The 115,343-nt window shown below is 61.0% G+C and carries 89 protein-coding genes and 1 pseudogene (2 of these 90 only partly in view); 53 read left to right on the top strand and 37 right to left on the bottom strand.

The window, feature by feature from the left end; genetic code table 11:
- Nucleotides 1–116 carry the beginning of a hypothetical protein gene (locus HXW87_RS18155; protein ID WP_003224595.1) on the bottom strand. It extends 139 nt beyond the left edge of the window, so only the first 116 of its 255 coding nucleotides appear in the window; its start codon is at nt 114–116; its stop codon lies off the left edge, out of view.
- A gap of 153 nt (nt 117–269) precedes the next feature.
- On the opposite strand from HXW87_RS18155, the gene HXW87_RS18160 reads away from it, so the two are divergent.
- Nucleotides 270–587 (top strand): DUF883 family protein, encoded by a 318-nt coding sequence (locus HXW87_RS18160; protein ID WP_007961870.1) that lies wholly within the window; start codon nt 270–272, stop codon nt 585–587.
- A gap of 89 nt (nt 588–676) precedes the next feature.
- On the opposite strand, the gene HXW87_RS18165 is transcribed toward HXW87_RS18160, so the two are convergent.
- The gene (locus HXW87_RS18165; protein ID WP_047294225.1) at nt 677–1,717 is read right to left on the bottom strand and encodes an Ldh family oxidoreductase; all 1,041 of its coding nucleotides are present in this window, start codon (nt 1,715–1,717) and stop codon (nt 677–679) included.
- Between the two features lie 230 nt (nt 1,718–1,947).
- Here HXW87_RS18165 and HXW87_RS18170 point away from each other — a divergent pair, with 230 nt between their 5' ends.
- Nucleotides 1,948–6,777: a DUF6543 domain-containing protein gene (locus HXW87_RS18170; protein ID WP_239777187.1), complete on the top strand. Its 4,830-nt coding sequence runs from the start codon at nt 1,948–1,950 to the stop codon at nt 6,775–6,777.
- 54 nt (nt 6,778–6,831) lie between these two features.
- On the opposite strand, the gene HXW87_RS18175 is transcribed toward HXW87_RS18170, so the two are convergent.
- The gene (locus HXW87_RS18175) at nt 6,832–7,101 is read right to left on the bottom strand and encodes a PepSY domain-containing protein (protein ID WP_047294224.1); all 270 of its coding nucleotides are present in this window, start codon (nt 7,099–7,101) and stop codon (nt 6,832–6,834) included.
- A 152-nt stretch (nt 7,102–7,253) separates the two neighbouring features.
- Between HXW87_RS18175 and HXW87_RS18180 the strand changes: the two genes are divergently transcribed.
- Complete coding sequence (locus tag HXW87_RS18180) at nt 7,254–8,255, top strand: FecR family protein (protein ID WP_182401003.1); 1,002 nt, start codon at nt 7,254–7,256, stop codon at nt 8,253–8,255.
- Between the two features lie 89 nt (nt 8,256–8,344).
- Here HXW87_RS18180 and HXW87_RS18185 read toward each other — a convergent pair whose 3' ends face one another.
- Complete coding sequence (locus tag HXW87_RS18185) at nt 8,345–10,690, bottom strand: acylase (protein WP_239777195.1); 2,346 nt, start codon at nt 10,688–10,690, stop codon at nt 8,345–8,347.
- 288 nt (nt 10,691–10,978) lie between these two features.
- On the opposite strand from HXW87_RS18185, the gene HXW87_RS18190 reads away from it, so the two are divergent.
- Complete coding sequence (locus HXW87_RS18190) at nt 10,979–11,356, top strand: fe2+ zn2+ uptake regulation protein (RefSeq protein WP_047294218.1); 378 nt, start codon at nt 10,979–10,981, stop codon at nt 11,354–11,356.
- A gap of 18 nt (nt 11,357–11,374) precedes the next feature.
- On the opposite strand, the gene HXW87_RS18195 is transcribed toward HXW87_RS18190, so the two are convergent.
- Nucleotides 11,375–11,563: a hypothetical protein gene (locus HXW87_RS18195; protein ID WP_047294216.1), complete on the bottom strand. Its 189-nt coding sequence runs from the start codon at nt 11,561–11,563 to the stop codon at nt 11,375–11,377.
- 157 nt (nt 11,564–11,720) lie between these two features.
- On the opposite strand from HXW87_RS18195, the gene HXW87_RS18200 reads away from it, so the two are divergent.
- The 6 genes from HXW87_RS18200 to HXW87_RS18225 all read left to right on the top strand — a co-directional run bounded on the left by HXW87_RS18200 (nt 11,721) and on the right by HXW87_RS18225 (nt 19,170).
- Nucleotides 11,721–11,858: a hypothetical protein gene (locus HXW87_RS18200; RefSeq protein ID WP_177327908.1), complete on the top strand. Its 138-nt coding sequence runs from the start codon at nt 11,721–11,723 to the stop codon at nt 11,856–11,858.
- Nucleotides 11,859–12,108: 250 nt separating this feature from the next.
- Nucleotides 12,109–13,374, top strand: coding sequence for an MFS transporter (locus HXW87_RS18205; RefSeq protein WP_239777197.1), 1,266 nt, complete (start codon nt 12,109–12,111; stop codon nt 13,372–13,374).
- Nucleotides 13,374–14,504, top strand: a complete 1,131-nt coding sequence (locus tag HXW87_RS18210) for an acyl-protein synthase (RefSeq protein WP_239777199.1) — start codon at nt 13,374–13,376, stop codon at nt 14,502–14,504. Before HXW87_RS18205 ends, HXW87_RS18210 begins: the two co-directional genes overlap by 1 nt.
- Before the next feature lies 1 nt (nt 14,505).
- Nucleotides 14,506–16,908 carry an aldehyde dehydrogenase family protein gene (locus HXW87_RS18215; RefSeq protein WP_239777210.1) on the top strand — a complete coding sequence of 801 codons (2,403 nt, stop codon included), beginning with the start codon at nt 14,506–14,508 and terminating at the stop codon, nt 16,906–16,908.
- Nucleotides 16,909–16,957: 49 nt separating this feature from the next.
- Nucleotides 16,958–18,247 carry a phenylacetate--CoA ligase family protein gene (locus HXW87_RS18220; protein WP_239777212.1) on the top strand — a complete coding sequence of 430 codons (1,290 nt, stop codon included), beginning with the start codon at nt 16,958–16,960 and terminating at the stop codon, nt 18,245–18,247.
- Nucleotides 18,247–19,170, top strand: a complete 924-nt coding sequence (locus HXW87_RS18225; protein WP_047294208.1) for a GNAT family N-acetyltransferase — start codon at nt 18,247–18,249, stop codon at nt 19,168–19,170. The genes HXW87_RS18220 and HXW87_RS18225 overlap by 1 nt, the downstream gene beginning before the upstream one ends.
- Nucleotides 19,171–19,212: 42 nt before the next feature.
- Here the strand turns inward: HXW87_RS18225 and HXW87_RS18230 are convergent, their stop codons facing one another.
- A complete protein-coding gene (locus HXW87_RS18230; RefSeq protein ID WP_047294205.1) occupies nt 19,213–19,740 on the bottom strand; it encodes a hypothetical protein in 528 nt (175 codons plus the stop codon).
- A gap of 380 nt (nt 19,741–20,120) precedes the next feature.
- On the opposite strand from HXW87_RS18230, the gene HXW87_RS18235 reads away from it, so the two are divergent.
- From HXW87_RS18235 to HXW87_RS18310, 16 genes are all read left to right on the top strand, one after another.
- Nucleotides 20,121–22,112, top strand: coding sequence for a methyl-accepting chemotaxis protein (locus tag HXW87_RS18235; RefSeq protein WP_239777214.1), 1,992 nt, complete (start codon nt 20,121–20,123; stop codon nt 22,110–22,112).
- Between the two features lie 164 nt (nt 22,113–22,276).
- The gene (locus tag HXW87_RS18240) at nt 22,277–22,723 is read left to right on the top strand and encodes a DUF411 domain-containing protein (protein ID WP_095135615.1); all 447 of its coding nucleotides are present in this window, start codon (nt 22,277–22,279) and stop codon (nt 22,721–22,723) included.
- Complete coding sequence (locus HXW87_RS18245; protein ID WP_047294201.1) at nt 22,723–23,157, top strand: YqaA family protein; 435 nt, start codon at nt 22,723–22,725, stop codon at nt 23,155–23,157. Before HXW87_RS18240 ends, HXW87_RS18245 begins: the two co-directional genes overlap by 1 nt.
- 86 nt (nt 23,158–23,243) lie before the next feature.
- Entirely contained in the window at nt 23,244–24,293 is a 1,050-nt protein-coding gene (locus HXW87_RS18250) for an alpha/beta hydrolase (RefSeq protein WP_239777215.1), read from the top strand.
- 13 nt (nt 24,294–24,306) lie between these two features.
- Complete coding sequence (locus HXW87_RS18255) at nt 24,307–25,260, top strand: D-2-hydroxyacid dehydrogenase family protein (RefSeq protein WP_239777217.1); 954 nt, start codon at nt 24,307–24,309, stop codon at nt 25,258–25,260.
- A gap of 574 nt (nt 25,261–25,834) precedes the next feature.
- Nucleotides 25,835–27,421 carry a glycogen synthase GlgA gene (gene glgA, locus HXW87_RS18260; protein ID WP_239777218.1) on the top strand — a complete coding sequence of 529 codons (1,587 nt, stop codon included), beginning with the start codon at nt 25,835–25,837 and terminating at the stop codon, nt 27,419–27,421.
- Nucleotides 27,422–27,438: 17 nt separating this feature from the next.
- Nucleotides 27,439–29,241 carry a malto-oligosyltrehalose trehalohydrolase gene (gene treZ, locus HXW87_RS18265; RefSeq protein WP_239777226.1) on the top strand — a complete coding sequence of 601 codons (1,803 nt, stop codon included), beginning with the start codon at nt 27,439–27,441 and terminating at the stop codon, nt 29,239–29,241.
- Nucleotides 29,238–31,316, top strand: coding sequence for a 4-alpha-glucanotransferase (gene malQ, locus HXW87_RS18270; RefSeq protein ID WP_047294192.1), 2,079 nt, complete (start codon nt 29,238–29,240; stop codon nt 31,314–31,316). The genes treZ and malQ overlap by 4 nt, the downstream gene beginning before the upstream one ends.
- Nucleotides 31,313–34,081 carry a malto-oligosyltrehalose synthase gene (locus HXW87_RS18275; RefSeq protein WP_239777228.1) on the top strand — a complete coding sequence of 923 codons (2,769 nt, stop codon included), beginning with the start codon at nt 31,313–31,315 and terminating at the stop codon, nt 34,079–34,081. The genes malQ and HXW87_RS18275 overlap by 4 nt, the downstream gene beginning before the upstream one ends.
- A 27-nt stretch (nt 34,082–34,108) precedes the next feature.
- Complete coding sequence (locus HXW87_RS18280) at nt 34,109–34,429, top strand: DUF2934 domain-containing protein (RefSeq protein ID WP_047294188.1); 321 nt, start codon at nt 34,109–34,111, stop codon at nt 34,427–34,429.
- A 243-nt stretch (nt 34,430–34,672) separates the two neighbouring features.
- Nucleotides 34,673–36,832, top strand: a complete 2,160-nt coding sequence (gene glgX / locus HXW87_RS18285; protein WP_047294185.1) for a glycogen debranching protein GlgX — start codon at nt 34,673–34,675, stop codon at nt 36,830–36,832.
- Between the two features lies 1 nt (nt 36,833).
- Nucleotides 36,834–37,832, top strand: a complete 999-nt coding sequence (locus HXW87_RS18290) for an acyl-CoA dehydrogenase family protein (protein ID WP_182400959.1) — start codon at nt 36,834–36,836, stop codon at nt 37,830–37,832.
- Nucleotides 37,829–38,602, top strand: a complete 774-nt coding sequence (locus tag HXW87_RS18295; RefSeq protein WP_047294181.1) for a PIG-L deacetylase family protein — start codon at nt 37,829–37,831, stop codon at nt 38,600–38,602. Before HXW87_RS18290 ends, HXW87_RS18295 begins: the two co-directional genes overlap by 4 nt.
- Nucleotides 38,599–39,198 (top strand): SAM-dependent methyltransferase, encoded by a 600-nt coding sequence (locus tag HXW87_RS18300; RefSeq protein WP_239777229.1) that lies wholly within the window; start codon nt 38,599–38,601, stop codon nt 39,196–39,198. The genes HXW87_RS18295 and HXW87_RS18300 overlap by 4 nt, the downstream gene beginning before the upstream one ends.
- Nucleotides 39,195–39,881, top strand: coding sequence for a glycosyltransferase (locus HXW87_RS18305; RefSeq protein WP_041067035.1), 687 nt, complete (start codon nt 39,195–39,197; stop codon nt 39,879–39,881). The genes HXW87_RS18300 and HXW87_RS18305 overlap by 4 nt, the downstream gene beginning before the upstream one ends.
- Nucleotides 39,882–40,038: 157 nt before the next feature.
- A complete protein-coding gene (locus HXW87_RS18310) occupies nt 40,039–40,797 on the top strand; it encodes a PIG-L family deacetylase (RefSeq protein WP_047294177.1) in 759 nt (252 codons plus the stop codon).
- 56 nt (nt 40,798–40,853) lie between these two features.
- Here HXW87_RS18310 and HXW87_RS18315 read toward each other — a convergent pair whose 3' ends face one another.
- Complete coding sequence (locus HXW87_RS18315; RefSeq protein ID WP_239779169.1) at nt 40,854–41,213, bottom strand: DUF6124 family protein; 360 nt, start codon at nt 41,211–41,213, stop codon at nt 40,854–40,856.
- Nucleotides 41,214–41,357: 144 nt separating this feature from the next.
- Complete coding sequence (locus tag HXW87_RS18320; RefSeq protein ID WP_239777231.1) at nt 41,358–41,729, bottom strand: DUF6124 family protein; 372 nt, start codon at nt 41,727–41,729, stop codon at nt 41,358–41,360.
- Nucleotides 41,730–42,271: 542 nt separating this feature from the next.
- Between HXW87_RS18320 and HXW87_RS18325 the strand changes: the two genes are divergently transcribed.
- On the top strand, nt 42,272–43,054 hold the full coding sequence (locus tag HXW87_RS18325; protein WP_095669223.1) for an endonuclease/exonuclease/phosphatase family protein: 783 nt from the start codon (nt 42,272–42,274) through the stop codon (nt 43,052–43,054).
- 147 nt (nt 43,055–43,201) lie between these two features.
- On the opposite strand, the gene glgB is transcribed toward HXW87_RS18325, so the two are convergent.
- From glgB to HXW87_RS18340, 3 genes are all read right to left on the bottom strand, one after another.
- Nucleotides 43,202–45,433: a 1,4-alpha-glucan branching protein GlgB gene (gene glgB, locus HXW87_RS18330; protein ID WP_121185278.1), complete on the bottom strand. Its 2,232-nt coding sequence runs from the start codon at nt 45,431–45,433 to the stop codon at nt 43,202–43,204.
- 2 nt (nt 45,434–45,435) lie between these two features.
- Nucleotides 45,436–48,777, bottom strand: a complete 3,342-nt coding sequence (treS, locus tag HXW87_RS18335; protein WP_239777240.1) for a maltose alpha-D-glucosyltransferase — start codon at nt 48,775–48,777, stop codon at nt 45,436–45,438.
- Between the two features lie 156 nt (nt 48,778–48,933).
- Nucleotides 48,934–50,931, bottom strand: coding sequence for an alpha-1,4-glucan--maltose-1-phosphate maltosyltransferase (locus HXW87_RS18340; protein ID WP_239777241.1), 1,998 nt, complete (start codon nt 50,929–50,931; stop codon nt 48,934–48,936).
- A 217-nt stretch (nt 50,932–51,148) separates the two neighbouring features.
- Here HXW87_RS18340 and HXW87_RS18345 point away from each other — a divergent pair, with 217 nt between their 5' ends.
- On the top strand, nt 51,149–51,307 hold the full coding sequence (locus tag HXW87_RS18345) for a hypothetical protein (protein ID WP_003224520.1): 159 nt from the start codon (nt 51,149–51,151) through the stop codon (nt 51,305–51,307).
- A 115-nt stretch (nt 51,308–51,422) separates the two neighbouring features.
- Here HXW87_RS18345 and HXW87_RS18350 read toward each other — a convergent pair whose 3' ends face one another.
- The gene (locus tag HXW87_RS18350; protein ID WP_121185272.1) at nt 51,423–51,935 is read right to left on the bottom strand and encodes an MgtC/SapB family protein; all 513 of its coding nucleotides are present in this window, start codon (nt 51,933–51,935) and stop codon (nt 51,423–51,425) included.
- 122 nt (nt 51,936–52,057) lie between these two features.
- Between HXW87_RS18350 and HXW87_RS18355 the strand changes: the two genes are divergently transcribed.
- The 3 genes from HXW87_RS18355 to mapR all read left to right on the top strand — a co-directional run bounded on the left by HXW87_RS18355 (nt 52,058) and on the right by mapR (nt 55,509).
- Nucleotides 52,058–52,306, top strand: coding sequence for a DUF3203 family protein (locus tag HXW87_RS18355; RefSeq protein ID WP_095669224.1), 249 nt, complete (start codon nt 52,058–52,060; stop codon nt 52,304–52,306).
- Between the two features lie 195 nt (nt 52,307–52,501).
- Nucleotides 52,502–53,932, top strand: coding sequence for a cytochrome c oxidase accessory protein CcoG (ccoG, locus tag HXW87_RS18360; RefSeq protein ID WP_239777250.1), 1,431 nt, complete (start codon nt 52,502–52,504; stop codon nt 53,930–53,932).
- A gap of 167 nt (nt 53,933–54,099) precedes the next feature.
- Nucleotides 54,100–55,509: a GntR family transcriptional regulator MpaR gene (gene mapR, locus HXW87_RS18365; protein ID WP_008087199.1), complete on the top strand. Its 1,410-nt coding sequence runs from the start codon at nt 54,100–54,102 to the stop codon at nt 55,507–55,509.
- Nucleotides 55,510–55,659: 150 nt separating this feature from the next.
- Here mapR and HXW87_RS18370 read toward each other — a convergent pair whose 3' ends face one another.
- The 7 genes from HXW87_RS18370 to tpx all read right to left on the bottom strand — a co-directional run bounded on the left by HXW87_RS18370 (nt 55,660) and on the right by tpx (nt 68,682).
- Complete coding sequence (locus tag HXW87_RS18370) at nt 55,660–56,406, bottom strand: SDR family oxidoreductase (protein WP_047294160.1); 747 nt, start codon at nt 56,404–56,406, stop codon at nt 55,660–55,662.
- 152 nt (nt 56,407–56,558) lie between these two features.
- Nucleotides 56,559–58,640, bottom strand: a complete 2,082-nt coding sequence (locus HXW87_RS18375) for an EAL domain-containing protein (RefSeq protein WP_239777252.1) — start codon at nt 58,638–58,640, stop codon at nt 56,559–56,561.
- A gap of 253 nt (nt 58,641–58,893) precedes the next feature.
- Nucleotides 58,894–60,354: an efflux transporter outer membrane subunit gene (locus HXW87_RS18380; RefSeq protein ID WP_095666676.1), complete on the bottom strand. Its 1,461-nt coding sequence runs from the start codon at nt 60,352–60,354 to the stop codon at nt 58,894–58,896.
- Nucleotides 60,351–63,458, bottom strand: a complete 3,108-nt coding sequence (locus tag HXW87_RS18385; RefSeq protein ID WP_239777262.1) for an efflux RND transporter permease subunit — start codon at nt 63,456–63,458, stop codon at nt 60,351–60,353. The genes HXW87_RS18380 and HXW87_RS18385 overlap by 4 nt, the downstream gene beginning before the upstream one ends.
- Nucleotides 63,459–63,600: 142 nt before the next feature.
- Entirely contained in the window at nt 63,601–66,702 is a 3,102-nt protein-coding gene (locus HXW87_RS18390) for an MdtB/MuxB family multidrug efflux RND transporter permease subunit (RefSeq protein ID WP_047294152.1), read from the bottom strand.
- Complete coding sequence (locus HXW87_RS18395; RefSeq protein ID WP_239777264.1) at nt 66,699–68,006, bottom strand: MdtA/MuxA family multidrug efflux RND transporter periplasmic adaptor subunit; 1,308 nt, start codon at nt 68,004–68,006, stop codon at nt 66,699–66,701. The genes HXW87_RS18390 and HXW87_RS18395 overlap by 4 nt, the downstream gene beginning before the upstream one ends.
- Before the next feature lie 175 nt (nt 68,007–68,181).
- Nucleotides 68,182–68,682: a thiol peroxidase gene (tpx, locus tag HXW87_RS18400; RefSeq protein WP_041066982.1), complete on the bottom strand. Its 501-nt coding sequence runs from the start codon at nt 68,680–68,682 to the stop codon at nt 68,182–68,184.
- A 332-nt stretch (nt 68,683–69,014) separates the two neighbouring features.
- Between tpx and HXW87_RS18405 the strand changes: the two genes are divergently transcribed.
- The 14 genes from HXW87_RS18405 (at nt 69,015) to HXW87_RS18470 (ending at nt 86,194) form a co-directional block, all read left to right on the top strand.
- Nucleotides 69,015–69,440 carry a YciI family protein gene (locus tag HXW87_RS18405; protein ID WP_041066976.1) on the top strand — a complete coding sequence of 142 codons (426 nt, stop codon included), beginning with the start codon at nt 69,015–69,017 and terminating at the stop codon, nt 69,438–69,440.
- A 226-nt stretch (nt 69,441–69,666) separates the two neighbouring features.
- Nucleotides 69,667–70,458: a hypothetical protein gene (locus tag HXW87_RS18410; RefSeq protein ID WP_239777266.1), complete on the top strand. Its 792-nt coding sequence runs from the start codon at nt 69,667–69,669 to the stop codon at nt 70,456–70,458.
- A 10-nt stretch (nt 70,459–70,468) separates the two neighbouring features.
- Complete coding sequence (locus HXW87_RS18415) at nt 70,469–71,920, top strand: DUF1254 domain-containing protein (RefSeq protein WP_239777268.1); 1,452 nt, start codon at nt 70,469–70,471, stop codon at nt 71,918–71,920.
- Between the two features lie 13 nt (nt 71,921–71,933).
- On the top strand, nt 71,934–73,337 hold the full coding sequence (locus HXW87_RS18420) for a DUF1254 domain-containing protein (RefSeq protein WP_239777269.1): 1,404 nt from the start codon (nt 71,934–71,936) through the stop codon (nt 73,335–73,337).
- A 12-nt stretch (nt 73,338–73,349) separates the two neighbouring features.
- Nucleotides 73,350–74,300: a transporter gene (locus HXW87_RS18425; RefSeq protein WP_121185254.1), complete on the top strand. Its 951-nt coding sequence runs from the start codon at nt 73,350–73,352 to the stop codon at nt 74,298–74,300.
- Between the two features lie 22 nt (nt 74,301–74,322).
- The gene (locus tag HXW87_RS18430; RefSeq protein WP_239777271.1) at nt 74,323–75,303 is read left to right on the top strand and encodes a MoxR family ATPase; all 981 of its coding nucleotides are present in this window, start codon (nt 74,323–74,325) and stop codon (nt 75,301–75,303) included.
- Nucleotides 75,300–76,235, top strand: a complete 936-nt coding sequence (locus HXW87_RS18435; protein ID WP_239777273.1) for a DUF58 domain-containing protein — start codon at nt 75,300–75,302, stop codon at nt 76,233–76,235. The genes HXW87_RS18430 and HXW87_RS18435 overlap by 4 nt, the downstream gene beginning before the upstream one ends.
- Complete coding sequence (locus tag HXW87_RS18440; protein ID WP_239777274.1) at nt 76,232–76,810, top strand: DUF4381 domain-containing protein; 579 nt, start codon at nt 76,232–76,234, stop codon at nt 76,808–76,810. The genes HXW87_RS18435 and HXW87_RS18440 overlap by 4 nt, the downstream gene beginning before the upstream one ends.
- The gene (locus HXW87_RS18445; protein ID WP_239777276.1) at nt 76,797–77,789 is read left to right on the top strand and encodes a VWA domain-containing protein; all 993 of its coding nucleotides are present in this window, start codon (nt 76,797–76,799) and stop codon (nt 77,787–77,789) included. Before HXW87_RS18440 ends, HXW87_RS18445 begins: the two co-directional genes overlap by 14 nt.
- The gene (locus HXW87_RS18450; RefSeq protein WP_239777278.1) at nt 77,790–79,370 is read left to right on the top strand and encodes a VWA domain-containing protein; all 1,581 of its coding nucleotides are present in this window, start codon (nt 77,790–77,792) and stop codon (nt 79,368–79,370) included. It begins immediately after the preceding gene.
- The gene (locus HXW87_RS18455; RefSeq protein ID WP_239777279.1) at nt 79,367–80,800 is read left to right on the top strand and encodes a hypothetical protein; all 1,434 of its coding nucleotides are present in this window, start codon (nt 79,367–79,369) and stop codon (nt 80,798–80,800) included. The genes HXW87_RS18450 and HXW87_RS18455 overlap by 4 nt, the downstream gene beginning before the upstream one ends.
- Nucleotides 80,797–81,819: an HAD family hydrolase gene (locus HXW87_RS18460; protein WP_239777281.1), complete on the top strand. Its 1,023-nt coding sequence runs from the start codon at nt 80,797–80,799 to the stop codon at nt 81,817–81,819. Before HXW87_RS18455 ends, HXW87_RS18460 begins: the two co-directional genes overlap by 4 nt.
- Before the next feature lie 69 nt (nt 81,820–81,888).
- Nucleotides 81,889–83,478, top strand: coding sequence for an arylsulfatase (locus HXW87_RS18465; protein ID WP_121185238.1), 1,590 nt, complete (start codon nt 81,889–81,891; stop codon nt 83,476–83,478).
- Nucleotides 83,479–83,689: 211 nt separating this feature from the next.
- Complete coding sequence (locus tag HXW87_RS18470) at nt 83,690–86,194, top strand: fused MFS/spermidine synthase (protein WP_239777283.1); 2,505 nt, start codon at nt 83,690–83,692, stop codon at nt 86,192–86,194.
- Between the two features lie 133 nt (nt 86,195–86,327).
- Here HXW87_RS18470 and HXW87_RS18475 read toward each other — a convergent pair whose 3' ends face one another.
- Nucleotides 86,328–87,005, bottom strand: coding sequence for a DUF3313 domain-containing protein (locus HXW87_RS18475; RefSeq protein ID WP_182400941.1), 678 nt, complete (start codon nt 87,003–87,005; stop codon nt 86,328–86,330).
- Between the two features lie 213 nt (nt 87,006–87,218).
- On the opposite strand from HXW87_RS18475, the gene HXW87_RS18480 reads away from it, so the two are divergent.
- Entirely contained in the window at nt 87,219–89,579 is a 2,361-nt protein-coding gene (locus HXW87_RS18480) for a tetratricopeptide repeat protein (protein WP_239777285.1), read from the top strand.
- A 99-nt stretch (nt 89,580–89,678) separates the two neighbouring features.
- Here HXW87_RS18480 and HXW87_RS18485 read toward each other — a convergent pair whose 3' ends face one another.
- The 3 genes from HXW87_RS18485 to HXW87_RS18495 all read right to left on the bottom strand — a co-directional run bounded on the left by HXW87_RS18485 (nt 89,679) and on the right by HXW87_RS18495 (nt 93,110).
- Nucleotides 89,679–90,653 (bottom strand): hypothetical protein, encoded by a 975-nt coding sequence (locus tag HXW87_RS18485; protein WP_239777286.1) that lies wholly within the window; start codon nt 90,651–90,653, stop codon nt 89,679–89,681.
- A gap of 307 nt (nt 90,654–90,960) precedes the next feature.
- Entirely contained in the window at nt 90,961–91,440 is a 480-nt protein-coding gene (locus HXW87_RS18490; protein ID WP_239777288.1) for a DUF934 domain-containing protein, read from the bottom strand.
- Nucleotides 91,437–93,110 carry a nitrite/sulfite reductase gene (locus HXW87_RS18495; RefSeq protein ID WP_239777290.1) on the bottom strand — a complete coding sequence of 558 codons (1,674 nt, stop codon included), beginning with the start codon at nt 93,108–93,110 and terminating at the stop codon, nt 91,437–91,439. The genes HXW87_RS18490 and HXW87_RS18495 overlap by 4 nt, the downstream gene beginning before the upstream one ends.
- Nucleotides 93,111–93,453: 343 nt before the next feature.
- Between HXW87_RS18495 and ccoN the strand changes: the two genes are divergently transcribed.
- A complete protein-coding gene (gene ccoN, locus HXW87_RS18500) occupies nt 93,454–94,881 on the top strand; it encodes a cytochrome-c oxidase, cbb3-type subunit I (RefSeq protein WP_047294666.1) in 1,428 nt (475 codons plus the stop codon).
- An 18-nt stretch (nt 94,882–94,899) separates the two neighbouring features.
- Nucleotides 94,900–95,118, top strand: coding sequence for a cbb3-type cytochrome c oxidase subunit 3 (locus HXW87_RS18505; protein WP_121185228.1), 219 nt, complete (start codon nt 94,900–94,902; stop codon nt 95,116–95,118).
- A 111-nt stretch (nt 95,119–95,229) separates the two neighbouring features.
- Here the strand turns inward: HXW87_RS18505 and HXW87_RS18510 are convergent, their stop codons facing one another.
- Complete coding sequence (locus HXW87_RS18510) at nt 95,230–95,721, bottom strand: hypothetical protein (protein WP_239777291.1); 492 nt, start codon at nt 95,719–95,721, stop codon at nt 95,230–95,232.
- A gap of 205 nt (nt 95,722–95,926) precedes the next feature.
- Between HXW87_RS18510 and HXW87_RS18515 the strand changes: the two genes are divergently transcribed.
- Nucleotides 95,927–96,619 carry an aspartate/glutamate racemase family protein gene (locus tag HXW87_RS18515; protein WP_182400990.1) on the top strand — a complete coding sequence of 231 codons (693 nt, stop codon included), beginning with the start codon at nt 95,927–95,929 and terminating at the stop codon, nt 96,617–96,619.
- Nucleotides 96,620–96,640: 21 nt separating this feature from the next.
- On the opposite strand, the gene HXW87_RS18520 is transcribed toward HXW87_RS18515, so the two are convergent.
- Nucleotides 96,641–97,150, bottom strand: a complete 510-nt coding sequence (locus tag HXW87_RS18520) for a GNAT family N-acetyltransferase (RefSeq protein ID WP_095666684.1) — start codon at nt 97,148–97,150, stop codon at nt 96,641–96,643.
- A gap of 387 nt (nt 97,151–97,537) precedes the next feature.
- Here HXW87_RS18520 and HXW87_RS18525 point away from each other — a divergent pair.
- From HXW87_RS18525 to HXW87_RS18540, 4 genes and pseudogenes are all read left to right on the top strand, one after another.
- Nucleotides 97,538–97,908 (top strand): annotated as a pseudogene (locus tag HXW87_RS18525) (DUF6124 family protein).
- Between the two features lie 184 nt (nt 97,909–98,092).
- Entirely contained in the window at nt 98,093–100,534 is a 2,442-nt protein-coding gene (locus HXW87_RS18530) for a hypothetical protein (protein ID WP_239777293.1), read from the top strand.
- Nucleotides 100,535–100,995: 461 nt separating this feature from the next.
- Entirely contained in the window at nt 100,996–101,367 is a 372-nt protein-coding gene (locus tag HXW87_RS18535) for a hypothetical protein (protein ID WP_182400986.1), read from the top strand.
- A 170-nt stretch (nt 101,368–101,537) separates the two neighbouring features.
- Complete coding sequence (locus HXW87_RS18540; protein WP_239777295.1) at nt 101,538–104,102, top strand: hypothetical protein; 2,565 nt, start codon at nt 101,538–101,540, stop codon at nt 104,100–104,102.
- A 94-nt stretch (nt 104,103–104,196) separates the two neighbouring features.
- On the opposite strand, the gene HXW87_RS18545 is transcribed toward HXW87_RS18540, so the two are convergent.
- The 12 genes from HXW87_RS18545 to HXW87_RS18600 form a co-directional block, all read right to left on the bottom strand.
- Nucleotides 104,197–105,174, bottom strand: a complete 978-nt coding sequence (locus HXW87_RS18545) for a LysR family transcriptional regulator (protein WP_095666687.1) — start codon at nt 105,172–105,174, stop codon at nt 104,197–104,199.
- Nucleotides 105,175–105,320: 146 nt separating this feature from the next.
- Nucleotides 105,321–106,268: a peptidylprolyl isomerase gene (locus HXW87_RS18550; protein ID WP_239777297.1), complete on the bottom strand. Its 948-nt coding sequence runs from the start codon at nt 106,266–106,268 to the stop codon at nt 105,321–105,323.
- The gene (locus HXW87_RS18555) at nt 106,265–106,735 is read right to left on the bottom strand and encodes a YbjN domain-containing protein (RefSeq protein WP_239777299.1); all 471 of its coding nucleotides are present in this window, start codon (nt 106,733–106,735) and stop codon (nt 106,265–106,267) included. The genes HXW87_RS18550 and HXW87_RS18555 overlap by 4 nt, the downstream gene beginning before the upstream one ends.
- Before the next feature lie 21 nt (nt 106,736–106,756).
- Complete coding sequence (locus tag HXW87_RS18560; RefSeq protein WP_239777301.1) at nt 106,757–107,386, bottom strand: DNA repair protein; 630 nt, start codon at nt 107,384–107,386, stop codon at nt 106,757–106,759.
- An 18-nt stretch (nt 107,387–107,404) separates the two neighbouring features.
- On the bottom strand, nt 107,405–109,102 hold the full coding sequence (locus HXW87_RS18565) for a putative porin (RefSeq protein WP_239777303.1): 1,698 nt from the start codon (nt 109,100–109,102) through the stop codon (nt 107,405–107,407).
- Between the two features lie 39 nt (nt 109,103–109,141).
- Complete coding sequence (locus HXW87_RS18570) at nt 109,142–109,846, bottom strand: energy transducer TonB (RefSeq protein ID WP_086791030.1); 705 nt, start codon at nt 109,844–109,846, stop codon at nt 109,142–109,144.
- A 3-nt stretch (nt 109,847–109,849) separates the two neighbouring features.
- Nucleotides 109,850–110,275, bottom strand: a complete 426-nt coding sequence (locus HXW87_RS18575; protein ID WP_007955109.1) for a biopolymer transporter ExbD — start codon at nt 110,273–110,275, stop codon at nt 109,850–109,852.
- 11 nt (nt 110,276–110,286) lie between these two features.
- Nucleotides 110,287–112,086, bottom strand: a complete 1,800-nt coding sequence (locus tag HXW87_RS18580) for a MotA/TolQ/ExbB proton channel family protein (protein WP_239777305.1) — start codon at nt 112,084–112,086, stop codon at nt 110,287–110,289.
- A gap of 12 nt (nt 112,087–112,098) precedes the next feature.
- Nucleotides 112,099–113,697 (bottom strand): ShlB/FhaC/HecB family hemolysin secretion/activation protein, encoded by a 1,599-nt coding sequence (locus HXW87_RS18585; RefSeq protein ID WP_239777306.1) that lies wholly within the window; start codon nt 113,695–113,697, stop codon nt 112,099–112,101.
- Nucleotides 113,698–113,754: 57 nt separating this feature from the next.
- The gene (locus HXW87_RS18590; RefSeq protein WP_080963271.1) at nt 113,755–114,366 is read right to left on the bottom strand and encodes a transposase; all 612 of its coding nucleotides are present in this window, start codon (nt 114,364–114,366) and stop codon (nt 113,755–113,757) included.
- Between the two features lie 203 nt (nt 114,367–114,569).
- Complete coding sequence (locus tag HXW87_RS18595) at nt 114,570–114,968, bottom strand: hypothetical protein (protein ID WP_182400969.1); 399 nt, start codon at nt 114,966–114,968, stop codon at nt 114,570–114,572.
- Between the two features lie 168 nt (nt 114,969–115,136).
- A protein-coding gene (locus tag HXW87_RS18600) for a DSD1 family PLP-dependent enzyme (protein WP_239779170.1) crosses the window boundary here: on the bottom strand, nt 115,137–115,343 show its 3' portion. The gene runs 1,053 nt beyond the window's last position; the window shows 207 of its 1,260 coding nt (coding positions 1,054–1,260); its start codon lies off the right edge, out of view; its stop codon occupies nt 115,137–115,139.

Consider the following 115,343-nt stretch of genomic DNA (forward strand, 5'->3'; position numbering starts at 1 on the left):
GCGGCTTCGCCTTTGGCTTTGCCCAGATTGTTCTGCCAGAGTTCGAACAGACGGGATTTCTCGTCTTCCAGCGCAGCGCGCTCGGCGAGGGATTTGTCGGCCAGATTGAAACTCATGGGGAAATACCTGCTGCGTAAAATGGCGACATCTTACACGCTCGGCGAAAATCTCCCGCGCAGGTTTTTCTTTCGCACCTAAAATCAGTGCAACTTTTCAGTCCGCGCCACACTCCATTGATCACTGTTCATCCATCTGCAAGGAGTCACCCAATGGCCCGCAAATCCCGCGTGCAAGCCGTCGAAGACCAAATCAAGGATCAGGCGTTCAGCGAACTTCAGGCTTTGATCGAAGAGTCCGACAAACTGCTCAAGAGCAGCGCCTCACTGGTGGGCGAGGAAGCCGAGACCCTGCGCGGACAAATCGCCCTGAAGCTGCAACAGGCGCTGGACTCGGTGTCCAGCGTGCGTGAGCGCACCAAACCGGCGGTCGAGGCCACCGAGAGCTACATTGGCGGCCATCCGTGGCAGACCGTGGCGATTTCCGCCGGTTTTGGCCTGGTGGTGGGCTTGTTGCTCGGTCGTCGCTAAGCGACGTTTGTCAGAGCGCATTGTTCAAGGCCTGACAATAAATCTGTGGCGAGGGAGCTTGCTCCCTCGCCACATCAGTTATCTGACCATTATTCCCCCGCCAGCGCTCGCAACTGCGCCAGCGTCTGCTCATCCAGCACGATCCCTTCGGCCATTGATCGCGCGCGCTGCAAATGCCGACGATCGCCCGGCAAACGTTTCAACCCCACGCCGTGCATCTGCCGCACCAGCTCTTCGCTGCGCTCGGCAAACGGTTGCCCGGCAGCCTTGCTCGGGTCGATGACGATCAGCAACTGCCCGGTCCACGGTGTTTTGGCCCCGGGATGGTTCGACCAGTCGAATTCGAAAGAAAAGTTCCCGCCGGTCAACGCCGCCGCCAGCAGCTCGACCATCATCGACAGCGCCGAACCTTTGTGGCCGCCAAACGGCAACAGTGCGCCGCCCTCAAGAATGGCCTTCGGATCCTGCGTCGCCTGACCCAGACCGTCCACACCCATTCCGGCGGGCAGCCGTTCGCCCTTGCGTGCGGCAATCTGCACGTCGCCGTGAGCTATGGCACTGGTCGCCAGATCGAACACGATCGGTGCTCCGCCGGCGCGGGGCGCGGCAAAGGCAATCGGGTTGGTGCCGAACAGCGGTCTGTCGGCGCCATGGGGCACCACGCAGGTCATGCTGTTGACCACGCTGAGCGCCACCAGGCCTTCCTCGGCGAACGGCTCGACGTCCGGCCAGAGCGCCGCAAAGTGATGGGAATTGCGAATCGCCAATACGGCGATCCCGGCGTTGCGCGCTTTCTCCACCAGCAGCGACCGGGCCGCCGCCAGCGCCGGCTGGGCGAAACCATTGCCGGCATCGACTCGCACAAAACCGGAGGCCACGTCCTCCACCAGCGGCACCGCCTGACCATTGACCCAGCCACTGTTGAGCGTCGAAACATACCCGGGGATACGGAACACGCCATGACTGTGCGCGCCGTCACGTTCGGCACCGGCGCAGTTGGCAGCCAGGGTGCGGGCGACGGACGCCGACGTACCATGGCGCAGAAAAACCTTTTCAAGCAATTGCGTCAACGCTTCAAGCGAGAGTGTGGACGCAGCGAGGGAAGACAGGGGTTCGTGTGGCGCAGACATCTGAAGCTCCAGACTAATTATTGGAGGGAACAACAGCGTACGAATATCCAGCCCACCGATTAACCACGTCAGACATGGGTGCTGTCAACCGTTGCGGTGAAGGCGTGTCGCAGCAAACACATGGCGCTGCCGCTGGTGCGGTAACTATGTACCACCCGCGCTATCTGCCCGGTCTTTAGTCTCTTGTCTCAATTTACCGGTGCACCGGACGGTGCCCTGAACGAGACCCGATGATGCCTGCCCCCACTCCTCCCCTGCTGTTCCTGCCGTTTCTCAATTCCCCCGGTTTATGGCGCGATCTGGGCAATGTCCATCACTTGTCCACCGCTGACTTCCAGTGGCTGAGCCACGTGCAACTGGCCACCCACGCACTGCGCAGTCAGCAAACCCCGCCCATGCTTGCCCATCGAATCCTGCTCAACACCGACGATACGCCTGCGGTGCCTCTGGCCGGCAGCTTCATACTCAGTGCCACCCCCGATGATCGCGGCGTCATGTTGTACACCCCCTTCGACGGGCTGAAAAAACATGCCAGCCTCGCCAGCCTGACCGCACACCTGGAGGAGCGCCTGAACCGTGTCAACGAAGATGATCGGCTGCTGGCGTTGCTCGCCCTGTCACAACGCAAACGGCTGGTCGAACGACGTGCTGTCAGCGTGACCTATCAGCTTGTCGAGGGCGATATCTTCGAAGATCAACGCGCTGCCATCGATCACTGCCTGCGCCTCAACGCTCAGGCAATGCACGATGAATTGATGCAACTGCCCGAACTGGAAAGCCTGCTCCAAAGCATACTCGACGCACTCCTGACGCCGACGATGCCTGGCGTCGACCAGACCCGCACACGCGTGAACCTGTACGCAACCGGCACAGCAAACGGCCCGGCATCGAGCGACCGTCCTTCACTGGGCGGGTTTGAAGCGCTGTCACTTGGCGATGCGCTGCTTTTGCACTACCGCCACGCCGGATGGCCGGTTGGCCAGACCCATGAGTTTTCGCACCCGGACCGGACAGTCCAGGCCAGTGATCAGCATCACTGGGAAACAGCCATTACCACGGCGTCGGGCAAACTGTTGGTGTGGCTGTATCAACAAATGGAGCGTTACTGGAATGCGCCCAGCGCTGACGGAGTCTCGCGGCGCAGCGTATTGGCGCAGATCATTCGACAGCAGGCGCTGGCAGACTTTTTGCTCAAACGCGAGGCTGGCATTATCGAGCAGCACACCTTCGACAGCCTGCTGACCTCGTTGGGTTTCAGTGACGGTCCGGCACGCCGCGCGACGCTGGAAACCGTACGTTTGTGGGAGCATCAGGCAAACTTCGTGGAGCTGGCCGGCGCGTTGATGATCAGCCATTCCGACAGCTGCCTGTATACCCCGACCCACGGCTTGCAGGTACTGAGGGATTACGAAGATCTCAAAGCCATGCTGCTCGGCAAATTTGCCAGCCCCGGGCACGAAGACGAACTCTACGGTCTGTTGAATCTCGACGAGCGGCAACGCTTTCTCGGTTTCGACAAGCCGCAGGTTTCCGGCCAATCGATTGCCGGAGATGTTTTCAGCGTGCTGCTCGAGTTGATCATCACCAAGCAGCGACAGAACATCGACTACGCCTTGCAGTGGTATCGGCACAGCGACGGCGCCGTAGATATTCGCGCACTGTTCGACAAGGCCCTGGACATCCGTTCGATGCTCCACGAGCGGCTTGAGACCCTGGATGCCCACGGGCGCTGGAGCACCCGGCCGATGCTCGCTGGCAACCAGTTACCTTCAAGGGTGCTGGCGGATACCGCCGCGGCCGAAGTGCGCAAGTTCGGCAGCATCATGCCCAGCCTCGCCGCAGACTTTGCCGCCCAGCCGCTGACCGTCACGGCGCTGCAGCGCACCTACCTGCAAGGAATCGCCGCGAAGCTGGCGCACGCCCTTTCTGTCGGCATCACAGGCGAAGCACGGTTAAGCATCCTGAATGGCACGCTGAGCCGCCATGAGCAAGCGCTGGTCGACACCGTGTTCAATCCGGATAAACCGGATCGCGGCCGCCGCAAGGCACTCAACGGTTTTCAGCCGGATGCCTGGTCATTGACGTTGCAGGTCGCCGGGCAGAGCGAAATGCTGCCGCTGGCCAACTGCGTCCTGCTCACGGAACGCGGTGGCCGCGATACGCAGCACTCGGGACGCGCGATACTGTGGACACCAGCCCTGGGCCTGGAGGTCTTCCGCTCGATCGAGCATGCCAGGCAGGTGCTGGACCAGCGACTGGTGGATCCGCAAAAGCGCCTGATGCTGCTGGAAAACCTCTTTCCCCGGCACCAAGGGTTCCATCAACACTACACGCTGGGACAGTGGCAATTGATCAGCCGCAGTGTCCTGCAGGATCGGGCCGACTCGGCGATCGAACAGTTTCTTCAGCGCTGTGAACAGGTACGGGGCCGTCAATGGCCAAAGCCGCGGGAAACTCAAATCCTCAGGACGTTGAGTGAGCACGTCGTGGAGACCAACCTGCAGCGCGCCACCGCTCTGGCGCGGGCGATCGGCAAACAGCATTCGTTGCCTGCCTGGCTGGGCATGGCCACGCTTGAAGCGCAGCAGTTGCATCTGGAACTGCTGGAACAGTGGCGCCACAGCGTCATTGACGATCAGGATTATCTTCACGCGCTGCCTACCGTGCGTGACTATATCCGGCAGACGCTTCAAACGTTGTTGAAAAGCCGCTTGCAGAGGCAGGATCTTGACCCCGAACAGATCATCGTCACTCCGGCACTGGCGCTGATCGGGCCGGCGATGAGCCTGACCGATTTCGCCCTGAACCATGCGCATCTCGCACAGAACACGGCCTTCACCCTCAGCTCGGGCACCGAGCGCGCGCTGCCGACGGCACTTGACCAGCAGGCGGTCAGAAGCTTGCTGTTGTCCCTGAACGTTGCAACAACGTTTGCCGATAAAATCACCTCAGCGTTGTCCGCCAGTGATGTCGCCGCTGAACAACGCAAACAGCGTTTCCTCCGCCAGCTGCCTTGGCAATTGCTGCAGCATGCCCATCAGTTACAACTGCAACAACGCTTGTCGTCGAAGGCCTTCGGCTTGATTTCTCAGGTGTTCGACATGCCCGACGCCGTGGCCCGCGCGACCGTGCAAGGGGCCAACGCCATTGCCCGGCCGCTGGCGCTGGTCAAGACTGCCGGAGCATCAGCGGTCAAGGCACTGGCGCTGTACTTGATCGGACCTGCGGGAAGACCCGGCCCCCAGGTGTTGTATGCGCCCTACCACGGTGAAAACGCATTCAGTGAATTCGAGGATGAGGCGGCAGTGATCGCCGCGCTGAATACGCCGGGCTCACTGCAGGACTTGCTGCTGCGCCGCTTGCCGGAAACTCAACGTTCGATCTTCAGCGCGTTGTTCAACGCGAGCAGCGGCCAGACGAGCGAGATGACCCTGGCCTCCACCCCGGTCAACGGTAACTGGTTGCTGCAGTTGTTCGACGACAACCTGGCCTTGTTGCCACGCTTGCTGAGCGGCCATTCAATGCCGTCGGCGCAGACGGACTGGGACACCGCGAAGCACCTGTTCAGTTCCGGCATCCAGTTGGTCCGGGGCGTGCTGCCGGGCAAACTCGCCTGTGCGCAGTTTCTCTGGCAAAGCTACAAGGATTTCAAGGGCTCGGCCGAAGCGTTGCAGGATCACCACTGGAAACATGCGCTGGAAACCTTTACCGCCAGCGCAGCGCAAATGATCAGTCTTGGGCGGCTGGCTCTGGAGTCACGTCTGGAATCTCAAGACCCGATGCTGCCGCAACCGTCGCAGCCAACCGCGCCGAGCGCCCCCGTCCTTGCGCAGACCAAGCCGACCGATCCGCAGCGCACCGCGTTGCAGGCATTCGAAACCTCGAAGATCGCCCTCAAGGATCTGACCCACAATGCTGCCGAGGGCACGTATCAGGACCTGAAAGCCAAAGCGACCTATGCCCCGATTGCCGGCAAAGTCTATCCCGTGCAACGGCCGGGAGCCGTCTGGCAGATCAAAGGCGCCGACCAGCCAGGTCCGGTGTTGCAGCACACCGCTTCCCGGCAGCTGGTGCTGGACCCGGATCGCCATACCGTGCATTTCGGCAAGACCCTGTCGAAGATGGTCAACCATTACACCACCCATCGCCAGGCCCGCTACATGCTGAATATCGAGGCGCAAGGCATGGAAGAAATCCGCGGCCGCCATCCGGAAAAAGCACACATGTTGATCGAGGCAATTGATCTGGCCCGGCATTACGCGTTCAACAGCCTGCACAATCTTGTTCAGCTACGAAACGATGTGCCGGGCACCCGCCTCGATACTTTTCTCAAGTCTTTTTTTGACGTGCAACAGATTGATGCCGAGATCCTGCGCAAGTTGAAGCAGTCCATCGTGCCGATCTGTGATGCTCTGGTCGATCCAACAGAGGACCTGTTGAATACCCGACGCTTTGTGGTCGGCTCGAACAGACAGCCCGACTCGGGTGTAATTGCCTTCGTACTGGAGGGCGATCTACTCAAGAAAGTCCATTTCACCGAAAAGTTCTTCAATCAAGAACTGGAATGGTACAACACGGGGCTGACCGAGCCTTTCAATGTCGAAGGGCATGCGCGGGCAGCGACGCTGATCCACGAGTTTTCCCATCAGTTCAACAAAACCGTAGACATTGCCTCCCTCGAAGCACGGCGTCCGTTTGCTGATTTGATCGCTACGGTGACCGGTTATGGAGCGGCCCGCAAACAGGTACAGACACGATTTCAGCGTGAAGCACTGTCACTGGCCACGCCCCGTGAAGAGCTGTTTTCACGCTGGAATCATGACGCTCAAGAGTGGCTGGATATCGACAAGTTCGAGGGCATGAATCATGTACGCAAGGAAATTCTCAAGATCACACGTACCGCGAATCTGGAAGACGCGCGAACGGCTTTTCTCAACCCGAACAACCCACATCCACGAATCGACACCATATTACGCAATGCCGATTCGATCGCCTTTCTGATCTGTGAAATGGGCCGTCAGCTTGATCCGGTGCCACAAACTCACCCAGGACTCGACTGAAGCAAAAAAAATGCGCAGGCGGTTGGCCTGCGCATTGTTTATCGCTGGTTGAAATCAGTCTTTCTGGTCACGCAGGACATTGCCCGAGGCACCATCGATGCGGAATTCATACACCGAACCATCGGCCTTGCGTCCCTCACCTTTCCAGTAGCCGTCATTGTCGGCCTCGATTTCATAGATTTCGACGTAACCGGCCTTGGTTTTCACGATCTCGATAGCCTTCTCGATGGTGACCCAGCCCGCACCGGGACGGTCAGCCATGGCAGCACCGGCACTGAACAAGGCGGCGGTGGCGATTGCAGCGGCCAAGGTTTTTTTGATCATTTTTTCACTCCATTTGTGGATGATGTTCGTCTAACGTCCTGTTTTTGGGCGCCACACGGAAAAATAAGTTCCACTTTGATGGGCAATTGCCATGACGGATGTTCTCGGCACCCGACCCGCAAGGTTAGAATGCAGCAAATCAGGACGAGTCAATGACCCAAGAATCCCTCTCGGAAGCCGAATACGATGCAATCACCGATGCCGCCGCGCACTGGTGCATGCGTCTGCACGCCGCAGACTGCTCCGCCGAAGAGCGTCTGGCTTTCGAGCAATGGCGCGATGCGCATCCGCTGCATGCGTTCGAATATGACGCCATGCTGGAAATCTGGGACGTTGCCGAGCACTTGCCCCGTCCGCAGGCGCTGCCGGATGTACCGCTGAATAAACCGGTTCCCGCCTGGCGTCGCTATGCAATGGCGGCGAGCGTCTGCGCACTGGCCTTGCCACTGGCGGCGTACAGTGGCTGGAATCTGGGCTGGTTGCCCGACAGCTATCAGCACTTCGAAGCCACCGACAATGTCCGTCAAGTTACCTTGAACGATGGCAGTCAAGTCGAACTCAACCTCAACACCGAGCTGACTTTCAGCAATTACAAGGACCAACGCCGAGTCACCCTGAAAAAAGGCGAGGCGTTTTTCGAAGTCAGTCACGACCTCTCCCACCCGTTCGTGGTCAGGGCCGGCGAAGGCAAGATCCGCGTGACGGGTACCCGTTTCAATGTCTGGCTCTACGAAGATCAGGTACGGATTAATCTGATCGAAGGCTCGGTGCTGGTAACCAGCAACGCCGCACTGCCCGGCGACGGTCTGCGCCTGGGGCCCGCCATGCAGGCGCAGTACCGGCATGGCGACTACATGCCACAGATCAGTCAGACCTACGCCAACGACAACGCTCTGGCCTGGCGCAATGGCAAACTGGTGCTCGACAACCTGGCACTGAATGAGGCTTTGCCGCTGATCAATCGCTACCTGAGCAAACCGTTGAAACTGGCTGACGCCAGTACCGGCGCCATCCGTGTCGGCGGTGTCTACAACGTCAAAGAACTCGGCGGCCTCGTCAACACCCTGCCCAAGGTGTTGCCGGTCTACCTGACCCGTAACACCGAGGGTGATCCGGTGATCAATTCGATGCCGCGGCAGCCGCCGAAAACCTGAAACCGGACACCACCTGCCAGGGTGAACCCGGAGCAATAAAAAGCCGCTGTCCCCATTCAGGGAGCAGCGGCTTTTTTGTTCAGACTGACTTACTGCGCAACCACCTCAGCGCTCTTGCCCGCCACATCGCGAACGGTCTGCAATTGATACTGCGGGTCGGCAGCGATCTGCTGTTCAGTGAATGGCAAGACGCTCCACTGTTTTTTCGAAAACGCCTCGGTCTGATCCCGGGAATATTTCGACTCGGGGTCGCTCGACAGCGAGAACGCCAGCAGCCCTTGAGCATGCGGGCCTTTGTCATCAAAGCTCACCACTTGCAGATAGCTGGTACCGCTGATCACTTCGAGTTTGCCGTCTTCACGCGGCACACTCTGGATCGCGTTGTAGATTCCCAGCGTCCCGGGCCCGCCGTGGATCGCAGTTTGTTGAGCGCCGTTGCTCACCACTTGAATATCGCCCCAGCGGGTTTCAGGTTTGAGCCCCATTTTCTGCGCGGTGGCGGCCGACGCCAGCAGCGCTTCACGCAGGGCCTTGCTCACGGTCGGTTGCTCGATCGCCAACCCGCGTGGCGTATGTTGCGGGTCTTTTGGATCGAACGGCACCCGCCAGATATCCGGCGACGCTTGCAGCGCCTGCATGATGTTCTGGAAATGCACCAGACCGATGCCCGAATCCAGATTCGCCCGGCCATCCCAGCCCTTGAGGCTGACACAAACCGGCTTCAACGCCGCCGCGTCTGCCCCCAGATCCGCAGCGCAGAACTTCAACAGATCGGGCAGCACCTGGGTTGCCAGATAGACGTTGTCGTCCATTACCATCTGCTGCAGATCCTTGACCGCCAGCGGCCCCTTTTTGCCCAGCGCACTCAGACGCTCCAGCGCAAATCGCGATCGCAGGCCCAGTGGTTGGCCATCCTGACTGATCAGTGGCGAGAACCCCGTCAGCGGTTGTGCCGGGTTGGCCAGCCACGCGGAATCGTTGGAGTGCTGGACGAAGTCCTTGCGCAACAGTTGCGGCAGCTGGCTGGCGGCATAGATGCCCTTCTGCGCCGCTTGCGGATCGATATCCCAGGCGCAAGCGCTGTTGGAACCGTCGAGCACGATCATCTGCAAACCGATGCGCGGGTCGCTGCACTTGGCCAGTTTGTCGGCGCTGACGTTCGGCACCACCGACAGGTTCATGTACAGCGTTTGCCCCTTGTCATCCACGGCCAGCGTGTTGACCCACGGGATGCCCTGGATCTTGTGCACCGAATCCTGCAGGGCTTTGAGGCTTGATGCCTGGTTCATCGCGTACCACTGCGTCAGCACGCGATCATTGTCCAGATTGGCGTCGCGCAGGCTGTAAGCGTACTGATGATCCCAGTCGAGTTTGCCCGGCCACTGAACAATCGGGCCGAACTGCGAGCTGTAGACATCGCGCGAAACCGGCACCACTTGGCCATCCGCCTGTTTGACCTGCACGGTGACGGTCTGCTTGTCCAGCGGCAGCGACTTACCGTCGAGCAGGTAGCGGGTCGGATCTTTCGGGTCGAGTTGCAGGCGATACAGGGTGAAGTGTTTCGATGAATCGACCGTGTGGGTCCAGGCCAGATGCTGGTTGAAACCGATGTTGATCATCGGCAGCCCCGGCAAGGCGGCGCCCATGACGTCCAGTTTGCCGGGGATGGTCAGGTGCATCTGGTAAAAGCGCATGCCGCCGACCCAAGGAAAATGCGGGTTGGCCAGCAACATGCCGCGTCCGTTGAATGAGCGTTCACTGCCGACCGCCACGGCGTTGCTGCCGCGATCCAGAGCGAAGCGCTGCAGGCGCGCGTCCGCCAACTGATAGGCCTTGGCACTGCTGTCGAGCTGCGCCGTGGCCTGCGGCGGGGTCGCGCCCGCCAGGGCTTCGGCGAACTGCCCGACACCGCCCTCGACCAACAAGCGCCGAGTAAGCTTCACCAGATCTTCGGCAGCGATATCGCGCACCCACTCGCCCTGGCACTGTTGCGGCAGACCTTGCTCACGGCGTTCGGCCAGATAGCGGTTGTAGCCGGCGGCGTAACCTGCAACCAGATCGCGCACCTGCGCCGGTTGCGCGCCCCAGAAGGCTTTCACCGCTTCGGGGGTGTTGAGCCAAGTGAAGAACAGGTCGCTGACGCGATTCTCGCGTTGTTCGACAGTGAACTGCTCCGGCCCGAAATAGCGCGAGCGCTGACCGTTGACCGTGACAATCTCGTTGGCCAGCAAGCACAGGTTGTCCTGCGCGTAGGCGTAACCGATGCCGAAACCCAGCCCGCGCTCGTTCTCGGCGCGGATGTGCGGTACGCCAAACGCGGTGCGGCGGATATCGGCACTGGCTGGCGTGGCGGGACTGAATGCATGGGCCGACAGACTGAGCCCGAGAAACGCGCTGGCGAGGGCCAGCCCGGTTAACTGCCTGGAAATAATCACACTCGCTCCTGATCGATAGGACACGGTTCGGCGCGTGCGTTGCGCAAGCTTCGAACTCGGTCTGAAGTTGACGCCTGCGCCTGGGCGCAAGGTGGCTGTTCAGGAAACGAATGCAGCAAAAAAATATTTAGCCCGTTTGCCCAAGGGACAAACCGCCGATGACGGGAAAACAACGAATAACCGACAAAATTTCTACATATTTCCTTTCATGATTTGTCGTGCTGAAACGTCTTGTTTACTGAGAGCAGCCAAAACGTTTCCTGAACAGGCTCTGCAAAGGAGTAACCCATGTACAACTCGCAACTACCAACGGACGGTAGCCAGGCGTCACAAGGAGCTTCCATGAGTCCCCGCGCGAGCAGTTTCGCACCCAGCCCCGAACGCCAGGGCAATGAGCGCATTCGCCTGTTGCTCAAAAGCTTCGGCCTGCGCACCAGCCTGATTCGCCTGAAGGTCATCGACGCGCTGTTGGTCGCCGCGCAAAACGATCGACGCCTGGGCGTGCGCGGTGTGCACAGCCAGTTGCTGGACCTGGATATTCCGTTGTCCTTTCTCAGCGTGCGCGAAGTGTTGAAGCGTCTGTGTGCCGAAGGGGTTGTCACCTTCAACCCGGACAAGAGTTACAGCCTGCATCCACAGGCTGCTGCCGTGCTCAATCACGATTGAAGCGTCCCGCGATCGCCGTCAGGGTCTGACCTTGCGGCGCATCACCCCGTTGATCACCACCACGACCACCGCCACACCGATGGCGATGTACTGGAACGTCTTCTCGCTGATCATCCCGGCATTTTGCAGCCACGACAGGCCGAGCATGATCGCCAGCACCGACAGCGCGATCAGTATCGAATATTTCAAACGTTGCTTCTGGGTCATTGCGTGTTCCTGAACCTTTCAAATGTATCCGGTTTGTATCCGGTTGCATGCCATGCACATACCGTGTTGCGGGGATGGGCTTTGATAAACGCGGTCTCATGTTACAGCCGATGAAGAGTTTTGGCTTCATGACGGCGTAACCATGAGGATTTTTGAAATGTTCCGTCGAATCACCTGGCTGATTCCCGTCCTTGCCGTACTGACCTTGAGCGGCTGCATCATTTTCCCCCACGGCGGCTGGCATGACGACCACCATCGGTACCAGGAAGGTCCCGGTTATTACCAACATCGATAGGCGATGACTCCCCGCATAAACGTTAAAAACTGTGTCCCCGGAACAACCGCGCCTGCTGAATAGCAGGCGCTTTCTGTCTCTAATCTGACCTGCTCGTGTAAGACGTTGATCAAGCTTTTGTAGGACTCTTCGAGCTGCAACGATTTGCGCATTTTTGATATTTCTGGTCACACCCGTCTGGTGTAAATCCACCTCCCCTCCGCTCTACTCTCTGCGCCCCTGAAGCCCAACCAGACGAGCTCATCCGCGCATGCAACGAACACTTATCGGTATCAGCCCCGGACAGGCCATCGGCTTCTGTCTGGCCGTCTCCCTGTTTGAACTGCTGACCTACATGGCCAGCGACCTGATCATGCCGGCAATGCTGGCCGTTACCCTGGAATTAGAAGCAGACGCGCGGCATGTTCCCTACGCATTCAATCTGTACCTGATCGGTGGTGTCTGTCTGCAATGGCTGATAGGTCCACTCTCCGACCGTTTTGGCCGGCGGCGGCTGCTGTTGAGCGGGTGCCTGTTGTTCGGCGTGGCCTGTGCCGCGACCTTTGGCACCAGCAGCATTGAAGCGTTCAACCTGCTGCGGCTGATGCAGGGGATGGGCCTGGGCTTCGTTGTGGCCGTCAGTTATCCGGCCCTGCAAGAAGTTTTCCGTGAAGCGGATGCCGTGCGCTTGATGGCACTGCTGGGCAATGTGGCCTTGCTGTCGCCGCTGCTCGGGCCATTGCTTGGCAGCCTGCTGCTCGAATGGCTGAGCTGGCGGACGCTGTTTCTCGGCCTGGGCCTGGCGGCGGCCGTTGCCTGGCTGGGCCTGTATGTCTGCATGCCCGAAACCATCGACGTCATGCGCAACGACGGCCAACAACAGGCACCCGTGGCGTTCAACGCGCGGCAGGTTGGACATCGCTATCTGACCCTGCTCGGCAACCGCCACTTCCTGTACGCCAGCCTCGCACTGGGCTTGATGAGCCTGCCGCTGATTGCCTGGATCGGGCTGTCGCCGCTGCTGCTGATGCAGTTGCTGGGCCTGTCCTCGCGCGAATACGGGCTGTGGCAGATCCCGATCTTTGGCGCCGTGATTGTCGGCAATCTGATCCTCGATCGTTTGCTCGCCAGCCACTCGTTGACCCGGGTCATTCGCATTGCGCTATGGCCACTGTGCCTGGGCCTGACCGGATTGATCGGCACAGCCCTGTTCAGCACAGCGCTGCCGCTGTTGATTGCCAGCCTGTCGCTGTATGCCATTGGCCTGGGCATGAGCAATGCAGCGCTGTACCGGTTGGCACTCTTCGCCAGCGATGACAGCAAGGGCCTGGTTTCCGCGACCATCGGCATGCTCTCGATTGTCGTAATGGGCACGGGCGGTTCGCTGATAGCCGCTGTTGGCGGTGCCGACAGTCTCGAGGGTTTCGCCCTGTGCGCGGCACTCGCTGGTTTGCTGTGCCTGCCGCTGATCCAGCGCTTTGTGCACTTGTCAAAGCAACCCGACCTTGCCCCGGCTACACCTGAGGAGGCCCGCTAATGCACCTTTTCCCTCACAGTGACGCACTCTGCGCATCCCCGGCCGCCTACTGTGCGGACTCGTTGGCGCCCGGTCTGTTTGATCGGGCCATGCTCGAAATCACGGGGTTTCACATCGCACACACCCCAGGTTATGAGCATTGGCTAAACGCCAATGGCATTGCAGCCAAAGACCTCGAAACCCTGGAGGACTGGTCGCAGCTGCCACCGATTTTCGCCAATTTCTTCAAACAGCATTTGCTGCTCAGCTCCACGGGCGAGGACGCGCTGGAACTGACGTCCTCCGGCACCAGCGGGCAAAAAAGCCGCATGCGTTATGACGCGCGCAGCCTGGGTGCGGCGCAGTACATGGTCGAGCGGATCTTCGCGCAGTACGGCTGGATTACACCGCATACGCCCTGCAATTACCTGTTGCTGAGCTACGAACCCCAGGCGCGAATCACCTTGGGCACATCGTTCACCGATCAGTTTCTGTGTGGCTTTGCCCCGGTCAATCGGGTGGTGTATGCACTACGGGCCGACGGTGACGGCCATCGCTTCGATCTGTTCGGCGTGATAACAGCCCTGCAAGCCTTTGCTGAAGAAGGTTTGCCGGTGCGCATCTTCGGTTTCCCGGCCTTTCTCTGGGAAACCCTGCAACGCATGCGCGCCACCGGCGCGACGGATCTGCAACTGCCGGCCGGATCGTTGGCGTTCTTTGGTGGCGGCTGGAAAACCCGTGCCACCGAAGAAGTCCCCAAGCAACAGCTGTACGCGCGGATCCAGCAACAATTGGGCATTGATGCCAACGACTGTCGCGATGGCTACGGCGCCGTCGAGCACGCGGTGCCTTATATCGAGTGCGCCCACCACCATTTTCATGTGCCGGTCTATTCGAAAGTGTACGTGCGCAGCCCCGTGGACTTTTCGGTCCTGCCCTATGGGCAGTGCGGCCTGCTCAGCCTGGTCTCGCCTTACATCTCGTCAAGTCCCGCCCACGCGGTGGTCATGAGTGACCTCGCCACGCTGTATCCCGCTGCAAGTTGCGGCTGCGGTCTGGCGAGCGACTGGTTCCAGTTGCATGGCCGTGCCGGCACGGCGGCCGCGCGGAGCTGCGCCATGGCCGCTTCAGAATTCCTGGGGAAACACTGATATGTACTTGATCAACGGAAAACTGCGCTGCGATTGCGATCTCGACAGTGCGTTGCAACAACTTTACCCGCTGCTGCCAAACCGGCTGCAGACGCCCCTTGAGACCTCCACTTTACTGACCGCTGCGCAGGCGTTCGCCGAACGCCTGCAACATCAATCTCTGGCGCTGTCACTCGACACCGGCCAGCGCCAAACCCTGATCGACTTTTGCCAGCCAGCGACGCTGCAGGCCAAGCTGGATCATGAGCTGGGCCTGCAACCCGATTCCCTGCGCCGCATCGACTATCGGCAGTCGCGTTTCGAGCGCTGGAGCCCTCTGGGACTGGTGGTTCACATCACGCCGGCCAACGCGCCGTTGCTGGCGTTCTGCGCAGTGCTGGAGGGTCTGTTGAGCGGCAACGTCAACTGGCTGCGGCCCAGCAGCAGCGACGGCGGACTCACTGCGCGCCTGCTCCAGAAGTTGCTGGAATGTGACCCGAGCGGGCAACTCGCTGGTTACGTCGCGGTGTTGCCGACAACGACCGGACAAATCGGTCAGCTGTGCAGACACGCCAACGGTGTCTCCGCCTGGGGCGGCGAAACCGCGCTGCAAGCCATCCGCCTGCAGATCCCGCCAGGCTGTCGCTGGATCGACTGGGGTCACCGCATCAGCTTCGCCTACCTGACCCCGGATGCGGCATCACCCGCCGTCCTCGATGCCATTGTCGATGAAGTCTGCCGCCTCGATCAGCAAGCCTGCTCCAGCCCGCAATGGTTGCTGGTAGACAGCGACGATGTGAGCGTATTGAACGATATCGGGGCGCAACTGGCTGCCGCGTTCGAGCGTCGCAGCGGGCACTGGCCGGCGCTCACCCCGACGCTCGAAGAAGCCTCACAAATCACCACCAGTACGGCGATGGCGCGGCTGGGGCAAAGTTTTGTCGGGCAGACCGGCCGGGTCTGGAGTACGCCGCACTGGCGGGTGATCTGGAGCCATGACCGTCAGCTCGAACCTTCTGCGCTGTTTCGCAGCCTGCTGCTCAAACCCCTGCCTCGCGAACTGCTGGGCGCTACGTTGTTGCCGTGGCGCAACGTACTGCAAAGCTGTGCCTTGCTGTGTCCCGAGGCGCAAATCGCCGAACTGGCGCAGATGCTGATCGCCGCCGGTGTGACCCGCATCGCCCCGATTGAAGCCATCCACGACGGCTACGACGGCGAACCCCATGACGGTGTCTACGCCTTGCAGCGCCTGAGCCGTCGCGTGTCGGTCAGCCTGCCGCCGGACGCGCTGGCGGGGTGTGCCACGCTTGACCGCCAGCCGATTGCGCCAGCGCTATCGGGGGTGTCGATCATGGATAAGGCGACATTTGCAAGTCAGCCAGCGAACGCCAAGGCGCAACTGTACTTTCGGTCCGGCGGCAGCAGCGGTACGCCGACACTTTCCGCTTTCAGTTACCACGATTTCCAGCTTCAGATGCGTGCCACCGCCGACGGCCTGCTCGCTGCCGGCCTGGATCCGGCGCAAGACAATGTCATGAACCTGTTCTTCAGCGGCGGACTGTACGGCGGGTTTTCAAGTTTTGCCAAGGCGCTGGAACAACTGGAGGCCCGACACTGGCCCATGGGCGCTCCAGCGGATGACGATTACCGGGAGATCGCGCAACTGATCGTGGAACAACGGATCACGGTGCTGATCGGCATGCCCAGCACCGTGCACCGGTTGTTTCTCAATGAACAGCAGACGCTGCAGCGCTACGGCGCCATCGACAAGGTTTTTCTCGGTGGCGAGCACGTGAGCGCGCCCACCCGCGAGTTGTTGCAACGCTGCGGAGTCAGGCTGATCCGGTCGGCGATTTACGGCAGTGTCGATGCCGGCCCGCTCGGCCATGCCTGCCAGTTCACGGCAGACGGTGTGTTCCACCTGATGAGCGACATTCAGCACCTGGAAATCGTCCATTTCGATCAGGACGCGCCGGTCGATCACGGTGAGTCGGGGCGTCTGCTGGTGACCTCCCGGGCGCGTCAGGGCCAGTCCGTGCAGCGCTATGACATCGGTGACAGCGGACGCTGGCTATCCGGCCCATGTCCCTGCGGTCTGACCTCACCGCGCTTCGAGCTGCTGCAACGGCACGGCAAATTGCTGCGCATCGCCACTGACTTCATCTCGCTGGCAACGCTGGAGCAGCACCTGCAAGCGCCGTTTCAACTGATCCTCGACCACGGCCCTGACGGCCGGGAACGCATGCGACTGCGCAGCCCACTGGAGCCGGCTCAGGCCCATCTTCAGCTGCAGGGCTATCAGACGCTGAGCACGCTGGTGCAGACCGGACTGCTCACCGTAGACGTCGAGCAATGTGCCGTTGCGCAATTTGCCCGAAACAGACACAGCGGCAAGACACCGTCCGTGATTGATTCACGCCGCTGAAGACGGGCGCCTGCTGGCGCCCCACCGCTCCTTTCCATACGAAACCACCATGAACACCACCACAGATTTGAATGCCTTGCTCGATTTTGCCCGCCGACGTTCACCTTATTACCGTGATCACTTCAAGAACGTCCCAGCCCCCATCAACGGTTTGAACGAGCTGCCCCTGGTCGATACCGGGCAGTACTGGCACGGCAGCCAGTCCCTGCAGCAGTGGTCGGCGTTGACCGGCCCGACCGTGGATGCGCTGGTGTTCCAGACCGGGGGGACCACCGGTTCAGGCAAACTGTCGCTGTTCACGCGCGGCGAATGGCAAACCCTGACGCGTGATTTCGGTAGCCACCTCACGGCACAACTGAACCCCGGCGACCGGGTCGCCAATCTGTTCTTCGTCGGTGACCTGTATGCCAGCTTCATTTTCGTCCACGATGCCCTGGCACATGTCGAGACACCCGTCAGCGAGTTTCCATTCACCGGGGCCGTCGATAGCGCTGTACTGGCCAAGTCGATCGTGGCGAACCGGATCAACGTGCTGGCTGGCGTGCCGGCGCAACTGTTGAAATTTGCCGCCTGGCTCGAGCGCCGGTCGCAGGTTCTGGTGGGTGTCGAGACCCTGCTCTACGGTGGCGAGAGCCTGTTCGAAGCACAGTTGCAAATGCTGCGTCGGGTGCTTCCGAATGCGCGTATCGCCTCCATCGGTTACGCCAGCGTCGATGCCGGATTGATCGGCGTCAGCACCCGCGATTGCGCTCTGGGCGAACACCGGATGCTGGAGCGCCACAGCGTGCTGGAGATCATCGATGAGGTGAGCGGTACTGTCATCGAAGAATGCGACCGTAACGGCAAACTGGTCATAACCAATCTGACCCGTCGCCTGATGCCCGTCCTCCGCTATCCCGTCGGCGATCTGGCGTGCTGGCGTGAACCGCCCGGCACGCCCATGCGCAAATTCGCGCTGATGGGACGCAGCATGAGCAGCCAGCGCGTACGGGTGGGCGTTTTGAGTCTGGACATCCGTGACATTGGCGATCTGGTGCAAAGCCTCGGTAACCGCGCCGACTGGCAATTGGTCATCGAGCAACAGGGAAAAAAAGACCTGCTGAGTCTCAGATGGGTACCCGACAGGCACATGACTGATATCGCCCAGACCAGCGCAAACCTGCGCAGCACATTGATCGAGCAATATCCGTGGATCGAGAAGCTACACGGCGAGCAATTGCTCGATCTGCATGTGATCGCCTGCGCCAGCGATGAACTGACGTGTCACCCACGTTCCGGCAAGCATCAGCGGGTCGTGGACCGGCGCGACTATCAGACTCCGTGCGAGCAGCAGGCCTGATGGCCAAGACCCTCCTGCGGCGTTATCGCATCACCGACGCACCGGCAGTCAGTGGCCTGTTCGAAGCCATTTACGGCACTCGTTATCCTCAACCGCATGTGTATCTGCCGTGCATGATCAATCAGAACCACAGTGACGGGCGCTGGCACTCGCTGGTGGCGGAGGTAAACGGGCAGATTCGCGGGCATGCCACCCTGTTTCGCCGGTCAGGCAGATCCTCACTGGCAGAACTGGCACTGACGGTGGTACATCCGGATACCCGCGGGCAGAACATCGCCACACGGTTGGGCCGGCAATTGCTGATTCATGCCCAGGCCCTGGATTGCCGGGGCGTCACCATCAAGCAGGTTACGCACCATCCATACACTCAGCGTATGGCCGCCAGTCTCGGCTTTCACAGCTGCGGTCTGTTGCCGGATTACGCCGCTTCGCCCTTCGAAGGACAGGACCGAGAGAGCATCGTTGTCGGCCACTACGACATTGAGGGTTTTCGACGCCCGCTGCCCGCGCTGGCCTGGCCAACGGATTGCGGCGAATTGATGTCGCATCTGGAGGGGGCGTTTGGTACCACCGACAAAGCGGCACCCTGGAGCGGCCCGAAGGTCCATGTCGAACACGCCTCGGGGCGCTATGACATTGTGCTCAAGGAACTCGATGACAACCTGCTCAGGCAACTTGAGCGACTGCCGGTGCAATGGCTGGTTTCGCTCAGACTCAGGCTCGCCCAAGGATTTCCCGGCTCACTGAGCCAACTTGCCGATGTGGGTTTCGCTTTCACCGGAATCGTTCCCGATGAGCGTAGCGAAGGCTGGCTTGGGCTGTTTCATCGCGGTTACCAGCCGTCAACGCTGACATTGCACTGTCCGCACATGCAACGCTTGCAGGACCAGGTCCGACAGGTCGGGCAAATGTACCGAGGCTGAAAAAACGGCCCGCCCACAAAATGGGCGGGCCGTTTTCAAGATTCAGGCCTTGGCTTTGACACCTTGATCCACAGGTTTCGGCGCGTTGCCTTCACCGTAGGTTTTCAAATTCTGCAGCACGTAGATCGCCTTTTTGAATTCGGGGATCAGGTTCTTGCCGTAAGCGTTGCCATTGAGGCCATTGCTCTGGATCGCGTCGAGCTGGGTCGCGAAATATTCCAGTGCGTTGAATTTGGCATCGACGTCTTTGGTCACGCCAAACCGGTCGAACTTGTCGCCGGCATTGAGCAAGGTGAACGAGGTGATCTCGGAGATCAGCCCGCGGCTGCGCAGGAAAACGCTCAGATTGCCCAGTTGTTTGACGGAAGTGTTCGACGGGTCGAAGCCCTTGATGTTCTTGCGCAGGCCCTGCTTGTCCATTTCTGCGGTGTTCAGCGCGTTCGGATCGTTGCCGACCATGGTCAGCATCTGCTGCACCTTGACGCTCTGACTCACCTGCTTTTTCGCGCCCGTATTGCGAACCAGCACCCCTGCCTTGCTTTCCCAACCACCGACAATGCCGATCGTCATGAGAAGACTCCCTGTGAAATAACCATGAAATGTCCTTGGTGACACTTTGAATGACGCGAAGTATCTACCGGCCAACTAGTGGCACCAACCCTTTTAGTGCAGTCGCTTACAATTTCTGTACATTCTCGATACAAATCACCGCAAGCTCACTATCACTGGGCTTCATGGCAGTTTGACGATGGCTGGCGATGCTTTTTCCGTACCGGTTAAACAGGCGGTCAATTCATTTGTATCAGGATCGATACGCCCCTTCTGTCAGCCCGAAACTTTCTTGCACGACAGTACCTAAAGCTTCCCCGCTCGCCGACGATACGCTGGTGTAACCCCGCCGTTTTTCCCTCGACCCCACAATAAGAATCGCAGCTCAAGGACCGGTCTCCATGCCCGCATTCCGCACCATTCAGGCTCGCTACACGTTATTTCTGGTTCTGTTCATCCTGCTGCTGTCGGTGCTGACCGTGGTCGGTATCAGCCAATTGGTCGCACCCAAGCTGCGACATACCGAAGAACAGGTGGTGCTCAATCGCATCGCCGAAGTCGCCGAGCAGATTCAGGGCGAACTCAATAAGGTTCAGTCGCAGCAACGCAGCATCACCCAGACCATTCCGCTGCTCGACAGCGCGGCCATCGACACGGTGTTGCCGGGGCTGGTGGATCAGTACGGCGAACTGAAAGTGTTTGGTGGCGGGATCTGGCCGTTGCCGGGCCAGCGCGAGGCCGGGCGGAACAAGTTCAGCACGTTCTGGCACCGCGATGCCTCGGGCAAACTGGCGGTGAACACCTTCTGGAACAGCGACGCGGCGCCGAACTACTACGATCAGAGCTGGTACAAGGGTGGCATGCAGACCCCGCGCGGCCAGTGCGCCTGGGCGGCCGCCTATAAAGACGATGCGAGCGCCGAGCCGCGCACCAACTGCGCCATGGCGATCCAGAAAAACGGTGCAGCCTGGGGCGTATCGACCATCGACGTGACGCTGGGCTTCTTCAATGATCTGGTGGCGCGCAAGGAAAAAGACCTCAACGCCGAAATGCTGATCGTCGAGGCCGACGGCAAGATCATCAGCAACAGTTCGCGCATCAGCGGCCCGATCGTGCTGAAGAACATCAGCGAGCTGGCCGCCGGTTCGACCTTCGCCATTCAGGTCAAGGCCGGCCTGCAAAACCGTGATCAGGCGCAACGTGTCGAGTTCGACAACAATGGCGAGGCCAGCACGTTCTTCATGCGCCCGATCGAAGGCACGCCGTGGTTCCTCGCCACCGCCCTGCCAACGAAAATGCTCACCGCCCAGCGTGACGACGTGCTCAGCAGCCTGAGCCTGCTGCAGATTCCGCTGGTGATTCTGCTGGTGCTGTTGCAGGTGTATGTGATCCGCCAACTGGTGTCGCGAATGAAGGCGCTCAAGGCCAATATCGATTCGTTGTCCAGCGGCGATGCCGATCTGACCCGGCGCATCACCATCCGCGCCGAAGATGAACTGGGCGCCATCGGCCACTCGGTCAATACCTTTATTGCCTACCTGCAGAACATGATCGGTGAAGTGACGCAGGCCACCGGCGCCATGGCCTCAAGCCTCGACGATCTGCAACGCACATCGGCCAACACCAGCCAGATTCTGCTGCGCCATGCATCGGAAACCGATCAGACCGTTACCGCCATCACCGAGATGAGCTCGACGGCCGAAAGCGTCGCGCAGAACGCCGCAGAAACCGCAGCGTTCACCCAGCGCGCCAACGAAAACGCCGACCGTTCGCGGGTGGTCGTCGGTGAAGCCACCAACAGCGTGGTGGCCTTGATCGATGAAGTGGCCAGCGCCACCAAAAAAGTCGAGAACATGCAGCAGGACGCGCAGCGCATCACCGAGATTCTCGGAGTGATCGGCGCCATCGCCGGCCAGACCAACCTGCTGGCGCTCAACGCCGCCATCGAAGCCGCCCGGGCCGGTGAACAGGGTCGCGGCTTTGCCGTGGTGGCCGACGAAGTCCGCGCCCTCGCCGCCCGCACTCAGGCCAGCACCTCGGAGATCAACGAAATGCTGACTCGCCTGACCCAAGGCGTGAGCTCCTCGGTCAGCGCCATGGAAAACACCCAGGCCAGTTGCCAGTCTGCCGCCGACGCCACGGCGCGGGTCAACTCAGGTCTGGATGAAATGGCCGGCTCGGTCAGTCACATCAACAGCCTCAGCACGCAGATCGCCACCGCTGCCGAACAGCAGAGCGCAGTCACCGAAGAGATCAACCGCAGCATGGTGCAGATCCGGCACATGGTCGAAGAACTGGTGCACAGCGGCCAGGCCAGCGAACGCAACACCCACCAACTGCTGGAAGCCAACAACCGGGTGAGCGCGATCATGGGGCGGTTCAAGGTTCGTTGAGCCTGACAGATTTGTAATCTCCCTCTCAGCAGGCTGTCAGGCTTGATCAATGATCATCCTGCCAGCCTGTCTTGTATCAACTTGAAACACTCCGTTGATGCCGGGCAGGATAATCCGGTCAAAATGCTTTCCTTTTTGATCGTCATCCGAGCCGAGAATCCATTATGCGAACCTCCCTGCGACTGGCCGCCCTCAGCGCCCTGCTCCTCTCCTCCCTGGCCCAGGCGGCCGACCTGATTCCGATCGAAGTCCATCGCGATGCCAATTGCGGCTGCTGCAAAAAATGGATCAGCCACCTCGAAGCCAACGGCTTCAAAGTCGAAGACCATGTCGAAAGCGACATGAGCAGCTTCAAGCAGCAACACGGCGTACCACCGCGCCTGGGCTCGTGCCATACCGCGCTGATCAATGGCAAGTTCGTCGAAGGCCACGTGCCGGCTGAACAAGTACTGGCCCTGAGCAAGCGTGACGATCTGTTGGGTATCGCCGCACCGGGCATGCCCATGGGGTCGCCGGGCATGGAAATGGACGGCATGAGCGATGCCTATCAAGTGATCGGCCTGAAGAAAGACGGCACGGATGTGGTAGTGGCGGACTACCCGGCGCATTGATGGCTGCCGGTTACCTCGGGCTGTTCGCGGCGGCGTTCGGCGCTGCGACGCTGCTGCCGCTGCAATCGGAAGCGTTGCTGGTCGGCCTGATCGCCAGCGACCGTTACTGGCTCTGGGGTCTGTTAGGCGTGGCGACGCTGGGCAATGTCCTCGGTTCGCTGGTCAACTGGTGGCTGGGGCGTGGCCTCGAACGGTTTCAGGATCGACGCTGGTTTCCGGTCAGCGCGAAACACATGGCCACCGCGCGTAAACATTACGAGCGGTACGGCCACTGGTCACTGCTACTCAGTTGGCTGCCGGTGATCGGTGACCCGCTGACCCTGATCGCCGGCGTCATGCGCGAGCCACCCGGGCGCTTTCTATTGATCGTCACCCTGGCCAAGGGCGCGCGCTACGCGGTGGTGGCGATGCTGACCCTGGGCTGGCTCGGTTGAACATTCTGCACGCAGCGTTGCCTGTGGTTAACGTCGCCCTAATCCGGGCGTTCCAGCATCGGCCGATTTTCATGGAGTTTGTCCCTATGTCCGTCACGCTCTCCCGCTGGCTGCCCGGCCTGTTCCTCAGCGCCGCGCTGCCGCTGTTTGCCCATGCCGCCGCATCTGAAGCAGCCCCCGCCGACGGCCCGACCTATGGTCCGGAGCTGCAGGGTTTTCAGTATCCCTACACACTCAAGCACTTTGCCTTTCAGTCCCAGGGGAAATCCCTGCAGATGGGTTACATGGACGTCGCCGCCCACGGCAAGGCCAACGGCCGCACCGTGGTGCTGATGCACGGCAAGAATTTCTGCGCCGCCACCTGGGACAGCTCGATCAAGGCCTTGAGCGAAGCCGGTTACCGGGTGGTTGCGCCGGATCAGATCGGCTTCTGCACCTCGAGCAAGCCCGACCACTATCAGTACAGTTTCCAGCAACTGGCGACCAACACCCAACAACTGCTCAAGGCCCTCGGCATCCAGAAAGCCACGCTGCTCGGCCACTCCACCGGCGGCATGCTCGCCACCCGCTACGCGCTATTGTTCCCGGAACAGGTCGAACAACTGGCGCTGGTCAACCCGATCGGTCTGGAGGACTGGAAAGCCCTTGGCGTGCCTTATCGCACCGTCGATCAGTGGTACCAGCGCGAACTCAAGGTCACCGCCCAAGGCATTCGCGACTACGAACGCAACACCTATTACGACGGCCGCTGGAAACCCGAATTCGACCGCTGGGTCGACATGCTCGCCGGCCTGAGCAATGGGCCCGGCAAGACCCAGGTGGCATGGAACTCGGCGCTGATCTACGACATGATCTTCACCCAGCCGGTGTACTACGAGTTCAAGGACTTGAAAATGCCGACCCTGTTGCTGATCGGCACGTCCGACACCACGGCCATCGGCAAGGATCTCGCCTCCCCCGAGGTCAAGGCGAAAATCGGCCACTATGAGGTCCTCGGCAAGCAGGTCGCCAAGCTGATTCCGAAGTCGACGCTGGTGGAGTTCCCCGGCATGGGCCACGCGCCGCAGATGGAGGAACCGGCGAAATTTCACCAGGCCTTGCTCGGCTGGCTGAACAACCCCAATCCCGTTCGTTGATGAGGTAAGGCTGATGGCGGTGCAGATTGCAGTAATCGATGACTGGCAAGACGTGGCGCGGGACGTGGTCGACTGGTCGGTGCTCGACAGCATCGGCGCAGTGACGTTTGTGCACGACTACCCGGCGGACAATGCCACCCTGGCCGAACGTCTTGGCCAGTACCAGGTGATCTGCGTAATGCGTGAGCGCACGCGTTTCGACCAGGACCTGCTGCAGCGCCTGCCCAACCTCAAGCTGCTGGTCACCGGCGGCATGCGCAACGCGGCGCTGGACATGCAGGCGGCTGCCGACCTCGGGATCAAGGTCTGCGGCACCGACAGCTACAAGCACGCGGCGCCGGAGCTGACCTGGGCGCTGATCATGGCCGCCACGCGCAATCTGCTGAACGAAGCCAATGCCCTGCGCGCCGGGGGCTGGCAGCAAGGGCTGGGCGGTGATTTGCACGGTAAGACCCTGGGCATTCTTGGTCTGGGCAGCATCGGTCAAAAGGTCGCGCAATTCGGTCAGGTGTTTGGCATGCGGGTGATTGCCTGGAGTGAGAACCTCACCGCCGAACGCGCTGAAGCCGTCGGCGTGACCCGGGTCAGCAAACAGCAACTGTTCGAGCAGGCCGATGTGCTGTCGGTGCATCTGGTATTGAGCGAGCGCAGCCGTGGGCTGGTCGACGCACAGGCGCTGGACTGGATGAAACCCGGCGCGCTGCTGGTCAACACCGCCCGCGGGCCGATCGTCGATGAAGCGGCGCTGATCAAGGCCTTGCAGAAACGCAAGATCGCTGCAGCGGCGCTGGATGTGTTCGATCAGGAACCGCTACCTGAACTGCACCCGTTTCGCACACTGGACAATGTGCTGGCCACACCGCATGTGGGGTATGTCAGCCGACAGAACTACCAACAGTTCTTTTCGCAAATGATCGACGATATTCAGGGTTGGGCGGCCGGCAACCCAATCCGAATCCTCAACTGACCGTGTAGGAGCTGCCGAAGGCTGCGATCTTTTGATTTTGATTTTCTAAAAACAAGATCAAAAGATCGCAGCCTTCGGCAGCTCCTACAGGTGCATCTGTGTTCAGCAGATCAACAAATCTGACCGCACCACAACAGTGCACATTGCCTTTCCTCTAGCACAAAATCGTGACCGGCCAGTCACCGTTTTAGCCCTCCCCATCAAAAAAACCTGCCCTTCGTCGGTGCGTTCCGGCTTGAACACCACAGTTTTCGCTGCCTGCAAACCGATTGTCGAACAATTTACCCGTTTGCTCTCGCCCGCTCTAGGATCTGGCCTAGACTGATTTTCGCGGGTTAAAACCGGTCAGTCACAAAGCCGAAAAATTGTCGAAACTTTTGCCGATGGCGGCGGGTCATCTGAAAGGCAGGGTCAACGCGACTGGTGCAATCCTTGCAACGGCCCTTTCACCCATTCTGCTTGCGCGTGTTGGGTAGCGTTTGCTCACCGATGCGTGGCGCGTTTGCGCCCGGCCACAGGATTTGGCCACAGCTTGTTCGATACAAGAATCAGATCAACGACACGGGAGATTCATATGATCAGTGCGGCATTGGATATTCAGGGAGAGCGTGCTCAGCAGGCGGTTGGTGAATCGAGCACCATGAGTCTTCCCGGCAGCCGGTCGATCAACGTCCCGGGCACTAAAACGCTGACGCCGGTCGCCAGCCAGAATCCGAACAAGAAGAAAGTGCTGTTCGTCACCTCGGAAATAGCCGATCTGGTGAAGACCGGCGGTCTGGGTGACGTCTCCGCCGCCCTGCCCCGCGCCATGGCGCACTTGCACGATGTGCGGGTGTTGATCCCCGGCTACCCGCAGGTGATGCACAGTGAGAACCCGATTCATATCATCGGCGAACTCGGCGGCCATGCCGCACTGCCCCCGTGCAAGATCGGGCGCATGGACATGCCGGACGGACTGGTGATCTACGTCCTGATCTGCCCTGAACTGTATGAACGTGAAGGCTCGCCCTACGGCGCCAACAATGGCCGCGACTGGCCCGACAACCATATCCGTTTCGCCCGCCTGGGTCTGGCCGCTGCCGACATCGCCGCCAACCTCGCACAGATTCACTGGTGCCCGGATCTGGTGCACGCCCACGACTGGCCGGCGGGTCTGGCCCCTGCCTATATGCACTGGCGCGGGCAGCGCACGCCGACCCTGTTCACCATTCACAACCTGGCCTATCAAGGCGTGACCAGCCTCGGCTCGTGCCCGGAACTCGGCATCCCGACCCATGCCCTGCAACAGGAAGGCATGGAGTTCTACGGCAAGATGTCGTTCCTCAAGGCTGGCATGGCCTATTCGAGTCACATCACCACGGTCAGCGCGACCTATGCGCAAGAGATCACCACCCCGGATTTCGGCTGCGGTCTCGACGGTTTCCTCGCCGCCAAGACCCAGCAAGGCTTGCTCAGTGGCATTCCCAACGGCATCGACGAGAGCTGGGACGCCGCGACTGATCCGCACCTGTTCGCGCCGTTCGCCATCGGCGACTGGGAAGGCAAAGCGATCAACGCCGCCCATGTGCGTGAACTGTTTGGTTTGAGCGACTCCAACGGCCCGCTGTTTGCCGTGGTTTCGCGACTGGTCTATCAGAAAGGTCTGGACCTGACGCAAGCCGTCTCCGAATACATCGTGCAGAACGGCGGCCAGATCGCAATCATCGGCCGTGGCGAGCCGGAAGAGGAACAGGCCATGCGTGAGCTGGCGCTGCGCTTCCCCGGGCAGATCGGCGTGCGCATCGGCTTCAATGAAACCGACGCCCGCCGCATGTTCGCCGGCAGCGATTTCCTGCTGATGCCGTCGCGTTACGAGCCTTGCGGCCTCAGTCAGATGTACGCCCAGCGTTTCGGCTCATTGCCGGTGGCGCGCAATACCGGCGGGCTGGCCGACACCATCGAGAATGGCGTCACCGGTTTCCTTTTCGACGAATCCACCGCCGACAGCTACCGCGAAGCCCTGAGCCGTGCGTTCAAGGTCTTCGCCTTCCCCGAATTGCTCAACGCGATGCGCTGCCGGGCCATGGCCGCGCCGTTCAACTGGTGCAAAGCGGTCGAACCCTACGCCGAACTCTACGAACGACTGGTCGCCAAGGCGCTGGGTAAAGCCGGCCACAAATAACCCAAGGAGCTTTCACGATGCCGTTACGGACCCAAGAAAACTGGCCCCACGGCGCGATCATGCAGGACGCCGAACACACTCAGTTTGCGCTGTGGGCACCGGATGCGTTTTACGTCAGTGTCGAACTTGAAGACGGCCAGTCCCTGCCGATGTTGCCGCGGGGCGATGGCTGGTTCGTGATCAAGGCCCGGTGCCCGGCGGGCACCCGCTACCGCTTCAACATCGACGGTGAACTGGAGGTGCCCGACCCGGCCTCCCGTGCTCAGGACGGTGATCTTGACCGTCACAGCGTGGTGGTCGATCCGCTGGCCTACGAATGGCGGCACACCACCTGGCACGGCCGGCCGTGGAGCGAAGCGGTGATCTACGAGCTGCACGTCGGCGCACTCGGCGGTTTTGCGGAAGTCGAGCAGCATTTGGCACGTCTGGTCGAGCTGGGGATTACCGCCATCGAACTGATGCCTGTCGCGCAATTTCCCGGTACCCGCAACTGGGGTTACGACGGCGTACTGCCTTTCGCACCGCAAGCCTCCTATGGCACCCCGGAACAACTCAAACACCTGATCGACAGCGCCCACGGCCACGGGCTGGCAGTGATTCTCGACGTGGTCTACAACCACTTCGGCCCTGACGGCAATTACCTCGGTCGCTACGCCAAAGGCTTCTTCCGCGAGGACAAGCACACGCCTTGGGGGGCGGCGATCGACTTCCGCCGCCGTGAAGTGCGGGACTTCTTTATCGAAAATGCGCTGATGTGGGTGCTCGAATACCGTTTCGACGGTCTGCGCCTGGACGCAGTGCACGCGATCGAAAGCCCGGATTTCCTGCCGGAGCTGGCACAACGCATCCGGCAACAGATCGATCCGTCGCGTCACGTCTGGCTGACCGTGGAAAACGAGCTCAACCAGTCGAGTCTGCTCGAAGAGGATTACGACGCCCAGTGGAACGACGACGGGCACAACGCCCTGCACGTGCTGCTGACCGGCGAAACCGATGCCTATTACGCTGACTATGCGCTGCAACCCACTGAGCAACTGGCCCGCTGCCTGAGCCAGGGCTTCGTGTTTCAAGGCCACATCACCCGCCACGGCGAACCTCGCGGCGAGCCGAGCGAACACCTGCCCTCGACCGCTTTCATCCTGTTCCTGCAGAACCACGACCAGATCGGCAACCGCGCCTTCGGCGAACGCCTGCATCAATTGGCCGACCCACGCGCCGTGCAGGCCGCCACTGTGCTGTTACTGCTGTCACCGATGATCCCGCTGATGTTCATGGGCGATGAATTCGCCGCCGAGCAACCGTTCCTGTTCTTCACCAGCCACCACGGTGAATTGGCGGATCTGGTGCGCGAAGGTCGGCGCAATGAGTTCGCCGCGTTCAGCGCCTTCACCGATCCGCACCAGCGCGAAAAAATTCCCGATCCGAATGCCGAACAGACCTTCCACGCCTCACAGCCACGCTTGATCGGCAGCGGCAGCGCAAAACAGCAGGAAACCCTCGCGCTGTACCGACGCCTGCTGCAATTGCGCCATCAATACATCATTCCCAACCTGTCCGGCACTCAGGCGCTCGGGGCGCACATGCTCGGGCGTGGCGCAGTCAGTGCGCGCTGGCGCCTGGGCGATGGCAGTGAGCTGCGAATTGACCTGAACCTCAGCGACACGCCAGTGGTCAACCCAGCACAGAGCGACGCTGTGTGGCTGTTTCAGCAACCGCCCGCCGTTGCCCTGTCGGAACCGGGCCAACTGCCCGCGTATTGCGCGCTTGTCAGCCTCACGGCCGCAACCCCCTTGCAACCTCTGGATGGAGAGCGCCTATGAGCGATGCGCAACTGGAAATACTCGCAAGCCGCGCCGGCCTCGCCGTCGACTGGATCGACGCCAACGGCCGCCCGCAGAAAGTCGCCCCGGCGGTGCTGCGCAACGTTCTTACCGGGCTGGGTCATCCGGCCAACACCGCGCAGGAAATCGATGCCAGCCTGCTGCAACTGCAACAAGTACAGCAAGATCGTCACTTGCCACCGCTGTTGACCGCCGATGTCGGGGTCGGCGTTGATCTGGCTCGCTATTTCGAGCCCGAGACGCCTTGCGAAATCCACCTCGAAGACGGTTCCCGCCTCAACCTCAAACTCGACGCCGAAGCGAAACTGCCCGGCTTGATCCCGGTCGGGTATCAGCAGGTCCATATCGCCGATCAGTATTTCACTCTGGCCGTGGCCCCCGAGCGCTGCTTCAGCGTGGGCGATGCGGTGGACAACCCGATCCCTCGCGTCTGGGGCCTGAGTGCGCAGCTGTACAGTCTGCGTCGCCCCGGCGACTGCGGCTTTGGTGACACCCAGGCACTGGAGGAACTGGCTCGTGTAGCCGGCGAACGCGGCGCCGATGCGCTGGCGATCAGTCCGTTGCACGCGATGTTCAGCGCCGACACCGGGCGCTACAGCCCTTATTCGCCCTCCAGCCGTCTGTTTCTCAACCCCCTGTATGCCGCACCGGGCGCCATCCTTGGCGAACGGGCCTTGCGCGATGCGATCGACGCCAGCGGGCTGGCGGAACAATTTCGCCAACTGGAAGATTCGAAACTGATCGACTGGCCGACCGCCGCCAACGCCAAACAGGCATTGCTGCAAGCCTTGTACGATGGTTTTGTCGCCGGCGAACATCCGTTGCACCCGGACTTCGCCAGTTTCCGTCATGCCGGTGGCGAAGCGCTGGAAAACCACTGCCGCTTCGAAGCGATTCAGGAAATGCGCGCCGCCCGTGGCGAAAGCCTCGACTGGCGCGAATGGCCGGAACACTGGCACGACCCGCGCGGTGCCGCCCTTGAAGCCTTTGCCGAGGAATACGCCGAACGCATCGGTTACTTCGCCTTCTGCCAATGGCTGATCCACCGCTGCCTGGAGCGCGCGCAGACGGCTGCCCGTAGCGCCGGCATGGGCATCGGCCTGATCGCCGACCTCGCGGTCGGTGCCGACGGCGCCGGCAGTCAGGCCTGGAGCTTTCAGGATGAATTGCTGGCCTCGCTCACCGTGGGTGCGCCGCCGGACATCCTCAACCGCTCCGGTCAGGGCTGGGGGATATCCGCGTTCTCGCCCGAGGGCCTGGTCCGTAATGGATTTCGCGCGTTCATCGACATGCTCCGGGCCAACTTCGCCCATGCCGGCGGACTGCGCATCGATCATGTGATGGGCCTGCAACGCCTGTGGGTGATCCCCAATGGCGCCGCTCCGGCCGATGGCGCTTATCTGTATTACCCGTTCGACGACCTGCTGCGTCTGCTGACCCTCGAATCCCATCGGCATCAGGCCATCGTCCTCGGCGAAGACCTCGGCACGGTGCCCGAGGGGCTGCGGGAAAAGCTCAGCGCACGTTCGATTCTCGGCATGCGCGTGCTGTTGTTTGAACAGGACAACACCCGTTTCAAGCCGATCCTCGACTGGCCGGACAACGCGCTGGCGACTACCAGCACCCACGATTTGCCGACGCTCAACGGTTGGTGGCACGGCCGTGACATCGACTGGAATGCGCGCCTGGGCTTTGTCGATGCCAACGGTGAAATCGACTGGCGCCGTCATCGCCAGCGCGAACGCGAAGGCCTGCGCGGAGCCCTGAGTCAGGACCCGCAGAACTTTCGCGAAGAGTCCCACGAAGCCGATCAGGTGGTGGACGCCAGCGTGCGTTTCCTTGGCCACACCCGCGCGCCGCTGGTGTTGCTGCCGCTGGAGGATGCGCTGGGCATCGACGAACAAGCCAACCTGCCGGGTACCATCGACAGCCATCCGAACTGGTCGCGGCGCCTGCCCGGCAACAGCGAAGCATTGCTCGACGGCACCGATGCTGCGCGGCGTCTGGAACTGCTGGCCTGTGCCCGCCTGCAAGCTGCCGAGCGTGACCAATGAACCAGACGCTCATCCAGCCCCTGCGCGCCACCCTGCGCCTGCAATTTCACAAGGGTTTCACGTTGGAACACGCGGTGTCGCTGGTGCCGTATTTTGCCCGCCTCGGCATCAGCCACCTCTACGCCTCACCGCTGCTCGCGGCCCGCGCCGGCTCGATGCACGGCTATGACGTGGTCGACCCGACCCAGGTCAATCCCGAACTCGGCGGCGAACCGGCGCTGCGGCGTCTGGTCAGCACCCTGCGCGAACACAACATGGGGCTGATCCTCGACATCGTCTCCAACCACATGGCCGTCGGCGGCGGGGACAACCCGTGGTGGCTCGACCTGCTGGAATGGGGCCGACTCAGCCCTTACGGCGAGTTCTTCGACATCCAGTGGCACTCGCCGGATCCGTTGATGGAAGGCCAGTTGCTGCTGCCGTTTCTCGGCAGCGATTACGGCGTCGCGTTGCAGGAAGGCACGCTGAAACTGCACTTCGACGCACAGCAAGGGCGCTTTTACGTCGAGCATTACGAACACCGCTTCCCGATCTGCCCGAATGACTACGGTGAACTGCTCAAACCCATTGAGACGCTGAAGTCACTGGCTGATCGTTTCACTGCGTTGAGCTACCAGAACGACGCGCATGCGCTGGCGATGCCGCTCAAAGCTGAATTGAAGGAGCTGGCAAGCGATCCGCAGATCTTCGCCGCGATCAAGGAAAGTCTCGCGCATTACGATTCCACCACTGCCGAAGGTTTCGACAAGCTGCATCAATTGCTCGAACACCAGAGCTACCGTCTGGCCAGTTGGCGCACCGCAGCGGATGACATCAACTGGCGGCGCTTTTTCGACATCAACGAACTCGGCGGCCTGCGTGTCGAACGCCCGGCGGTGTTCGAAGCGACTCACGGCAAGATTTTCCAGTTGATCGCCGAAGGGCTGGTCGACGGTTTGCGCATCGACCACATCGACGGCCTCGCCGACCCGCGTGGCTATTGCCGCAAGTTGCGGCGGCGCCTCGACTTGCTCGCGCCGGGACGGCACTTGCCGATCTACGTCGAGAAGATTCTCGGTGAAGGCGAAACGCTGCGCACCGATTGGGCGGTGGATGGCAGCACCGGTTACGAGTTCATGAATCAGCTCTCGTTGCTGCAACACGACCCCGATGGCGAACACGTCCTCGGCGATCTGTGGCAGCGACGTACCGAGCGTCCGGCGGCGTTCATCGAAGAAGCGCAACTGGCGCGCCAGCAGATTCTCAATGGCTCGCTGGCCAGCGACTTCGAAAGCGTCGCTCAGGCGCTGCTGCAGGTTGCCCGGGACGACCTGATGACCCGCGACCTGACCCTCGGCGCGATTCGCCGTGTGTTGCAGGCGCTGATCGTGCATTTCCCGGTGTATCGCACCTACATCAGCGCCCTCGGTCGCTCGGCGCAGGATGAACACTTCTTCCAGCAAGCCATGAACGGCGCCCGGCAGACCCTGAGCGAAGGCGACTGGCCCGTGCTCGACTGCGTGGCCACATGGCTCGGTGGCACGCCGTGGCGGCACACACCGCGCGGACGCTCGCGCAAGATTCTCAAGCACGCCTGCGTACGCTTCCAGCAACTGACCTCCCCAGCGGCGGCCAAAGCCGTGGAAGACACCGCGCTGTACCGCTCGGCGGTGCTGCTGTCGCGCAACGACGTCGGCTACAACACCGAACAGTTCAGCGCACCGCTGAGTGACTTCCACGCGATCAATCAACAGCGCATGGAGGCGTTTCCCGACAACTTGCTGGCCACCGCCACCCATGACCACAAACGCGGCGAGGACACCCGTGCGCGGCTGGCGGTGCTCAGCGAGCGCAGCCACTGGTACGCCGAACAGGTCGAGTTGTGGCGCGCCCTCGCACGTCCGCTGCGTGACGATGATCAACAGCCCTCGTCCGCTGATGAACTGATCCTCTATCAAGCCCTGCTCGGCAGTTGGCCGCTGCACTTGCGCGATGACGATCAGGCCGGCTTGGCCGATTACGCCGAGCGGATCTGGCAATGGCAGCAGAAAGCCCTGCGCGAAGCCAAGCTGCAAAGCAGTTGGAGTGCGCCGAATGAAGCCTATGAAAACGCTGCGCAGGCGTTCACTCAACGCCTGCTCACCGGTGAAGCGGGCGAGCTGCTGCGCGCCGCGCTGAGCAAGACCGTCAACAGCATCGCTGCGGCCGGCGCCCTCAACAGTCTGGCGCAAACCTTGCTGCGCATGACGGTGCCGGGGGTGCCGGATCTGTATCAGGGCAACGAGTTCTGGGATTTCAGCCTGGTCGATCCGGACAACCGCCGGCCGGTGGATTACGCCGCTCGCGAGCAGGCCCTGCATGAACGTGTTGAAGTCGAGACGTTGCTGGCGAACTGGCGTGACGGCCGTATCAAGCAAGCGCTGATCGCCGAGGTGCTGAACCAGCGCGTCGAACACGCCGAGCTGTTCCGGCGCGGCGCGTACCAGGCCCTGGAGGTACTGGGCAGCCAGGCGCACAACGTGCTCGCGTTTGCCCGTGAGCTTGAGGGGATGTACGCCATCGTGATCGTCCCGGTGCGCTGCGCGACGCTGCTGGAAAACGGTGCTGTCCCTCAAGTTGATGCGCTGCGCTGGGGCGATACGCGGGTGGTTTTACCGTTCGCCGCCTCCGACACAAACCTGAAGGGACTTTTTCACAGCAGCGCAGTCACAAAAAACAGGGAGCTGAACGTCAGCGCCGCGCTGGGGGATATCCCGGTCAATCTGTTTATCCAACTCTTTACGTAACGACGAGTTCAGTTCAGGAGCATTGCGATGAGTACCGACGATAAACGCATCCGCGAGTTCGCCTATCAGATCTGGGAATCAGAGGGCAAACCTGAAGGTCATGAAGCACGCCACTGGGAGATGGCGCGCAAACTGGCTGAAGCCGAGGCTTTGGCGCCGAAGAAAGCGCCGAAAGCGGCGGGCAGCAAGACCGCCGGCAAAGGCACCGACAGCAAGGCTCCGGCGGCCAAGCCCAAGGCGCCAGCGGCCGCCAAGGCCAAACCGGCAGGCGCCGCCAAAGTCGTCCCGCCGGGTGAAAAAGCCGCCGAGAAAAAGCCCCGCGCCCCACGCAAGCCCCCGGCCAACTGACACACCCGGATTGTTGAACTGAATGACCGTGTGGCGGGTTCACCCGCCACGCAGGGACAACTCGTCCTTAAAAAACCCAATAACCCCTGTCAGGGAGAGATGTCTGTGGTGAGGGGATTTATCCCCGATCGGCTGCAAAGCAGTCACAGGGCCGCTGCGCGACCCATCGGGGATAAATCCCCTCACCACAGATTCTTTTCCCACCGTTGATTATTCGAACCAACCCGTTTTGCAGGAGCAATCATGACCAGTCCAAAAAAAGCCGAGCCCGCAGCGCACGCTGAACCGTCGAGAATCCGTGAAGGCCTGCCCTTCCCGCTCGGTGCGACCTGGGATGGTCTGGGGGTCAACTTTGCGCTGTTTTCCGCCAATGCCACCAAGGTTGAGTTGTGCATCTTCGACGACGCCGGCGAAGTTGAACTCGAACGTATCGAACTGCCGGAATACACCGACGAGATCTACCACGGTTACCTGCCCGACGCCCACCCGGGGCTGATCTACGGCTACCGCGTCTATGGCCCGTATGACCCGGCCAACGGCCACCGCTTCAACCACAACAAACTGCTGATCGACCCCTACGCCAAGCAACTGGTTGGCGAGTTGAAATGGTCAGAGGCGCTGTTCGGCTACACCATCGGCCACCCCGACGCCGACCTCAGTTTCGATGAGCGCGACAGTGCGCCGTTCGTGCCCAAATGCAAGGTCATCGACCCGGCGCACACCTGGGGCAACGACCATCGCGTCAGCGTGCCGTGGGACAAGACGATCATTTATGAAACCCACGTACGCGGCATCAGCATGCGTCATCCGTCGGTGCCGGAGAACGTGCGTGGCACCTTCGCCGGGTTGATGGTCGATGATGTGCTCGAACACATCCGCAAACTCGGCGTGTCGTCGGTGGAACTGCTGCCGATTCACGCGTTCGTCAATGACCAGCACCTGCTGCACAAGGGCATGACCAACTACTGGGGCTACAACAGCATCGCCTTCTTCGCCCCCGACCCGCGCTATCTGGCCAGCGGCAAGATCGCCGAGTTCAAGGAGATGGTCGCGCACCTGCACGAGGCCAATCTGGAAGTGATCCTCGACGTGGTCTACAACCACACCGCCGAGGGCAACGAACAAGGCCCGACCCTGTCGATGCGCGGTATCGACAACGCCTCGTATTACCGGTTGATGCCGGACGACAAGCGCTACTACATCAACGATTCCGGCACCGGTAACACCCTCGACCTGAGCCACCCGTGCGTGCTGCAGATGGTCACCGACTCGCTGCGTTACTGGGCCAGCGAAATGCATGTCGACGGTTTCCGCTTCGACCTGGCGACGATTCTCGGGCGTTATCACGACGGTTTCGACGAACGCCACAGTTTCCTCGTCGCCTGCCGTCAGGACCCGGTACTGCGCCAGGTGAAAATGATCGCCGAGCCATGGGACTGCGGCCCCGGTGGCTATCAGGTCGGCCACTTCCCGCCGGGCTGGGTCGAGTGGAACGACAAATTCCGCGACACCGTGCGCGCGTTCTGGAAAGGCGACGACGGCCAGGTTGCCGACTTCGCCAGCCGCATGACCGCGTCCGGCGAGATGTTTAACCAGCGTGGGCGACGGCCGTATTCGTCGGTGAATTTCATCACCGCCCACGACGGTTTCACCCTCAACGATCTGGTGTCGTACAACGACAAGCACAACGAGGCCAACGACGAGAACAACCAGGACGGCAGCAACAACAACCTGTCGTGGAACCACGGCGTCGAAGGCCCGACTGACGATCCGGAGATCAACGCGCTGCGCCACCGGCAGATGCGCAACTTCTTCGCCACGCTGCTGCTGTCGCAGGGCACGCCGATGATCGTTGCCGGCGACGAGTTCGCCCGCACGCAGGACGGCAACAACAACGCCTATTGCCAGGACAGCGAGATCGGCTGGGTCAACTGGGACCTGAGCGAGGATGGCAAGGCGCTGCTCAAGTTCGTCAAGCGCCTGATCAAGTTGCGCATGGCATATCCGATCCTGCGGCGTGGGCGCTTCCTGGTCGGCGAATACAACGAGGACATTGGCGTCAAGGACGTCACCTGGCTGGCGCCGGATGGCACCGAGATGACCACCGAACACTGGCATGACGCGCATAACCGTTGCCTGGGCATGCTGCTCGATGGCCGTGCGCAGGAGACCGGGATCCGCCGCAAGGGTGCCGACGCGACGCTGCTGCTGGTGGTCAACGCCCATCACGACATCGTCAATTTCAGCCTGCCGGAAGTGCCCGAAGGCAGTTTCTGGACCTGCATGATCGATACCAATCAACCGGCCATTCGCGGTCAGGAGCGCTTCGAGTTCGGCCATGAATACTCGGTCACCGGCCGTTCGCTGCTGCTGTTCGAACTGCAACGCGAAGAAGAAGACTGATATGGACCTGCAACACTATCTGGCGCGCCGCCCGCCGGACTACGCCGACACCGCCGCCCTCGGCCACTGCCTGCGGGCGTTGGTCGAAGCCGGGCTGGATCAACTGCCGTTACCGGGCAGCGGCCTTACGCTGGAGCGTTTTCAGCGTCTGGCCGAAGTCGGCGGACACGACTTGGGCTTGTGCAAACTCTACGAAGGCCACACCGACGCACTGGCGATCATCGAACAGCTGGGGGGTACGCCCACGCCGGGCAGCACCTGGGGCATGTGGGCCGCTGAACCGCCGCAGGCGCGGGTGCACGTGCGACCGGCCGGGCACATGGTGCGTCTCGACGGGCGCAAGGCCTGGTGTTCCGGGGCGGCGGTGCTCAGCCATGCGCTGCTCACCGCGTGGGACGCCGAAGATCGTCAGCAACTGGTGGCGGTGGCGCTTGATCAACCGGGCGTGACCATCACCGATCAGGGCTGGCAAGCGGTCGGCATGGGTGCCACCGGCAGCGTCGAAGTGTTGTTCGACGGCGCCGAAGCCCAGGCCATCGGCGAACCCGGCGACTACCAGAAACGTCCGGGTTTCTGGCAAGGCGGGATCGGCATCGCGGCGTGCTGGTACGGCGCGGCGCGGCAGATCGCCGAGGCACTGCGGCAACACTGCGCGCAACGCCAGGAGCCACACGCCCTCGCCCACCTCGGTGCGGTCGATGCGGCGTTGTACGCAGCGGCGAATGTGCTGCGTTTCAGTGCGCTGCACATCGATGCGCATCCCGAAGCCGATGCCGAACTGTTAGCCCGGCGTGCTCGCGCCGTGGTCGAGCAATCGGCTGAGCAAGTGATGCGCGAGACCGGTCGGGCGCTGGGCGCGGGGCCATTCTGCAAGGATCGACACTTCGCCCGGTTGAACGCCGATCTGCCGGTGTTCCTGCGTCAGAGCCATGCCGAGCGTGACCTTGCCGCGCTCGGCCAAGCGCTGGCCGAATACCCTGAGGAGGCGTGGACGCTATGAATGTCGCGAACAAACCCGATCCGATCATCGGCCACCAAGGCACGTCTCTGCTGCAATGGCAGCATTCCCGGCACCTGGCGGCGCTGGACAGCGTCGATGTCCTCAGTCTGGTGCCACCGGGCGCGCGGGCGGTGATTGTCGCGCCGCACCCGGACGACGAAGTGCTCGGCTGCGGCGGGATGCTGCAGTTGCTGGCCGCCGCCGGGCGGCAGTTGCAACTGATCTCGGTCACCGATGGCAGCGCCAGTCATCCCGGCTCCGAGCGCTGGCCGGTCGAACGTCTGAGCGTGGTGCGGCCGCAGGAATCGGCGGAAGCCCTGCGCCGCCTCGGCGTGCCCCTGCACCGGATGAAATGGCTGCGCGGCGGTTTCAGCGACAGCCAGGTGGCCGAGGATGAAACGTCGCTGGTCGCGTTCATCGAACGCCATCTGCGCCCCGGCGATGTGGTGTTCAGCACTTGGTGCGAGGACGGCCATTGCGATCACGAAGCCGCCGGCCGTGCCAGTATCGAGGCCGCACGCCGGGTCGGCGCCACCTGCCACGAACTGCCGGTATGGACCTGGCACTGGGCCTCCCCCGAAGACGCCGCGGTGCCGTGGCAGCGCGCACGCAAAATCCTGTTATCACCCGAGCAAGTGGCGCGCAAACGGCACGCGGTGCATGCCTTTGCCAGCCAACTGGAAGGCGACCCGCAAGCCGGGCTGCAACCGGTGCTGGCGCCCTACGTGCTGGATCGGCTGCTGCAACCTTTCGAAGTGGTGTTCCTGTGAGTGTCGATGATCGCTACTTCGAAGGCTTGTTCCGCACCAGCGATGACCCTTGGGCGTTTCGCGAGCGCTGGTACGAACAACGCAAACGCGCGATCACCCTCGCGGCCCTGCCCCGCGCGCATTATCGGGCGATCTTCGAACCCGGATGCGCCAATGGTGAATTGAGTGCCGAACTGGCTGGCCGCTGCGACCGCCTGCTGTGTTGCGACACTGCCAGCGCGGCGGTGAATCTGGCGCGCAGCCGATTGAGCCTGTTCGACCACGCCGAAGTCCGCCAGAGTCGCCTGCCCGGCGACTGGCCGGAAGAAAAATTCGACCTGATTGTATTAAGCGAAATCGGCTACTACCTCGATGCCCAGGATCTGACAGACGTGATCCGGCGCATCAGCGATTCCCTGACCGCAGACGGGCAATTGCTCGCTTGCCACTGGCGCCCGCCCATCGACGGCTGCCCGCTCAATGCCCGCCAGGTGCATGACCTGATTCACGAACAATTGCCGCTGCCGCGTCTGGCGCTGCATCAGGAAGCCGACTTCATCCTTGAGGTCTGGAGCCGCGAGCCGCGCTCGGTGGCCGCACTGGAGGGCCTGCGATGATTGGCATTCTGATTCCCGCGCACAACGAAGAAGACTTGCTCGAGCAGTGCCTGACAGCCGCCCTGCGCGCCAGCAAACACGGACTGCTGGCCGGCGAACCGGTGGAGGTGCTGGTGGTGCTCGACAGTTGTACCGACCGGTCGGCACAGATTGTCAGCGGCTTTCCGGTGCTGAGTCTGCACATTGACGCTCGCAACGTCGGCCAGGCCCGTGCCGCCGGCGCGCAGGTTTTGCTGGAGCGTGGTGCACGCTGGATCTCCTGCTCCGACGCCGACAGCCGCGTGGCCGACGACTGGCTGGTGGCGCAGTTGGGCCTGGGCGCCGACGCGGTATGCGGCACGGTAACCGTCGAACACTGGGATCAATCGTTCGACGAAGCCGCGCAAATCCGCTATCACAGCCACTATCAGGCGCGTGACGGGCATCGGCACATTCACGGTGCCAACCTTGGAATCAGCGCAGACGCCTATCGTTGGGCCGGGGGTTTCAAACCTTTGGCCTGCGATGAAGATGTCCAACTGGTGCGGCAACTGGAGCTGTCCGGTGCCGACATCGCCTGGAGCCATCGCCCGCAAGTGCACACCAGCGCCCGTCTGGACAGCCGAGCCCGGGGCGGATTCGGTGATTACTTGCGGAAAATGGTACAGATAGACATAAAAAAAGCGGATCAGATTGATCTGTGACGCGACGAATCGACTTTCATGAGCAATACTCTGCTGCGCGGCAATCCAGGGTTCGGAGCGACGCACGGCAATTCATCCGCCTTCACGGGTCGCGCGCACCTGGTTTTCCACGGTGTCTGCACGACTGAGGGCCAGAGACAACAAGGACGTAATACCCATGAAACCGTTATTCCTCAGCGAACACTCGCTGCCGGCGCAGATATGGAACAGCGCCCCGCAGCTGGACAACATTCCCGTCATCAACACCCACAGCCTCGTTCCCCCCGGCGCTCGCGCCGTCGTCGTCGCCCCGCATCCGGGTGATGAAGTGGTGACCTGTGGCGGGCTTCTGCAATTGCTCTCCAGCCTCGGTCATCCGCTGCAACTGTTGTCGATCACCGACGGCAGCGCCAGCCATCCGGGTTCACGACAATGGTCGGAAAAACGCCTGAGCGTATTCCGTCCCCAGGAAAGCGTCGAGGCCCTGCGCCGGCTCGGCCTGCCGATGCACAGTCTGAAATGGGTGCGCGGCGGTTTTACCGACAATGCGCTGCTCGACTGCGAGGCTGACATCACCCACTTCATCGCGCGCTACCTGCGCCCCGGCGACGTGGTGTTCAGCACCTGGCGCAACGACAGCAACGACGACCATGAAGCGGTCGGCCGTGCCAGTGCCCAAGCGGCTGCGCAAGTCGGCGCGACCTTCCATGACGTGCCGGTCTGGGCCTGGCACTGGCCGGAACGCGAGCAGAATCTGATTCCCTGGGAACGTGCGCGCAAACTGCGACTCGACACCTGGACCGTGGCGCGCAAAAGTCACGCCACCCACGCCTATGCCAGCCAGCTCAAGGGCGAACCGGCGATCGGCATTGCGCCGATGCTGCCGCGGGTGATCCTCGAGCGCATGCGCTTGCCGTACGAAATCGTGCTCATCTGAAACACTTTTCCCTGTGGGAGCGGGCTTGCTCGCGAAGAGGCCAGTACTGCCGGCGCCTATTCCTTTGGCACCACATTATCCAGTGCCCGATTCACCGCCAGCTCCCCCAGCATCACCACCTGCGCGATGCCCAACACCGTATGACGGCTCGGCCCTTCGAGCGTGCCGGCGAAATCACCGAGCATCATCGTGGCCGAGGCCAGGGACTCGCAGGCGTTGGCCAGCAGCGATTCGGTATCGGTTTGCGGGTTGACCAGGAACATGCTGCTGGGGGTGTACGGCGTTGCCATGATCTGCGCGGGCGCGAGGTAGTGGTCGAGGGCGCGTTCGGCAGCTTCGTGGAGTTTTCTGGAGTTGAGGGATTCGTAGGGTGATACCGGGTCTGTAGCGGGTGGATTGGGGGTGGTTTCGGGCATCATCAGTTGGAACTCCGATCGAGGCACTTTGAAAGAATGAGTCTCTGTAGGAGCTGCCGCAGGCTGCGATCTTTTGATGTTGCTTTTAAAAAAACAAGATCAAAAGATCGCAGCCTTCGGCAGCTCCTACAGAGGGCCGGGCAGTTAGTTCGGCACGCGGCGGCCGTCCAGGACTCGGTTGACCATCAGTTCACTGAGCATGATCACCTGATGCAGCATCAGCATGGCCCGGCGCTGTGGATGGTCGGCGACGTCGCTGATGTCCCGGGCCATGTCACTGGCGGCGGCTAATGATTCGCAGGCTTCGACGAGCAAGGTTTCCTCGTCCACGGTGGGGTCGATGAGGAAGATTCTGCTGGATTTGCGTGATGAGGCTAAAGGGATCGAGATCTTCAGGGCGCCGGGGTTGAGGTAGAAATTGATGGCGCGGTCGGTGACCGCTTTTATCTTCTGCGGGTCGAGGGCCGGGTCGTACGGGATTGAGGCGTCCGGGGGATTGGGTGTGGCTTTGAACATGGATGAAACTCCGTATCGAGAAATAGGAGCCATCACCCTCGCTACCAAACGATGGGTGGCGGCCATGCGCGGGTTGGTAGACCGGTCGATACGGAACCCGGCGCTCACGAATGAGCCCCACGCATGCCCACCATAAAACTGAGCCCCAAAAAGAGGTTGCATAAGGTGACGCCATACGACCGTACCGAAATGGGCTACCAAACCCGATCACTGTTTTCCAGTGACAGGGAAACGATAAGCCCAACGCATAGCCGTGTAAGCCGGCGGATTCTGGCGTACACGTAGGTAACGGCGCAAGGCGTTGTAGCCGGTATGGCGTAACGGTTCGTGTACTTTAAACGTGGTTGCGCGGTTATGTTTATGTGCGGGGTTTGCTCTGTTGTTTTGATTTTGTCTGGCAGGCCGCTTTCGCGAGCAGGCTCGCTCCCACCGGTTTTCTGGCGGCAAGGGTGATTTGTGTTACGGCCTGAGGCATCTGGAAGGAACTGCCCGCGCACAGACCAGTCGCATGAACAGGAAGCCGTTTTTTCAGAGGAGTGAACGTGTCCAGCGATCCCGAGCGTCACGCCGTCGACGCCCCCGTCATTCATCGCCTGCGCGTGCTGACGGTCAATACCCACAAGGGCTTCACCGCCCTCAATCGGCGCTTCATCTTGCCGGAACTGCGCGAAGCGGTGCGCAGCACCTCGGCCGATCTGGTGTTTCTCCAGGAGGTCGTGGGCGAACACGAGCGCCATTCCAACCGTTACAACGAATGGCCACAAACCTCGCAATACGAATTTCTTGCCGACAGCATGTGGAGCGATTTTGCCTACGGACGCAACGCGGTGTACCCCGATGGCCATCACGGCAATGCCCTGCTGTCAAAATACCCGATCCGCGAATACCGCAACCTCGACGTGTCGATCACCGGCCCCGAGCGCAGAGGCCTGCTGCACTGCGTGCTGGACGTACCGGGCCACGCCGAAGTCCACGCCATCTGCGTGCATTTGAGTTTGCTGGAAAGCCATCGCCAGTTGCAGTTGCAACTGCTTTGCCAGTTGCTCGAATCCTTGCCCGAGGACGCGCCGGTGATCATTGCCGGCGACTTCAACGACTGGCAATTGCAAGGCAATGTCGCCCTCGCCCGCCGTGATTACCTGCACGAAGCGTTCGAACGCCACCATGGCCGTCCGGCCAAGACCTATCCAGCGCGTTTTCCACTGTTGCGCCTGGACCGCATCTATCTGCGCAATGCCAGCAGCCACGACCCGCAGATCCTCGGCAACAAACCGTGGACACATTTGTCGGACCACTTGCCACTGGCGGTGGAAGTGCACCTGTAATCCTGCTGCGGCAGCGATCCCCGGAACACCGAAAACGCCTGTGGGAGCAGGCTTGCCCGCGATGACGGCGGATCAGGCAACAGAGATGTTGAATGTTCCGACCTCTTCGCGGACAAGCCCGCTCCCACAGGTTTAGCGGTGGCTGGACTAGCCCTCCGGCTTGAGAATCAACACCGCCAGCGGCGGCAGATTCAGTTCCAGCGACAGCGACTGCCCATGGCTCGGCACTTCTTCGGTAAACGCCCCGCCGCCATTGCCATAGTTGGACCCGGCGTAGGTGTCGGCATCGCTGTTGAGCAGTTCATTCCAGCGTCCGGCAAACGGCACGCCGACGCGGTACGACTGACGCGGCACCGGGGTGAAGTTGGCGACCACCAGCACCGGTTTGCCGTCTTTGCTCCAGCGCAGCCACGCGTACACGCTGTTGATCGCGTCATCACCGATTAACCACTGGAAGCCCTGCGGCGCGTCGTCCTGATCGTGCAGCGCCGGTTCTTCGCGATACAACCGGTTGAGGTCGCCGACCAGTTTCTGCACGCCTTTGTGTTCCGAGTATTGCAGCAGGTACCAGTCCAGTTGCTGATCATGGTTCCACTCGCGCCATTGGCCAAATTCGCAGCCCATGAACAGCAGCTTCTTGCCCGGGTGGGTCCACATGAAACTCAGATAGGCGCGCAGGTTGGCAAATTTCTGCCAGCGGTCGCCGGGCATTTTGTCGATCAACGAGTGCTTGCCGTGCACCACTTCGTCGTGGGAAATCGGCAGGATGAAGCGCTCGGACCAGGCGTAAACCAGGCCGAAACTCAATTCATTGTGGTGATGCGCGCGGTACACCGGATCCTGCTGAATGTAGTGCAGCGAATCGTGCATCCAGCCCATGTTCCATTTGTAAGCGAAACCGAGGCCACCCTGCTGGGTGCTCTGGCTGACGCCCGGCCAAGCGGTGGACTCTTCGGCAATCACCAGCGCCCCCGGCGCCTCCAGCTCGACCACATCGTTCAAGTGGCGGAGGAAATCGATCGCCTCGAGGTTCTCGCGCCCGCCGTGGCGGTTCGGAATCCACTCGCCGGCCTTGCGCGAATAGTCGCGGTAGAGCATCGAGGCCACCGCATCGACGCGCAGGCCATCCACGTGAAAGTGCTTCAACCAGTGCAGTGCCGATGCCAGCATGTAGCCGTGCACTTCGGTGCGCCCCAGGTTGTAGATCAGCGTGTCCCAGTCCTGATGGAAGCCTTCCAGCGGGTTGCCATATTCGTACAACGCCGTGCCGTCGAACTGCGCCAGGCCATGGGTATCGGTGGGGAAATGCGCCGGTACCCAGTCGAGAATCACCCCGATTCCGGCCTGGTGACAGGCGTTGACGAACTCGCCGAACTGCTCGGGTGTGCCGTATCGCGCGCTCGGGGCGAATTGCGAGAGCAGTTGATAGCCCCACGAACCGCCAAACGGGTGTTCCATGATCGGCATCAGTTCGATGTGGGTGAAGCCCAGTTCCTTGACGTAAGGAATCAGCCGCTCGGCCAGCTCCGGCCAGGTGTACTGCCGGGCGACTTCGCCCAGATCGTCCAGTTCACACTGCCACGATCCGGCGTGCAGCTCATAGATCGACAGCGGCTGCGAATGCTGTTGCCGTTCGCGACGACCGCTCATCCATTCCTGATCCTGCCAGTCGACTTGCAGCGGCGCGGCGACTTTCGACGCGGTGTCCGGCGGCAGGCTGGTGGCCAGCGCCATCGGGTCAGCCTTCAGCGGCAGAATGCCGTGGGCGCCGAGGATCTCGTACTTGTACAACTCCCCCGCCTGCAGGCGCGGAATGAACAACTCCCAGACCCCGGATGGATGGCGCAGGCGCATCGGATGGCGGCGCCCGTCCCAGACGTTGAAATCGCCGACCACCGAGACGCGCCGGGCATTCGGTGCCCACACAGCGAAACGCACACCATCGACGCCATCGACGGTTTGCAGCTGGGCGCCGAGGCAACTGCTCAGATCGCGGTGATTGCCTTCGGCGAACAGATACAAATCCATTTCGCCGAGCAACTGACCAAAGCTATAGGGATCTTCCGCCACTTGCTCGCCGCCGGCCCAGCGCGTGCGCAGCAGATAGGGCCGGGCCTGGGCGAAGTGCCCGACAAACAGCCCCGGGGTTTCCGTGGCGGTCAGTTCGCCACGTTCTTCACCACTGTCCTTGTCCAGCACTTCAACTTTCAACGCACCCGGCAAATAGGCGCGGATGAACTGCCCGCCGGCACCATCACCGTGCGGGCCGAGAATGGAAAACGGGTCGCGATGTTCCGCACGTACCAACGCGTCGATGTCTTGCGCCGTCGGCAATAACGCTTCTTTAGCGTGACCCTGTTCCTTGTTCGAGACACTCATGACTACTCTCCACCAAGATCGGAAAAGGGTTTAAGCCCCGTCAATAACCCATACAAACCGTGCAACGGCACGGGCAGCCACGTGGGGCGATTTTCGGCTTCATAGGCCACTTCATAGGCCGCCTTCTCCAGGCCGAACAGCGCCAGCGCTGCGTCGGCACCCGCAGGATCCTGCCAGGCATGATCAAGACTAGCCGCCGCTTGGCGATATGCCTGAACAAATGCCTCGCGCGCCTCACGCAGGTAGCGCTCGGCGACCCGATGCCGGGCCGCTTCCGACTCCGCACTGTGATCGACGTTATGCACGTTGATGGTCATGGCCGCCGCGTAATCGAAGGATCGCAGCACGCCGCTGACGTCCTTGTACGGACTGTGTTTGCCGCGCCGCTCGTGCAGCGGCCGCGCCGGTTCACCTTCGAAGTCGATCAGATAGGCATCGCCCTTGATCACCAGCACCTGGCCCAGGTGCAAGTCGCCATGCACACGAATACGCAAGCCGCCCACGGCTTTCTGTGCGAGTTCCTGCACATGGCCGAGGATGATTTTTTTGTTGTCCAGCAGCCGCGCGACCATTTTCTGATCCGCCGCGCTCAGATGACTTTGATGTTGCTTGAGCAGCTTCAGCGCATGCTCGACCTGCGCCGCAACGTCCTTGCCGGTGGCTTGGGCGTCCTTGGCGCTGGTGATTTGCGGGGCGAAATCGGGATTGTCGCTCGGCGCCGCGAGCACTTGATGCATTTCGCCCAGACGCTGGCCGAGCATGCCGGCAAAGTCCTTGAGCTCGCCGAGGGCGTTGTAATGCTGTTCCTGCTCGGACATGGCGTCGGCCAGTTCATCGCGCAGCGCCCGTTCGAGGTTGTTCTGCGTCCATTCCCACGCATCACCCTGATTGCTCAGATAGCCTTGGGCGATCATCAGCAGATTGTCTTCGCCCTGGGCATCACGACGAATCACCGAACCCAACAGCGGCGAGATATTCTCGAACCCGGCCTCGGTCAGGTAGGCGCTCATTTCCAGTTCCGGATGCACCCCCGAGGCGACTTTGCGGATCAGTTTCAGCACCAGGCTGTTGCCGATCACCACCGAACTGTTCGACTGCTCAGCCGACAGATAACGCACCTCGGATTCAGCGCCGAGGCCAAGTTTTTCCAGCTGCGCAGTCGGTGCGAAACGGATCTCGCCCTGCTCGGAGTTGAGCACGGTGCTGCTCTGCATGCCTTGCAGCACGGCGTGCACAAACGTTTCGAGGCTGAACGCATCAGTGATCAGCCCCACCTGACGTCCGCGGCGTACCCGGGACAAAGCCAATTGCTGCGGCAGCGCCGCCCCGACCTGGTCTTCCGAGATAAACCCGAACGGCAGTTGATAGCGGCTGGTCTGCCCGGCGCTGGTGACTTCGATCTCACTGAGCAGCACCGGATGCTGGGCATCGCCGAAGCGCACGCCGTAGGCCAGATTGACTTTCTCGATGGCCGTGTCCTTCCCGGCGAACCAGCGGCGGTTCTGCAGCCAGCTCGGCAAGATGCTCTGCTCCAGCGTGTTGCGGGTCGGTGCTTCGAGCAGTTCTTCCATGCGTTTTTTCAGCACCAGCGTGGTGAAGTCGGGCAGGCTCTGCGCCGGTTCGACGTGCCAGCTCGGCATCTGGTTTTCCGCCGCGAGGGCGAACCAATAGAAGCCGTACGGTGCCAGGGTCAGCAGGAAGTTCAACTGGCCGATGGGCGGGAACGCGTTGCCGCCGAGCATCTCCACCGGGACCATGCCGACGTACGCAGAAAGATCCAGCTCCGCCGCTTGCGCGCTGCGCGAGACGTTGGCCACGCAGAGAATGATTTCGTGTTTGCCGTCGGCGTCGGTGAACTCGCGGGTGTAGGCCAGGATGCGCCGGTTGCTCGGCGAGAGCATCTTCAGCGTGCCGCGCCCGAAAGCCTTGGACTGCTTGCGCACGGCGAGCATGCGTCGGGTCCAGTTGAGCAGCGAATGCGGATCGCCGGCCTGGGTTTCGACGTTGACCGACAGGTAACCGTATTGCGGGTCCATGATCGGTGGCAGCACCAGGCTTGCCGGGTCGGCCCGGGAAAAACCGCCGTTGCGGTCGATCGACCATTGCATCGGCGTGCGCACGCCGTCGCGGTCGCCGAGGTAGATGTTGTCGCCCATGCCGATTTCATCGCCGTAATACAGGGTCGGCGTGCCGGGCATCGACAGCAGCAGGCTATTGAGCAGTTCTACGCGGCGGCGGTCTCGCTCCATCAACGGCGCCAGACGTCGACGAATGCCGAGGTTGATCCGCGCGCGACGGTCAGCGGCGTAGTAGTTCCACAGGTAGTCGCGCTCCTTGTCGGTGACCATCTCCAGCGTGAGCTCATCGTGGTTGCGCAGGAAGATTGCCCACTGGCAATTGGCAGGAATCTCCGGGGTTTGCCGCAGAATGTCGGTGATCGGGAAGCGATCTTCCTGGGCCAGCGCCATGTACATGCGCGGCATCAGCGGGAAGTGAAAGGCCATGTGGCATTCGTCACCGTTGACGCCTTCGGCATCGGTGTCGCCGAAGTACAGCTGAGTGTCTTCCGGCCATTGGTTGGCCTCGGCCAGCAGCATGCGGTCAGGGTAATTGGCGTCGATCTCGGCACGGATCTGCTTGAGGACGTCGTGGGTCTCGGGCAGATTTTCGTTATTGGTGCCGTCGCGCTCGATCAGGTACGGAATGGCGTCGAGACGCAGACCGTCGATGCCCATGTCCAGCCAGTAGCGCATCACCGACAGCACGGCTTTCATCACTTGCGGATTGTCGAAATTCAGATCGGGCTGGTGCGAATAAAAGCGGTGCCAGAAGTATTGGCCGGCGACCGGGTCCCAGGTCCAGTTGGACTTTTCAGTGTCGAGAAAGATGATCCGGGTGCCGTCGTACTTCTGATCGTCATCCGACCACACATAGAAGTCCCGCGCCGCCGAGCCGGGTTTGGCCTTGCGCGCCCGCTGGAACCACGGGTGCTGATCGGAGGTGTGGTTGATGACCAGCTCGGTGATCACCCGCAAGCCACGTTTGTGCGCCTCGGCGATGAAGCGCTTGGCGTCGGCCATGGTCCCGTAGTCGCTGTGCACGCCGCGGTATTCGGCGATGTCGTAACCGTCATCGCGGCGTGGCGACGGGTAGAACGGCAACAGCCAGATGGTGTTGACGCCGAGTTCGGCGATGTAGTCGAGTTTGGCGATCAGGCCGGGAAAGTCGCCGATCCCGTCATTGTTGGAGTCGAAAAACGATTTGACGTGAACTTGATAGATCACCGCATCCTTGTACCAGAGCGGGTCTTTGATGAAGGTGGCTGCCTTGGGTTTCTTCGCCATGTGAAACTCCTGAAAAATTCGTCTCTGCACATAATGTGATCGTGCTGATACTTCTGTAGGAGCTGCCGAAGGCTGCGATCTGTTGATCTTGCTTCTAAAAAATCAAAGGCAAAAGATCGCAGCCTTCGGCAGCTCCTACACGGGTCGGTGTCTGTCTTACGCGGCAGTAATCCGCCATATCCCGAACGGCTGGTACGCCGGATCGATGCGCATGAACTGATACTTGCCGTGCCAGTCCCAGCGATGCCCGTTCATCAAGTCTTCACCGTGGGTGGTTGCGTCGTCGGGCAGGCCCATCTCCCACAGCGGCAATTCGAAATTGGCTTCCTGCACGTTGTGCGGATCGAGGCTCACCGCCACCAGAATGAAATTGCTGCCGTCGAAGCTGCGCTTGCCGAAGTACAGAATGTTGTCGTTCCAGGCGTTGTAGATTTTCAGGCCCAGGTGCGTGTGCAGCGCCGGGTTCTGCCGGCGGATGCGATTGAGCTGGGCAATTTCGGCAATGATGTTGCCCGGCGCATTGAAGTCGCGGACGCGGATCTCGTACTTCTCCGAATCAAGGTATTCCTCCTTGCCCGGCACCGGTGCCGATTCGCACAGTTCATAACCGGAATACATGCCCCACAGGCCCGAACCCATGGTCGCCAGCGCCGCGCGAATCAAAAAGCCCGGACGCCCCGACTCATGCAGGAACGCCGGGTTGATGTCCGGCGTATTGACGAAGAAGTTCGGCCGATAGCATTCACGCCATGGCGACTGGTTGAGCTCAGTGAAGTAGGTCGCCAACTCGGACTTGGTGTTACGCCAAGTGAAATAGGTGTAGCTCTGGCTGTACCCGACCTTGCCCAGACGCGCCATCATCGCCGGCGTGGTGAACGCCTCGGCGAGGAAAATCACTTCCGGGTGCAGTGCCCGCACATCGGCAATCAGCCATTGCCAGAACGGCAGCGGCTTGGTGTGCGGATTGTCGACGCGAAAGATCTTCACGCCTTCGTTGACCCAGCCGACCACGATATCGCGCAGCTCGACCCACAGACTGGGGATCGCGTCCGGCGCATAGAAGTCGACGTTGACGATGTCCTGGTATTTCTTCGGCGGGTTCTCCGCGTACTTGATCGTGCCGTCCGGGCGCCAGTTGAACCAGCCCGGATGCTGCTTGAGCCACGGGTGATCCTGGGAACACTGAATGGCAAAATCGAGGGCGATTTCCAGACCATGCTCAGCGGCAGCGGCCACCAGTCGGCGGAAGTCTTCGCGAGTACCGAGCTGCGAGTGAATCGCCTCATGGCCACCCTCCTCGCTTCCGATCGCGTACGGACTACCGGGATCATCGGGACCTGCGGTGAGGGAATTGTTGCGGCCCTTGCGGTGGGCGCGGCCGATGGGGTGAATCGGCGTGAAGTACAGCACGTCAAAACCCATGTCCTGAATCATCGGCAGACGCGCGTGTACGTCGTTGAACGTGCCGTGACGGTTGGGATCATCGGTGATCGAGCGCGGAAACAGCTCATACCAACTGGCAAACTCGGCCAGCTCCCGTTCGACGTCCACCGGGAATTCGGCGCTCAGGCTCAGATAGGCGCGGTGATCGGCCTGCGCCATCAACTGCGCACTGCGCGAGTGCAGAAACAACGCCACCTGCTCGGTTTCGAGCAGGCCGGACAATTCATGGTGCAGTGCGGCGAGTTGTTCGCTGAGCTGACCGTCGCTGCGCTCGGCGGCCTGTTGCACCATGGTGCGGCCTTCCTGCAGTTCGAGCGACACCGGGACGGCGGCATTGTGCTTTTTCTCCAGTTCGTACTGGAAACTGGCGAAGTGATCGATCCACGCTTCGATGCAATACAGGTAGCGACCCTGGCGTTCGGGACGAAACTGCCCCTGCCAACTGTTGTTGCCCAGCTCGCTCATCACTTCGCTGTGCCAGCTCTCTTCGCCCTCCGCGCGCCAACGGATGCGCACCGCCAGCTTGTCGTGGCCGTCGGCAAAGACTTTGCTGGTGACGATCACGTCACGCTCGACGATCGACTTGACGGCAAACTGCCCGCCGTCGAGGGTCGGCATGGTGTTTTCGATCACGATGCGCGGCAGCAGTAACGCCTGCGACAGCGGCATATGCGGGTTATAGCTCTGCTCTGAAGGTTTTTCAGCGGACATCGAGCCTCTCTCCTTTACGCCCCAAGGACGCTCTTGTGCCGGATCCGTGTCCACAAGGAGGCACCGGCCCCGACATGAACTCACTTAGGTTCCGAGCGACCGGCGCGGGGAAAAGTTCACAGGGATTTGCCTGGGCAAAAAAGCGGATCGAATTCGCCAGCAGGTGGTCAATCCACTTAAGCACTTCTCACGCCATGTGCCACACGGAGGTCTACAGATGAACATCCCGATCCCGGCAGAAACGCCTGATCCGAACATCGACAAACCCACCTTGCCCGAGACCGAGCCGCAGCCGATTCCCGAGCAGGAACCCCCAGGCACCACGCCACCGCCGAAGGAAGAACCGCCGACGACAATGCCGCCCGTCATCGTCTGAGCAGCACGCCCCCCCTGTAGGAGCTGCCGCAGGCTGCGATCTTTTGATCTTGTTTTTAAAAATCAAAGTCAAAAGATCGCAGCCTGCGGCAGCTCCTACAGGTTGTTCGCGGTGTTCACAGATGCTGGTTTTTCTCGCCTTCTTTCTCGAACAACCTGACCACCCGCGGCATTACGCTGAAAATCCCCAGTGCCAACAGGGTACTGAGCAGTGCCGTCGCCTCCTTGCCCAACCCGGTCGCCACGCCGATCGCCGCCGTCATCCACAATCCGGCTGCAGTGGTCAGCCCTTTGACATGGCCCTCATCGCCTTCCTTGTTTTTCAGGATGGTTCCGGCGCCGAGAAAACCGATGCCGGCGATCACGCCCTGCAACACCCGGCTCATCGCATCGGACTCCGCCCCGCTGGTTTGCGGCACCAGCACGAACAGCGCCGCGCCAAGTGCCACCAGCATGTGCGTACGTACCCCGGCGGCCTTGCCTTTGTGTTCACGTTCAAAACCGAGAATTCCGCCCAGCACGGCGGCCATCAGCAGACGCACGGTGATGCGCGTCAGTTGCGAAGCGTCGCCGATGTCGGCGAACTCCGCTTGCAGCGTTTCCCACACTTCATCCCACCAGGCGTTCATCGCTCCGTCCTTTTTATTTGTCGTTAGTGCATGGACAGCGGCGACCATTAATCAGTTGCGCAGAACGATCGGCCCCGCGCGCGCCCTAACCTCTCAGGTACCCATGAAAAAAGGACAGCCTCATGCCCGTTCGAATCGATGAATCCAACCCCGAATCAAAAGTGTGTTTTTTCACCGTCGAAAATGGCGAAGAAATTCGTATCTGCGACACCCTGGAAGTCAAAACGGATAGCGAAAAAGCCATGTCGTTCGTGGAAATTGAAAACCGGCGCGTTTACATCACTGAAGCAGAGGCGGATGCCTTGACCGTCGCTGGCGCGAAAGACGGCCGCAAGCATCTAAAGGCTGACGACAGTGATTCGGTGATTTGACTGACCCTGATCAACACTGGGTGCAGACGCCTGCGATAGGCGTTTGCGCCTGCGTCTGCGGGCTGCTTCAAGTTGTCGCAGGGCGTCGCTCAGACGCCATCTGATCCGCTTTTTATTCAAATAGCTGAGTCTGTTATGCAAACAGATCGGCGCTCATAGTTCGTTCGCCTGATGGAGGCTGATGAGCGAATGACCATGAGCGAACAAATCCCCGTCCGAACCGTAGAAGCAAGCCCCACCATTAAAAATGTGCCAGGTCGCCCAATGAAGGCGAAGGCCGGCTCCACCGACAAGCAGATCCACACCCGCAGTTTCACCGGGCTGTTTCGCCGCCTGCGCATCAGCGGCGCAGGGTTTCTGTTTTTGCTGTTTTTCGGCACCGTGTGGTTGAACTGGGGCGGTCGTCAGGCCGTACTGTGGGACCTCGCCGAAAGCAAATTCCATATCTTCGGCGCGACCTTCTGGCCACAGGATTTCATTTTGCTCTCGGCGCTGCTGATCATTGCTGCGTTCGGTCTGTTCGCCATCACCGTGTTCGCCGGCCGGGTCTGGTGCGGTTACACCTGCCCGCAGAGCTCGTGGACATGGATTTTCATGTGGTGCGAGAAAGTCACCGAGGGTGAACGCAATCAGCGCATCAAACTGCAAGCAGCGCCGTGGGGCCTGAACAAACTGGCGCGGCGCGCCGCCAAGCACACCTTGTGGCTGTCGATCAGCGTGATGACCGGGCTGACCTTCGTCGGCTACTTCACACCGATTCGCCCGCTGGCCGAAGAGCTGTTCACCCTGCAGATCGGCGGGGTCAGCCTGTTCTGGGTGTTGTTCTTCACCGCTGCCACGTACATCAACGCCGGCTGGCTGCGCGAAGCGGTGTGCATGCACATGTGCCCGTATGCGCGATTCCAGAGCGTAATGTTCGACAAAGACACTCTGGCGATTTCCTATGACGCCGCCCGTGGCGAAAACCGTGGCCCGCGCAAACGCGACGTGAAGCCCGCCGAAGCCGGTCTCGGCGATTGCATCGATTGCCAGTTGTGCGTGCAGGTGTGCCCGACCGGCATCGACATCCGCGACGGTTTGCAGATGGAATGCATCGGCTGCGCGGCGTGCATCGACGCCTGCGATTCGATCATGGACAAAATGAATTACCCGCGCGGCTTGATCCGCTACAGTTCCGAGCGCGAATTGCAGGGTGGCAAGACCCACCTGCTGCGGCCACGGCTGATCGGCTACGTCGCGGTGCTGCTGGTGATGATCGGCGCACTGGCACTGGCTTTGGTCGAACGGCCCATGATCTCGCTGGACGTGACCAAGGATCGCGGGCTGTTCCGCGAGAACGGTCAGGGCCAGATCGAAAACATCTACACCCTGAAGGTGATCAACAAGACCCAGCAGCGCCAGGACTACACCCTGAGCCTGGTGGATGGCGAAGGCTTCCAGTTGCAGGGCAAGACCGAACTGAGCCTGGCGCCGGGTGAGATTGTCGACGTGCCGGTATCGGTGGCGATGACCACCGAACGCCCGGCCAGCAGCTCGCAGACCTTGAGCTTCAAGATCGCCGACAGCGACGAGCCGCAGATTTACAGCGTGGCGAAAAGCAGGTTTGTGGCGCCGATGAATCGCTGAGCCTTTAAGATGCAGCTCTCTTTTGACACTGCGATACCTGTGGCGAGGGAGCTTGCTCCCGCTGGGCTGCGTAGCGGCCCCAAAAACTGTGAGTGCTACGCACTCAAGCGGGAGCAAGCTCCCTCGCCACAACAAGCAATCCGAATTCAGTCCATCGCGGGATACCGATGAAACGCTACGAAAAATTCGCCGACGACATCGCTGAACTGATCCGCTCCGGCGTACTCGGCCCAGGGCAGCGAGTGCCGTCGGTGCGCTACGCCAGCCAGACCTACGGGGTCAGCCCGTCCACGGTGTTCCAGGCCTATTACCTGCTCGAACGTCGCGGTCTGATCCGCGCCCGGCCGCGCTCCGGCTACTTCGTCAACACCCACGCGCCGAGTCCGTTTTCCGAGCCGGTGATCAGTAGCCACGTCAACGACTCCACCGAAGTCGACGTCAGCGAACTGGTGTTCTCGGTGCTCGAATCGATCAAGGACCCGAGCACCGTACCCTTCGGCTCGGCGTTCCCCAGCCCGACCCTGTTCCCGTTGCAGCGTCTGTCGCGCTCGCTGGCCAGTGCGGCGCGGGAGATGGACCCGCGCATGGTGGTCACCGACATGTCGCCGGGCAATCCGCAACTGCGTCGGCAGATTGCCCTGCGCTACATGGTCGGTGGGCTGATGCTGCCCATGGAAGAACTGCTGATCACCAACGGCGCCCTCGAAGCGCTGAACCTGTGCCTGCAAGCAGTGACCGAACCGGGCGATCTGGTGGCCATCGAAGCCCCGGCGTTCTACGCCAGCCTGCAAGTGCTGGAGCGCCTGAAACTCAAGGCCGTGGAAATCCCCGTGCACCCGCGCGACGGTATCGACCTCGGCGTGCTCGCCCAGACCCTGGAACGCCATCCGATCAAGGCCTGCTGGTGCATGACCAGTTTCCAGAACCCGATGGGTGCGACCATGCCCGAGGCGAAGAAACAGGAACTGGTGGAACTGCTGCGCCGGCATCAGGTGCCGCTGATCGAGGACGACGTCTATGCCGAACTCTATTACGGCCAGCAAGCGCCGAAACCGGCCAAGGCGTTCGACACCGAAGGACTGGTGATGCACTGCGGTTCGTTCGCCAAGAGTCTGGCCCCTGGCTACCGCATCGGCTGGGTCGCTGCCGGGCGCTACGCGCAGAAAATCGAACGGCTGAAACTGATGACCTCGCTGTGCGCTTCAATGCCGGCGCAAGCGGCGATTGCCGACTACCTGCAACACGGCGGCTACGACCGCCACTTGCGCAAACTTCGCTACGCCCTGGAAGAACAGCAAAGCGCGATGCTCGCGGCGATTGCCCGCTACTTCCCGGCGCAGACCCGGGTCAGCCAGCCGGCGGGTGGCTACTTTTTGTGGCTGGAATTGCCGCCGCAGATGGATTCACTGAAGTTGTTTCAGATGGCGCTGGCGCAAGGCATCAGCATCGCGCCGGGGCCGATCTTCTCGCCAACTCAGCGCTTCAGGAATTGTATTCGCTTGAATTACGGCAGCCCGTGGACCGAGGATTCGGAGAAGGCAATGGAGACGCTGGGGCGGATAGTGCGGTCGTTCTGACAGTCAGGTATTGCCTGTGCTGGCCCTATCGCTGGCAAGCCAGCTCCCACAGTGATCGATGTCAGTCGCAAATATTGTGTACGACACAGAAACCTGTGGGAGCTGGCTTGCCAGCGATGGGGTCGCATCAGGCAACACAAAGGCCGAAGATCAACGCCCACCACCCAGATCAACAAACGTCCCGGTCGCATAAGAAGCCTTATCCGACAACAACCAGACAATCGCCTCCGCCACCTCATCCGGGCGCCCGCCCCGGGCCATCGGAATCGCCGATTCAAGCTTGCTGACCCGATCCGGATCACCGCTCAATGCGTGGAAATCGGTGTAGATATAGCCCGGCCGCACCGCGTTGACCCGAATCCCCTCGCCCGCCACTTCCTTGGACAGACCGATGGTAAAGGTGTCGAGCGCGCCTTTGGACGCGGCGTAATCGACGTATTCGTTAGGCGACCCCAGACGCGCCGCAACCGACGACACGTTGACGATGCTGCCACCCTGCCCGCCATGTTTGGGCGACATGCGCAGAATCGCGTGCTTGGCGCAGAGGATCGGCGCCAGGACGTTGGTTTTCATGATTTTGAGAATGCGGAATTCGGACATTTCATCGACCCGCGACTTATGGCCGACGGTGCCCGCATTGTTCACCAGTGCGGTGACCCGTCCCAGTTCGGTGTCGACCCGGTGAAACAGTGCGATGACTTCGTCTTCGATGCTGACATCGGCGCGCACCGCAATGGCTTGCGCCCCCAGCGCCCGCACTTGCTCCAGCACGCTTTGTGCGGCCTGTTCATCCGACTGATAGTTGATGCAGATCCGATAGCCCTGCCCGGCAGCCAACAACGCTGTAGCGGCGCCGATTCCGCGGCCGCCACCGGTGATTACCATGACTTTATCCATGCTGGCCCTTCCCCCAATGCACACGTAACAGTCGGGATGAAGAATAACCGCCATTGGGCGGTTTTGCATGGGCTCTGTCCAAGACAAAACCCTGCATGAGACTGAGATGTTTTCTGTGGCGAGGGAGCTTGCTCCCTCGCCACCGTTTGCAGTCAGACAGCCGCCTGAGCCTTTCTACGGGTGAGGTTCTGCATGAACGCGTCCGCCGGCATCGGATGCCCCAACAGATAGCCCTGCAACGAATCACAGCCCAACTGCGTGAGGAAGTCCTGCTGTACGCCAGTCTCCACGCCCTCGGCAACAATGCGCAAACCGAGCGCCTGGCCCAGCGCCACAATCGCCGAGACGATGGCCGCGTCATCGCTGTCATGCTCCAGATCGCGGACAAACCCTCGGTCGATCTTCAGCTCGTTGGCCGGCAAGCGCTTGAGGTACATCAGGCTCGAATAGCCGGTGCCGAAGTCGTCGATCGACAGGTCGACGCCCATGTCCGACAACTCCTGCAACACCGTCATGCTGGCATCGGCGTCACTCATGGCCGTGGTTTCAGTGATTTCCAGCGTCAGGCTGTTGGCCGGCAAATGATGCGTGGCCAGCGCCCGGGCCACACTCTGTACCAGTCCCGCGTGGCAGAACTGTAACGCCGAGAGGTTCACCGCGATGCGCCAGTCGGTGTAACCGAGCACATACCATTCGCGCATCTGCCGGCAGGCCTCGTTGAGCACCCAGTCGCCGATGGCGATGATCAGGCCGGTCTTCTCCGCCAGATCGATGAACTTGTCCGGCAGCAACATGCCCTGGGTCGGATGCTGCCAGCGCAGCAACGCTTCGGCCCCCACCGGACGACCGCTGGCAGCGTCGAATTTGGGTTGAAAATACAGGCTGAACTGCCGGTGCTCCAGCGCGGCACGCAGATCTTGCAGCAACTGCAGCTGCTTGCGTGCGTTGCTGTTCATCGAGGCATCGAAGAAGCTGTAGCCGTTTTTACCGCCGCCCTTGGCGTGATACATCGCCGCATCGGCGTTCATCAGCAGTTCCTGAGCGCTCTGGCCATTCCCCGGGTACAGGGCAATGCCGACGCTGGCGGAAATCTGCAACTCATGCTCGGCCACGCGGAATGACTGGCCGATCAGGCCGACCTGACGCGCTGCCAGGCTCAGGGCATCGTTGGGCTCGGTCAGACGCACCAGCAGCACGAACTCGTCGCCGCCAATTCGCGCCAGCGTGTCCTGACTGCGCAAATCTTCGCGCAGGCGCACTCCGACTTCGCGCAGCAACTGGTCGCCCATGTGGTGGCCGAAGGCATCGTTGACCGGTTTGAAACCGTCCAGATCAATGAACATCAGCGCAAAACAGCCGCCCTGCTCCTCGACCTTCTTCATCGCCTGATTGATCCGGTCGTCCAGCAGCATGCGGTTCGGCAGACCTGTGAGGGTATCGTGCAACGCCAGTTGCGTCAGTTCACGGTTGGCCAGGGTCAGCGAATGCGCCAGATCGGCAGTGCGTGCTTCGAGGCGAGCATCGAGAATCGAGGTCAGCAAGGCGATCGATAGCACCGCCAGCGTGGTGATCAGCACCAGATTGTCGAGGCCGTTACCCTTGAGACCGTCGAGCGTCGCGCCGCAGAAACTGCCATCAGGAAACTGCGCGGCGGCCATGCCCGTGTAGTGCATGCCGACAATCGCGATGCCCATGATGATTGCCGCACCGCCGCGAATCAGGCGCACATAAGGCGAGTGCTGGCGCAGGCGAAAGGCGATCCATAACGCCGCCGCCGAAGCACCGACCGCAATCAGCAATGAGGCGCCGAACAGGGTCGGGTCGTAATCGATGCCCGGCGTCATGCGCAGTGCCGCCATGCCGGTGTAATGCATGGCGCTGATGCCGGCGCCCATGATCAAGGCGCCGAAACCCAACTGCAGAATCGGCAGTTTCGGCTGGCTGACCAGCCACAGGGCAAACCCGCACGACAGAACGGCAATCAGCAGCGACAGCGCGGTCACCGGAATGTCGTAGCCCAGTTCGATCGGCAACTTGAAGGCCAGCATGCCGATGAAATGCATCGACCAGACGCCAACCCCCATTGCCAGTGCGCCGCCCGCCGTCCAGAAATGCACCGCGCGCCCACGGGCACTGGCAATGCGCCCGGTCAGGTCGAGCGCGGTGTAGGACGCGAGGATCGCCACACACAAAGAAATGAAAACCAGGGTGAAGGAATAATTACCGATGAGCATGAAGATTCTCGCGACCACCCGCGCCGTACTGCGTCCATTCTCGGCCGGGCAAATGCGGCGATTGTACTGATTGCGCGGAAGAACGCACTGACAAAGTAATCATTTTGCCATCAACCCGATGAAACGCTTGTTTGATGGTTTTGCGAGGCTCTGGAGCAACCATCACAACCTGTAGGAGCTGCGGCACGCTGGGATCTTTTGACCTTGTTTTTTAAGATCAAAAGATCGCAGCGTGCCGCAGCTCCTACACGATTTATTCGGTGGCCAGTTGACCGTCCCAGCCGCCACCCAGCGCGGCAATCAATTGCACGCTGGCAATCAAGCGACTCTGCAGAATATTCAGCACAGTCCTCTCGTTGCTCAGCGCCGTGGCTTGCACCACAACCACATCGATGTAGGCGATCAGCCCGGCCTTGTACTGGTTCTGGGTCAGGCGCAGCGAGTCGCGCGCCGCATCCAGTGCTTCCTGACGCACCGCCGCCTCGTCTTCATATACCTTCAATTGCACCAGATAGTTTTCCACTTCACGGAAACCATCGAGCACCGTCTGGCGGTACTTGGCGACAGTCTGGTCGTACACCGCCTCGGTACGGTCAACCTCGGCCGAACGGATGCCACCGTCGAAGATCGGCAAGTCCAGTTTCGGCCCGACCGACCAGAAACGGTTGGGTATGGTCAAAAGATTTTTCGAAGTACTGCTGCTGTAGCCGCCGCTCATGCTCAACGTCAGATCCGGGTAATAGGCGGCTTTGGCCACACCGATATTGGCGTTGGCAGCGATCACCGAGCGCTCCGCCGAGGCAATGTCCGGGCGCCGTTCCAGCAACTGCGACGGCAGGCTCAGAGGAATTTGCGGCAGGTTCGGGATGTTCTGGGTCTCGGCAATGCTGAACTCGGCCGGCGCCTGCCCGGTGAGCACGGCGATAGCGTTTTCGAATTGCGCCCGTTGCCAGATCAGGTCCACCAGATCGGCCTGGGTGGTTTTCAACTGGGTCTGTGCCTGCGCCACCGCATCGCGGCCGGAGATCCCGGCACGGTACTGGTTCTGGGTCATTTGCAGGGATTTCTCGTAGGCCGCGACCGTGGCCTCAAGCAAGCGTTTCTGCTGATCGATCACCCGCAGTTGCAGGTAGTTCTGCACCAGTTCCGACTGCTGGCTCAGACGCATCGCGGCCAGATCGGCGAAGCTCGCCTGGGCGCTGGCCTCGTTGGCCTCCAGGCCTCGGCGCAATTTGCCCCAGATATCCGCTTCCCAACTCACGCCCAACTGCGCGTTGTAGGTATCGCGAATCCCGCTGGCAGAACTGCTCAGGCTCGAACTGCTGCTGCCGGTGCCCTGACTGGAGCGGGTCTTGCCCACGCTGAGATCGACACTGGGGTAAAACGCCCCACGGGCACTGCGCACCAACGCCTGGGCCTGACGGTACTGCGCTTCGGATTGCGCCACGGTCTGGTTGGAGCTGTTGAGTTTCTCGATCAGGCCATTGAGCTGCTGATCGCCATACAGCTCCCACCAGGCACCGCGCGCCAGCGCGTCACTCGGATTGGCCTGGCGCCAGCCCTCGGCCTCTTTGTACTGTGCGACCTCGGCAGTCTGCGGGCGCTGATAGTCCGGGCCGACGGCGCAGGCACTGAGCATCGCCACGCACAGCGACAGGCTCAACAGGCGCGAACCGCGCGCAGTGGCCAGATTGAGGAGCGAACGGTCGGTCATAGCGGAGTTTCCAGAGCAGCGTCAGTACGCACGCCACGCCACTGGTTGAAGCGGTGGCGCAGCTTGTCGAGATAGAGGTAAACCACAGGCGTGGTGTAAAGGGTCAGGACCTGACTGAAGATCAGGCCGCCGATGATGGTCAGGCCCAGGGGCTGGCGCATTTCCGCGCCTTCCGCACGGCTGAGCAATAGCGGCAAGGCACCGAGAATGGCCGCCAGGGTCGTCATCAGTATCGGCCGCAGCCGTTGCAGGCAGGCGCTGCGGATCGACTCCAGCGGCGACAGGCCCTGATGGCGTTCCAGTTGCAGCGCCAGGTCGATCATCAGAATGGCGTTTTTCTTCACCACCCCGATCAGCAGGAACAATCCGAGCAGTGAAATCAGGCTGAACTCGCCGCCCAGCGCGTAGATCGAGAGCAACGCGCCGACCCCGGCCGACGGCAAGGTCGAGAGGATCGTCAGCGGGTGAATGTAGCTTTCATACAGCACACCGAGCACCAGATACACCGCGAGCAATGCACCGAGGATCATGAACGGCTGGCTCTTCTGCGTCGCGGCAAACGCATCGGCGGTGCCGGCCATTTTCGCGATCACGTCTTCCGGCAGACCGACCTTGGCAATCGCCCGCTCGATGGCGGCACTGCCCTGCTCCACGGTCACGCCTTCGGCCATGTCGAAGGCGATGCTTTCGGAGGCGAACTGGCCTTCGTGGCTGACGCGGTCGTCTTCCAGGCTATTTTCGTAATGGGCAATGGTCGACAACGGAATCCGCGCACCGTCAGCGGTAATCACCTGCACCTGATTGAGGGTCACCGGATCCTGTGCGTACTTCTGATTGACCTCCATCACCACCTGATACTGGTTGAGGCTGTCGTAGATCGTCGAAATCTGCCGCTGGCTGTAGGCGTTGTTCAGCACCGCCGTGACCATGTTCATGTCGACCCCGAGGCGCTTGGCCTGATCGCGGTCGACGATCAGCGTCACCTGCTGCGCACCGCGTCCTTCGCGGGCATCAATCGCAGTCAGCTCCGGCAGTGCGCGCAGCGCAGTCACCACTTTCGGGTACCACTCGCGCAGGGCGCCCAGGTCCCCGCTTTGCAGGATATAGCTGTATTGCGAGGTGGTCTGTTCGCGACCGCCGCCGAACTGCAGGTCCTGATCCGCCATCAGCATCAACTGGGCCCCGGGGACCTTGGGCATCTCCTTGCGCAGGCGTTCGATGACTTTCTGCGCCGACAGGTTGCGTTCCTTGATCGGTTTCAGGCGCACCAGCATGAACGCGTTGTTGGTGCCGTTGGTGCCACCGATGAACCCGGCCACGCTCTCCACCGCTTCGTCCTTGAGCACGGCGCGGCGGAAGGTTTCCATTTTCGGCTGCATCACGCTGAACGACAGACCGTCGTCACCCCGCACGAAACCGATCAACTGGCCGGTGTCCTGCTGCGGCATGAACGTCTTCGGCACCACCACGTACAGCGCGACGTTGACACCTACGGTGATGATCAGGCTGAGCAAGGTCAGACGCCGATGGCGCAACACCCAGTCGAGGCTGGTCGCATATTTGCCGACCATCCAGTCGTTGGTCTTACGGCTCCAGCGTTGCAGGCGGTTGTCCTGGCCCGGCGTATGCGGTTTGAGCCAGCGCGCGCAGAGCATCGGCGTCAACGTCAGCGAGACCACCAGCGACACCACGATCGCCGCCGCCAGGGTGATGGAAAACTCGCGGAACAGGCTCTCGACAATGCCGCCCATGAACAGGATCGAGAGGAACACCGCCACCAGCGACACGTTCATCGACAACAAGGTAAAACCGACTTCCTTGGCCCCGAGGTACGCGGCCTTCATCGGTTTGACGCCTTCGTCGATGTGCCGGGAAATGTTTTCCAGCACCACGATGGCATCGTCCACCACCAGCCCGGTGGCCAGAATCAACGCCATCAGCGACAGGTTATTCAGCGAAAAACCGTAGAGGTACATCACCGCGAACGTGCCGACCAGCGACACCGGCACCGCCAGCGTCGGAATCAGCGAGGCGCGGAAGTTACCCAGGAACAGGAACACCACCAGAATCACCAGCGCCACAGCGATCAGCAAGGTCATTTCCGCTTCGTGGAGGGTGGCCTTGATCACCGGCGAGCGGTCCATCGCCAGATTCAGCTTCACGCTGGCCGGCAGTACCGCTTGCAAGGCCGGCAACTGCGCCTTGATCTCGTTGACCGTCTCGATGATGTTGGCGCCGGCCTGGCGGTTGATCACCAGCAACACCGCCGCGTCATCGTTGAAGAAACCGCTGTTGTAACGGTCTTCGACGCCGTCGCTGACCTTGGCCACGTCCTTCAGACGCAGGGCCGCGCCGTCCTTGTAATGGATGATCAGCGACTCGTAATCCTTGGCTTTTTCCAACTGGTCGTTGGCCTGGATCTGCCACAGGCGCTCGCCGTCTTCGACCGAGCCCTTGGGCCGGCGCACGTTGGCCGCGGCGATGGTCTTGCGCACATCGTCGAGCGCCACGCCGTACTGGTTGAGCGCCTGCGGTTCGAGTTCGATACGCACCGCCGGCAGCGAACTGCCACCGATCTGCACCTCACCCACGCCCTGCACCTGGGACAGGCTCTGCGACAGGATGGTCGAGGCCAGGTCGTAGAGCTGGCCCTTTTCCAACACATCCGAGGTCAGCGACAGCACCATGATCGGCGCCTGCGACGGGTTGACCTTCTTGTAGGTCGGCATGCTGCGCATCCCGCTCGGCAACAGGTTGCGCGAAGCGTTGATGGCTGCCTGCACCTCGCGCGCTGCGCCGTTGATGTCGCGGTCAAGGTCAAATTGCAGAATGACCCGGGTCGACCCCTGGCTGGAACGGCTGCTCATGGTGTTGACGCCGGCAATCGCGCCGAACGAGCGCTCCAGCGGCGTCGCCATCGTGGACGCCATCACTTCGGGACTGGCACCGGGCAGACTGGCCTGGACCACGATCACCGGAAAGTCCATTTGCGGCAGCGGCGATACTGGCAGCAGGCCGAAACTGACGCCGCCCAGCAACATGATCGCCAGGCTCAGGAGCATGGTCGCGACCGGGCGCTTGATGAAAGGACCGGACAAGTTCATTGACCGCAATCCCCATCAACACAACTACCCACTGTGGGAGCGAGCCTGCTCGCGAAGACGGTCTGACATTCAACCTTGATGGTGACTGATCCAGCGCTTTCGCGAGCAGGCTCGCTCCCACAGTGGATGAGGTGCTGCAACGTCATACCACCACCTCATCACTGTCAGCATTGGTCTTGCCAAAGCGCCGACCGAGGCGGTCGAAATACAGGTAGATCACCGGCGTGGTGAACAGGGTCAGCACCTGACTCACCAGCAGGCCGCCGACCATCACCAGACCCAGCGGCTGACGCAGTTCAGCCCCGGAACCGGTGGCGAGCATCAACGGCACCGCACCGAACAGCGCGGCCAGCGTCGTCATCAGAATCGGCCGGAAGCGCAGCAGCGCCGCCTGATAGATCGCCTGCTCCGGCGCCATGCCCTGGGTGCGTTCGGCGTCGAGAGCGAAGTCGATCATCATGATCGCGTTTTTCTTGACGATGCCGATCAGCAGGATGATGCCGATAATCGCGATCATGCCCAGGTCATTGCCGCTGAGCAGCAACGCCAGCAAGGCGCCGACCGCCGCCGACGGCAGGGTCGAGAGAATGGTGATCGGGTGAATGTAACTTTCGTACAGCACGCCGAGCACGATGTACATGGTCACCACCGCCGCCAGAATCAGCAGCAAGGTGCTCGACAGCGAAGCCTGGAATGCCTCGGCCGCGCCCTGGAACTGGGTCTGCACGCCAATCGGCATGCCGATGTCCTTCTGTACCTGCTCGATGATGTCCACCGCATGCCCCAGCGCCACGCCGGGCGCCAGGTTGAACGACATCATCACCGCCGGGAACTGGCCGATGTGGGTGATCGCCAGTTGCGCCTGACGCTCTTCGACATGGGCCAGACTCGACAGACGCACCTGTGCACCGTCAGTGGTCTTGACGTGAATCTGGTCCAGCGCCGCCGGCCCGATCTTCTCCCCCGCCTGTGCCTGCAGTACCACGCGGTACTGGCTGGCCTGGGTGTAAATGGTCGAGATCTGCCGCTGGCCGAAGGCGTCATACAGCGCATCGGTGATGTTCTGCACCGAAACGCCGAGGCGCGACGCCGCATCGCGGTCGATCACCAGATAGACTTGCAAGCCTTTGTCCTGCAAGTCGCTGGCAACGTCGGTCAATTCCGGTTGCTGCGCCAAGGCTTCGACCAGACGCCCGCTCCACTGGCTGAGCAATTCGGCGTCCGGTGAGGACATGCTGAACTGGTACTGGGTGCGGCTGACCCGATCCTCAATGGTCAAATCCTGCACCGGTTGCATGAACAGACGGATGCCGACCAGTTTGTCCAGTTGCGGCTGCAGGCGCGCGATCACCTCGGTGGCGCTCAGGTCACGCTGGCCGTGAGGCTTGAGGTTGATCAGCAGACGACCGCTGTTGAGCGTGGCGTTGTCGCCGTCGACACCGATGTAGGACGACAGACTTTCCACCGCCGGATCTTCAAGAATCACCTTGGCCAGCGCCTGCTGACGCTCGCCCATCGCCGCGAAAGAAATCGACTGCGGTGCTTCGGAAATACCCTGGATCACCCCGGTGTCCTGCACCGGGAAGAAGCCCTTGGGCACCACCATGTACAGGAACACGGTCAGTGCCAGCGTGCCGATGGCCACCAACAGGGTCAGCGGCTGGTGTTTGAGCACCCACTGCAACTTGCGCCCGTAGGCGGCGATCATCCAGTCGATGAAGCCACCGCTGGCCCGGTAGAAACGGCCCTGCTCGTGGGGTTCTGGCTCTCGCTTGAGCAGGCGTGCACACATCATCGGCGTCAACGTCAGCGAAACCACCAGCGAAATCAGGATCGCCACCGCCAGAGTGATGGCGAACTCGCGGAACAGCCGTCCGACCACGTCAGCCATGAACAACAATGGAATCAGTACCGCGATCAGCGACAGGGTCAGGGAAATCAGAGTGAAACCGATCTGCTTGGCGCCTTTCAGTGCCGCCTGCATCGGGCTGTCGCCCTCCTCGATGAAGCGCGCGATGTTTTCCAGCATCACGATCGCGTCGTCGACCACGAAACCGGTCGCGATGGTCAGCGCCATCAATGTCAGGTTGTTGACCGAGAAGCCGGCGAGGTACATCACGCCAAACGTACCGATCAGCGACAGCGGCACCGCCACTGACGGAATGATCGTCGCGCTGGCCCGCCGCAGAAACAGGAACGTCACCATCACCACTAGCGCGATGGCGATCAGCAGTTCGTGCTGCACGTCGGTGACCGAGGCGCGGATGGTCTGGGTGCGGTCGGTGAGCACGGTGACGTCGAGGCCAGCCGGCAGGTTGTCAGTGATGCTCGGCAGCAAGGCCTTGATCCGGTCGACCACCTCGATCACGTTGGCGCCCGGCTGACGCTGGATGTTCAGCAGCACCGCCTGATTCTGGTTGGCCCACGCGGCGAGACGTTCGTTCTCGGCGCCGTCGACGATTTCCGCCACATCCTTCAGACGCAGCGGTGCGCCATTCTTGTAGGCGAGGATCAGGTTGGCGTAGTCCTTGGGCGACGTCAGCTGGTCGTTGGCATCGAGCATGGAGACCCGGGTCGGGCCGTCAAAGTTACCCTTGGGCTGGTTGACGTTGGACGCACCGATCAGGGTGCGAACGTCCTCCAGGTTCAGGCTGTTCGCCGCCAATGCTTCCGGGTTGACCTTGATCCGCACGGCCTGACGCTGACCGCCGGCAATACTGACCATGCCGACGCCGCTGATCTGGGCGATCTTCTGCGCCATGCGCGTGTCGACCAGGTCATTGAGCTTGGGCAGCAGCATGGTCTTCGACGTGATCGCCAGGGTCAGCACCGGGGTGTCCGCCGGGTTGACCTTGTTGTACACCGGCGGTGCCGGCAAGTCGGTCGGCAGCAGGTTGGTCGCGGCGTTTATCGCCGCCTGCACCTGCTGTTCGGCGACGTCCATGTTGATGTCGAGGCTGAAACGCAGGGTCAGCACCGAAGCGCCGCCGGAACTGGTCGAGGCCATTTGCGTCAGCCCCGGCATCTGCCCGAACTGGCGTTCGAGCGGCGCGGTCACGGCGCTGGTCATCACGTCGGGACTGGCGCCGGGGTACAGGGTCATGACGCGAATGGTCGGGTAATCGACCTGCGGCAACGCCGAGACTGGCAGCAGGCGATAGGCAATCAGGCCGGCCAGAACAATGGCCAGCATGCTCAGGGTGGTAGCTACCGGACGGAGGATGAACAGCCGCGAAATGTTCATGCGCCCTTCTTGGCCTTGTCAGCCGCGGCGGCGTCCGGTGCACTGGCGGCGGGTTTGCCCTGCAGGTGCCCGGTCGGGGTGGTCGGCACGTCATTGCTGTCGTTGACCACTTCCACTTCGCTGCCTTCCTTCAGGCGGTCGGTGCCTTCCAGCACCACGCGATCGCCCGCGGCGAGGCCTTCGGTGACCACGGTGTTGGTGCCGTCGCTGGCGCCGATCTTCAATTGGCGGATGGTGACTTTCTTGTCGCCGTCCAGCGCGTAGACGAAGGTGCCGTTGGTGCCGAACTGAATCGCCGCCGACGGTGCGAGTACCACGCCTTTCAAGGTATCGGCCAGCAGATGGACGTTGACGAACTGATTGGGGAACAGCGACTGGTCGCGGTTATCGTAACGGGCCTTGAATTTCAGGGTGCCGGTGGCGACGTCGATCTGGTTGTCGAGGCTTTGCAGCACGCCGCTGGCCTGGATCTTGGTATCGCCGCGATCCCATGCCTCGGCCGGCAGCCTGGCGCCGCTGTGGTAGCGGGCCAATACGGTTTCGAGGCTGTTTTCCGGCAGGGTGAAGACCACGCTGATCGGTTGCGTCTGAGTGATCACTGCAAGGAACGTGGTGTCGTTGGCCGCAACGAGGTTGCCGACGTCGACCTGACGCAGACCGACGCGGCCGGCAATCGGTGCGCGGATCTTGGTGAATTCGAGATTGAGTTTGGCGTCGTTGACCGCCGCCTGGTTGGTCTTGACCGTGCCCAGGTACTGGCCGACCAGCGCCTCGGCGGTGTCCAGGGTTTGCTTGGCGATGCTGTCTTCCTTGTACAGGCCGCGATAACGCTCGACGTCGACCTGTGCATTTTTCAACTGCGCCTGATTCTGCAGCAAGGTGCCTTCAGCCTGGAGCAAGGCGTTCTGGTACGGACGCGGATCGATCTCTGCCAGCAAGTCGCCGGCCTTGACCATCTGTCCTTCTTCGAAATTGATCTTCACCAGCTCGCCGCCGACCCGGCTGCGCACGTTGATGGTGTTAAGTGCAGTCACCGTGCCCAGCGCCTTGTAATACAGCGGGAAGTCACCGGTGACCGCCGGGGCCACCCGCACCGGAATCGGACCGGCCGCACCGCCGAAGCCTGGCCGCATCATCCCCGAGCGTCCGGCATGCCCGGTCGCCGCCTTGTCGGCGCCCTCCTTGTGGGCCGAACCGGCGGGCCAGAATTTCCAGCACAGGACGGCGATGACCAACAGGACGAGCAGGCTGATCAGCCAGCGACGGGCGTTATTAGGGGACGATTGCATGGATTGATTGACCATTGGGCGCGTGGGCTTCTTTTACGGGAGGCTGAACGATAAGCACTGGTGGGATTTAAGCAAAGCAGCTTTACCGGCAATTTACCTTCAACTTACGTTTCAAGGTGTGAGGCAAAACACTGATACACAAATGAAAACGGCCTGGACAGGGCCAGGCCGTTAACAATTGTAAAAGCGCTTACTTGAGTACGGCGAGTGCTGCGTCGTAGTTCGGCTCTTCAGCGATTTCCTTGACCAGCTCGCTGTGCAGCACGTTGTCGTTCTCGTCCAGAACCACTACCGCACGGGCGGTCAAGCCTTTGAGCGGGCCGTCAGCGATGGCTACGCCGTAGTTTTCGATGAACTCGGCACCGCGCAGGGTCGACAGGTTCTGCACGTTTTCCAGACCTTCGGCGCCGCAGAAACGGGCCTGGGCGAATGGCAGGTCAGCCGAGATGCACAGCACCACGGTGTTGTTCAGTTCGTTGGCCTGAGCGTTGAACTTGCGTACCGAAGTCGCGCAGGTCGGGGTGTCGACGCTTGGGAAGATGTTCAACACTTTGCGCTTACCGGCGAAGTCTTTCAGGGTGACGTCGGACAGATTGCCGGCAACCAGGGAAAAGGCTGGCGCCTTGGAACCGGCTTGTGGCAACTGGCCGTTGACTTGAACCGGGTTGCCTTTGAGGGTGACTTGAGCCATGACTTTAGTCCTTCTTAACGTGGTGATTGAGCATGCAAGAGGCCGAAGTTAACCACGAAATTGTCCGACGACCTATGCCCTGACTGAAAATTGTCAGGGGCCTGCGCAAAAAATTGTATACAACTGCGAATCATGTGGGAGCGAGCTTGCTCGCGAAAGCAATCTGCCAGTCAACGCTATGCTGAATGTGCCGCCGTCTTCGCGAGCAAGCTCGCTCCCACAGTGATCTTCACGGATCCTGAGTCTGCATCATTTATTCAGAAGTTCTGTCGATTCGTGAGGTGCCCGTTCGACTAAGCAGTGAATCAACCCCATTCCCTGGAGAAATCACCATGCGATTCATGATCCTTGTCAAAGCCAGCGCCGACTCCGAAGCCGGCATCATGCCCAGTGAAGAGCTGATCACTGCCATGGGCAACTTCAACGAAGAACTGGTCAAGGCCGGCGTTCTCATCGACGGCAATGGCCTGCACCCGAGCAGCAAAGGCACCCGCGTGCATTTCTCCGGCGACAAGCGCACCGTCATCGATGGCCCTTTCATCGAGACCAAGGAGCTGGTGGCCGGCTACTGGATCTGGGAAGTGAAGTCCAAGGAAGAGGCTATCGAATGGGTCAAGCGCTGCCCCAATCCCATGCCGGGCGATTCCGATATCGAAATCCGCCAGATCTTCTCCGCCGAGGATTTCGGTGCCGAGTTCACGCCTGAGGCGCGGGCGCAGGAAGAGCGTGTTCGCGAGCTGGCAAAGAAAAACCTGTAATCCCCTCCCCCTGCGGCAGCTCCTACAGGGGCGTAAAAATTCAGCGCTCACCTTTAGTGTGACTCTGTAGACAAAACCAAAGAATTAATCCCTTCGACTGGCTAACTCCCCATTAGCTGCTAGCGTCATTCAGACGTGTCCTACAGGCTTGATAAGAAAGGAAATACGTCCAACGGCCGGGAAGCGCCGGGACGTCCATGCAGTAGCCACCAGGGAAACGGGGATCATGTCGAAGAAAATGGGGAGTCGCGCCTTGCTGCTGGCGAGTTGGCTGGCACCTGTGGTGTGTGCCTTGGCGAATAACGCCGAAGAGGCCAACAAAAGCAACAACCCGCTGAACCTGGCGCCCGGCGCCAACCTGCAGGATTACTACACCCCGAAGCTGTTCGACAGCAACCTGCACACCAACGACGCTCTGCTGCGCGGCACTTTGCCGATTGCGCCCAACGATTTCATCGGCGTACCGCAATTGCTGCGCGCAACGATGCCGATCAGCACCCGCCCCGATCCGCACGGTGGCTACAGCACCGGCATCGGCGATCTCAATCTGTTCGACATCTTCCTGCTCAAGACCGACGGCGTGCAGTTGGGCATCGGCCCGCAAATCACCGCACCGACCGCTGCCGAAGATGAGCTGGGCACCGGCAAGTGGCAGGCCGGCCTCTCGGCGGTGGCGATTGATTCGTCGCCGCGTGGCCTGCTCGGAGCGCTGGTGCAGTACCAGAGTTCGTTCGCCGGCGACCACGACCGTGCACATGTCGAAAGCGCAACCCTGCAGCCCTTCATCATCCGCAACCTCGACAAGGGTTGGTACCTGCGCTCCACCGCCATCTGGACGTTCGACCTGAAGAACAACACCCACTACATCCCGATCGGCCTGGGTGCGGGCAAGGTCTGGAAGTCCGGCAGCAATATTCTCAACGCCTTCCTCGAACCGCAGTGGACCGTCGAACGCAAGGGCGATGGTGTGCCGCAGTTCACCCTGTTTGCGGGAATAAACGTGACATTCGGAAAATAAGGACATCGCCATGCACATCGCTTTACGCGCAGCCGGTTTCAGCCTGATGACCCTGTTCGCCAGCTGCGGCGTCGGTGCTCAGGAGCTCGACACCCGTATCGGCAAGATCGCCATGGAGGGCGAACTGCCGGCGCATGAATCGATCGCCAGACTCTACGCCGAACTGGATTTCCAGCAGGCGACCCAGAGTTACCTGTGGGCCTTGCCACTGGTGTCCTACGTGCAGTGGCAGGAAGAGTTTCGCGACAAGCTCGGCGCGCACAGCGGCGATCTGATGGTGCTCAACAGCTACGAAGACAAGCTCGGCGTGATCACCGCCAACGCCACCACGCCGTACATTCTCGGCTTCGTCGACCTGAGCGAAACCGGGCCGCTGGTGATTGAACTGCCACCGGGACCGACCGCCGGCGGCATTGGCGATTTCTGGCAACGAGCAATCATCGACATGGGCCAGACCGGCCCGGACAAAGGCCAGGGCGGCCAATACCTGGTACTGCCACCGGGCGCGGAACCACCCGCCGATGCCGACAAGTATTACCTGGCCAAATCGGAAACCATGAACGTACTGGTGGGCTTCCGTGTGCTGGATCCGGATCCGGCCAAGGGCAAGGCACTGGTCGAAAAATTCAAGATGTACCCGTACGCCAAACGTGCCGAGCCGAGCAAGACCCGCCTGCTGTCGCCTGACGGTAAAAAGTGGTCGGGTACCCAGCCACGCGGCATCGCTTACTGGCAGCGGCTGCACCAGATCATCCAGAAAGAGCCGGTCAATGAACGTGACCGCTTCTACATGGCGATGCTCGCCAGTCTCGGCATCGAGAAGGACAAACCCTTCAACCCCAACACTCAGCAGCGTCAGGCCCTGGAGTCCGGCGCGCAGGTCGGTGAGCTGATCGCCAAGGCCAACACCTTTGCCAAGCGCTTTCCTGACGCGCAGTACTGGCCCGACCGGCATTGGGATACGGTGCTGAACATCGCCGAACCGTCGCAACGCGTGGCCTATTACGACCAGTTGTGGGAACGCAGCGCCTGGTTCTATGAAGCGGTGACCAACACCAAAGGCATGGTCTCCAAGACCCCAGGCCTCGGCCAGACCTACCTCGGTGCCTACACCGATGCCAAGGGTGACTGGCTCGACGGCGGCAAGACTTATCGCCTGCACGTCGGTGCCAACCCGCCGGCCAAGCAGTTCTGGTCGATGACCGTGTACGACATCGACAGCCGTTGCCTGATCGACAATCCGCAGCGCAAGGCCGATCTGTCTTCGCGTCAGGATCTGAAGAAAAACGCCGATGGCTCGGTGGACCTGTACTTCGGCCCGAGCGCGCCCAAAGGCTTCGAAAACAACTGGGTGCAAACCGTGCCCGGCAAACACTGGTTCATCTATTTCCGCCTGTACGCGCCAACCGAAGCCTATTTCGACAAGAGCTGGAAACTGGACGACATCACGGTCGTGCAATGAATAAGGACGCCGCATGAACGCACGCAATCTATGGCTGGCCGCTCTGACCCTCGCCCTGAGCAGCAGCGCCTGGGCCGATTTCAGCGCCAGCCCCGAAGAAGCCCGAGGCATCGCCAAGGACGCCTACTTGTATGGCTTCCCGGTAGTGGAAATGTACAAGACCCTGTACACCCAGGCCGTGGACCGCAAGAGCCCGAACTTCAAGGCACCGTTCAACCAGATCGGCAACACCGCCAAGGCCTTCACCGCCAAGGACACCGCGTTCGTCACACCGAACGCCGACACGCCCTACTCGTTCGTCTGGATGGACCTGCGCAGCGAGCCATTGATCCTGACCTTGCCGCCGATCGAAGAGCACCGTTACTACTCGGTGCAACTGATCGACGCCTACACGCAGAACTTCGCTTACCTGGGCACCCGCAGCACCGGCAACAACGGCGGTCATTTCATGATCGCCGGGCCTGACTGGCAGGGTCAGCAACCGATCAACATCGACCGCCTGGTGCGCAGCGAAAGCAACATCGCCTACGCCCTGTACCGCACGCAGTTGTTCGACGAAAAAGATCTGGGCAAGGTCAAGCAGATCCAGAAAGGCTACAAGGTCGAGCCGCTGAGCCACTACGTAAAACAGAAAGCTCCGGCGCCGGCACCGAAAGTCAGTTGGCCGAAACCGACGCCGACCATGAGCGAAACCCCGGACCTGTTCCGCTACCTGAACTTCATGCTCGCCTTCACCCCGCCGCAGGACGTTGAAAAAGACCTGCTCGCACGCTTCGCCAAAATCGGCATCGGTGCCGGTCAGCCATTCGATCTGAAACAGCTCAGCGCCGAGCAACGCAAGGCCCTTGAAGACGGCATCAGTGACGCCAAGGCCGAATTCGCCGCGTTCAAGAAAGACAAGGTCGACACGCACGAAATCAGCAGCGGTGACCTGTTTGGCACCCGTGATCACCTCAAGGGCAATTACCTGTATCGCTACGCCGGCGCCAACATGGGCATTTTCGGCAACTCTGCCGAAGAGGCGAACTACATCGGTTATTTCGTCGACAAGAATGGCCAACCGGCCGACGCAGCGAAACACGACTACACCCTGCATTTCGCCAAGGACGCCCTGCCCCCGGCCGATGCCTTCTGGTCGCTGACCCTGTACGACGGCAAGAGCAAATTGCTGGTGGCCAACCCGCTCAATCGCTACCTCATCAACTCGCGGATGCTGCCCGACTTGAAGCTCGACGCCGACGGCGGATTGACCCTTTACGTGCAGCACGCCAATCCCGGCAAGGACAAGCAGGCCAACTGGCTGCCGGCACCGGACGGGCCGTTCTACGGTGTGTTGCGCCTGTACCTGCCGAAACCGGAAGTGGCCAGCGGCGAGTGGAAGATGCCGCAGCTCGACCCGGTCAACTCAAAACAATAAACGGAGCCAGTGATGGTCAAGCCTTACGTTGTGCGTCCGCTGCTGGCGCTGTGCATGATCGGCAGTCCTCAACTCTATGCAGCCGAAGGGGGCGTGGGCCGGCCAATCACCGGGCAACAGGTGTATTCCAACGCCGGGATCATCCCGCCCGAACCGGGCTGGGTGGTCTCGGTGACCAGCATCTGGTACGACGGATCGCTCAAGGGCAGTCGCGGCGCGCCGATTTCCGGTGAAGTCAGTGCCGGGATCGACATGAAAGTCTCCTACACCATGACCAACCTGACGCACATCTGGGACACCGGCAAAGGCCCATGGAACTTCGCCTCGGCAATCGGCATACCGCTGCAATACACCGACATCGACGCGGCCATCACCGGCCCGCGCGGGCGCACCCTCGGCACCAGCGATTCCGGCACCCAGTTCGCCGACGCGCTGATCACCCCGATTGCCGCCGGCTACCACTTCGACGAGCTGAACCACATCGCGTTGTCCCTGCCGATCTATGTGCCGACCGGCGCCTACAACGACAATCGCCTGGCCAACCCGGGCCAGAACAACTACACGTTCATGCCCACCGTGGCCTTCACCCATCTGGACGGCAAGGGGGGCGAGTTCACCCTGTCCAGTGGCCTGGAGTTCTATACCGAAAACACCGCCACCGATTACCGCAACGGCAACATCTTCACCCTCGAAGCCCTGTGGACTCACGGCTTCGGCAGTGGCTGGAGCGCAGGCCTCGCGGCCGGTTATGTCCAGCAAGTCACCGACGACAAGGGCCAGACCGCCGACAGCCTCAATGGCTTCCGTGGCCGCTCCGTCGGCGCCGGGCCGGTGGTGGTCTGGACTGGCAAATTCGCAGACGCCCAGGCCAGCTTCAGTGCGCGCTGGGTGCCGGAGTTCGACACCAAGAACCGCCCTGAAGGTAACGGCATTGCCGCCAACATGACCCTGGCGTTTTTCTAGACCGGCCACCAAGGACTGTCCCATGACCGCACTCACCGACCTCAACGCCCTGCAAGCAAGCATCGCCGAAGCCGTGCTCGGCCAGGATCAAGTCATTCGGCAGCTCCTTCTCGGCCTGCTCGCCAACGGGCATTTGCTGCTGGAAAGCCTGCCAGGGCTGGCCAAGACGCGCACGGTCAAGGCGCTGGCCACCCATCTGGACGCGAAGATGAGCCGCATCCAGTTCACCCCCGACTTGCTGCCTTCGGACATCACCGGTGCCGAAGTGCTGCACCAGGTCGCCGGGCAGAACGAGATCCGCTTCCAGCCCGGCCCGCTGTTCGGCAATCTGATTCTCGCCGACGAGATCAACCGCGCCCCGGCCAAGGTGCAGGCGGCGCTGCTGGAGGCCATGGAAGAACGGCAGATTACCGTGGCCGGCACCAGCCACGTGCTGCCGGAGCTGTTCATTGTGGTCGCCACACAAAACCCGATCGAGCAGGAAGGCACTTATCCGTTGCCGGAAGCGCAGATGGACCGGTTCCTGATGAAGGTGTTGCTGGATTACCCCAGCGCCGATAACGAAAGCCAGGTGCTGCGCCTGTTGCGCGCCGAAGAGTTTGCCCAGGGCGCGAACACCGCGCCGGGCAAGGGCTTCAGCCTGTCACAGGAAGTAATTTTCGCTGCGCGCAAGGAGGTCAGCGCGGTGCACGTATCACCGGCCATCGACCGCTACCTGATCGACCTGATCAACGCCACTCGCCACCCGGCCGATTACGACGAAGACCTCGGACGCTGGATCAGCATTGGCGCCAGTCCCCGTGGCGGCATCGGCCTGGATCGTTGCGCGCGGGCCGACGCGTGGTTACAGGGCCAGGATTTCGTCTCGCCGGATAACGTGCGCGCGGTGGTGCATCCGGTGCTGCGCCATCGCCTGCAATTGAGCTACGACGCAGTCGCGGATGGCGTGACAGCCGATCAGGTGCTCGACCGGTTGCTGGATAAAGTGGCGATTCCGGCATGAACACGGAGGGACTGGTCTACGCCTCTCTGGCGCAATTGATGGCGCTGGAGTTCAAGGCCCGTGACCTGAGTTTTCTGGCGCGTCAGCCCCAGGGCAGCATTCTTGCTGGCAACCATGCCTCGCGCTTGCGTGGCCGTGGCTTGAACTTCGATGAGCTGCGCCGCTACCAGCCCGGTGATGATTTACGTCACCTCGACTGGCGCGCTTCGCTGCGCACCGGCAAACCGGTGGTACGCACTTTTACTGAAGAGCGCGATCGCCCGGCGCTGATCGTGGTCGATCAGCGCATGTCGATGTTCTTCGGCTCGCAACGCAGTTTCAAATCGGCCCTCGCCGCTGAACTCGGCGCACTGGCGGCGTGGATAGTGTTCAACGCCGGTGACCGGGTCGGCGGTCTGGTGTTCAACGATCAACGCATCGACAGCATCGCACCGCTACGCAGCCGCAAACGGGTCGAAGCCTTGCTCAGCTGCGTGGTGCAACAGAATCAGGCGCTGAACGCCGCCAACCCCGACGCCGAGGACGAAGACCAACTGGACAAGGCCTTGCAGCGTTGCCTGGTGCTGGCCGGTCACGACCATTTGATCTGCATCGTCAGCGACTTCGCCGGGGCGGGTGAACGTACCTTGCAATTGATGCGGCAACTGCGCGCGCACAACGACGTGATCGCCCTGCAAGTCTACGACCCGCTGGCTCTGAAGTTGCCGAGTGATGGCCGGCTGCTGATCACACAGGGCCAATTGCAGGTGGAACTGGCTGTCGATAAGCGCAGCGTGCATCAGCCATTGGGTGATTATCTCGGTGGCCGCCTTAAGGACGTCGCCACCCTGCTGCGCCGCAGTCAGGTGCCGCTGATGATGTTCAGCACCGCCGAAGAGGCCCACGCGCAATTGCGCGCCGAGCTTGGCAAGTCTGCCGGCCCACGGCGATGAACCCGAATATCCCCGACATCAGCCAGCTCAAGGAGCTGAGCCTGCCGGCGCCGGTGAGTTATGCGCCGCAGACTTGGGGCTGGTGGCTGTTACTGGCGCTGTTGGTTGTGCTGGCACTGGTGGTTGGCGTGCGGCGCTATTGGCAATGGCGACGGGATCGATATCGGCGCGAAGCGTTGGTGCGGCTGGCACAGCTGCGTGAGCGCAGTGATGATCTGAATGCCCTGCGCGAACTGCCCGAGTTGCTCAAGCGCGTGGCCCTTTCGATGCCCCTGAAACACCGCCCTGTAGGAGCTGCCGAAGGCTGCGATCTTTTGACGTTGCCTTTAAACAACAAGATCAAAAGATCGCAGCCTTCGGCAGCTCCTACAGGGGTGGCGGCGTTGGGGGGATCGGATTGGCAGGCGTTTCTGCAGCAGCACAGTAAAAACAAGCTGCCCGACGACTTCAGCGCCCAGCTCGCCCAACTCGCCTACGCCCCCGACGCCACCCTGCGCGCGCTCCCGGCCGAACAGCGCCAGGCGCTGTTTGACACCTGTCAATACTGGATGGAGCAGCACCATGTGGCAGCTTGATTACCCGTGGTTGTTGCTGCTGTTGCCGCTGCCGTGGCTGACCTTGCGTTATCTGCCGGCGTATCAGGAAGCCCGCAGCGCCGTGCGCGTGCCGTTTTTCGGCGCCATGAGCCGTGCCGTCGGGGAAGCGCCGAGCCGGGTTGGCAATCGTCAGAACCCTTGGCAACGGTTGCTGAATCTGTTGGTGTGGATGTTGATCCTGCTCGCCGCTGCGCGCCCGGTGTTCGTTGAAAAACCCATCGAGCGCCAGCAACCGGTGCGCGACCTGATGCTCGCCATCGACATCTCGCAATCGATGGAAACCGAAGATTTCAGCAATGCCGACGGCCAGAAAATCAATCGCCTCGCCGCCGTCAAACAGGTGGTGCAAGGGTTCATCGACAAGCGCAAGGACGACCGCATCGGCCTGATCGTGTTCGGCAGCGGCGCCTATCCGCAGGCGCCGCTGACCCTTGATCACGCCAGCCTGTCGCTGTTGCTGGCCGATACCGGCATCGGCATGGCCGGGCCGAACACTGCCATCGGTGACGCCATCGGCTTGAGTCTGAAACTGCTCGACCAGGCCCACGAGCAGCAGAAAGTGCTGATCCTGCTCACCGACGGCAACGACACCAGCAGTGCGATCACTCCTGACCACGCCGCCGAAATGGCCGCCAACAAAGGAGTGGTCATTCATACCATCGGCATCGGCGACCCGACGGCTTCCGGCGAGGCGCAGGTCAATCTGCGCGGGCTGCAACAGATCGCCCAGACCACAGGCGGACAGTTTTTCCGCGCCGAAGACCGCGCAGCACTGGATCAGGTCTACACCACCCTCGACCGCCTCACGCCACATCAGGTGAAAACCCTCAGTCATCAACCGCAACGCGAGCTGTTCCACTGGCCGTTGGGCGCGGCACTGGGGTTGTTGGCGCTGTATCACCTCGGTGCCCTGCTACGCCCGCGCCTGGCGCTTGCCCGCCAGCGGCAGGAGGCCTGAATGGAGATCAATCTCGGTGACTTCCACTTCCTGCGCCCGCTGTGGTTGCTGCTCGCGCTGTTCGCCGCGCTGCTGCCGCTGCTCTGGCGCCGCAGCCGCGACCTGCAGCGCCGGCTACGCAACAACATCGCCGAACATTTGCTGCCGCACCTGCTGGTCACGCCAAAGGATCAGCAGCACCTGCGCCCGGTGCACTGGGTATGCGCGATGCTGCTCATCGGCGCCATTGCCGCCGCCGGGCCGACCTGGGAGCAGGATCGCCCGGACTTTCTGGAGAATCGTGCGCCGCTGATCGTCGCCATGGACCTGTCGCCGTCGATGGACGCCAACGACGTTCAGCCGACGCGGCTGGAAGCGGCCAAGCACAAACTGCACGACCTGATTCAGCGTCGCGCCGGCGCCCGCACCGCCTTGTTCGCCTATGCCGGCAGCGCGCATCTGGTGTTGCCGCCGACCGACGATCCGGCGTTGCTCGACACCTTCATTCAGGCGCTGGGCACTGGCCTCATCGACAAACCCGGCAAGGACGTCAGCGCGGTCATCGAGCAGGCCAAACGCCTGCTCCGTGCCGAGAAAACCCCGGGCAGCCTGCTGCTGATCACCGACGGTGCCGACACCGCGCAATTCGATGGCCTCGCCAAACAACTCGATGACAGCCAGTTGCAAGTGCTGGTACTTGCGGTCGGCAATGAGGACGGCGGCATGATTCAGGGAGCCGGCGGACAGCCGAAAGTCGACAGCAACGGGCGCCCGGTAGTCGGCCGCTTCGATATGGTGGCGCTCAAGCAACTGGCCGCCGCTGCCGACGCGCCGCTGGGCAGCCTCACCCTCGACGACGATGATCTGGACTGGATCGAGTTGCACGCGCAACAACACTTCCAGAGTGCCAGCGCCGAACAACAGCAATTGCACTGGAAAGACGCCGGTTACTGGTTGTGCTGGCCCCTTCTTTTGTTGGCGCTGCTCGGTGTGCGCAAGGGCTGGAGCGTCAACTGGGTACCGGCGCTGCTGTTGGCCACAAGCCTTGGCTGGCCCGCCGCGCCCGCTCAGGCCAGTGCACTGACCGATGCATTCTTCACCCGCGATCAACAAGGGCGCTGGGCCGCCGAGCATGAGCATTGGCCGCAAGCGGCGGCGCTGTTTGTCGATCCGTACTGGAAAGGCGTGGCGGCCTATCACGCGGCGGACTACGACCTCGCGCTGGCCACCTTTGCCCGCCTGGACACAGCGCAAGCATGGTTTTATCTGGGCAACATTTACGTGCGGCGTTTCAAGTTCGATCAGGCGATTGCCGCTTACACCCAGGCCCTGCAAAGACAACCGCAATTTCCCGAAGCCACGGCCAATCTGGCGCTGGCGCAGGCGTTGCTCAAGGACACCGACAGCGCCGAAAAAAATGCCCCCGAGACCAAACCGGATGAAGTGAAATTCGACAAGACGCCGGGCAAGGGTCAGAGCAAAAAAGTCGAGACCGAGCAGGCAGCGTCCGACGCGTTGTGGCTGCAGAACCTGAGCACCTCGCCAGCGAAGTTTCTCAAGCAGAAATTCAGTTTGCAGGATCAAACGGGGGCGAAACCATGAACCGGGTTGTCTTCATCGCTGGCAAGCCAGCTCCCACAAGTTTTTGCGCTGTTAACTCGATTGGCGATAACACAGACACCCCCTGTGGGAGCTGGCTTGCCAGCGATGAGGCCAGATCTGCCGGCAAAAAAATCTGCACCTTGCTCATAACCAGCGTGCTCAGCCTGAATGCCTCTGCCGCCGAACCCCAACTGAAAATCCACGCCCACCTGCAACCCGCCGAAGGCGCCATGGTCGGCGGTCTGGTGGAGTTGCAAGTCGACGTGCTCACCGACACCTGGTTCACCAGCGCCGCGACTCTGCCCGAACTGAAACTCGACGGCGCCCTGGTGACGCCGCCCGATGGCAGGGCCCAACACCTGAATCAGACGATCGACGGACAATCCTTCAGCGGCTTGCGCTACAGCTACCTGATCACCCCGAATGTCGCCCGCCGCTTCGACATCCCGCCGTTGACGGTCTCTGCGACACCGGGTCAGGCGAGCAATGCAATCAATGCACACAGCCAACCCTTGCACTTCAGTGCCGCCCAGCCGCCAGGCTTTCAACCCGGAGAAACGCCGTTGGTGGCCAGCGATGTGCGCCTGAACCAAAGCCTGATCAACTCGGCAACCCCGTTGAAAACCGGCGACAGCGTGACCCGCCAACTGACCCTGCAGGCCGATGACGCACTGGCGATGGCGCTGCCGGTTCCGCCACTGGGTGAGGTAGCCGGTTTGAGTCGTTATCCGCAGACCCCACAAGTCAGCCGTCTGGATGACGGCCGCGGCAACGTGCTCGGTGGTCAGCGGATCGACGCTGTCACCTACCGCATCGACAAGGCTGGCGCCTACACCCTGCCGGACATCGCGGTGAAATGGTGGGACGTCAAAACGCAGCAGAGCCGCATTGCGCAAGTGCCCGCCGTGACCTTCGAAGCCGCAGCCAACAGCGCCTACAAACCGGTGTTTTCGATCACCGATGATCTCAGGCAGCTTGGCCGCGACAATGTGCACGTCTCCGCACGCTGGCTGCTGTGGCTGGCGCTCCTCAGTGTCTTCGTCGGTGCTGGTTATTGGCTGCACCCTGTTGTGCTGCGCGCCCGGCGCCAATGGCTGGCGCGCAAACACGCGCGGCAATTGGCCCGGGAGCAATCGGCGGACTTCGCCTGGCAGCAGATCAAGCCGCAATTGTTGACTCGGCCGGCGCAATTAAGCGCGGTGTATCTGTGGCTGCGCCGCCGTCGCCTCGGGCTGCAACTGGTGAATGCCGGCCCGCGCCTGCAGGGCCTGTTGCGCGGACTTTACGGGCGTGATCCGCAGACTGAACAAACACTTGTTCAACTGCGCCAATCGTTGACTACGCTTCACAGTCAGGTCGAACAACAGCCGCGAAGGCCGGCGTCGGCCCTGCGTCCACTCAACCCTGTTCAGGAAAGGGAACTCCCATGACCACTCCGCCGCCGCAGCGTCAACGTTTCAGCCTGGCATTGTTGTTTGCGCTGGCATTGCCATTGCTGGCCCAGGCCAGCGAGCCACTGCCCTCATGGAACGACGGACCTGCGAAAAACAACATCATTGCGTTCGTGCAGGCGGTTACCGACCAGAGCAGCAAGGACTTCGTCAAACCCGCCGAGCGTATCGCGGTGTTCGACAACGACGGCACCCTGTGGAGCGAGCAGCCGATGTATTTCGAGTTGCTGTTCGCCCTCGACGAGGTCAAGCGCAATGCGTCACAGCATCCGGAATGGAAAACCACTCAGCCATTCAAAGCGGTGCTGGAAAATGACCACAAGGCACTCGCCGCCGCTGGCATGGACGGCATCCTCAAGATCTTCGCCGCCACCCACACCGGCATGACCACCGAGGCTTTCGACGATTACGCCAAGACCTGGCTGAGCCAGGCGCGGCATCCGAAGACCGGCAAGCCCTACACCGAAATGATCTTCCAGCCGATGCTGGAAATGCTCGACTACCTTCGCAGCCAGGACTTCAAGACCTACATTGTTTCCGGCGGCGACACAGGGTTCATGCGCGCCTTCGCCGAGAAGGTCTATGGCATCCCGCCGGAACAGGTGATCGGCACCACGTTCGTCACCGCATTCCAGTTCAAGGACGGCCAGGCCTCGATCCTGCGCACCCGAAAACTGGCACACAACGACGACGGCCCGGGCAAACCGGAGAGCATTGATGCGGTGATCGGCAAACGGCCGATTCTCGCGTTCGGCAATTCCGACGGCGACCTGCAAATGCTGCAGTGGACCGCCGCTGGCCCCGGCAAACGCTTCATGGGGCTGGTGCATCACACCGACGCCAGACGCGAGTGGGCCTATGACCGAAAATCCGATATCGGGCGGCTCGACAAAGCCCTCGACGAAGCAAATTCCCGTGGCTGGACCGTGGTCGACATGGCGACCGAATGGCGCCGGATCTACCCGTTTGATCCACCGGCAAACGAGCAGGTGCAATAAGAAAAGCGTGATGCAGGACTGCAGGAAACGTAAGTCGCAATAAACGACCCCCGAAAAGGAGCAAGTCAGATGACTCGCATACGCAAATGGCTGCCGAAACTTGCCCTGGTGGCAACCTCGGTGATGGCGCTGTCGGCGACCGCCACAGCGGCTGAAAAACCCAACATTCTGGTGATCTTTGGCGATGACATCGGCCAGACCAATATCAGCGCCTATTCCATGGGCGTGGTCGGCTACAAGACCCCGAACATCGACCGGATTGCCAAAGAAGGCATGATGTTCACCGACTACTATGCCGAGAACAGCTGCACAGCTGGGCGATCGTCGTTCATCACAGGGCAGACGCCGCTGCGAACCGGCCTGTCGAAGGTCGGCTTGCCAGGTGCAACTGTCGGCCTGCAAAAGCGTGACATCACCATTGCCCAGGCCCTCAAGTCCCAGGGCTACGCCACGGGTCAGTTCGGTAAGAACCACCTCGGCGACCGCGATGAATACCTGCCGACCAACCATGGCTTCGACGAGTTTTTCGGCAACCTGTATCACCTCAACGCCGAAGAAGAACCTGAGCGCCCGAACTGGCCCAAGGACAATCCCGAATTCACCAAGGCCTTCACGCCGCGTGGGGTGATCCACAGCTTCGCCGACGGCAAGATTGAAGACACCGGTGCCCTGACCACCAAGCGGATGGAAACCATCGACGACGAAACCACCGCCGCGGCCCAGGCGTTCATCGAAAAACAGGCGAAGGCGGACAAACCGTTCTTCGTCTGGATGAACACCACCCGCATGCACTTGTTCACTCACGTGCGTGATTCGATGAAAGGCCAGAGTGGCATGGCCGGTAACGAATATGCCGACGGCATGATCGAGCATGACGGCGACGTCGGTAAACTGCTGAAAACTCTCGACGACCTGAAAATTGCCGACAACACCATCGTTGTCTACACCACCGATAACGGCCCGAACCAGTTCTCCTGGCCGGACGCGGCGACCACGCCGTTCCGTAACGAGAAGAACTCCAACTGGGAAGGTGCCTATCGCGTACCGGCTATGGTCCGCTGGCCGGGCAAGATCAAACCGGGTGAAGTGTCCAACGAACTGTTCTCGGGCATGGACTGGTTCCCTACGCTGCTCGCCGCTGCGGGCGAAGCCGATGTGAAAAACAAACTGCTCAAAGGCTGGGCACCCACTTCCGGTGGCACCAGCTTCAAAGTGCACCTGGACGGTTACAACCAACTGCCTTACCTGACGGGCCAGGCACCGAAGAGTGAGCGCCGTGAGTTCTACTACTTCAACGACGACGGCGTGCTGGTGTCAATGCGTTACGACAACTGGAAAGCGGTGTTCTGCGAACAACGTGCCCCCGGTGGTTTCAAAGTCTGGAGCGAGCCTTTCGTGTGCCTGCGGGTACCGAAAATCTTCAACTTGCGCATGGATCCCTATGAGCGCGCCGACGTGGTTTCCGATCAATACTATGACTGGACCACCAAGAACGTTTACCTGACCGAAGTGGCAGTGATGAAGTCGGCGGAGTTCCTGCAAACCTTCGTCGATTACCCACCAAGCCAACGGCCGGCGAGTTTCAGCATCGACCAGATCCGTCAGGCGGTGGACGCCAAAATCGCTGAAAAAATGAAAGCGGCTCCGGCTGCACAGTAAGACCGTTGAACTGCCGCCCGCCCTCATCGACGGGCGGCCCTGATTTTCACCTGAGACCGTGCCGGCCCCAATCGCTGGCAAGCCAGCTCCCACAGGTATTTCTGTCGACCACAACATGAGTGTTCACTGAAGATCCCTGTGGGAGCTGGCTTGCCAGCGATGAGGCCCGCACCGTCACAGATATTGTGTGATTTGAACAAGGCCCCCCCGCATGTCCTCACGTATCGCCAGCAAGCCGTCGGCCATACCCACCGCCCGAGCCGCCACCCCGGCGCTGCTGATCTCTGCCCTGCTGTTGTGCACCTCCGGCGCCGCCGCGCTGGTGTATCAGGTGCTGTGGATCAAGCAGTTGTCGCTGGTGGTCGGGGTCGAGGTCTACGCCATCACCACCGGCATCAGCGCGTTTTTCGCCGGGCTGGCCATTGGCGGCTGGCTGTTCGGGCGCTGGGCTGATCGCTTGCAGCAACCGGTGCTGCTCTACGCCGGGCTGGAAGTGCTGGTGGCGATACTTGGTGTCGGCGCCACGGTTGCGATGAGCCTGGCGGCGAGCCCGTTTGCCTGGTTGCAAAGCCATGTCGGCCTGCTGGCCTGGCTGTTGCCATTCGCGCTAGTGGGGATTCCGGCGGTATTGATGGGCGGCACGCTTCCGGTATTGGTGCGCTCGCTGGCGGCTGACCCGGGCAAGGCCGGCGGTCAGCTGTATGCGGCCAACACCCTCGGCGCAATTGTCGGCACCCTGCTCGCCGCATTCGTGCTGATCGCCACCCTCGGTGTGCGTGGCAGTGCGCTGTTTGCCGCAATGCTCAATCTGCTGGCCGCAACCGCTGCGCTGTGGCTGCAACGTCAGCGTCCGACGCCAGTTGCAGCGCCCGTCAAACCTCATACCGGGAAAGCCGCAGACCGCACCGCACTGTGGCTGTACGCCATCGCCGGCGGCGTGGCGCTGGGGTATGAAGTGGTCTGGTCACAGTCGATCGTGCAGTTCATGAGCACCCGCACCTACGCGTTTGCCGTGGTGCTCGCCACGTACCTGACCGGGCTGTTCATCGGCAGCGCCGTGCTCGCTCGTCGCGTCGAGCGCATTCGCGATCCGTGGGGCGTGTTCGGTCTGCTGATAGCCGGTGCCGGGCTGATCGCTTTGCTGGAAATTGCCCTGCTCGGGCGTTGGCTGGTGTTGGCGCAAAGTCAGGCCGAGCAGTGGGTGCTGGCGTTTGGCGCCAGCGAACTGGCCGGCATGAGCGCACGTTTTGCAGTGGCGGCGCTGAGCATCGTGTTCGTGCCGACGCTGTTGCTCGGCGCAGCGTTTCCGCTGGCGCTGCGGCTGAGCGTGGGTCTCGAACGAATCGGTCGTGACGTGGGTGCCGTGGTCGCGTTCAACACGCTGGGCGGGATTGTCGGGGTGATGCTCTGCGGTTTTCTGCTGATTCCGCTGCTGGGGCTGGTGCGCACGCTAGGCCTGCTGGCAATCATCGCGGCCGGCACTGGCTACGTGGCTGTGCGCAAGGGTCACCACGTCAAAAAAGGCCGACGTCAGGCAGTGGTCGCGTTGGGCCTGGTATCGGTGGTATTGGCCGTACTGACGCCGGTCGACAAACTCGCCAGTCTGCTGCCCGGTGCGCGCAACGGCACGCTGGCGTTCTACGAGGAAGGCCGAGGCGGCACCGTGGCGGTGGTCGCTCAGGGCCGCGGTGAGAACAGCTTCCACCGCCTGTACATTCAAGGTGTGTCGAACACCGGCGATGCCATGCCGTCGCTGCGCTACATGCGCATCCAGGCCCTGCTGCCGTTGCTGATCCACAACGGCGAGCCACGCTCGACACTGGTGATCGGTTTCGGCACCGGGATCACCGCCGGCGCCCTGCTGCGCTATCCGGGCCTGGAACATCGGGTGGTTGCCGAGTTGTTACCGTCGGTGGTCAAGGCTGCGCCCCTGTTCAAGGGCAACTTCAATGCCGCCAGCGATCCGGGAATCGATGTGCGCCTTCGCGACGGTCGCCAGGAACTGCTGCGCAGCCCGCAGACCTACGACCTGATTACCCTCGAACCGCCACCGCCGTCGGCAGCCGGCGTGGTCAATCTGTACTCGCGAGACTTCTATCAGTTGGCGTCCAGTCGGCTGGAGCAACACGGCATCGTCGCACAGTGGTTACCGTTGCCGACCCAGAACATCGACGACTCGCGCGCACTGGTACGCAGCTTCCTCGACGTGTTCCCGTATGCCTCGCTGTGGACCAGTGAGTTCCACGAGATGCTGCTGGTCGGTTCGCTGCAGCCGATGCAACTGGACGCGGCGAAAATCACCGAGCGCTTCCAGCAGGCCAGCGTGCGCAGCACTTTGCAGGATGTCGGGATTGGCTCGGCGGCCGCGTTACTCGCGACCTGGGTCACCGATCGCGCAGGCCTTGAACGTTTCGCAGCCAATGCCCCGGCGGTCACGGACGATCAGCCCCGGATCGAATACGCGCCATGGGTACGCAGCAAGGAAATCACTTGGGTGTTGCCGGCACTGCTGGACTTGTATCAGCCACCGCCGCTAGTGAATGCCGATGCCGGGTTCACTGAGCGACTGGAGACGCAGCGCCAGCGCCTGATGCAGTTCTACCGCGCCAGCCTGCATGCGTATGACGGGGATCGGGATGCGTGGGGGCGGGATATGCGTGAGGTGATGCGTTGGGATGGCGGGAATCCGTATTTCCGCTGGTTTACCGGGCAATGATGTAGCGCCTGACCGAATGCCATCGCGGGCAAGCCCGCTCCCACTTGGACCGATGTGAATCAATAATCGCATTCACAGCACAGAACCCTGTGGGAGCGGGCTTGCCCGCGATGAGGCCATCAGCCCCGCTGCATTATTTAGCCTCTGCCTTGAGCTTCACATACATCTGATGCATGTCATTGGCCCAGCCATCAATCACCGGTTTGACATCAGTGGCCTTCATGGCTTGCGTGTCGTTCTCCAACGGTTTGCCGGTGCCTTTGCGCACCACCTGCGCCACGACCTTGTTGCTCGCACCGTCGAGGAACACCGCTTCGGTGGCCAGCGTGGTTTCCTGATCACGGATACCGCTGGCAGTGCTGACGGCTGCCGCCACCAGAGCCACCGGGATCACTTCATAAGCGTGCAGGCCTTCGGTCTTGCTGCTCACAGCAGTGATGGCCGCACGCACCACAATCACGCCTGGGCCAGGGCCGTTGGCCAACGGCAGATCCTTGCTGATTTCACGCTTGAGCGCCTGATCGTAATAGGAGGTGATGCCGTTGAGGGTCTGTTGGGAAATCTTCGCGGTCGGTTGCGGCTTTGGATAGAGCTGGGTCGGCTCGATGTACACGCTGGTGAACTTGCTGATATCCACTTTCGGATCAATCCAGCGCATCACCTCGGCACCGGACGGCGACTTGGCCTCCTTGAGCTGGCTGTAGTCCTTGAGAAAGCCGGAATACTCATCGGGAGCGACGGTTTTGCTGGAGCAACCCACCACGCCAAGGGTGGCAATGCAGAGGGTGCCCATCATTACTGCTAGCTTCATGCTGTAACTCCTGTCAGAAGGCCTGAATGTATTGCGTAGGGGGAGTTACAGGTATAGCTAAAACCGCGGCAATTGCGCTGAAAACCAGAAAATTCACACAACACCGGGCGCCGTGTCACAACTGACGTTTGACAGATGGCGGGCATCCGGCAAAGCTGCATCGAGCTTGAACGCACGCCAGCAGGCCAATGCACCTGGACCATGGAAGTCGTAATGCCCAAGCATAAAAATAACGTCGTACCGCCTGAACCTGATTCGTCCCGACCGTCCCTTTCGCGTTATCTGTTCCCTCTCACCATTGGCGTGCTGCTGGCCGCTGTGGCGGGCATTGGCTGGTTTCTGTTCAGCCCTTCGCCCGCGCCGTACAAGGCCCCGCCGATCAGTGCGGCGGCGCCTGTCGTCGCCAGACCGCAACCGGTGGCACAGAAGCCCGCCAGCATGGTCGATGAGCAACAATGTCAGGGCTGCCATACTGAGCAGGTCAAGGACTGGCAAGGCTCGCATCACCAATTGGCGATGCAGCCAGCGAATGCCGACACCGTGCTTGGCGACTTCAACAACGTCACCTTCAGGGCCGAAAACGAGACCACCCGGTTCTCCCGCAAAGACGACCAGTTCCAGGTCAATACGCCGGGTATCGATGGCAAGAACGCTGACTTCAAAGTCGCCTACACCTTCGGCATTGCACCGTTGCAGCAATACCTGATCGACGTCGGCGAAGGTCGTTTGCAGGCGCTCGGTGTGGCGTGGGATACCGAGAAACACCGCTGGTTTCACCTCTATCCCGGCCAAGGCGTGAATTTCAAGAATCCGCTGCACTGGAGCAAGCCCAGCCAGAACGCCAACTTCATGTGCGTCGAATGCCACACCACTGGCTTCAAGCGCAATTTCGATGCGGCCAGCAACACGTTCAACAGCCAGTGGAACAGTCTCGGGGTTGGCTGTCAGGCCTGCCACGGCCCGGCCTCGAATCACCTGGAGTGGACGCAGAAAAAAGACGACCTGATCCACAAGGGTTTTGCCGTCGACCTCAAGGACAAGAATGCTACCGTCGAAATCGAAACCTGTGCCCGCTGCCATGCGCGCCGTGCGCCGCTGGGCGATGGCTTCACCGTCGGCAAGCACTTGATGGACGACTACCTGCCGAGCACTCTCACCCGCGAACTGTATGCGCTGGACGGCAAGATCAAGGATGAGGTGTTCGAGCACGGTTCGTTCCTGCAGAGCAAAATGTTCGACAAAGGGGTGCGCTGCAGCAATTGCCACAACCCGCACAGCAGCGAACTCAAGGCGCCGGGCAACGCGGTGTGTCTGCAATGCCACAACACGGCGGGCAAGACCTCGGTCGAAGGTGTCGATGGCAAGGGCCTGCAAGCGAAGAACTACGACTCCATCGAACACACCCGCCACACCCCGGGCCAGCCCGGCTCGCAGTGCGTGGATTGCCACATGCCCGGCAAGTTCTACATGGGCAACGACTGGCGCCATGACCACAGCTTCAGCATCCCCAACCCGGAACGCGCGCAAAAACTCGGGACGCCCGATGCGTGTCTGAGCTGCCACCAAGGCAAGGCCGGGGACAAGGTCACCGCGCAATTCAAGGTGTGGAACGCCTCCGCGGCGACCCCACAGGCACCGCGCTATGACGAGAGCCTGTGGCTGATTCGCAACGGCCAGCCCGGCGCAGCAAACGCTCTGTATGAGCAATTGCAGCGCAGCGATCTGCCGGCGATTCAGCGGGCAACGTTGCTGACTGAACTGCCGCTGTATCCGAGTGATCAGGCTTTGAAACTGGCGACTCAGAATCTGAAAGATCCAGCGCCGCAGGTTCGCGAAAGCGCGGTGCGCGCCATCAGTGCCTTCCTGCCGCCCGCCGAGCGCGCCTCGTTGCTGACACCGCTGCTCGGCGATCCGGTGAAAGCCGTGCGCATCGTCGCGGCGCGGGACCTGCTCAGCGTGGCGCGCAACAACGGCCTCGGCGCCGCACAGCCCCATTGGGACGCGGTGATTGCCGAGTATGAGGCGGTGCAGAACAGTCTCGCGGAACGGGCCGAGGCCAACCTGAACCTGGCAATGCTGTATCAGGCCAGTGGCCGTGCTGCCGAGGTCGAAGGGTTGCTGCGCACCGCACTCAAACGCGATCCGGATTTCTACCCGGCGCTGGTGACGCTGGTGCAATGGCTGGAGGCCAATGGTCGGGTTCAGGAAGCGCAGACCCTGTTGGACGACGGCCTCAAGGCGCACCCGGACGCTGCATTGCTGCAGCACACCCGTGGCCTGTCATTGATCCGCGCCGGCAAGACTGCCGAAGCCATGACCGCGCTGCACAAAGCCGCACAACTGGAGCCGCAGAACCCGCAGTACGGTTACGTGCTGGCGGTGGCGTTGCACGACAGTGGCAAGGTGACCGAGGCGTGTGACGAGCTGGAGCGTCTGCTCAAAGTCCAGCCGGCGAACCGCAATGCCCGGCTGTCGCTGATCCAGTACTACCTGGAGAACGGCCAGGAGCCGAAGGCCCAGGTGCTGTTGCAGGGGTGGAAGAAGATGAACACGGGCGATCCGGCGCTGAAATAAAGCGCCCTGTAGGAGCTGCCGCAGGCTGCGATCTTTTGATGTTGCTTTTAAAAGATCGCAGCCTGCGGCAGCTCCTACAGGGTCATGTTCAGGCCTGTGTCACCAGGAGGATGTCGCCCCGCTCTTCAACGCCATCTCCCGGCGACTGTTGGCGCGCATCGCCTTGATCAGCGACACCGAGCCCACCAGCAGAATCGCTGCGCCAAACAGGAAGTCGATGTTGTACAGCTGGAAGTCCTGCACCGGCCCCACCAGCAGCACGCGCACTACGGCAATCGCCACCAGCGTAGCGAGGAAGTCGATCCCCGGTTCGTCGCGATAGAACACGTGCAGCAGCGGCAGGCACAGCACCAGCAGCAACAACAGCACCACAACCTTGAACGAGCCTTTGCGCTCGACGCTGAACGCGCATTCGTGCGGGCCGTAGGCCTTGTAGTCCTCGTCGCGGATCATCGAGTTTCTCTCGTTGATGTACTCGACGCGGTTGTATTTCTGAATCGGTGTGAAGGTGTTGGACAGGTCCATCAGCGTGGTGATGTTCTTGAAGCGCAGGTCGATGCGCTCGCTGCCCTTAAGGTAATACAGCACCGGTTTGTAGCCGTAACGATAGGTGTCGAACGGAAAGTCGGTGACCTGACCCTGCACGCCGATTGGCCGTGGTTCAAGCTCGGCGTAGGCGCTTTTGGTCGGTGAGGCGAGGTTGCGGCTCAGCGGCTGGACCTTGACCTGTTCGAGGAAGATCGGCGTGACGCCATACGACCACTGCAACGGTTCGAGGCGCAGACGCAGTTCGTTGCGACCCAGATCGTAGCGGTTAAAGGTGCGTTCGGAGACCACCAGCGAGCCACTGAGCATGAACTCGCCGCGCAGGTTGTTGGTGACGCGCAGGGTCAGTTGATCCTTGCCCAACAGCGCTGCTTCGGTGGACGGCGGCGTGCCGCACCACGCGGTGCTTTCACCGGCGCCGCCCAACTGGCCGTCGCGGTTTTCCTTGAACACATAGAAGTAACTGGCCCACAGCGTCAGCATCAACAGCAACGCCGTGAGGCCCAAAATCTTTTTGCCCGCACTCACTACCCAGACTCCCTTCTTCGTTCCGTCGTCCAGCCGAAAACCCGCTGGCGACGGCGACTCTACCAAAAGGCCAGCATCGACCCAAGGGAAAATCCGGGAATGGTGCGGGGTGTAAGGGTTTCCCCTGTATAGAAGGGGCCGCTAGACAATTGTGGTGAGGGGATTTATCCCCGACCGGCTGCGCAGCGGCCGCAGAACCAGCCAACAGGTTTTAGCTGAAGAAATGCTTCGGCAGATTTTAGGTCTGCTTCGCAGCCCATCGGGGATAAATCCCCTCACCACAAAGTATCTATCAAGCAATGGATATTCAGCGTCTGCGGAACAGCGGGCGCGGCTCGATCACCGAGCGGCCGTACAGCACGCTCATCCCCGTCAGGCCCTTGAGCGCATCTTCGGCCGACTTGTCCTCGCGCACTGCAAAGCTGTCGAATCCGCATTGGCGCATATGGCTGAGCTGGTCACGCAATACATCGCCAATCGCCCGCAACTCACCGCTCCAGCCAAACCGGCTGCGCAGCAGATAGGCCTGACTGTAGGCCCGACCATCGCGAAAGCTCGGGAAATCCAGGGCAATCAGCGGCAGCGAAGCCAGCCACGGCACCACGCTTTCAACGTCGTCGTCCGGCCCCAGCCACACCGCGTACGTCGACGGCGATTGCAGCCAGTGCGCCAGCGGCAGGATCAGCAATCCTTGCGGCCTGCCCTGCTCCGGCTCGCGGATCAGCGTCCACGGATCATCCTCGACCTGCCGCGCCACACCCTGCTCCAGCCGCAGCAGATTGTTCATGCCGACACCTCCAGCGCTTTCGGGTAGACCCGCTCCTTGAACGGCTCCAGGCCAATGCGCGCCACGGTGTCGACAAACAGTTCCTCGCTTTCGCGGTAACGCACGAAGGTGCCGATGATCCGCTCGATCACCTGCGGCACCTCCGCCGCGCTGAAGGACGGGCCGATGACTTTGCCCAATGCGCTGTGTTTGCCCTGCGCGCCGCCGAGGGTGATCTGGTACCACTCGCTGCCGTTTTTATCGACACCGAGAATGCCGATATTGCCAATGTGGTGGTGGCCGCAGGCGTTCATGCAGCCGGAGATGTTCAGACTGATGTCGCCCAGATCGTGCAGGTAATCGAGGTCGGCGAAACGCGCCTGTATCGCTTGGGCAATCGGGATCGACTTGGCGTTGGCCAGCGCACAGAAATCACCGCCCGGGCAGGCGATGATGTCGGTCAGCAGGCCGACATTGGCGCTGCCCAGCTTGTGTTCGCAGGCCAGTTGCCAGAGCGCATACAGTTCAGACTTCTGCACATCGGGCAGAACGATATTCTGTTCGTGGGCAATGCGGATCTCGCCGAAGCCGAAACGCTCCGCCCAGTCGGCCACCGCCAGCATCTGCAACCCGGTGACATCCCCCGGGGGCGCACTCAGGCCGGGTTTGGTCGACAGCACTACGCTGGTGTAACCCGCTTTCTTGTGCGGCTGCACGTTGCGCGCGACCCAGCGAGCGAACGCCGGGCTTTCGGCCAGACGCGTGCCGAAATCCAGATCGGTATCGGCCAGGGTGTGATAGATCGGCGGCACGAAGGCACTGGCGACCCGCGCGTATTCAGCCTCGGTCAACTGCGCCGGGCCGTCCTTGAGGTGTTGCCATTCTTCCTCGACCTCTTTGGCGAAAGCCTCGATGCCCAGCGCCTTGACCAGAATCTTGATCCGCGCCTTGTACTTGTTGTCGCGCCGGCCATGGCGGTTATAGACCCGCAGGATCGCCTCGACGTAGGACAGCAGATGCTGCCACGGCAAACCTTCGCGGATCTGCACACCGAGAATCGGCGTGCGCCCCAACCCGCCACCGACGATCACACGCAACAGCATTTGCCCGTCGCGCCCCGGATAAAGATAGAGGCCGATGTCATGCATCATGATCGCCGCGCGATCCTGTTTTGCCGAGCAGATGGCGATCTTGAACTTGCGTGGCAGGAAGAGGAATTCCGGGTTGATCGTCGACCATTGCCGGAGGATTTCTGCCAGCGGGCGCGGATCGATCAGCTCGTCCGCCGCGACCCCGGCGAAGGCTTCGGTGGTGATGTTGCGCACACAGTTGCCGGAGGTCTGGATCGCATGCATGTTGACCTGCGCCAGACGTTCAAGGATGTCCGGCACCTGCGCCAGTTCGATCCAGTTGAATTGCAGGTTCTGCCGCGTGGTGAAGTGGCCGTAACCGCGATCGTAGTCGGCGGCAATACTCGCCAGCGTGCGCATCTGTTCGGCACTCAGGGTGCCGTAGGGGATCGCCACCCGCAGCATGTACGCATGCTTTTGCATATACAGGCCGTTTTGCAGGCGCAGCGGCAAGAACTCCTCTTCGCTCAATTCACCGGCCATGAAGCGCTCGACCTGATCGCGAAACTGCGCAACGCGCTCGAACACCAGTGCGCGGTCGTAATCGTCGTATTGATACATGTGCCTGCCCCACCTCATCAAATAGTTCTGTGGGAGCGAGCCTGCTCGCGAATGCGGTGTGTCAGGCAACTGCATTGTTGGCTGACACACCGCATTCGCGAGCAGGCTCGCTCCCACAGTTTTCGAAAGGCACTATGGACGATCAGCGCAGCACACAACAGATTCACCTGAAACGATAAAAACCGTATCAGGGCGCGGCAGAACGCCGCAGGCAGCACTTCAATCTGATCCGTACAAATGAAAGATTCCTGAGCCTGTTTTGTTTCTGGCGGTATTCCTACAGTGCAGCTCGTGCCAGACCAGGGTGGCCTGGCAAGACTTTGCAACCGTGGAAGAACTGACCATGAGCACAGCAACAATCGGGCAGGCTTATAACTACAAGGTCGTCCGCCAATTCGTTATCGCGACGGTGTTCTGGGGTGTCGTCGGCATGGCGATGGGGGTATGGATCGCCTCGCAACTGGTGTGGCCGGACATGAACCTCGACCTGCCCTGGACCACCTTCGGCCGCTTGCGGCCATTGCACACCAGCCTGGTGATTTTCGGTTTCGCCGGCAGCGCGCAATTCGCCGCCAGTTACTACGCGGTGCAGCGTACCTGCCAAGTGCGGCTGTATTCGGACAAGCTCGCCGCCTTCACGTTCTGGGGCTGGCAATCGGTGATCGTGATCATGCTGATCACCCTGCCGCTGGGCTACACCACCACCAAGGAATACGCCGAGATCGAATTCTCCGGCGCGGTGTGGATGGCGGTGGTCTGGGTCGCGTATGCCATCGTGTTTTTCACCACCGTGGTGCAGCGCAAGACCAAACATATCTACGTCGGCAACTGGTTTTTCGGCGCGTTCATTCTGGTGATCGCCATGCTGCACGTGGTCAATCACCTGTCGATTCCGGTGGACTGGTTCAAGTCCTATCCGGTGTATTCCGGGGCCACCGATGCCATGGTGCAGTGGTGGTACGGGCATAACGCGGTGGGGTTCTTCCTGACCACCGGCTTCCTCGGGATGATGTATTACTTCGTGCCGAAACAGGTCAATCGCCCGGTGTATTCCTACCGGCTATCGATCGTGCATTTCTGGGCACTGATCACCCTGTACATCTGGGCCGGCCCGCACCACTTGCACTACACCGCGCTGCCGGACTGGGCGCAGTCGCTGGGCATGGCGATGTCGCTGATCCTGCTGGCGCCGAGTTGGGGCGGGATGATCAACGGCATGATGACCCTTTCGGGCGCCTGGCATAAGTTGCGCACCGACCCGATCCTGCGCTTTCTGGTGCTGTCACTGGCGTTCTACGGCATGTCGACGTTCGAAGGCCCGATGATGGCGATCAAGACCGTCAACGCCCTCTCCCACTACACCGACTGGACCATCGGCCACGTTCACGCCGGGGCGCTGGGCTGGGTGGCGATGATCACCTTCGGCGCGACTTATCACATGGTGCCGAAAGTCTTTGGCCGCGAGCAGATGTACAGCACACCGCTGATCAACCTGCACTTCTGGCTAGCGACCATCGGTACGGTGCTGTACATCGCCTCAATGTGGGTCAACGGCATCACCCAGGGCCTGATGTGGCGGGCGATCAACGAGGACGGCACGCTGACCTATTCGTTTGTCGAGGCGCTGCAGGCCAGTCATCCGGGGTTCATCGTGCGCTTTGCCGGCGGGGTGTTCTTCCTCAGCGGCATGCTGCTGATGGCCTACAACGTCTGGCGCACGGTGCGGGTCGCCGACGTGGCGCTGGCGCGCAGTCAGGCGCAGATCGCCTGAGGCCGGGAGCTGAAGAGGATGGATATTTTCTTGAATGTGCTGGGCGTGGTGTTTCTGTGGCTGGCGGTGGAGTACTGCCTGCGCCATCAGACTTCAGAGAGCCTCGACGATGCGAGCATGGTGCCATTTGCCGATGATCCGGAGGTGGCACGGCGGGTGGAACTGGCCACCGGAAAACCCGTGAAAGCCGTGGCGCCGGAACAGGCGAAACCGGGCTGGATCAACCTCGACATGTAATCCCCGCCCCGTGTAGGAGCTGCCGAAGGCTGCGATCTTTTGATTTTGATTTTCTAAAAACAAGATCAAAAGATCGCAGCCTCCGGCAGCTCCTACAGGGTTTGTGGCGGGTCAGGCGCGATCGCGGGGAATCAGGCTCTGCAACTGCTGCGCGAGAAAGTCTGCATCAAACACAAAGGTGTCCGGATCCTTCAGGCCATTGGTCTTGCGCCACTGCCACTCGCCGCTCGGCAATCCCACCAGCGAAATGCTGCCGTAGCGCGCCGCCGTCAGGCCCATCACCGCCAGAGAAATCTGCCCGGCGCTGCCCATCACGTCCGGCACGAATTCCACCGGTTTGCCGGCGATCACGATGCTGAGTTTTTCAGTCTTGAAGGTCGAAGTCTCCACCGGTGTACTCGGCCCGAATGCGACGTAAGCCTCGCGGCTCACCGCCAGCAGGTTCGGTGCCTGCACCGGTTCCAGCCATTGCTGGATCTGGCCGAACAGTTCGGAGATGCGGCTGGCCCAAGCCTGCGACTGGGTTTCGAATAATTGCTTCTTGTGCGCTTCACTCTCGGCATAGTGACGAAGCATTTCGCCCAGTTGTTGTACGTCGTTCATCGGTACGTTCCTCGGGGAGAGCCTGCAAGAGTCGATAGTGACAGATCGAGGCGCCGGCGTACGTTTAACCTCGAACGCCGACACCGTGACACTTGGCAAATGGATCAACGGTACAGTTGCTTTGTACTGGCATCCGTCGTGCAACCGATGGACACTCGGCCGGAGCCCGACTTTTCCAATACGGGCCATTGAACGAGGAACTTCAATGCGTACCATCGGCTTGATCGGCGGCATGAGCTGGGAATCCAGCGCTGAATATTATCGACTCATCAATCAACAGGTCCGCGACCGCCTCGGCCCGCTGCGCTCGGCGCAAATCCTGATGTACAGCGTCGACTTCGGCCCGGTCGAACAGGCCCAGCACGCCGGGCGCTGGGACGATGCGGCGGCGATTCTGGTGGATGCCGCGCGCAGGCTGCAGGCCGGCGGCGCCGAGTGCGTGGTGCTGTGTACCAACACCATGCACAAGGTCGCGGAGCAGATTCAGGCAGCGATCAGCATTCCGTTCCTGCACATTGCCGAACCGGCAGCGCAGGCCGCGCTGAATATTGATGCGCACACGGTGGGCCTGCTCGGTACGGCGTTTACCATGGAGCAGGATTTTCTCAAGCAGCGTCTGATTGCGCAGGGTTTGACAGTGCTGGTGCCAGACGACGCCGAGCGCAAGGACGTGCACCGGATCATCTACGACGAATTGTGCGTCGGAGTGATCAGTGACGAATCACGCACCATCTATCAACGAGTGATCGAGTCGCTGACCGCGCGCGGTGCCCAGGCGATCATCCTCGGCTGCACGGAAATCGGCTTGCTGGTCAAACCCGAACACAGCGCCCTGCCCCTGCTCGACACCACCGAACTGCATGCGCAGGCGGCGGTGGCGTTTGCATTGAGCGACTGACTCCCACAGGATTTTTTTGGCTTATCGACGGCGCAGGCGGGCCATGCTCAGGGTGTCGACCCATTGCCCGTCACGCACGGCGTAGTCTCGGAACAGGCCTTCGTTCTCGAAGCCGAACTTGCGGTAGAGACCGATGGCCGCCTCGTTGTCGGCGTACACCGAAAGCTCGACCCGGTGCAGGTTCATCCAGTTGTCCGCCACGTCCAGCGCCGCTGCCAGCAGCTTCGAACCGACGCCCTTGCCCTGCCACGCCAGCGCAACGGCCATGCCGACACTGCCGGCGTGGCTGCGACGAATCCGCGAAAAAGCCTCCAGTCCGAGATGCCCGATCACCGCACCTTGATGCAGCGCCACCAGTTTCACCATCCGCTCATTTTCCGGCATCAGTCGTTGGCGCCAGATCTCGGCAGACTGAAACGGCATCTGCAACACCTGCCGGGTCACGGCCGGGTCGTTGTAAAGCGCGGTGACGCCCTCGACGTGGGATTCGCTGAAGCGTTCGAGGTGAATGGCGGGGTTGTGCTCAGGCATGAAAGATCCCTCCTGGATCAGTGCGTGGCCGGTCACTTTAAACCGCTTCTTCACGGACTCGCCACGACTGTTTAAAGCCGTTGACCGAAACGTCCGGTAAGCCACAACGCCTTGCGCCATTGCCTACGCATCCGCCAGAATCCGCCGGCTTGTACGCCTTGAGGGCCGGCTCTATCGTTTCCGGGTCGCTGATGAATCAGCGATCGGGTTTAGCAGCTCGGCAATTCTCAAGGCACGCTGGTTTCGCCATTTCTGTTTTATGGCGGCTTGCGTGGGGCACTTCGGTGCGCCGGGATCCTTGAGCCTGGACTGCTAACCCGCGTACAGCCGCCACCCCATTCGTTTAGCAGCGATGGATGACGGCTCCATTTCTCAAGGAGCTTCACCATGATCAAACCAACGCCAAACCCACCCGAACCGACACCACCTCGCCTTACGAATCCGTGGATTCGAAGACCTTCCACGAAGCCGCCGAACGCGCCCTCGACCACTACTTCAATCCCCTGCTCCCCAGAAAACCGCTGCTCAAACCCAACACCCGCTACCTCATCGCCCCCGGCATCGACAGCGAAGAACTGCTGGCCGACGCCTGCGAAACCCTGACCTCGGCTAAAACCATGGCCGCCGACTTCGCCGGGCTGGTGGACGGCTCGCATCGGCATGTGCTGCTGGGGATTGCGCAACTGATCATGCTGGCGGAACTGGCGGTGAACCGGGTGCTGGATAATCTGGATGTGGCGGCTGAACCTCAGCCCTGAGTGTTGAAACTGAAACGGCCCCTTCGCGGGCCGTTTTTGCGTCTGCAGGAAAACTGTTCATTGATGACCATTCGTCTTGAAACCACGCTCACCTGTCAGATCTGACAGGTGACGGTTCTCTTCTATCGCGGTGTGATGGGGCACGTCCCGAAGATAGCTTCGCACCCTACGCCAGGAGAGCAGCATGAGCACGAGCATCAACATCAATTCGACACAGATCAGCGCCTTGCTCCAGCTATATCCGATGGCCATCCCGGGCGCAGTAGAAAACCTGCAACCGCCAGGGGCCTACCATCTCGGCATTCCCGAAAGCATTCATTCGCCATCCACCAAACTCTTCATGGTGATCGACCCGGTCACGTTGTTTTCTACTCCCTCTGAAGCAGGTAACTCCGTAAGGCTGTGGGTCAACGGCCAGGCGACATCCGTGATCAAGCCGATCAAGCCGGGCGAAGAGAACAACCGCATTTTTATGGAGTTGCTTTGGGGAGTGATGAAGGATGGCCTCAATACGCTGTACTACGAAGTCACCCGGGTCAGCGGTAATAAAGATCAATCCACCCCGATACTGAATGTGCTGTTCAACAACCCGGTCTCCGGTATCACGGTCAGCCATCCGGCCAGCATTGGCCCGGGGCAGCCGGCCACGTTCACCCTCACGCGCGACTACCCGCGCGAATATGACGTGATGACGCTGACCGTGGGGACGTGGAGCAAAACAATTCCCTACGTCCATCCTGCCAACCCGGTTACCTACACCCTGACGACCCTTGACCTCCAGCAGATCGGTGACGGTACTCGTTCAGTGAGCGCCACCAATGAAGATCAACTGAGTAACCTCAGAGTGTCGCCGACGACCTCCATCGTCATCACTGCCAACACACTTGTTTTACCGCCCCCTTCCGTCACAGGGCAGACAGGCAACAACTTCAATCCGACGTTGCAGAATGTCGAGGGAGTGGTGCCTGCGGGCACTTTGCTGCCCAGCGACAAGATCCACTTCGTGTGGGAGGGCGCGATCAGTGCGCCAGGGGCTTCCTTCACCAGTCCGCAACGCCTGGTCAGTGCCGGTCTGAAATTCGTGGTACCGCGCTCGGTGCTGGCCTACAGTCTGGGCAACGGGATCAAGGTCTCCTATGTCATCGAACGCAATGGTGTTACGACCTCGTCGAAAGTCTTGCCACTGAATATCCTGCCATTGCCCGCCACGGCGTTGGTCCCTCCGAAGATTGTGGAAGCGGACGCGAACAACGTGCTGGACGTTATCGCGCTGGGCGCGAAGAACGCGACGATTCACGCCTTGCTCTGGACGCTGATTGCCGATGGCATGCCGTGCTGGCTTTCGCTGGAGGGCAAGAAGGCGGACGGCACGGCGCACAATCTGGTCTTGTGGAATGGTCTGCCGGCGCGGGTCAATCCGACTTGGGTCAGCCAGGGTTTCTGGCCTCAAGCGTTGGTGAACAGTTACTTGAAGCAGCTGGGAGATGGCACTTCACTGATCATCAAGTTCGCGGTGTCGATGGACATGAGCAATGTCAGGGCGACGGCCGTGGAGTTTCCGGATCGGGCCTACATGATCAAGGCTGTGGCACTGGTCGTGCCGACCATCGGCAACGTGAACGAGGACACCGCCACCGGTAAACCTGTTGCGGGCGCAGGATTCACCACAGCGACCACGCTGGTGATTAGAGGCAAGCTGAGCCCTGGCCAGCAGGGCGAGTTGTACGATGGCAGCGGCGCGAGCGCGAAGCCGTTGGGCAAGATGACCGCCAACCCGGCGGGAGACTATTCGATCACCATCACGGTCGCTCAGGGCGCCCATCGGTTCTACATTCAGTCGCTGTATCACCCCGGGACTGTGTACTCCAATGTCTGGACCCTGACTGTGGTGGCCAACGTCAACGCAATCATTGACTGGATAAAAGAAAACAGCGCCACCGGTGCACTCGTTCCGAAGGGAGGGTCGACCACGGCGACCACGCTGGTGATCAGCGGTAAAGCGAGTGCCGGTCACACGCTCCAGTTGCTGGATCATGCTGCCTTTAAAGCCACGATCCCGGTCGATGTTAAAGGCGTTTACACTTACACACTCACGGGCCAGGCACCGGGGGAGCACAGTTATACGGTAAAAGCGAATTATGGGAGTGGAGTGGAGTCTTCAGCGTGGGCTCTCAGAATTATCCTGTTTTCTCCACTATATGATCTGACTGACTTTAATGATCTATCAATGCGTGGTTGGATAAAAGGTCCTGCAGGTAGGGAACTCCAATTCTGGCCTACTCAAGATCGCCCTGGATATCATTTATTTAACAATACTTCCGGCTCGGGCTCTCATGCTGGAACAGTGTTGTCGAAGGAGTTTGAGGTTTTCAGCGGACGAACATATGAATTTAGAGTAACCGCAAAAAAAGTTAATCCCGGCACACCTAATGATGCACTTTTAGTTTTGTACATTGGAAATAGTGCTTCTTCAACATTTAGAATTTCCAGTAATCCGTTTCAGGATTATTCATTTAGAGCTGCGGCCCTGACAACGGGAAAAATTGCTTTTCAGATTGTCAATCTTCAAAGTGCTATGGATGTTAACGACTATGATATTGATAGCCTTCTGGTTCGATCATTGTGATTTTTTTGGGGAATGATAAAGGGGACGCATTTATTTAATTCTGAAGCGCTCGAAGTGAATGGCGGGGTCGTGCTCAGGCATGAGAAATCCCTCCTGGATCAGTGCGTGGCCGCTCAATGTAAACCGCTTCTTCACGGATTCGCCACGACTGTTTAAAGCCGTTGACCGAAACGTCCGGTAAGCCACAACGCCTTGCGCCATTGCCTACGCATCCGCCAGAATCCGCCGGCTTGTACGCCTTGAGGGTGGGCTCTATCGTCTCCGGGTCGCTGATGAATCAGCGATCGGGTCTCGCAGCCCGCGATCTCTAGACGCACAACATCCTCCAGTTTTATGGCGGCTGTACGTGGGAGACCCTCGGGTCTGCCGGTTCTAGAGTCCCGGTCTGCGACCCGCGTATAGCTGCCCCCCCTTCGTATCGCAGCGAATCGTGGCGGCTCCATGACTCTGGAGATTCAATCATGATCAAACCAACACCAAACCCACCCGAAACCGACTCGACCTCGCCCTACGAAACCCTCGATTCAAAGAAATTCCACGAAGCCGCCGACCGCGCCCTCGACCACTACCTCAATCCGTTCCACCCCAGAAAGCCGCTGCTCAAACCCATCACCCGCTACCTCATCGCCCCCGGCATCCCGAATGAAGAACTGCTGGCCGACGCCTGCGAAAACCTGACCTCGGCCAAAACCATGGCCAGCGATTTTGCCGGGATGATCGATACGCCGCGGCGGCATGTGCTGCTGGGCATCGGGCAACTGATCATGCTGGCGGAACTGGCGGTGAACCGGGTGCTGGATAATCTGGATGTGGCGGCTGAACCTCAGCCCTGAGTGATGAAACCAAAACAGCCCCGCATGGGCCGTTTTCGCGTCTGTAGGAAAACCGTTCTCCAACGACCATTCGTCTTGAAACAGCGCTCACCTGTCAGATCTGACAGGTGACGCCTTCACGTATCCAGCGTTTGATGACGCCTGCATCCCTACCTCGCCGGAGCATCGACATGACTACGCCTACCTCACTGCAAAACACCAATCTGGTGCTGGCACCTCCTTTCGTGCAGGGCGCCACTGATTCAGTTATCGGCGCGCGCATCGGTGTCCCGCTTGCCATTTACAATCTGGTGCCCGACGGCCTGGGCGCGAGAGTTCGAATCGATCCGCCACTGGCAGGCACGGTCGATCCGACTGATACCATCGTGCTGAAGCTAAAGGGTGAGGTGGCGCCACTGGACAGCAAGCCTGTCGGCAACCCGGACGCCCCGATTGAAATGCGTATTCCAGTGGGGCGACTGCACTCCGACCGAGTCAACGAGCTGTACTACGAAATTTTTCGCAACAGCCAGAACTTCAGCTCTTCCACGCCGATGCTGGAAGCGCTCTTCAACATGATCCGGCCTGGCTTGAAAGACGTCCGCCCCGATATCGTGGGCCATTCCGAACTCGGCATGACGCTGCCTGACGAGATCAAGAATGGCGTCGGGCCAGGGTTTGTCAGCGCACAGGTGTGCTTCACCTATCCCTATTGCCGGGCCTACGACACGATCACACTCAAGTGCAATGGGGAGATCGTCACTTTCGAAGTGGGCACCAACGACGCACCGCAACCACCTGACCCCGGCTCGCCGGCACCGACCACCGTGTGTTTTATCGTGGATCGCGCATTCCTCGACAAGGCCATCAGGCCGAGCGGCAAACTGGACTTTTCATTCACCGTGACTGACCAACTCCTCAATACACCCGACCCCGACGCCGTGTGGTCAGCCTCGCAAACCGTCGACGAGAACCTGGACGGCAAACGCTTGCAGGGGGTGATCTATCGTGAGCGCCCGAACGATCCTGGCGATGTATCCGAGATCATCGACCTGGAGTTACTGGGTACCAATCGACTGCAAGTGATTGTGCTGACCAACGACCCGCGCCTGCTTGCGGGGGATGTCATCGATGGAACCTATACGGCAAGCGCTGAAGGTAAACTCGACGTCGTGGTGCCGTTGAAGGGAGTCGTGGAAGCCGACGAGTTCGGACAGAAAAAGGTCTTGATCCTGTGGGTAGACAATAACAAGGTGATCGCCGGCAGCACAGTGAAGAGCATGTATGCGGTGCTGCGCAATGGCACATCTATCGGCCAATCGGTCGCGGCCATGGCCCGAGTGGTGGGTGAAGGGTTACCGGATCTGCTGCCACCACGTTTTCAGAAATCGCTGGGTGGTGTTCTGGACCCGTTGGATCCCGCTAACCTGAAAGGTGCAAACGGCCAGGTGGAAGTGCTCGGTTTCCGTTCAGGCGATGTCGTAAAAATGATTGGCTCTTGGGCTGGCTCACCGACATTCGATTTCAAACCATTGAATTCCGCAAGCCGGGCCAACTTTCCTTTGGACAGCGCATTTCTCGCGGCGAACATGGGTAAACAGTTGAAGTTACGTTATGTACTGCAACGTAGTGGCAAGCTGTACGACTCGCAAGTACTGGACGCCTCAGTAAAGAGAATTGCGGATCACGATCCGAGACTGCCTGTGCCGACGATTGATGGGAACGACACATCTAACCTGGACGCTACAAAACTGCTTCCGTCCTCCGTGCTTCAGTTGCCGGCGTATGCACATCAAGTGTCGGGACAGAGCGGATGGTTACGCTATGAGGGGGTGGACAGCAAGGGTAATCCGGTCTTCCACGACGACCTGAATGGTGACGCCCTGAGCGCCGGACCGGGACTGGTCCGGCCTGTACCGTTGACTTGGTTGCAAGGGCTCATGGATGGCAGTGTGTTCACCATCCTGTTCAGTTTGAACTATGACGGGGTGGCCAATGCGCGATTGGCGGTGAAGTTTCCGGTTCGCAGTTACACCGTTCAGGCACAGCCTGATGTCGTGGTGGCGTTTCTCAATGCGCCTTACACCGCTACGACGGGCGAACAGGTGACGGGGATTGAACTGCTTGTCACTCAGGCAGGGCTGCCCAGTGCAGGACAGACTGTCACCATCATCTTGCCACAGGGGACGACGTTTGCCGGAGGGGCGGGAACCAAGGACTTCGTGACCGGCGTTGACGGGAAGATAGCGGTTAATGGGGTTAAGGCGGGGAGTGTGGAAGGGGATCATTCAATTACTGCTGTCAGTGGTAGAGCAACGGCCAGCGCGAGGTTGAGCATTCGTGCGGATGAAGGAGAAGTGATCGACCATACGGACTTCACTAATGGTACAAATGGTTGGTCGGTTCGTACCAGAGCTCAGACATTAATGAAGGAAGGCCAAGATGGATTCTTACGATTCGTCTCCGATCCCAATTCCCTCTCAGCCATTACTAAGACATTCAGCTTAACCAAAGGAAAATACCAACTCACAATAACAGCGAGAAGGACTCTTCAAACTTCGAACTTATACTATATTTTCAATAGTACTGACTGGACAATAGCGCCGCTCGGCACATTCTGGAGCGAAGTTAGCAGCGAACTAACCTTAAACGCGGACGTAAATAAATCCGTATCTTGCGGCTTTGCATGGGCCGGTACCTATGGCAATCAGGGCGACATAACCTCTATAAAAATCATAAAACTAAAGACCAATTAACCCGACACATCCAATACAGCAAAAAAAAATGAAAAATGGGACAAGGAAAAAGTGGACGGATTTATTTAACTGGATAAATCCGTCTTTTTTACCGTTATTCAAACCACTCCCCACGTTCGCTAAACGTCCGCCGAATCAACTCCACGAGCACCTGTACCTCTTCAACACCCTGCGAGTCACTGTTCACCGCCAACCACGCCTGCAACCGCATCGCCTCCTCAAACAACCCCGGCAACGCCACCAACCCGCGATCAAACCGGCTCATGTACATCGGCAACAAACCAATGCAAGCGCTGCACCGGATCATTTCCAGCATCAGCTCGTAAGACTGCATCTGCACCACCCCGGCCAAGCGCTGTTCGACGAGATTGTTCCACGGCCGGAAGCTATCGATCTGCCGGTCATGCTGCCATTGCACCAGCATGAAATCGGCAAGATCATCCGGGCTCCCTGGCCGTGCAGTCACGCGGGAATAGCGTTTGGCAATGTGCGGCTGGTATTCCAGTTGCGCGAGGCGTTGCGGTTCGCTGGTGGCGAAGGTCGGGCCGGGGTACGGGGTTTCACCATGGGCGAGCCACAGCACGATGTCGGCGCTGACGGCGCGCAGAGCCAGTTCGCTGTCGAGGGCGATGATCTCGAGGCGCACGCTGGCGTTGCGGCGCAGCAGTGCGATGAGGTCGCGGCCGAGGATGTCGTGCAGGATCGATTCGGCGACGGCCAGCCTGATCAGGGGTTGCTCGATCACCGGCAGCTTGCGTTCATGGGCCAGCGCCACCAGTTGCGCCTGCAACTGCTGACCTTCACGGGTCAGGCTCAAGGCGCTGCCTTGAAAGCTGAACAGCGCGTGTTGCAGCGTTTGCTCAAGCTGCGCCAATTGTTTGCGCAGCAAGGTCGAGCGCACGTTGAGGCTGCGCGCCGCCTGCATGAAGCAACCGCAGCGAGCACTGACCAGAAAATATTGCGCGACGTCGGCATCGATGGTCGCGGCTTGCGCGAGCCACGACTCGTGCTCGCCCTGTGCCCAGCGATAGTCGGGGCTACCCTGTCGTCCTGCGGGTTCGGTGAATGACATCGATGACTCCCTGTCGATCTTTGTTGGTCTTGAGTGCACCACAATCCACTGTGGGAGCGAGCCTGCTCGCGAAGGCGCCAGCACATTCAACAATTACGCTGCCTGACACACCGCATTCGCGAGCAGGCTCGCTCCCACAAGGTGATTTATTGGTGGGTTTCGAGGACCTTGTTCAGCTCGGCCCCATCGATACTCAGCGTTGCGGTATTGAGCATCCCGTCCAGATACGCCTGGGCAATCTGCTCCTGACGTTGCGCACGCAAGGCCTGGGTCAGTTGATCGCGCAATTCATCCAGAGTCGCGGTACGCGCCGGTTGCTGTTCGGTGAGTTTGATCACATGGAAACCGGCTGCGCTCTGCACCGGGTCGGACACCGCGCCGACCTTCAACTTCGCCACCACGCCCCGCACCTCCGGCACCAGTTGCTGCAACGGTTGCAGCCCGCTGTCGCCGCCGCGTTCGGCGGTCAGCCGATCCTGCGAGTACTGAGTCGCCAGCGCGGCAAAATCCCCCGGCGTGCCCTGGGCTTTCTTGCTCAGCTCGGCCGCCTGTTTGCGCACGGCGTCCAGGCTCTGGGCATCCGGCACCGCGAGGAAAATCTGGCTGACCCGATACAACGGCGGAGTCATCCAATTGGCCTTGCCAGCGTCGTACGCCTGTTGCAGCTCGGCCGCACTCGGATAGTCCGCCGGCACGGTGCTGACCGAGCGCAGGTAATCGCGAAAGACGATCTGCTCGCTGGCCGCGCGAGTTTGCCGCACCACGTCCGGACGCTGCGCCCAGCCCTGAGCGTCGGCCTGCTCGAGCACGGCTTTCTCCGCCAGACGGGTACGAATCCAGCGCTCCAGTGCTTCACGGTTGCCGCGCAGTTGCTCGGCACTTGCCGGTGGCAATGTCGCCAGCAACGCCTGCAACTCCTGCGGCGTCACCTGCTGATTGCCCAGTCGCGCCACGGCCGGCCCCGCAGCAACCGCCGCCAACGGCGACGATTGCTGGGCGGCAACCGGGTCAGTACCCGGTCGCAGCACCAGCGCCACGGCTACCACCAACAGCGCCACTGCCCCGGCGCCGATCACCATGGCAGGCTTTTTCACAGCGCGACTTCCTCTTGCTCAGCGGTAGCGACTTTGGCTGTCGAGGCTTGAGCGGCCTGGGTGAAATCACGCAGGTAGACGATGAATTCCTGCAGCAAACGGTCCCACAGCTCCAGGCTGCCACGCAGGTGATCGTTGCTCACACCCGCCGCGACCACCACGTCCATTTCCATCACCAGAAACTCGCCCTGCAACGACAACCGGGCAAAACGCCGGGTGGCGTTCCACTGCTCGGCCACACCTTGTGGCAACTCACCTTGCACCCGCAGCGCGCAGCTGAAGGTGAAATCGACATAGCGGCCCTGCTCCACCGCCGGGTTGCCGAAACGCACGGCATAACCGATGCCCTGACTGGCGCTGAGCAACTGCACGATGCCGTTCTGTTCCGTCTGGTTGACGCGATAACCGGCCGCTTGCAGGACTTCGGTCAGGGATTGCGGGGATACATGGCTGATCAATTGAGTCATGACTTCTTCCTTGTTTGTTAATCAATGCGCGAGCGCAGCTTGCGGCGCGTCGAATTGAGTCTTGTAGAGCTCGTCACCGAACCCCTGCGCCAGTTCATCGAACTTGACCCGGGCGCTGCCCGCGAAGGGCTGGCGGATCTTCATCACCTCGGCCACATCAATGTTTTCGTAGGCGCTGAGGATCTGCTTGGCGACGCCGTACATCTGCTGATTCTTGACTGAACATTGCTGCACTTGTGTGTCACGTTCAGCCAATTGCGCTTGAAGCTTAGACCGTTCTGCCTCTTTGGCACGGGCCATGACCAGCAACTCGTCGTAGGCCTTCTTGAACTTGCCGACCTGTTCGCTACTGGCGGCGACTTGCGCTTGGGCCTGGTTGTGCAGGTTCTGCTGCTGGCCAGCCAACTGCTCGGCCAGGCCTTTAGCCTTGGCCAGTTCAGCGGTCAATTGCTTGATCTGCGCCTGCGCGGCCTTGGCCTCATTCTGCGCCGCCAGTTGCGCGGCGCTGGCCTGGGCCTGCTGGCTCTGCAGGGTCTGCAACTGCTGGGTGGTGCTGCGCAACTGGGTGCGCAGACGCTCCTCCATGCCTTCGGCCTGCGCGCCTTGCGCGATGAAAAAACTCAGCCCCAACCATAAAACTCGTGCGTGCATGACCGTACTCCCGGCGCCTTAGAAGCGCGTATTGATCTCAAGCTGCAAGACGTCGATGTCGAACGGCGCACCGTACACGGCTTCGGTGCTCATCCAGCGGCCGGTGGCGTAGACGTTCTTCGCCAGGCCGTAGTTGCCGCCGAGGATATAGCCCTTGGCGTTGGTGCCGCCGAGGTGGAACGACGAGTCGTTGAAGCCATCAGGCAAGGCGTCCGGCTGGATGTACTTGTAGCCGGCGAACAGGTTCCAGTCGCCCTGCTTCTTCAGGTCCAGCGCGTTGCCGAGGGTGAACTGGACCATCCACGCATTGGCGCCGCTTTCGATCTCGCCGTTGCTGTTGAGGTTGTTGACGATCTGCCCCTCGGAACGCTTACGCATGTCGCCTTCGTCGTAACCGAGGTTGTGGATGTAGTTGCCCTGGCTGCGCAATTTGAAGTCTTGTGGCAGATCGGCGTCCCATACCAGATTCAGGTCGAGCAGGTTGAACTCCGAGGCGAGACCGACGAACTGTGGCTGCGGCGTGGTGGTCGGGTTGGCCGGGTTCGGCGTGATGTCGCGCAGCAGGAACACGCTGTTGCCTTTCTGCATGAACGCCGCCCGAGTGCCGTCGGTGTCGCAGCCCGGGGCGCCGGCCCACGGTGCGCAAGGGCTGGAACGCTGCCCCTGAATGTCGTCGAAACGGTAGTAAGCCAACGCGCCCTTGAGGCGGTTGTTGCTGTTGATTGCCCACTTGGCGCCGAGCTGCGCACCGTACAGCCACTTGTTGTCGCTTTCTTCCTTGTCGAAGCCATTGCTGGTGCTGGTGTCGTTGGTGTAATCCACCGGGAACGCGCCGACGGTGCCGAACACACCCCAGTCGCGGTTGAGCTTGTGATCGAAAATCGCCGCCACGCCGTCGAAGTTGAGGTCGTTGGAGTACAGCATGTCGGTGGACATGAACGGGTTGGCGAAACGCCCGCCGGTCAGGGTCAGCTCATCGGTCGGCTTCCAGTTCAGGTAACCCTGATCGAGCCAGATATCTTTCTTGGCGAAGCCGCCGCCGAGGTTCTGCGTGGTCGACACCGGGTTGTTGTCCGAGCCGGTGCCGATGCGGATGCCGGCGGTCCATTCTGGCGAGATCACCGCTTTCATGCCCAGCCGTGCGCGCAGGCGGAATTGGTTGGTGCGGTCTTCGCGGGTATTGAGCAACGGCGGCAGGTTGGTGCTGCTGTTGGGGTTCACGTCGTACGGGCCGTTGTTGTTGAGTTTGGCGAAGTCGACGATTTCGTTGCTGTTGCTGCCCGAGTAGTAGCGCGATTCGTCACGCAGACGAATGTCGCCGTCGAAGCTGATGCGCGATGCCCAGTCCGGGAAGGTATTGGGCGCGGCCCAGTTTTCCTGCTTGGCGGTGGCCATGACTTCGGCCTTGACCTGATCGCGGATCTGGTCGCGCACTGCGGCCGGCACATATTGCACGCGCACATCGCCCGGTGCCGCTACCGGTCCGGCCGCTACGGCGGTGGAAGTGGCAGCCTGTTTGGCCTGCGCCGCTTCGTTCTGCGCCTGAGCGATCAGCGCGTCGGCCTTGTCCTGTTTCAGAATGCCCTGCTCGACCAGCAAGCGGATCAGATTGATCGTGGCGTTCTCCGAAGGCGCAGGCGCTGCCGCGGCCTGACCGACCAGGGTCGCGATGACCATGCCGACCGCCAGGGACAATCGATTCACGTTGGAAATCATCTGCACACAACTCCTTTTCATACAGCTTTATGAATTCGGTTAACCCGGACGCCGCCCTTGCAGGGACAGGCGCACGGGCAAGGTGATGGAGGCCGGTGGCCGTTCGCTCAGATGCGGCGCGTTGCGCAATGCGGCCAGCACCTGAGTGTCGATCTCGGGCTTGCCGCTGGACTTGACCAGCTCGACCCGGGTGATTTCGCCGACGCTGCTCAGCCACACATCGGCCTGCAGCGAAAACGCAAGGTTGCGCAGGTCCGGGTTCTCGCGCAGCAAACGCTGGAAGGTGAACGCCAGGAACTGGCTGTAGGTGCCGGTACCCAAGCGTCCGCCACCCGCTCCGGCCATACCGCCGCCCTTGCCGGCGCCGATGTTGAAAGCGTCATTGCCGCTCTGGGCGTCGCCGTCGATTTGCATCGGGTTGGCCAGATCGTCCGCCGGCGATGGCGGCGCCTCTTCCTCGGGCTTGACCTCTTGCGGCTCGGGCGTGGGTTCGGGCTCGACGACTTTTTCTTCCACCGGGGTTTCCGGCTCCGGTGGTTTTTCCGGAGGTGGCGGTGGTGGTGGCGGCAACGGAATGATCGTCGGCACCTTCGGCGCTTCACGGCGGATGCCGCTCATGTCATTGGCCCACTGCCACAGGAACCACGCGGCGAGCGCGCCGAGCAGCAGCCCGGCGCCCCACTTCAGGTAACGCAACGGCGAGCGCTTCACCGGCAGCGGCTCAATCGGAAGTTGTGCGGTCATCACTCAACCCTGCGTCGGTTTGCCGGTCACCAGACCGACCTGAGACAGTTCGAGCCGGCGCAGCAGATCCAGCACTTCAATGACCTTCTGGTACTGCACCGTGGCGTCCCCGCGCACGATCACCGGGAAGTCCGGGTTCTGCGCTTTCTCGATGCGCAGGCGCTCTTCCAACTCCGGCAGGGTCACCGGGTAGGCATCGAGGAACACCTGACCGCCATCATTGACCGAAATCGCCTTGGTCTTGGCCTCCGACAGCGACACCGCGGCACTGGCCTTGGGCAGGTTGATCTGGATCCCGGAGACCTGCGCGGTGGCAGTGAGGATGAACATCACCAGCACCACCATCAGCACGTCCACCAGTGGCGTGATGTTGATGCTGTCCACCGCTGCATCTTCGTCATCGTCGTGGGAGGCATTTACGGACGCCATGGCAATGCTCCTCAGGCCGGTACGGAGTGGTTGGCGTGATGGCCGCGCTGATGCGCCGCTTCACTGGACTGACCTTCACCGTGCATCTCCGCCAGACGGGTAATGAACTCGTCGACGAACACGCGCATGTCGGCGCTGACTTCCTTGTTACGGGTGATCAGGCGGTTGTAGCCAAACAGCGCCGGGATCGCGACAAACAGGCCCATCGCCGTGGCGAGCAACGCCGCCGCCATGCCCGGCGCGATGGCGTTGATGTTGACGTCGCCGGCCATGGCGGTGCCGAGGAACACCACCATGATCCCCAGCACGGTGCCGAGCAGGCCGATGTACGGGCCGCCAGCAATGGCGTTGGACAGGGTCGAGAGTTTCGAACTGAGCGCCTGGTTCTCGCGGGTACGTACGCCGTCCATCGAGCAGCGAATGGCTTCGATGGTCGCTGCGGACACCGAAGAGGTGTCGGCGCCCTGCTCGCGGCGAGTACGGATTTCCTTGACCGCCACCGAGTACAGACGCCACAGCGGCGAGTGCTGCAGACGCTGGGCCAGTTGCGCGTCGTCGGCGAACATCTCCAGACGGGTACCGACCTTGGCGAACTGCTCGCGGAAATCCTCGTTGGCCTTGCTCACGCGGCTGAGGGTGCGGTTCTTGCGCAGCATGATGATCCACGACTGAAACATCATCAGTACCAGCACGGCGATGATCACCCAGGCGTCGACCGGCACCGCGTTGAGCAGGAAACCGAGGCTGCCGAAGCCGAAACCGGACTGTTCTTCGTCGACGCCATAGGTCACCAGTTTCGACTCGGCACCTTGCGCGGTGGCATCGGCCAGCAGCAACGGCGCCGGGCGGGCAACTTTGGAAAGGCGCAGTTCGTCGATGGCCCCCACAAATGGCTGGTACGGGCCAGCGGCCAGATCACCGCCAACCGCCATCACCGAATTGAACGCCGGCATCGCTTGAGCGAGGGTCGCACCCTCACGACCGTTGATGTACAGGCTGACTTTCGAACCTTCCGCGGTCAGCGCGACATGCTGCCATTGCCCTGGATTCAGCGGCTGAGTGGCCACGGCGCGCTGGCCGTCTATCTCCACAAACGGCACGCCTTGATTGACCCCGACCAGCAGACTGTTGGCGCCTTCGCGACGGGCCAGAATCAGTTGCTCGCCATTGGCCTGATCCAGCCGCAGCCAGGCACTGAAGGTGAACGCACTGCCAGCGCTGTGCTGCAACGACGGACTGGCCGGCAGCAACAACGGCTGGCCGCTGAACTGCAACGCGCGCCCGACCACGCCGTCAATCGCCGCGCCGGTGGCGCTTTGTGCGGTGTTGCCGTAGGCGGTGGTGTCTTTGGCCGGAGTGCCGGTGGCGCCGTCGAAGTGATACAGCGCGGTGTAATTCGGATCGAAGGTCAGCTGGCCGTTGCCAGTGGCCGGGGCCTTCTGGTTGCCGTAATACATCCAGATGTCCTGACGCTGGCCGCCCTCGACATTCGGCACATCGACCCAGATCAGCGCCATGCCCATCAGCGCGTCGAAGCTTTCGATCTGGTGATTGAGCACGGTCTTGTCATCGGCGGCGACGAAGCGCAGGTCCGCGCCGTCTTCCTTGACCCCGTCGAAGGTGAAATTGCCAGTGTGCAGGCGCACCAGCAGCGCGGTGCGACCGAGGGCCTGATTGATCCCGGCGCCCTGCGGCGTGGTGTCGACGGCGATCTGTTTGCGGTAATGCCAGTCGTCCTGCCACCAGGCCTGCGCCGTGGCCGGGAGCACGAAGCCCAGGCAGATCAACAACGAAAGAATGAGGCGCTGCATGAACGTGCTCCTTTAGAACGTGGCTTGAAGGTTGAAGTGCAGGCGCGATGCCTGCTTCGAGGTGTTCGGCCCTTCGAGTAGCGGGTAGCCCCAGTCGAGGCTGCCGGACAGCCATTTGCTGAGGCTGGCGCGGGTACCGAGGCCGACGCTGGCCAAGGCGTAACTGGCGTCCTGGTCCGGTAACTCGTCGCGCAGGTACAGTTGCGCGCCTTCGGCAAAGGCGTAGAAGCGCCATTCCTGCATCCAGTTGCCGGCGTATTTCGCCAGCGACGGCGTGCGCAGTTCCTGACTGAGCAGCACGCCGTCATCCCCGGTGCGTTCAGCGGCCAGATAGCCGCGCACCGAAGTGGCGCCGCCGGCGGAGAATTGTTCGTTGGAGACCAGTGGCCCCGACGCCAATTGGAACGCGCCTTTGCTCGCGCTTTGCCAATCGTTGTCGAAGGTCCAGGTGAAGGTGCTGTCGCCCTTGACCACCGCGAAACTCGGGTTGGCGCGGTAGCGTTTGTAGTCGAAGTCTTCGTCGGAACTGCCGTAGCCGAAGATGCTGCGGGTGGCCGCCACCAGGCTCAAACCGAGGCCGAGCTGACTCTTTTCGGTGTAACGGAAGCCGTTGTAGGCGAAGGTGAACGGCGCGTATTTCAACGGCACCTTGTCGCTCTCGCCGGACAGGGTCAGGCGCTCGTCGAAATCCTTGAAGTCGATGCCGGCCGACAGCGAGTTCGACCAGTTGCCGCTGGACGGCAACGTGTAGATCGCCGACACGCCATAGGAATGGCCCTTGCCCAACACGTTGCTGCCGCCGATGGTCGCGACATTGCTGTCGGACTGGTAACCGGAGAACTGCACGCTCCAGCGCTCGGTCAGCGGCGCGCTGTAGGACGCCGACCAGACCTTGGCGTTGTCGGTGTCCTGCGGCGCGGTGAAGTACGTCAGGTTGATGCTGTGGCCAAGCTGCCAGAGGTTGTTGTAGCCAAGGCTGGTCACGGCGCGGAGCTTTTCGGTGTCGGCGCTGTAGTCGTTGTTGAGGCCGACGCTGGCGCTCCACGGGTTCTGGTCTTCGACCTGCAAGTCGACGTCCATGGTCCCCGGGCGTTGACCTTCGCGCACCAGCGGCATGACCTGGCGCCCCGGGGTTTTATTGAGCTGCGCCAGTTCACCCTGGACCTTGGCGAAGTCCGGCACTTCGCCCTCTTTCAGCGCCGGGACGTTGTCGCGGATGTCCAGCGGCGAATAGTGTTTGGCGCCGACCACCCGCACCCGGCCGACCTTGGTTTCGCTGACTTGCAGGTAGACGATACCGTCAGCCACTGCTTGCTCCGGCAACTCGACGAACACCGATTGATAGCCACGCTCCTGATAAGCCTTTTGCAGGGCATCGCGGGCGCCTTCGATGTCAGTCATGGCTTTCTGCGGGCCGAGAAACGGGTACACCGCCTCTTCGATCGCCCGCGCGTCGAGCACGGTGTTGCCGCGCACGAAGTATTCGTTGACGTCCACCAGACGCTGCGGCGCGGCATTTTCGGCAGCCTCTTCGGCGAATGCCGGTTGCGCGCCGACCGTCACCAGCAGCCAGCCCCACAGCGCCAGCCGTGACGTGAAAATCTGATCCACACTACCCCCTGAATTCGCGATGACCTGTTGGCGCTGTCGCGCGCCTTGTGAATTGCGTCAGTTGCTGACTGTCGAGGCACCGCTGTGCTTGCCGAGCCAGGTGTGCAGCAGCGCGAAGTTCAAGGAGAACTCGGGCATTTGCAGCAAGGCACCGCAGAACACTTCGCCAATGATTTTTTGAATGAGCAGCACCGCACGCGGCTCGTTGAGCAGCGTGGCGATGTCGCGACTGAGGACGTTGAAGCTCCAGACTTTCTGGTTCAGGCCAAGACCGACGAACCAGCGAAACAGCAGGTTGTAATTGAGCTGCTCATACAATTGCTGCTCGCTGGGCACCGAATACAGCAGTTGCAGGAGCAGGATGTGCATGACCGTTTGCGCGGGAATCAGCATGCCGGGCTCGGCATTGAGGTCATGCAGCAGGTCTTGGTGGGCCGCAAACAAGTCGTCGATCTGCGGGCGCAGCAACACCAGCGAATGGCCTGGCGGAATGTAGCTGGAGACCTCTTTCAAGGCGCCCTGCCAGTCATCCTGCGACACGATCCAGACCCACGGCGCACCGTAGCGATACACCGACACCGGCTTCTTGCGCGCCGCTTCGACGATCTTCGACAGCCGCTGATCGAGTTCCTGCATGCCCACTTTCGAGTAGCGTTCCATAGTCCCCATTGCCTCACTCCCGGCGTCCCGCCTCGGCTTGTGAAAAGCGCCCCGTTGGGCCCCTCAAGCGCGTTACATAGGCATGACCGGACTGGCTATGTGCTACCGAACTTTTGTCATGAAAGCTTCATTAATGACTCGGAGGAAAACGAACCGGCAAAAAAAACATGGAAGCCAGGTTCACTGCCATGTTTTTTGGATGACGCAGAACGTCAGTTTTCAAGTTCAAAGTCACCCTCGTAGAGTACGATTTCTTCAGGTCCTCTCGATTCACTGTCGGGATCGGCAGTCATTATAAGGTCGAATGTTCCAGTGATTTTCACCGCCTCTGCCGAGATGGTGGCCGTCAGGGAACCAGACTTCACGGTATACCTAAACATGTAATTTTCCTCCCTTGAGATAAATTTAATTACGGGCAATTGCGCATCTTCGAAGGTTTTTGTTCCCTCAAACTTCTCGATATTCATTGATAACGAAGTGTGAAATTTGGCACCAGTAGGTTTGCCTACTTTCACTTGAAAAAAATTGCCGACCTCGCTGAGATCAAGCTCACTGGCTTCAAAGCTCCCAAATTCGCTGGTATCGAATTCGAATTTACCGGTAGTCGCCATTTGCATCACCTATCTATAGAGGGCTTATCAATAACGCCTGAAAGTAATACTTGTCCCTTCAACGACGACGCGAGGGCCAATTATTGCGCGCAACAGAAATGCGCCGTCTACTGTAAAACCTGACAGTAGACGGCGCCGGATATTGGTCACATGTTGTGCGATCTGGCCTTAGGTGTACGCCGGCCAGGTATCGACAATCTTGCCGCCACGCACCGCCAGCAGATCACCGAATTGCAGGAGGACGGCTTCAGTCTGGGTCGGACGCAGGAACACTTGATCCTCGACAGTCAGGCCCACGGCGTCAGAACCGTTGACCATTTCCTGATTCGAACTACGCCCATACACCCCATTACTCTGCAAGCCGGCGGGCGATTC

Source organism: Pseudomonas sp. Y5-11, assembly GCF_022368695.1.
Taxonomy (GTDB): Bacteria; Pseudomonadota; Gammaproteobacteria; order Pseudomonadales; family Pseudomonadaceae; genus Aquipseudomonas; species Aquipseudomonas parakoreensis.

Excerpts from the sequence above, each read along its gene's own strand:
- HXW87_RS18295 (WP_047294181.1), top strand. The coding sequence starts at position 37,829 with ATGAATGTCGCGAACAAACCCGATCCGATCATCGGCCACCAAGGCACG.
- HXW87_RS18455 (WP_239777279.1), top strand. The coding sequence starts at position 79,367 with ATGAACCGGGTTGTCTTCATCGCTGGCAAGCCAGCTCCCACAAGTTTT.
- treZ (WP_239777226.1), top strand. The coding sequence starts at position 27,439 with ATGCCGTTACGGACCCAAGAAAACTGGCCCCACGGCGCGATCATGCAG.
- HXW87_RS18380 (WP_095666676.1), bottom strand. The coding sequence starts at position 60,354 with ATGACCGACCGTTCGCTCCTCAATCTGGCCACTGCGCGCGGTTCGCGC.
- HXW87_RS18425 (WP_121185254.1), top strand. The coding sequence starts at position 73,350 with ATGGTCAAGCCTTACGTTGTGCGTCCGCTGCTGGCGCTGTGCATGATC.
- HXW87_RS18460 (WP_239777281.1), top strand. The coding sequence starts at position 80,797 with ATGACCACTCCGCCGCCGCAGCGTCAACGTTTCAGCCTGGCATTGTTG.
- HXW87_RS18490 (WP_239777288.1), bottom strand. The coding sequence starts at position 91,440 with ATGAACAATCTGCTGCGGCTGGAGCAGGGTGTGGCGCGGCAGGTCGAG.
- HXW87_RS18520 (WP_095666684.1), bottom strand. The coding sequence starts at position 97,150 with ATGCCTGAGCACAACCCCGCCATTCACCTCGAACGCTTCAGCGAATCC.
- ccoN (WP_047294666.1), top strand. The coding sequence starts at position 93,454 with ATGAGCACAGCAACAATCGGGCAGGCTTATAACTACAAGGTCGTCCGC.
- glgA (WP_239777218.1), top strand. The coding sequence starts at position 25,835 with ATGATCAGTGCGGCATTGGATATTCAGGGAGAGCGTGCTCAGCAGGCG.
- HXW87_RS18395 (WP_239777264.1), bottom strand. The coding sequence starts at position 68,006 with ATGGTCAATCAATCCATGCAATCGTCCCCTAATAACGCCCGTCGCTGG.
- HXW87_RS18220 (WP_239777212.1), top strand. The coding sequence starts at position 16,958 with ATGAACACCACCACAGATTTGAATGCCTTGCTCGATTTTGCCCGCCGA.
- HXW87_RS18385 (WP_239777262.1), bottom strand. The coding sequence starts at position 63,458 with ATGAACTTGTCCGGTCCTTTCATCAAGCGCCCGGTCGCGACCATGCTC.
- HXW87_RS18305 (WP_041067035.1), top strand. The coding sequence starts at position 39,195 with ATGATTGGCATTCTGATTCCCGCGCACAACGAAGAAGACTTGCTCGAG.
- HXW87_RS18545 (WP_095666687.1), bottom strand. The coding sequence starts at position 105,174 with ATGTCATTCACCGAACCCGCAGGACGACAGGGTAGCCCCGACTATCGC.
- HXW87_RS18415 (WP_239777268.1), top strand. The coding sequence starts at position 70,469 with ATGCACATCGCTTTACGCGCAGCCGGTTTCAGCCTGATGACCCTGTTC.
- tpx (WP_041066982.1), bottom strand. The coding sequence starts at position 68,682 with ATGGCTCAAGTCACCCTCAAAGGCAACCCGGTTCAAGTCAACGGCCAG.
- HXW87_RS18410 (WP_239777266.1), top strand. The coding sequence starts at position 69,667 with ATGTCGAAGAAAATGGGGAGTCGCGCCTTGCTGCTGGCGAGTTGGCTG.
- HXW87_RS18390 (WP_047294152.1), bottom strand. The coding sequence starts at position 66,702 with ATGAACATTTCGCGGCTGTTCATCCTCCGTCCGGTAGCTACCACCCTG.
- HXW87_RS18245 (WP_047294201.1), top strand. The coding sequence starts at position 22,723 with ATGGCTGCCGGTTACCTCGGGCTGTTCGCGGCGGCGTTCGGCGCTGCG.
- HXW87_RS18340 (WP_239777241.1), bottom strand. The coding sequence starts at position 50,931 with ATGTCCGCTGAAAAACCTTCAGAGCAGAGCTATAACCCGCATATGCCG.
- HXW87_RS18195 (WP_047294216.1), bottom strand. The coding sequence starts at position 11,563 with ATGACCCAGAAGCAACGTTTGAAATATTCGATACTGATCGCGCTGTCG.
- HXW87_RS18250 (WP_239777215.1), top strand. The coding sequence starts at position 23,244 with ATGTCCGTCACGCTCTCCCGCTGGCTGCCCGGCCTGTTCCTCAGCGCC.
- HXW87_RS18505 (WP_121185228.1), top strand. The coding sequence starts at position 94,900 with ATGGATATTTTCTTGAATGTGCTGGGCGTGGTGTTTCTGTGGCTGGCG.
- HXW87_RS18345 (WP_003224520.1), top strand. The coding sequence starts at position 51,149 with ATGAACATCCCGATCCCGGCAGAAACGCCTGATCCGAACATCGACAAA.
- HXW87_RS18235 (WP_239777214.1), top strand. The coding sequence starts at position 20,121 with ATGCCCGCATTCCGCACCATTCAGGCTCGCTACACGTTATTTCTGGTT.
- HXW87_RS18420 (WP_239777269.1), top strand. The coding sequence starts at position 71,934 with ATGAACGCACGCAATCTATGGCTGGCCGCTCTGACCCTCGCCCTGAGC.
- HXW87_RS18350 (WP_121185272.1), bottom strand. The coding sequence starts at position 51,935 with ATGAACGCCTGGTGGGATGAAGTGTGGGAAACGCTGCAAGCGGAGTTC.
- HXW87_RS18280 (WP_047294188.1), top strand. The coding sequence starts at position 34,109 with ATGAGTACCGACGATAAACGCATCCGCGAGTTCGCCTATCAGATCTGG.
- glgX (WP_047294185.1), top strand. The coding sequence starts at position 34,673 with ATGACCAGTCCAAAAAAAGCCGAGCCCGCAGCGCACGCTGAACCGTCG.
- HXW87_RS18555 (WP_239777299.1), bottom strand. The coding sequence starts at position 106,735 with ATGACTCAATTGATCAGCCATGTATCCCCGCAATCCCTGACCGAAGTC.
- HXW87_RS18595 (WP_182400969.1), bottom strand. The coding sequence starts at position 114,968 with ATGGCGACTACCGGTAAATTCGAATTCGATACCAGCGAATTTGGGAGC.
- HXW87_RS18445 (WP_239777276.1), top strand. The coding sequence starts at position 76,797 with ATGTGGCAGCTTGATTACCCGTGGTTGTTGCTGCTGTTGCCGCTGCCG.
- mapR (WP_008087199.1), top strand. The coding sequence starts at position 54,100 with ATGAAACGCTACGAAAAATTCGCCGACGACATCGCTGAACTGATCCGC.
- HXW87_RS18540 (WP_239777295.1), top strand. The coding sequence starts at position 101,538 with ATGACTACGCCTACCTCACTGCAAAACACCAATCTGGTGCTGGCACCT.
- HXW87_RS18575 (WP_007955109.1), bottom strand. The coding sequence starts at position 110,275 with ATGGCGTCCGTAAATGCCTCCCACGACGATGACGAAGATGCAGCGGTG.
- HXW87_RS18290 (WP_182400959.1), top strand. The coding sequence starts at position 36,834 with ATGGACCTGCAACACTATCTGGCGCGCCGCCCGCCGGACTACGCCGAC.
- HXW87_RS18165 (WP_047294225.1), bottom strand. The coding sequence starts at position 1,717 with ATGTCTGCGCCACACGAACCCCTGTCTTCCCTCGCTGCGTCCACACTC.
- HXW87_RS18530 (WP_239777293.1), top strand. The coding sequence starts at position 98,093 with ATGAGCACGAGCATCAACATCAATTCGACACAGATCAGCGCCTTGCTC.
- HXW87_RS18225 (WP_047294208.1), top strand. The coding sequence starts at position 18,247 with ATGGCCAAGACCCTCCTGCGGCGTTATCGCATCACCGACGCACCGGCA.
- HXW87_RS18570 (WP_086791030.1), bottom strand. The coding sequence starts at position 109,846 with ATGACCGCACAACTTCCGATTGAGCCGCTGCCGGTGAAGCGCTCGCCG.
- HXW87_RS18515 (WP_182400990.1), top strand. The coding sequence starts at position 95,927 with ATGCGTACCATCGGCTTGATCGGCGGCATGAGCTGGGAATCCAGCGCT.
- HXW87_RS18210 (WP_239777199.1), top strand. The coding sequence starts at position 13,374 with ATGCACCTTTTCCCTCACAGTGACGCACTCTGCGCATCCCCGGCCGCC.
- HXW87_RS18355 (WP_095669224.1), top strand. The coding sequence starts at position 52,058 with ATGCCCGTTCGAATCGATGAATCCAACCCCGAATCAAAAGTGTGTTTT.
- HXW87_RS18440 (WP_239777274.1), top strand. The coding sequence starts at position 76,232 with ATGAACCCGAATATCCCCGACATCAGCCAGCTCAAGGAGCTGAGCCTG.
- HXW87_RS18320 (WP_239777231.1), bottom strand. The coding sequence starts at position 41,729 with ATGTTCAAAGCCACACCCAATCCCCCGGACGCCTCAATCCCGTACGAC.
- HXW87_RS18475 (WP_182400941.1), bottom strand. The coding sequence starts at position 87,005 with ATGAAGCTAGCAGTAATGATGGGCACCCTCTGCATTGCCACCCTTGGC.
- HXW87_RS18160 (WP_007961870.1), top strand. The coding sequence starts at position 270 with ATGGCCCGCAAATCCCGCGTGCAAGCCGTCGAAGACCAAATCAAGGAT.
- treS (WP_239777240.1), bottom strand. The coding sequence starts at position 48,777 with ATGGCGAAGAAACCCAAGGCAGCCACCTTCATCAAAGACCCGCTCTGG.
- HXW87_RS18175 (WP_047294224.1), bottom strand. The coding sequence starts at position 7,101 with ATGATCAAAAAAACCTTGGCCGCTGCAATCGCCACCGCCGCCTTGTTC.
- HXW87_RS18450 (WP_239777278.1), top strand. The coding sequence starts at position 77,790 with ATGGAGATCAATCTCGGTGACTTCCACTTCCTGCGCCCGCTGTGGTTG.
- glgB (WP_121185278.1), bottom strand. The coding sequence starts at position 45,433 with ATGAGTGTCTCGAACAAGGAACAGGGTCACGCTAAAGAAGCGTTATTG.
- HXW87_RS18190 (WP_047294218.1), top strand. The coding sequence starts at position 10,979 with ATGTACAACTCGCAACTACCAACGGACGGTAGCCAGGCGTCACAAGGA.
- HXW87_RS18510 (WP_239777291.1), bottom strand. The coding sequence starts at position 95,721 with ATGAACGACGTACAACAACTGGGCGAAATGCTTCGTCACTATGCCGAG.
- HXW87_RS18565 (WP_239777303.1), bottom strand. The coding sequence starts at position 109,102 with ATGATTTCCAACGTGAATCGATTGTCCCTGGCGGTCGGCATGGTCATC.
- HXW87_RS18590 (WP_080963271.1), bottom strand. The coding sequence starts at position 114,366 with ATGGGGACTATGGAACGCTACTCGAAAGTGGGCATGCAGGAACTCGAT.
- HXW87_RS18310 (WP_047294177.1), top strand. The coding sequence starts at position 40,039 with ATGAAACCGTTATTCCTCAGCGAACACTCGCTGCCGGCGCAGATATGG.
- HXW87_RS18535 (WP_182400986.1), top strand. The coding sequence starts at position 100,996 with ATGATCAAACCAACACCAAACCCACCCGAAACCGACTCGACCTCGCCC.
- HXW87_RS18370 (WP_047294160.1), bottom strand. The coding sequence starts at position 56,406 with ATGGATAAAGTCATGGTAATCACCGGTGGCGGCCGCGGAATCGGCGCC.
- HXW87_RS18560 (WP_239777301.1), bottom strand. The coding sequence starts at position 107,386 with ATGCACGCACGAGTTTTATGGTTGGGGCTGAGTTTTTTCATCGCGCAA.
- malQ (WP_047294192.1), top strand. The coding sequence starts at position 29,238 with ATGAGCGATGCGCAACTGGAAATACTCGCAAGCCGCGCCGGCCTCGCC.
- HXW87_RS18255 (WP_239777217.1), top strand. The coding sequence starts at position 24,307 with ATGGCGGTGCAGATTGCAGTAATCGATGACTGGCAAGACGTGGCGCGG.
- HXW87_RS18240 (WP_095135615.1), top strand. The coding sequence starts at position 22,277 with ATGCGAACCTCCCTGCGACTGGCCGCCCTCAGCGCCCTGCTCCTCTCC.
- HXW87_RS18480 (WP_239777285.1), top strand. The coding sequence starts at position 87,219 with ATGCCCAAGCATAAAAATAACGTCGTACCGCCTGAACCTGATTCGTCC.
- HXW87_RS18315 (WP_239779169.1), bottom strand. The coding sequence starts at position 41,213 with ATGCCCGAAACCACCCCCAATCCACCCGCTACAGACCCGGTATCACCC.
- HXW87_RS18180 (WP_182401003.1), top strand. The coding sequence starts at position 7,254 with ATGACCCAAGAATCCCTCTCGGAAGCCGAATACGATGCAATCACCGAT.
- HXW87_RS18205 (WP_239777197.1), top strand. The coding sequence starts at position 12,109 with ATGCAACGAACACTTATCGGTATCAGCCCCGGACAGGCCATCGGCTTC.
- HXW87_RS18200 (WP_177327908.1), top strand. The coding sequence starts at position 11,721 with ATGTTCCGTCGAATCACCTGGCTGATTCCCGTCCTTGCCGTACTGACC.
- HXW87_RS18405 (WP_041066976.1), top strand. The coding sequence starts at position 69,015 with ATGCGATTCATGATCCTTGTCAAAGCCAGCGCCGACTCCGAAGCCGGC.
- HXW87_RS18275 (WP_239777228.1), top strand. The coding sequence starts at position 31,313 with ATGAACCAGACGCTCATCCAGCCCCTGCGCGCCACCCTGCGCCTGCAA.
- ccoG (WP_239777250.1), top strand. The coding sequence starts at position 52,502 with ATGAGCGAACAAATCCCCGTCCGAACCGTAGAAGCAAGCCCCACCATT.
- HXW87_RS18375 (WP_239777252.1), bottom strand. The coding sequence starts at position 58,640 with ATGCTCATCGGTAATTATTCCTTCACCCTGGTTTTCATTTCTTTGTGT.
- HXW87_RS18170 (WP_239777187.1), top strand. The coding sequence starts at position 1,948 with ATGATGCCTGCCCCCACTCCTCCCCTGCTGTTCCTGCCGTTTCTCAAT.
- HXW87_RS18495 (WP_239777290.1), bottom strand. The coding sequence starts at position 93,110 with ATGTATCAATACGACGATTACGACCGCGCACTGGTGTTCGAGCGCGTT.
- HXW87_RS18470 (WP_239777283.1), top strand. The coding sequence starts at position 83,690 with ATGTCCTCACGTATCGCCAGCAAGCCGTCGGCCATACCCACCGCCCGA.
- HXW87_RS18215 (WP_239777210.1), top strand. The coding sequence starts at position 14,506 with ATGTACTTGATCAACGGAAAACTGCGCTGCGATTGCGATCTCGACAGT.
- HXW87_RS18435 (WP_239777273.1), top strand. The coding sequence starts at position 75,300 with ATGAACACGGAGGGACTGGTCTACGCCTCTCTGGCGCAATTGATGGCG.
- HXW87_RS18230 (WP_047294205.1), bottom strand. The coding sequence starts at position 19,740 with ATGACGATCGGCATTGTCGGTGGTTGGGAAAGCAAGGCAGGGGTGCTG.
- HXW87_RS18580 (WP_239777305.1), bottom strand. The coding sequence starts at position 112,086 with ATGCAGCGCCTCATTCTTTCGTTGTTGATCTGCCTGGGCTTCGTGCTC.
- HXW87_RS18430 (WP_239777271.1), top strand. The coding sequence starts at position 74,323 with ATGACCGCACTCACCGACCTCAACGCCCTGCAAGCAAGCATCGCCGAA.
- HXW87_RS18465 (WP_121185238.1), top strand. The coding sequence starts at position 81,889 with ATGACTCGCATACGCAAATGGCTGCCGAAACTTGCCCTGGTGGCAACC.